The sequence below is a fragment of the Enterobacter cloacae complex sp. IR5384 genome, from assembly GCF_049237265.1.
Lineage (GTDB): Bacteria > Pseudomonadota > Gammaproteobacteria > Enterobacterales > Enterobacteriaceae > Enterobacter > Enterobacter cloacae.
The window spans coordinates 1-109,295 of sequence record NZ_JBMKHJ010000016.1; the positions used below are offsets into that span (position 1 = coordinate 1).

Here is a 109,295-nt window from a genome sequence, read left to right on the forward strand (position 1 = left end):
GGCTACACAATAACAAGGGAAGACTTACTCGTGGCTGCAACCCTACTAGCTCAAAATTTATTCACACATGGTTACGCTTTGGGGAAATTATGAGGGGATCTCTCAGTGCCAGGCGGGCTTTAACTCGCTTGCTGGTGAGAAAACGCTTCACTTCTTTAAGTTCGCTGCCAGCCGACAGCATATTGAAGACATGCTGTTTGAGACTGTTGTTATTTTTGGCCACTTGTTTCTCCATCATCTTTGTACATGGTTATTTCAGGCTGGCCTGCCAGATCACACACGTTATCCATATGCTTTTGGACCCAGTCTGTTAGACCCAGACCTTCGGCCTTTGCCTGATTGACGTAACGCAGTTTACGTTCAGGGGTAACCCGCATCTGTAGTTGTGCCGTCGCTGGAACCGCCTCTTTCAGGGCGTTAAGGCCCCTCTGATCACGGGCCTGAATTGATGGTTTACCGCTAGGCATCTGATGTATCGCTCTCCCGGCGAGCGGTGGACAGCTCTATTTCTTTTGCGATAGCTTTATCTATGGCATCCAGCTGCATGGCAAACTTGATTTCAAGCGAACAGCGTAATGCCTTCAGGGCGCGTTCTTTGGTGCTGTATTGTGGTATGCCGTTCTGGCTACCATTCATGCCTCGCATGCGGCGGGAGGTTGCATCGACAACCTCTCCCTCTTCCCGTGTGCCGTGAACCGTAGTTCCGCTCCATGTCGGATAAACAGTGCCAGTGGCGGTGTTGAAGCTCCAGCCGTTTTGGTATTCCCCCGAGACCTCTGGTACGGGCATATCGCGTTCAACGCCATAGTCAGACCAGCGTAAAGCGCGGTTTATTCTGGCCTGTGCCACCAGCTCATCATACGCGGCTTGTTCTTTTTTATTCATCGCCATTTAGGGCAATCTCCTTAGAGGGGAATTAGGTGTTATATCGGTACGTAAGTGCTTTTCAGGCCTAATCTCTGACAAGGCCTGATGTGCCAGACTGCCGTTGCATTCACCGTTTTATGGCGGTTGACAGAGCCTCATTAAGAGCCGCAATTAGCTCAGGCGAAGTCGGCTCCAGATTTTTGGAAGCGTTCAGCAGCTCCTGAAGTGAAGAGATTTCCTTTGGCTCCACCTGGTTTGTTTCAGGTGCCGTTTTTTGCACTTCATCCAGTGTACGCTGTGCACCGTTATCCAGCACCAGCACCCCCCCGGCACGAATTTCTGAAATGGTGCGCAACGTATACATCAATTTATCCCAGACACGGCTACCAACCTCGAACCCGGAATCAGCTACTTTTTCTTCATTATGCTTTTGAAAAATTTCTTCTAACCAAGTGGTGAAGCGCTTTCCAAAAGTATTGGCGGCTAAAGAAGTGCAGGAATAAACCTGTTCGACCTGTTTTGTTCCATTTTTATCAGTGAATGTAATGAGACCGATTCGGCCACTGTTAACAGTGTAAAAGCGAGGTTGAAAGCCAGCTTTGAGAAGGTTTTCAATAGCTGAAAAAAAATCTTTTTTGAGCATCGGTTTCAAAATGGTTTTCCTTTTATGCCCGGTGCCGCCGGGGCGGTGGCGTTAAATATACGCCATGTAAGTAAATTAATTTATACCCATTTGATTGTCAATACAAACAAAAAAACAAACCATGTTTATTATTTTATCAACGATGCTATTTTAAAGTCCGTCTAAAATAAAAAACCAAAAAGTTAAATTTGAAGCCGTCCTTCCTAAATTCATTTCTTGCGCATATTAGCACCCTGCTTTAAGTAAATAATTTTTGAAAAAGTTGTCTGGAGGTTATTAGCTCGTGCATCTGGATTGGTAATATAAAGCCAACACAGAAAAGGAAAACAAAATGTATAAATTAGTATCTCCTCGTGAACTGACTGAGATTATTACCGGTTTACTGCTTAAACCTGAACTCCTTGGTGAGCTGGACTCACCAGAAAAGCATCGGATGTTTATGGCAGATTTAGGCCGCGTGGTGGCCGAACATTGTGGAGGTCTGGTAAACAGCGTCGTCTTGCCAGGAACAGAAGTTACAGTGTCGGATGGGTTACCGCTTAATGGCCAGCCGGTACGTTATCTCGGAATCAAAGAGAACATCCCTCACCTCCTTGTAGAGCCTGATGCTTCCTTACCTTCGCTCGCTAAAAACGTCTGGATGTATGCAGATCCTGAAGGCTGGAAAGAACATTTTGGAGCTGAGGAAGACTGCCTTACTCCTGAAATGATGCAGCTGTTCCGTAAAGGTATCCAGGCTCTTCAGAAAGAGCATGACACCCCTGAAATTAGCCTCACACTTCAGGACTGGCGCCTGGAGGAGGAAACACTGCCAGAAGAGGACAGTCAGGCCTATCAGGTCAGCGTTACCGGCCAACATAACATCCACTGTGAAGTTGTTAACAAGGAAGGTAACCCCTGTTTTGGTGTCATGTTCGAAATCGATCAGGGTGTGCCTGCCTTACACATCAACACCGGCGGGGATATGTTGCTCCACATTCATTGCGCCCATAACGGACTCGTTCTGACCCCTGATGCAAGCGGTCAGCGATTTGATAAGGCTCCCGTTGACCGCTTCTCTTATAACAGCCCATCCCTGCTGTTGTCTGCCGACTAACCAAGGCCAAATCTGAATTGTCCCGTTTAAGTAACCAACCCGCTGCCGCCAGGCGGGTAAATCCTCTTAATGGAGTTTTAATGCAAATCTCAACTGAAGTTCTGAACGTCTTATCTCGCTGCCGTGCTGAAGGGAACTTTCTTTTCCTGGCCGACCAGCTCGACCGCAGCATTTATGTTAAGACAAACAAAGTGCTCGAAGCCGCCGGTGGCAAATGGAACCGAAAAGAGCAGGCACATATTTTTACGGCGGATGCAGCTGAGCGTATCGAGCAAATCATTCTGACAGGTTCGGTTGACATCCCACGAGATCTGTTCAATTTCTTCCCTACACCTGAGAATTTAGTCACAGATATGGTTCTACGCGCTGAACCAGCTGCCGGGGAGCGTGTACTGGAGCCAGAGTTTGGTGATGGCCGCATTCTGAAAGCCTTAAAACTGGCGGCTCCGGATGCATTGATTACCGGGATCGAATTGAACGATGAGCGATTCCTTGCAGTGAAGAACGATAGTGTCCTTAGCACAGGAGTCGAGCTGGTGCATACCGACTTTCTTGGGTACCAGCCCGATGAAACTTTTGATGTTATCGTTATGAATCCACCATTCCTTAAACGCTCTGACGTTAAACAAGTCATGCATGCCATCGCAATGCTCGCTAAGCGAGGTCGCTTACAGGCCATTCTGTCAGCTGGGGTATTGTTCCGGGAAGACACACTGACAAAAGCGCTCAGGGAGCGAGTCAAACAACTTGGCGGACAAATTTCGCCTCTTCCGGATGATACATTTAGGGAGTCCGGAACAAAGGTCAAAACAGCCCGCCTTGAAATTGATCTTCGCCGCTAACTGACAAGCAACCGGAAAGAAATCTTAATACGAGTAGCCGGTTAAAGTTACCTGACCGGCTTAACTGACTAAATCAATAAAGAGTGAACAGAAATGACGCATACTGCCGTTTCTCAGGCTAATAGTGCTTTGCAGCTACCCACGGTGGAGCATGTCTACGCTCTTCTGAAAGCAAATTGTAAACCTGACCGCTTTGACGGGCGTGACGGACCCGTGTGGGGCCAGGAATACTCGTGGAATCTGGCAAAAGATCGCTTACAGGATCTGGAGAAATACGGTAAGGCATATGTCTCCCGTCATGAAGACCGTATGGGGGAAGGATTTAGTTTTGGTCCTGACCTGTTAATTATTCGCTAACGCTCCTAATGCCTGATGATATGGTAAGCACAACTGGAAAAATATGTTTTCAAAGCCTATGACCACTTTCACACCAGAACGTATTGAACAAATTTTGGAATTTGCCGAGGGTAGTAACCCAAGCGAAGCAATGAGTCTCAGAGCTGACGAAGTTGCTGTACTGGCACGTATTGGAAAGGCAGTTATGTCGATTGCGCCTGTTTATCAGTGCGAGTTTTGCCACCATGACGCAACCGGGCAACTTCAGTGGCACTGGGAAGATGTGAACAAAGCTTTTTATGATAAATACGATCCAGACAGACGCGGAAGACGTCGAATCCTCTATACCGCCCCGCCGATGCCTTTAGTTTCGGCTGACCTGCTTAACATGGCTTCATCTGCTATTGAAGACTTGCTCACTAACAAAGACAGAAGTGGTGCGGGAATGTGGAATGACATTCCAGAACAGCTACGACGCGCAGCAGAACTGGTAATGGATAATAGCCGGGCCGCTGAAACAGAAGCGATGCTGATGCGTCTTTATGTAGAATGTGACACAGGTGAGCGCAGGGGCAACGGCACTCAATCTGGCGTAGCAATGCCTTCTTGGCAAACCGTTGAAGAGGCACGTGTGTTGCTAGGGGTGAAATGATGCAGTTCTCGCCAGGGCAGTTTGTAATTCACAACAAGAAGCGCCTTGCGGAACGAAGGTAGACGTACTGACTGAGGTTCACTCCCCTCTCGACTGGTGGCGTAATGCCGCCAGGTTTTGATTCATATATGCCGTCCGTTAACGCATTTATATCTGACATACCTAATTTATCCTGATTCTTTTTTACACAAAGTAAAAGCATCACTTAATGCGATATGTGGATGCCGATAGTTTCAGGCTAATGTTATAAGTTTTGCAATCGTTGCCAGTTTGGACACCACAGAAATGTCAGATGTAATTCCAAAAAGAAAGATTTCCGTCCTGAACGCACAATAAGGTTTGTCGAAAGGCAAATTATAGATTTGTAATTTCGAGCACCATATGGAGAAGTTTTTTATACTTTTACGAACATAGTGACCTTTAGGAAAAGCTTAAAATAACACCAAACCTAAAGGGGAATAAGAATGAAACATCTCGCTTTTATTACTGCTGTAGCCGGACTCGGTATGTCTGTTCAGGCCCCAGCTCAGATATATGAATCGGCCTTTAAAGACACGAACGGTATTGAGATCCACGCCCCGTCTTCTCGTCTTATGCTTAATCCGGCATCACCGGTAACTTTGACACTTATTTCAGGTCTTGATCGTTTCGTTAATGTCAAAGTCACGAAAGACACTGGAACTGTCATTCTTAATACTACGACTACACGGACGGGTGTATCAGACCGACTAACAGCTGCTGACGGTAGTGAGTTCTACGGCAAAAAAGTAACTTTGCCTGCTTTGGGTGAAGGCAAATTTGTCGTTCAGATAAACGTGTTAGATCTCAATCAGAAGCCTGTAGCGACCTATAACTATAACTGGCTAATTGATGTCACCCCTCCAGCGGCAAATGCTCTTACCGCTAATACTGGTTCTGGCTCTACCGCTGGTGACGTGTGGAAGCTTGGATTAGAGGCAACGGGGCAGTATGACTTCACCTCTTCGGGCGTAAGTGATGCAAATGGTATTGATAAGGGCCTAATATATATTTACAGGCAGGACGGTAGCCTCTACAGCACTACACAGATGCAGTATGACGTATCCGGCCAAAAGATGTACCACACTTACTCTAAGAATTCAGTTAAGGGAACCGGAATACCAGACAGCAACCTGGATGAAGACTTTACTGCAAAAGTTGTTATCTTCGATAACGCAGGTAATAGCCGAACGCTGCCAACTCAAAAATTTCGCTACGACAACACGCTGGGTGAGATGACACTGTGGGCCGTTCATGATCCAAATACGTCTTCCAGCGTCGTACCCGGGGTTTCTAATTATCCGGCTTACAAAGCCGGTATGGTCGTTAACGAAAACCCTATTCGATTAGTCTACCGGATCCCAAAATCTAACTACCGTGCTTATTCAGAAGGTGGGCTTCAGTTCATCAATCAATATTCCGCCCCCAAAGAGATAGCTGTAGACAGCACTTATGCTTATGTTGAAATGACTCTTCCCTATGGCTCAATTAATGGGGATATGGCTCGTATGGCGAACTTTGGCCAGTGGGGAGGGTATTATCCGTCATACAGCCTCGTTCTAAACCCATCTGCAAACCAAACGCCTGCATTTGCGGGTACCTGGGTAGATTTCCTCGATGATAAGGGGAACTGGGTTAAGTGGAAGGATTTTGAGAGTGTGGCTTCATCACGACTGCCAATTAAAATTTCCCGACTTCGTTTTAACGTTGAAGCCCGGCCCTTTGCACAAGAGATCGGCGGTAAGGCGACCTGCACCATTCCGGCAGGAAAAACCTCGTGTGAAGCGCCTGAGACGTTTGATATGGCCTTGGGTACCCAGGGCTACAATAGGATCCTTTACTTCGTTCGCAGCATCAGCAATCCCATTTTGCGGTCTGAGCAATGGATTATGACACGCTGGAACAATAAACAACTGCCGGTAATAAACTCGATATCATATGACGAGACTAACAAGCAGCTGGATGTACTGGCGTCACTTGAAGGCGATGGTAACTGGTTCGACTCGGTCTCATTGAGGGAATTTTATCTTTCCGATAAGAACACCGGTACCCGGATGTCACCCACAGGCGTAATCAAATCTCGTATCTCAGGTAACTACACGATTGCTTATGATTTATCCCGTCAGTCTGAAGGAAAATACAACGTTGAGGTCAACATCAGGGACTTCTTCCAGAACCAGACCAATAAAACTTTCGGAGAAATTGCTCTGGATAACACTCCTCCGACAGTGGCCATAACATTCGACGGAAAGCCGGTAAAAGACGATACGGTAGTGTACGGCCTGGAGAACCTCAGGATCGCTCTGGCAGATAATCTGACAACCCCGAGGATAACCCGTCTTCAGCTCGTAGGTGGCCCCACAGCTGATAACGTTGAGCTTACGTGGTCACCGGCAGGCAAAGATACATACATGCCTGAGTATCCGAGGCTGTTCCCAAATTTCGAACCATCTGAAAATTATTCAATTAGCGTAACAGTTGCCGATAGTCAGTCGAATACCAAAACCTATACTCAGAAGTTCAGTTATCTACCGAATAACCTTGTGCAGTTACATAATCTACGCACATTATCGGTCAGTTCGCCTCTCAAAACGACAGATGGCGTACCCCTTGCGTACCTGTCCACTAACGTTCTGCGTAAGACAAATGGAGAAATTGCTAAAGGGGTCCAGAACGCAACGCTGACTGTGCGGAAGGATGCAGCCTTCGGTATTAAATTTAACGGGGCACAGGCGGCTCCAGGTGAGTCAGTTGAGGTGCAAATAGATATGGGCCAGGGGGATAATCTTCTGTTACCCGTTTATCCTTCCGAAAATGGGAAAGTTGGCACCTCAGAATTCATGATTCAGATCGACGAGTTGAAGTAACTACCCGGAGCCGACAGTAAAACTGACGGCTTCAATTTTACTGCCCTCCTTGACTCCGATCAGCCAGTACGTCTTCAGAGATTCGCAAGGAAGAACCGAAAGAAAAGTTACTTTAATCGTACGTTTCCAGCGATGCTTTTAAAAGACAATGCACACTCGTTGATTACGACAATGGGAGTGAGTGTCGAAACCCTTGAGTAAGGATACCCGGTAAATATACAGCCCCGGGGATCCTCTTCCTTCAACCGGGGATGACAACGGTAGTGAGTCCGGCAACTCACTCCCGTTGTCACTTCTCTGACATATCGTCATACGAGCTTACTCAAGTGCATCCACAAAGATGGGATCGTTTTGAATCTAAACTGGTACTGGTTAGCCAGTCACTTGCATCTATTCCCCCGTCGATACTTAAGTGACAATTGTAGTGATCTGCAATACTGGTGTCTCAGAAACACTGACGACGGTAGAGACTCAATACCCTAACCCCTGACAACAGGAGTGAGCTTAGAGGTGTTACGCTGCTGTCACTTAATGCTTGGGAATTGCCTGACTCACAACCATTGTCATCCGGAGCTACTGATTAACGTTGAACCGCTGGACTTTAATGACAGTGGTAGTGATGGATAGGCTCATTTCCATTGTCGTCATTTTATCGGACAAGCCTCTTCGTCCTACAGGTTTAAGCTGACAATGGTAGTGATTGGATGATCTCACTACTGTTGTCACTCAGTTCTTTGAGCGGACCCTTCCCTCGGTTGGTCGGCATTAACAACGGTAGTGACTCGATTGGCTCACTGCCATTGTCATCGTGTAAATGACGTACCTTATCAGCTCAGCTGAAAGCAATGACAACGGAAGTGACTCTAATTGCTCACTGCCATTGTCGTCGTGTCTATTGAGAGCCTTATCAGTGCACCTGAAAAGCAATGACAACGGTAGTGATTCTAATGGCTCACTACCGTTGTCACCGTGTGTATTGAGAGGATGGTCCACTTAACTGGACGTCTATGACAATGGTAGTGACTTTAATAGCTCACTACCATTGTCGGCGTGTGAATTGAGAGGATGATCAGCTCAGCTGTACGGCCATGACAATAGTAATGACTTAATGAGCTCACTACCGTTGTCACCCTGTTAATTAAGAGGCTCATCTGCTCTTCTGGAAGGCTATGACAACGGAAGTGACTTGCTGGGCTCAGTGCCATTGTCGCCGTATGAATTGAGAGGATCATCCGCTCTTCTGGATGGCAATGACAACGGTAATGACTTAATAGGCTCACTACCGTTGTCATCCTGTAAGTTAAGAGGTTGATCTGCTCAACGGGACGACTATGACAACGGTAGTGACTTGCTGGGCTCACTACCATTGTCACCCTGTGAATTGAGAGGTAGATCCGCTTAACCAGACGTCCATGACAACGGTAGTGACTTTCTGGGCTCAATACCGTTGTCACCCTGTGATTTAAGAGGTTGACCCGCTCTACTGGACGGCCATGACAACGGTAGTCACTTTCTGGGCTCACTACCGTTGTCGCCACATAGAATGAGAGGAGCATCAGCTCAGCTGAACGGCAATGACTACAGTAATGAGCTGGATGAAGCATAACCATTGACATCTGGCCCAACCGGAAGCCGTATTCGCCAATCCAATCGAGATTCACAATGGCCGTGACTCGCCGCATTAAGTTCCGGTGTCCTCCCAAAGCTGAACGCACACTCGGAGGACAATGACAATGCCAGTAAGGTACACATCATTACCATTGTCACTATAGCTACCAGAGAAGCCGGGATTTGAATGTCGATGGTAGTGAGTGGGTCAACTCACTGCCATTGTCACCCCGTTACGATATTTTCCGTTGGATGTACTGGCCAATGAAGTAAAGCGTAGAAACCGGGTGTTAACAGGTGACTCAGGAGAAAGCGTTGAATTCGCAATCTCGATCTACATAGGGTGGTAGAGAACAATGACAACGGTAATGACTTTTGACTCATTACCGTTGACGTGAAAGAGCGGGCTGGGACTAACGAAAATCGAAGAAGTAATTTAGCACCCGGAGCCTGAACCGCCGGGTTAACTTTAGCTGGCGTTGCTGTTCTTTTTCTGGCTTCGAAGACTACGAATATAGCGCAGTTCTTCAGCGGTTAAATCATGGACGGTAAGAACATCATCGCCGTCTATCGGGTCAGCTGGTGGGCATAACTCACCTTCTAAAACAGAAGACCCTGAGTTCTCTTCTTCATCTTCAACCACTTCTAAAGGAGGCTGAGTATTGTTCAAATTCAGATCGGGATCCCGCTTATGAATCTGGAAGTATACTTTTCCGTCTTTCTTAATTTCGGTGTACTGGAGGTATCCTATCGATGCCAACTCTTCAAGAGCCTTTCTCACGGTAGCATTCTGACTATTTGCTCGTGTTTTGAGGTTCAGACGATTTTTCAGCCGAGTAAGGGATATCGGTATAGGATTTGGCGGTAATGACTCTATGAACGTATAGAGAGCCTGGGCGCTTTCCTTCTTGGCCAACTCCTTAATTGCCTTCAGCTGCATCAAAACCTTATGATCGTATTGATAGAGCTCGAAAATCTTAGGATCAACCTGAAGGACAACCTGATCTGATTCCGGGTCTAACAGGGCAGACTGTACCAGATGCGTTGTATAGACTTTGGACGAGTTATTACTGGTGAACGACAAGGTAACGGATGCTAACCTGCGTAAGGAGGCGTCTATACGTTTTCTGGACGCTGTAGATGAGCGATAATTTTCAGGCGTACATAGCTTGAGGAATTCAGTGAATTTTAAGCTTATCGTGTCATTGTTAATCGGATGATTGGCATAGGTTCGAATGATGCCCATCCACGTCTTAAAATCTACTGACATATCAAGACGCTCACCGACAATTGAAATATTGGTGAACCCCTCGCTCTCCATTAAAGAGAGCGTCTGTAACTCTTTCGTTGCGTCAAAGCCAACCGTTTTATATTCCCGATTTTGACGCCCCACACTCTTTGGTGATGGGACGAACAGCCCGAGCCGCATCAAAGCAATAGACTGCACCGTACGGTTGCTGTTAGGACGCAAAATGATGTCTTTACCTGATTCTTTCTCTCTAACAGAGAAAGCCCTGGTGACCAGGTCCTGCTGCTCAGTATCTTTCTCTTTAGTCATAATAAGTTATCACTGAATGTGTAAACAGATTGGTGAATAGTAAGCCCCAGCGAACTCTATGTCACTGGATGGATCATTGTGATGATCCATATCTGTGCATAAGTTCTACCTAAAAAAACGACTCCACTCATTAAAACTTGGCAAAAACTCTTTGCATACAATGACCTGCAACTCTTATCAACAACGGATCAGATCAAGTTAAAAAGATCTAATGAAAAGTCACTACTATTGTCGCTCTGATCACTACTGATGTCAAAAAACTCATTACCAACGTTATAATAATCACTACCAATGTCAAAATAATCACTACTGTTGTCACTGATCACGTCTCAGGCCTTGTGCCGTCTGGCCTGGAGGCAGCGGGGATCTCTTTTGATCTATCAGGAACACTAAGGTACTAATTATTGGAACTACCTTGTGGAAAATGGGGATAAATAAATGCTTAGTTCTTATACAGGTCTCAACTTGCCTCCCTGATAAAAACTGTCGTCAAAGCTAAATCACAGCCACAGGCATTTTCGGTGGATAAATTTTTGAGAAATAGAAGCATACATGCAGACTCGTGTCGCAAGTAATTGAAAGTAATAATTTATTTAAATAATGCGAGTCACCTTACCTTACAGTGGAAGTTTAAGTCTAACCTCACTACCATTGTCACTTAAAATCATTACCAACGTCGAAATAGTCTCTACCATTGTCTTTTAAGTCACTCCCGTTGTCACTTATGTCGCTACTGTTGTCAGTGACAATGCTCCAGCCCAGTAACCATGCGGCCTACAGCGTACCGGGATCTTCTTTGTACTCTCTGGCACCTTTGGGATCATTTATTGGATCTACATGAGGGATAAAATCTTTTGACGATTTCGTAGTGCAGTTATACCAGCGACTTAGCAAGACAAAAGCTGCAATTTAGTGACGAGTTACTAGTCTGCCCAACAAGAGCAATGCAGAGAAGATATGTGGTGAAATGACCATGGTAGTGAGTCTAATCACTACCATGGTCCGCAGTAAGCGTTACTTACGCAATGAACGTCGGACTGATTTGCAACAACATGGGCTACGGCGCATCAGAAGACGGCCGTTGTGCTTCAGCAAAACAGCCCTGCTTTATTTTAATTCTTCAATGTTAATCATGAACTCAGATCTGCCTGTAAGGCCGGATACAGCAGGGAAAATAGGAAAGCTACGGCTGTCCCCGAGCCCCAAATCCAGTTGAAGCTCTTTGCTTTCACCTGGCATCGCAGAAACACCATTTACAGTCACGCCGAATGCAGCGTCCTTACGGACAGTAAGCACTGCGTCCTGAAGCCCTGTAGCGATTGAACCATCCTTTTTACGCAGCTGGCTGGCATACAGAACAGCCAGAGGAGTATTGTCAGATGTTTTGAGAGAAGCATTGACAGCTAAGGTTTTCAGATTCTCTAGCCTGACGAGATTGTTTGGAAGGTAGTTAAATTCGACTGAGCTTTCTTTAACGTTGTTCATCTCATCTTTGGCCTGAACTGTGAGAGTGTATGTTTCGCCTTCATTAAGAGACGGAAAGATCTTGGGATAATTAGGTGCATACAGGTTGTTTCCCAGATTCACCCAAGACAATTCCACCGCATCAGAAACAGGGCCACCGCGAAGAGTCATACGGCTTAAGGATGGTTTAGTTAGAGCATCGGTGAGCTGTATACGGACGTTCTCCAGCCCATATACTGTTACGTTTTTGCTGATCGGTTTTCCTTCGTAGCTAATACTTACAGATGGTGCTGTATTATCAACGACAACAGTTTGATAAGGGAGGTTACCGGTATTGTTGAATGTATCTTGGGCATTAATTACCACGTTATAACTGCCTTCTGGTACCTCTTTCATGTTGAACTCATACGTGTAGTTCCCAGACGCCATATTTCTACCTGTTTGTTTGCCGGTTACGCTTATTTCTGCGTTGTTACGGTTTTTATCTGACAACCAAACTCGATTTACATAAACATGGTCGAAATATGAACCATCTCCAGGTTGATTCACGTAAACCTGGAGAATGTTGGTGGTTTCAATGTAATCAAATCCAGTGACGGAGGGACCCAGTGTATGCCAGGCTATATTCTCCCATATAGGGGCAAAGAAGGTTGCTTCGGTGGTTGACCTTACTTCATAGCCACTATGAAGATAGCCGGTAGTGCCATTTATAATATCCTGGGGCAAAGAGACGGTACAGGTTGTTGAGCCAGCTGGAATACTGCATGTTGCTCCGCCAGTGATTTTTTGATCATATGGCCTAGCCTGTACATTGAACCGGATATTAGTAAGTTTTATAGGCATATCAGATGCCTTGAACAGGTTCCAGTTTACGCTGTTGAACCATGTTCCATCAGCCTTTTGTCGTTCTATGGGTGAACTTCCCCAAGCCGGACTCTTTACAGAGGCAGGATCCCAGTTGAGCCAGCTGGCATACTGACCAAGATCTCCTCCAGACCATTGATATGTATTCACAGGTCTATAGTAGTTTCCATCTAAGGCACCCTGTGGCAGCTTAACTTCCACGTAGACATAGGTGGCATCTTCGGAAAGGACCTGTACTCCGCCATAGTTATTGGTAATGCTCATGCCACCATTTCGATATGGCTTCCAGTTAGTTCTTGGGATACGTATAACCAACTTGTAGGGGTTTTCCAGCACTGTAAGGCCTCGTTTAAACGGGACGTATCCCGAAGAAATGCCGGGTACAACACTGGTGCTTACACGTGAGTCATGAACTGCAAATGGCGTAAATTCTCCCATTTGATCGTCATATAAAAACCGCTGGGGAGGAATGTTAAGCGTATTTCCTGCCAGGTCCGTAACGATGAAATTGAAGGTGAATTCTTCATCAAGATCACTTGAGGGCATGCCAGCCTGGGTGTTCATATCTTTAATCCACGGATAGAACGCACGTTTATTGGCTGTGTCATAACTCAGGTTATTGTCGGAGACCACAGAACCATTACTTCGTTTAATGACAAGACGGATCTTGGCAATTCCACTAGCATCCTCAATACCGTCTGCAAATATAGAAAACTGGCCACTACCGCCTCGGCCCAACTCCCAAAGTGGCCCAGAAAGTACCATGTCGTAACCTGCGTTTTGACTCGGATAAATACTCTTATAGCGTGGAGGAGTTGTATCAACGATGAAATGATAAGTAGATGTGCTCACTACAGTCTGGCGAATATCCAGAGTTTCATTGACTACAGTAAAGGTCCCTTCTCCGAGCGCCGGTAGAACCATATCCTTTCCATAGTATTCTGTTCCATCGGCAGCAACGATACGATCTGCAACGCTCGTTTTGGTCGAGACGGAGGAATACATAACCTTTTTATCGCTGTCTCGTGTGACCGTCACTCGCTCGTACCGATCAAGACCCGATATCAAGTTCAGAGTCAAAACACCAGCGGGATTAAGATATGTTTGTGTTGCAGGCTTAATATTCCGAACAGCCTTATTGGTATCTGTAAATGAGTAGCTAAATACCTGAGCATGTGCCGAAGATACAGTAGCAAGGGCAGTTGCAACCATGCAGCCAATTAGAGTTTTACGCATATGATGCTCCGGGAATAGGTTATAGCCTTATTCTACGGATTCAGCCTACAAGGTCCGGTCGGATAAAGTGATAATTTGCCTGTTAAAAGAGACATCAAGTGAGAAAGCAACCAACGTACAGAATGCAAAATGGCGGCAGTGCATCTGGATGACGCAAAAGTAACTTTTTGTACCCACTTTTTTGGATTTTAGCCTTCAAAATGAGTATTCAACCAATCATAAAAGTAACTTTTGATAGACGCTGCTCCTTTATGTTTGCCAATTGTGCTGATATGTTTTTAAATTCAAGGAAGCGAGATTTTAAAAGCATCTGTTGAGTCAAATTTATGTAAAATAACAGGGTAACCATCACTTCTAGGTTGAGGAAACCCAATGTTATACATGCTCTTATGCTGTTTTCTGATGCTCAACAGTACATTCGTTATGTTCAGAGCAATGTCTGCAATAAGTAAAGGATCCGCTAAAGAAAACCGGTCTGAAATATCGCTGATAGTCCTAGCAACACTTGGAATTGCATCACCATTCATTGTCGCAATGATTACTATTAATGAAAGTATGACATCTAAAACAGTAACAGATTTTTCTTTGGGTGCTCAGTGGTCCGGAATGGTTTCAGCGGTAGCGCTAATGGGGTTATATGCTCGACGCGTTTGGAAAGAGAAGAAGTCCTTATTTACTGGCGCTTTCCTGGCCTCTTCCTTAATGGCCTTTATTTTTACTGACAGCCTTGTTTTCGTATCCCAGAAGGACACCGGCGTTCTGGCTACTTTCGTACTCGATAAAAACGCTGGAGATATTGATTGTAGTCGCCCGGCTATGATTGTCCATTACAGTAAAGGTGTTCCAACGGACTGGCGTTGCCCAACCAGTATCATGTTGATGGCGTATTCTTCATATCCTTTTTTACCTTGGCCTGAGTATAGCCATGGTACCAGCCAGTCTCTTACGGTTGTTATTGATACATTTATGGAAAACGCTGTTAATCTCAGTCAAAAATAATAAATAAACCTCTCTAGTGAGAGGTTTTATAAACCTGAGCCACCAATCTAATTAACTCTATATTTTTGTTTTAGCTTTTTTAAAGGTAGACTTACCGAATAAAACAGCAATTATAGAGCAAAGGCCTGGCGTTAGGACAAAAGCTAATAATGCACTGCCAAAACTTGTCATTTCAGGCACCACGAACCAGCTGATAGGCCACGTCAGGGCAGGTAAATTTAGCGGATCATAAAGCGCATGTAGAGCGCTTAACACACAGTAAAGTGCTAAAAAGCAAACTAGATAAACAACGATCCACATTTTAATTTGCTCAGCAATTTCAAATTTAGGACTGCCCATGCTTTACCTCAGTGGCTGAATATTGATGGTTAATATCTTTAATCACCCGTAAGCACTTAGTGCATACCTTAGTTCGATTTGTCTGCTTGTCCAGAGTGTATTTAACTTCAAGTTGACCTCCAGCATTAAGCAAAGTGAGCATCTCATCTTCTAACACGCTTCGGTAAATGGTCTTGTCCGAGAGTGTGCCCGGTAACGAGTACTCAACATAATTGTTTGAAACTCTTACCGATTTAGGGATTTTACCACTGAGCTGGATTTCATTCGTTGAAGGCATTACAGTTACTTTAATCACAGTTGCCGGTGACCAGAAATCCTGATAACGCACTTTATGAATTTTATCAGCTCTAAGGCCTAACCACACATTTCCGGCGATAAGAACAATAAGCAATCCATAAACTGATCGTCGAATGTTACGCCTTTTAATCACAATGTCCCCCATCCCTCAAATATCATTCTAAATAACTGCACCAGGATATCATGAGCGTAATTAAAAGAATTCTTCATAACCGGGGTTTTCAGTTGAGTTTGCGGACTCTTTACTTTGCGGTTTCTCGCCCTCTATTTGAGTATCCCTGACAGGTTTGGATTTACCCATGCTCCTCTGAAAGGTATCCATAACAAACTCAATATCTTCTTCTGGCAGGCTGGTGGGTTGGTTGCTCATAGGACTTCCTCTTGTTGAATACGTTCGGCGTACAGGATGCGAACCGAAACGGTCGTGTTTTCAAACTCGTTCTCAAAAACGTCCATCCATTCCGTCCGGAATTCTTCCCCCAGAAGGTTATCGAGCCCCTGAAGAGATAATGGAAGAACGGCTGCTAGAGATCCCCCGGCTGCGAGATGAGATGCAGCTGCCTGGAGATGCAGCCTGGCCCGGTTATCGGCAAAAGGTGGGTTCATCACGACATAATCAAACTTCTTCTGTTGATTAGACTTAGACCATGTGAGGAAGTCAGCTTCTGTCGTATCGTATCCCTTAGCCCGGGAGATAAGGCAATTCAAAGTATCAAGCTCGATGCCAGTAACGATCACACCGGCAGGGAATGATTTAAGCAAATCCGCATGGCCAATATTAGGCTCCAGGAGGGTATCCCCTTCCCCTGCACCGAGCAGGGAATATACATATTCGCTGATTCGGCAAGATGAAGGGTAAAACTGATGCGATACAATATCAGGCATCTCCCCTATCTGGCCGATGTAACGAATAACCTCACACGGATCATAGGAAAATGTCACATCGTATTTTGTTACTGTTGCCCCTAAGAACCGAAGGGTGTCAGCGGCAACACTCGAAGATTTGCGTTCGGCGAGAGACCCTAAAGATGTCCAGCAACTCCATTTATTGTCCCCGTCATTTTTAAACATTAGTTCAGAAAGCTGCATCCGGGTATCAAAGTCGATGCACTGCTTAAGTACAGGGAATGCCTCCAAAGATTTCTTGCTATGAGCCATGCGGTCGGCAGGTAATGCCAGCGGTACGATAGCTGATAAAATATTGTTAAGCCGCTCGGCGATATCAGGGTGGACGTCAATATGCATTGATCCATTTTTGTAAACCCTGAAACGAATACTGTTGCCATCGATGCAGATCCATTTTCTGAACCCCTCATGTTCGACCAACGCCTCAACCAATGATTTGGTGTTATGGATCGCCTTCACCTGTTCGCCACGGAAGAATGCGCATATAACGCGGAGCTCGCTCAGTGGTGAAATGCCAGACTCTTTAAAATCCACCCTTAATTTCTGCCAGGGGTATTTAGACGGCTCGCAAACTCCGGTAGTGATCATGCGGGTGGAGAACCCAAAAGCTTTGTTTGTCTTATGACTGCGGCTCAGAGACTGGAAGACGTCGTAAACCCTTTCTTTAATAAATTGATTGCGGTCATTAAGCAAAGCAACGACTGTGCCTACTACAGCGTCAGCTGTGAAATCAGGGATCACCTGAGGCGGCATAATATAGCGGTCGGCCGTAAACTGCTTATCCCATTCGTTACGTTTGGCATCCGACATGATAGGCAAAACATCAGTGAGTGCCATAACGCGTTTCCAGTATTCAGATCTCAGAGCGTTTTCCGCGAACAAGGCATCCGCTTCAGAGATACTGTGGTTGTAGCCTGAGAGATAAGAATAAAGTTTCTGGTGATTGTGGGTTTTGAACTGGACAGCCATGTGTTTCAACAAGCAGAGTTCATCATTATAGGACTCAACAAGATCCGCGATAATGCCGAGCTCTTTGCGCATATCTGGAAGAAATGTTTCAGAAGAGCTAACCACCAGGCTATGAGAGGTTGTTAAAGCCAGTACGCTGTGACCTGCATTATCGGGTTTAGCTTCAGAATCAAGAGATGACATTTTACCGGTCCTTTAGAAAAAACTTTTACCAGGATAGCAACGTCGCTCTGTAACCTAATAGGTTCAGTGACACGAAAAAGTTTTTTATGTCTCTGAATAAAACTTAAAGATGTCAACTCATAGAAAGAAGCAAAAAAAAAGCCCCGCATAAACGGGGCAAGAACGATACATGGAGGTTTAAAAAAGGCGGGCAAAAAGCCTGAATCCTTAATGACTCTGACAAAACCAACACTTTGCCAAAAGTAAATTATTCTGCGTCCGGCTGTGGGTCAGTATCCTGATCGGTCTCTTCCCCTGCCTTCTTAGCATTTTTTTTACGTGGGTATTTTGGCTTCTCACCATTAAGTTTTGCCTGACGATTCTCCGCACGGCGAAGCTGCTTGTTCTCTGATTCTGTGATCTCTTTTGAAAGATTTCTCAGCATCTCCAGAGTACTGCGGTTCAACGTAATGTTGATTTCTTCGTCAGCACTTGAATCTGTCATCTCCGGCAATTCAATATCCCCCAGTTTCTGTAATAAGCTGGTGGTGATGAGTTTGACGCCTTCTACGGCTTTTGTGGCAATAACCGGCGGAATCCGTGCTGGCTTGAAGTCTGAAGGTCTGACTCGTACCTGACCATGTTGGGTTTTTTTCACCGTGATGCCATTCGCATCGGCCTGCTCAAGTTCCGCGATCATCTTCTTGATACGTGAAATTGCTTCTGTTTCACCGAGCTCATCGATCAGTGAAAGCACGTTAACATACGAAATAGCGTCAGCATGAATCCATTTCTTGATAACAACAGAACAGGTTGTCAGGCGGATAAGAGAACTGATGGTCGTCGGGCTTTTATTTTCACGTTGAGCAATTCGTTCGAGTGACCAGCCAGCAAGAGAATGTAGGCGACGATAGGACTCGCCAAGCGCAACAGGAGAAAGCGCAAGACCACGGTTACCATCAATGGTCGCGAGCTCACAGCCAATTTCATCTTCTTTAATCTCAACGCAAAGGATTGTGATGTCATGATCTTCATCACATGCCATCATTGCGGCTTTTAAACGGCAGTGCCCCTGGCGAACAAAAGGTACCCCATCAATGACACGTACTCGGATAGGGTCTACATAGTCACCTCGAATGTAGGCATTCTTGATGTTGTAGATGTGTTCTTCAACCTCAGGGAGCTTATAGTAATCGTCACCCATTCCCATTTCGCGGGAGTTGAAGCCTGGCGTGACCTGAATTACTGAAGGGTGGATAGCCCATGCTTTCTGGTCACTTACTTCAGTACAAAGTTCAGGGTTTGCATCACGGAACTGTTTAAGCCCAGTGACGTAACGACCTGTGCCAGTAACTACTGAAAAGGCAACATGGGCCGTTTTAAAGACCTTGTCATTAGCTTGCTGTGTAGGTTCTGTCAGTAAAACACTCATAGGGGCTCCGTTACATTTTTCTGCTTACTTTCTGCGTAGCGGGGATACTACCGAAAAAAAAATCCATAATTTTTCGCAAAAAAGGTACTTTTTGAGCCTATTCTGATTTTTCACAAAAAAAGAGGGCTCCCCATTTCTTGTGATGGCATCAAAATCGCTTCATAAACAAAGACATAAATCCAAAACATAAAGTTCAGGTATCAGTGAGGAAAAATCTTATAAATCCGCAATGCTGAAAGTCAAAACTGTGCGTCTTAAACAACTTTTTTTTGCTCCCTAAGTTATTAGTTAAAGCCCGTGGTTAGGTACGATACCAGCACCTAAATTTCTCTCTCAGGTATAGACACTTTGACTCGACATCTCAGACACATGCCGATAATCAAATGGGCTGGTGGAAAAACGAAACTGATGCCTTTCATCAGCCATCACTACCCACACGATCATAGTTGCCGGTGGGTAGAACCCTTTATAGGCGGTGGTGCCGTTTTTCTGAACATGTTTGCACAAAATGCATTGCTTGCAGATAGCAATCCAGACTTGATCAACCTATACAGGACTATTCAAAGACAGAAAACTAACTTTATAAATCAGGTCCAAAACCTAGCGGATAAAACCTTTGTCGAAAAGGACTACTATGAGATGAGGGACCGTTTCAACAAAACCTGTATTTCTGGTCAACCGCTTCAAAGAGCGGCTTTGTTTTACTCCCTGAATCGCCTGGGCTATAACGGTATGTGCCGCTATAACTCAGAAAGAATCTATTCAGTGCCCTGGGGGAAACATACAGAACTGAAGCTTGACTTCAATAAAATAGACTACCTTTCATTTCGTCTTTCAGGTATTGAACTGATCACCGCTGGTTTTGAGGAGACTCTGGCCGCAACCGGCGAAGGAGATCAGATTTATTGTGATCCGCCATATGACAAAACAAGCAAAACTAGTTTTGTCAGTTACGATGGTAAACCGTTCAGCCAAAGCGACCACGTGCTGTTAGCAAATATGCTCGTTGACGCTCACAGAAAAGGCGCTGCTGTTGCGATATCAAATAGCCTGACACCATTCACTTTGGGCCTCTATGAAGAGCGTGGATTCGTCATACACAGACTCAGCGCTTACCGATCCGTAGGAAGTAAGCCAAATACACGGAAAACGGAAACAGAAATACTGGCCGTGCTGAAATAGAGTTAATTCTAATCAACGGGGCTAATCCATTCCTGAAAAGTTAATACCTCAGGGTGAGTTCGTTGAACATAAGGTATAAACTGAAGCTCTTCTATTCTCCGGTCGCCCCTCTTTCCTTCGCAAATAAATGAAATGAGTCCTTGCTGAGAAAGCCCAGTAAGGACGCTCATAAGTCTTATATTTAGAGTTTTAAGCTGTAAGTCGTTATTAATGTCCTCCACTTTATGAGAGCTCTGGCCTGAACGTTTAAGATACTCGTAAACCATGAAATTCGAATTTCGTCGTTTTAACAATTTTTCGGTTATGCATTCCTGAATGAAACCGCCAAGAGCATCTAAAAGCGGACTGAGAACTACCGGGAAAGTTAATGTGTAACTTTGAGAAGTTTTAGACAAAGTAAATGAATTTAGAAAGCTAAAGTTAAGTCTCTTTTTTGAATATGGAGCGTAAGCGACAAGAGTAGTTGACATAACAGTAAGTAAAGCTTCAAGATGTTCCACTGTTATTAATGTGGTTTTATCTGTATTTCTTAGATTATGGAAATCAATAAACGCTACTCTTGAACGGCTAAGCCAATCTTGTACTTTAATGTCGATAGAAAATTGCGATATATGATTTGAACATTCATTTTGGTTGATAGGGCATGCAGACGAAAGATGGTTATGGATTATCATGCATAGCACAAAAAAAGGAAATCGGCAGGCTGTGGGGCATTGAAAACCGGTTAAAGAAAGCTTAGACGTTTCATATGCGCTTACCGGAAAAGTAACTTTTCTTAACGTTGGCTTTGACGATGTTCTTGCATTTTTACAAATGAAACCGAGACCCAGATCATTGTGCATTTTAAAGTCCATCTCCATCATCACCTTTTAGCCTTAACTGTATGGTATTGGTATACAAAAAATTAAAAATTATAATTAATAAGATTATCATTTTTTTACTATTGAAAAGGTTGTGATAGAGGGGAATTTAAATGTAAAAGATTTATACTCGCAGATCTTTATGAGGGATAAAACCCATTGCGTAAGCAACAATATTACGTGAGTGAGTCCTAACGACAGTTTAAGTCTTGGCTCTATATTTAAGCAGTAAAACATTTAACTGTCTTGGAGTTTACTTAACTTAAAAACTGTTATTGCAGCATAATTTTTCGAATCAAAATCATAGAATTTTCTGACTTTTCCAGTCAAATGATAACGTTCACCCAATAAAATGTGATCCTGTTTATCGGCCGTTAAAGCGATCCCGTCATTTCTAACTTTACCAGTAAATGTAAAAAAATAACTCCCTTTACTTTTTGCGTACGCGGCCCTGACTTCAGTAAATGTTAGTTCAATGCTTATGACCTGGCCGATATTGTAGCTATGTTTTAAAATTTCTTGTTCATTTTCCGGAGTTTCAGACAACATCACATCAAAGGTTGTAAAGAAACAATCCAGCTGGCGTTCTGTCAAAAAACGGTTATTGTCTAGTTGCGCCAATATACTATTAGAAAACTTAGTGTTAGCCTTTTTTGCTTTCTCAATAAGTACGTGGTTTCTGGATTTCCATGCTTCGAGTGTTGGGTTAACACGCAGTTCCGGAATGTTATCGAGAAAGGTAATTGGCTCTAGTACCACTAATTTTTCAATAATGGGTCCAACTGTTTGCACCCCATGACACTTTTCACATACATCAGCCCCTTTGTGGCCTGTGCCCGCACATTCGTTACATTCTCTTTCGATAGGTGCATAATAATTTCCATCTCCGTTAAGGGATACATTCACTGAGGCTGGTACCATATGACCATCAAGAGTAAAGAAAAGAGATTTCATTTTCGAAACACCTCCAAACGTGCCTCTACGATTGCTACAGCTTCTTTCACAGTTTTTTCATAGTGGTCATGCCCTTCAGGAAATTGGTCAAAACGTTTACCGTGTTCTAACTCTTCCATGTTGCGTTTAAGGACTTCATGAGTTAGAAGCAAATCATTATAATTATCGATAAGAGTCAGCTTTATAGGTTTAATCACTCAACTAATCCTCGGGTTTTTATTCCTTAAGGAGATCTCGAATTTCCAGAAGCTCTTCTAATTTTGGTTTAGAAAGAATGATTGCTGTATTTTCGTCGTTAAGTAAAGACAATAAAATATTTAGCTTTTCATCATTCAAGATTATTTGAACACCATCATCAGAAAATATTACATTTTTACTATCAACATTTTTGAACAAGTGTGGACTATCTCTACCAAATTTTAGTTCTGTTTGAGTATTCGTTATAGATTCCGTATGTGTACTTTCCACAAGCTCAAGAAATTCAGATTTTAGCCGTTCTGTTTTCTTATGCGAGAGGCGCTTAATACCCAAAGTCTTACGTGTGACTGCCGAATTTTTCTTTTCTGGTCCGCCTTTATTTAAGGTGTCTGGTCCTGCTCCAGCTGCATTGTGTTCAGGTATGCCTACAATTTTGCTCGTTGTAGTCTCAATATTCTTAACGCCAGGTAAGAAACCTTCTATATGTTTTAAAACCATTTTGTGATCGTTGGAATATTTTAACATTATTTCAATGGCGAGCGTTTTTTTGATTAGATTTAGGCTAATCAAACGTTGAAGCTCTAATGGCATATCAAGGATTTTTAGCATATTACGAATTGCGGTAGTTGATCGTTGATATCGCATTGCTAGTTCTTCAACCGAATACCCGAGACTAACAGCATGAGCTAATGCATGAGCTTGCCCAACCGGATTTAGCCCATTGCTTCTGTTACCATCGAGGTTCTCAAGGTATTCTTCAATTTCGTTTTTATAATCGATTAAGATAACAGATAATTTTGGAATATTAGCACCTTCAGAAATTGCTAATTTTAAGCCATGAAAACGAGTATGACCTTGACGAACTAAATATTTACCTTTTCTTTTTACGACCTTGATCATATCAACCTGCCTTCCTTCCTTAAAGGCTTGTTTGATTGACACAATCATCGATTTGACAGGTTCTTGTTCGTAACACAAATCTCCGATTACCGCCTCTCGGGGATTAAATCCCTTTTCAATTTCAACTAGATTAGTATCCACTTCAATGACTGTATGTTTGCTGTTGTTCATATCTTCCTCCTGTTTACTACATGATACATGAACCTCAAATTTGCCAAATAGGGCTGATACATCTAAAAGGTAAACTCAAAAAATTTGCTTAATAAAATTAAAATAAAAACTGTCTTGAATAAAACAATGATAGTAAACCCACTTTCATTTCCGTTTGCGATCTGTAGATATTGATAAAGGAGCGCTATTCCTTGTTTTATATGGACTTATCATTGTTTTCAACAGGTTAGATCAATTCTTTAGATCACTAAAGATCAATAGAGTTCAAGTAAAGATCACGGCATCTTTAACTCATTGATTATAGTAACTTTATGAAAGGATCCGGCATTCGGATGCATGCGAAAAGCATTTGAATGAATAAGGAAGGCATTTACTGGAATGCTTATGGCATTTAGGTAAATGCGTAAAAAGCATTTGCAAGAATATGTTATAAACAGTTTGCCAAATGAAAATCTTATCACCGACGAGTTAAGTTAATGATTAAAAACAACGAGTTAATCCATCCTTTTGACGTAACCAGTAATGAATCAGGTAAGACTTATCAACTGACGCCTAACTCGTCCAAGTCGGTTCAGCCCGTGGCCCTGCTGAGATTGAGTGTATTTACCCCTGTCGGCACAAAAGAAAACCGCGACCGAAACTTTGAAGTTGATGCCTCTGATGAGCTTTCGTGTATGGAAATTGCAAGATCGGAGGGTTATGACGACATCAAGATAACTGGTGTCAAACTATCTATGTCTACCGACTTTAAGTGCTGGCTCGGGATCATCATGGCTTTCAGTAAATATGGTTTTACTTCCGAGAAGATTAGCCTGACTTTTAACGAGTTTGCGAAGATGTGTGGTATCAGTTCAACAAACATCAACAAACGAACTCGTGCGCGCTTTAAAGAGTCATTAATGAACCTTGCATCGGTAGTGCTTGCCTTCTCAGACTCTCGTAGTGGTCGGTTCACAGTAACGCATCTGGTGCAGAAGGCTATGATTGATCCAAAAAGCGATACTGTTGAGCTGGTTGGGGATCCTTCTATGTGGGAACTGTATCGTTACGACCATAAGACATTGTTAAGCCTTCAGGTTCTATACATTTTGGCTAAAAAAGAAGCTGCGCAATCTCTCTATATTTATTTTGAAGCAATGCCAGCTGGTACGTTGTTCGTTAATATGAAACGGTTGAGGGAAAGGTTGCTTCTTACAACCCCTATTCGTACGCAAAACCAGATAATTCGTAAAGCAATGCGGGAACTTGAATCTATCGGATATCTCGATTATCAAGAAGTTAAGAAAGGTCGCGACATACAATTTCAGATCTTCAAAAGAAGCCCTAAGCTGGCCCTTGCCAAACAAGGTTGAAAGCTATCTGGTATGCACTGGTTATAACCTGCTGAAAAATAAGTTATTTATCAGTGCTATGCTTAGTGCTTCTTTTACTACTGGTCTTACATCTCGGCTTAATGTGCAAAAAAGTAACTTTTCAAACGAACTCCTGACTATTCATCTGTATGCCTTTCTGACTCAAGCGTACATGCTAGCCCATTCATTAAATGCCGTTGAGCAAGATGGTTTCGTGCGCACTCTATTCACGTGAATGCCTTTTGTGGATTACGCCTCTTACATTCATACAAATGCTTTTGATGTCGGTATCCCAAAAATTCATTCATTGAAATGCTTTTGTTTGCCACTGTATCCCGAGCATAGCTATGCAGTGGTATAAAAAGGCATTTTGGTGAATGGCATTAGGTCGAATGACACACAGTTCAGCTTTGTTAAGAGCGAGAATGGTCCAAGACATCTATGACATTGGGCATCAGAAGGACTATGTGCTTGATATGAGATCAAAAAAATATCAGAAGCATCACAACTCCAATGGCATTCAAAGAAATGCCTTTGTTTTGTTAGTACACCAAACAACCCAAAATTCATGCAGTTATATCAAAGACTCATTCGCAAAAGGACTCAGCCAGAAAGCATTTGCTTAAATAGCATTGGCCAAAAGCATTCGAATGAATGATGTTCGTATGGACAAGACAAAGTCCCACTCACGCCCAGAGGTGTAAAAGGCATTTAGATGAATGACGCACCGGCCCGAGGATTGTATGTAGTTTCTCCAACTGATAGTTGCCGAACCAGGGAGCACAGTGATATGCGGCCTTCTCAGAATCAAGAGATAGATAATAAGGGAACAAAAAAGATTAGATATGAAGCTTAGTTACCTGCCCGATATCTAGTTAGAGCTTTTCAAACCATCAAAAGTGACTTTTATGCTTGAGGAGTCTCATCAGCTTCAGGATTGAGCTTAACGTAATCTTACCCCCTCCCCTCTTTCAAACTTTTACTAAGCGTTCACTGGTACCTTTCAAAGATTATGCTTTAGGCCCTTTGCTTAAAAATTCACCAATCGCTAAACGTTAAAAAAAGGGGGTTTATGCGAACGGAAGGATCGGAATAAAAAAGTATTATTCATTCGCGTTTACGTGAACTCAAATCTACACGGAGTAATTATGGAACTTTCTTTAAATATTGGCCTTAGTGAAAAGAAATCTAACACGGCTGCACTTTTTAAAACAAAAAGCGCAAAAGTGATTTTGTTTGTTCTGCTGACCGTGCTTTTTTGCGGTCTGGCATATGCGGGTTCAGATGATGGGGCACTGGGAGATATTTGGTCATACATGAGTGAAAGTATGACTGGAGCTCCGGGCAAAATTCTGGCAGCCGCGATGTTGATCTCAAGCGTATATTTCTCTGTCCTTAAGCCTAACCCGGGCCTGGCACTGGTTTCATTATTCATGATGCTGGTAATGGCCAACGGCGAGAAAATTATCAGCACCTTTATGGATGCTGGCGTACCGCTGTAATTTATTGTTAATCATGCATGAGGGGGTTCATCCCCCTCTCTGGATTTTTAATGAGTAAGCAGAACGACGTTCCTCAGCATACCTATAGATTCCCTTTCAGGATCAACATGCCTCTACTGATTTTGTTTTGGGATGCCAAAAAATTAGGGCTTGCATTCATTCTGGTTGCATTTGGGAATATCTTCGAATGCTTCGGGTTTTCTGTTGTAGCAGCGGTTGTGTATTGGATTGCGTATAACAAAGCAGCTGAGTCAGGAATAAGAGGATTGCTAAAACACAAACTCTGGTGGCTCGGTTTTTTGCCAGGTAAAGCAGTTTTTAGTAGCCGTTATTTCAACGATCCATTTATCAGAGATTTGTATTCTTGATGGAGCTATGAATGAAAATGCTAAGTGGCATTAACATCCCTTTTTTCAAAAAATCTAAAAAGGATGAAAACGGTGATCTTGAACAGTCATACGTAAAGAAAGATGAAAGTGCTAAGGGACGTTTTTTGGACATTAAAAAACGATTTAGCCCACAAGCTGAAGCGTCAGGTGCTGGAATTACATACAGCGCCCTGATTAATCGTGATACAAAACTTATCCGCATTAATACTGTTTCAATAGCCGTCATTGGGTTATTGGTTGCAAAGATTCTTTTTTTCACTGACCCAGTGACGATTGTTACCCCTCCAAACATGAATGAAGAGATCACGGTTGTTGGTAACAAAGCATCGGAATCTTATAAAACACAATGGGCTCTCTTTTTTAGTACCCTTTTAGGGAATATTAATCCAACTAATATTTCCTTTGTGACGGCCTATGTCCTCGATGCCCTTTCACCTGAACTACAGGCTAAAACGAGTGAGTCTTTACAGGAGCAGATAAATATCATGCAGGCTCGTGGTGTTGAGCAGACCTTTAAGCCTAATGATATTTACTTTGATCCAAAAAATGACATGGTCTATGTCTGGGGTACCAAAACGACTCGACTTGTAAATGTTCCGGACAAAACTGAATCATCGAAATGGACTTATGAATGGGTTCTCGGGATGAAAAATGGTCGCCCAAGAATTGCATATGTAAATCAATATTCCGGAACACCGAATATTAAAAAAATTACGATAAACGGCAAAGAGCAACTGGCAACGCTGGATAATCCGCCACCGTCTACAGGTAACAAGTGATGATTAAAAAAAAGGGCTTAGGCTTCAACGCAATTACAGCATTGATCATGCTCACGACTTCGAACTGCGTAATCGCTGAAGAATACCAATTGCCAGCAACAATTAATAACCCGGTTGTAATGCCAGTTGGTGCTGACGGATTTCAGAATGGAGCTGCAAAAGCCATTATTCCGGGTCAAGCTGGTTCTGAACAGTCAGGTGCACAAACAAACCTTAGTGAAGCCGGTAATGCGCAGGGACAAAAACCTACAACTGATCTCCCTACCGTGCAACTTTCCCCAGCCAGCAATGCTTCGCCTGCGGTAAGCGCTATTACTGGAGCATTATCAAATAATCCTAGTCTCCCCGGATTTGACGCACAGACCCGATCTGGTGCAATTGATAGCTATGGGAGACCAACAGGTACCTCTTCCCAGCAGAATGCAACCAATGCGACCGCCACGTCAAAAGCCGATGAACTTTATGTCGAAGCTCGTAACCGATATAAAGAAGTTCAGCGTGTAAATGTGCCGCCTGGTGGGAATGTGGTACTGCCAGTTTCACGAGGACTTCAAAACAGAATATCGACCAGCTTCAAGAATGCTTCTGTCAGTACTTCTACCCCTGCTGAAGAGGCAAGCATATTTGTTAATGGTGGCGATGTCTTTATTTCAACTAATACCGATAAACCAATCGGGATTATGTTGTCTGAAGATCAGGTACCTGAATCGACCTATAACCTGACCCTGGTACCGCTTGATGTTCCCGGTGCGATGATTTCAGTTACTACATCTTTAAGCCCATCTATGCAAGCCAAACGTGAAACCTCATTGGATAAGCAAAACTATGAGGAAATGTTGGCCCGCTCCCAGTCAGAAGAACTGGCTCCAACGGATCCAAAACAAGACGATCATAAACAAAGAATCATTGATTTATTGACTCCTGTGGCTCTTGGTGAGGTCCCTTCAGGATTCAGTTTACAACAGGACCGACTTTCTCGTATTCCTGCGCCAGAGCAGTCACCATGTAACTTTAATATGTATGCAAAGCTCGGTCAGAGACTGGTTGGCTCACGTGAACTTATTGATGTAATTCTTGTGAAAAACGATAAACCATACGGTCAAATCGTTGCTGATCAGCAGTGTATGGCAGAAGGCGTTATTGCAAGTGCTTTATTTGATAAAGCATACCTGCAACCGGGAGAAGAAACAGAGCTTTACATAGTCCGGGATAAATTGTTCAAGGAACGCGAGGCCCGGGTTACAACCAGACCAAGTCTAATCAGAAAATAATATGGGAAAAGTTACTTTGCCTGCTCTGCTTGGGGCCACCGTGATTGGTTTTGTCGTATTTGCTTTAACCAGCTTTTACTACAGGTCAGAATATATACCAAAAAGGAGTGTATTAATCGTTCCGGACGCACCCATTAGTATCGAAGATGGCAGTAACGCTTTTCCCGTTCAGACAGTAATAATGAACGATCCAACTCTTATTGATAAATTTGTAGGAGAGGGCAATATTAATGAGGAGAATGCTTTTGACTATCACAAAAGTAACGTTTTGGAACCTAATTACAAACATGAAATATCTAGAACGAGCCAGATAGATAAAGCTGAAATGAATCATCCATCTGTTCGTGAAAACTGGGCCAGAGCAGGTGAACCCTATATCGTTCCTCAGATGTCTGACAGCGAACGAAATCTAAAAATTAAACGATTCCAGAAACCTACAAGTGGAGCTAATCATGGACATTAAAAAGGCCTGGGAAAATAAGACCGTCAGACTTTCTGTTATTGGCGCTCTGCTGGTAGTGATTGTTTATATTATTAGCCAGTCTATTTTTTCCACACCAGTTAAGAAAGAAAAGAAAACACAGAAAAAAGACATGCAGACCAATTTGTTGTTAGATGATTCGCAAATGAACAAATTGAGTAATGAAGAAAGCCAGAAAGTATATAAAGAAATGGTTAAGCAAAACCGACTTGACCAAAATGCGGCGAAAGAGGACCGCGAAAAAGCAGAAAAAGCCCAACAGGAAACTAAAGCCCAAGTTGCAAGTTTAACTTCTCAACTTCAGCAGCTGTCTCAGCAAATTAATGATATGCAGACAAATCGAAACGGCAATCGTAACTTGGATGCTGGTAGTTCGCGTAAAACGATTAATGAGCAGGCACCGGCAGCTCCTTATCAGCTTAATGCTAATGCGCCGATTAATGGCGTAAACCCTAATTACGCTTCTATCACACCTACGCGTAATAGCCCAATGAGAACAATCACACAAAGTTCCATTAAGACTAATGGTACCGATGGTGTCATTCAGGTTATGCCCGTGTCTGAAAACAGAATCAAGGAAGGCAGAGAGGTCATTGCAGGAGATAAAGCGCCAACTCGGACTGTACGAGGTGATGGTACTGCGCCAGTTGATAGCAAAGCGCGGCATGCTGCCCGAAAAGATGAAATGTTTCTTCCGGCAACATCTATTATCACTGGTGTTCTGATTACCGGGCTTGAAGCGCCTACAAGCCTTTCTTCCAAATCAGAACCAATGCCAGTAACGATGCGTATTAAAAAAGATGTCATCATGCCCAATAATTTCACCATGGATTTGCGTGACTGTAACCTTCTGGGTTCAGCTGTTGGTGATCTGGCGTCACAGCGTGCTTACATACGTGCCACTTCTATCTCTTGTGTTAATTCAAAAGGGAAAGCTTTTGACGTAAAACTGGAAGCATATGCTGTAAGTGAAAATGACGGAAAAAATGGGATCCGAGGCACGCTTATCAGCCGAAATGGTAACGCAATTGCAGGAGCTGCATTTGCCGGTGGACTTTCTTCACTTGCCGGTAGCTTAAGTCCCAGTAAGGTATCTTCACTTAACATCGACCCTAATTCACAGGCTCAGTATCAGTCCCCTAATTTTGGTGCACTTGGGGCATTAGCCGGGGCTGGTGCAGCTCAAGGTGGTCTTAATCGACTCGTCGATTACTACACCGCAATTGCAGAACAACAGTGGCCAATCGTAGAAATTAGCCCTGGCCGAGCTATTACATTTGTCGTTCAGACCGGAACTACAATTCCAACGAATCTGACCAGTCGCTGAGGTTTAAATGGATAGTTTAGAAAAAAAAGAATCGCCTGAATCAGCTGGACCTGAAATCACTAAAAAAATGGTGCGAGAAAGGACAACAAAAAAAATTACCTTCGAAATTGATATTGAAAAAATATTGAAGTATTTATTTTTCTTCGCCTTTGCCGTATTGGTCATTATTTATGGTTATAAAGGCTTTATGAATGTTTACGATTACTTCAATAAACAATCCCAGCCTTCGTACAAGATTGCAGTGCTTGACATGCCTGAATTACGTAAGGAATTTTTCAAGCATCACGGAGGCCGTACTGCTGACAATGATAGATCTCAATTCGAAGAATATTTCAGAACATTAATGAAGATCTACCGTGACCGTGGCTATTTAATTATTGATGCAACGCTTGCCGTTACTGTACCGGATAGTGTTGAAATCGTCACTTATATGGAACTTGAAGATAGCTCTGAAGCGGTACAATCAAGTTCTTATAATGCAAAGAAGTAGAGGGCACCCAATAGTGAAAAAGTTACTTTTCCCTTTAATGGCGGCTTTCGCCATTATGGCGAATACGGTCACTTATGCTTCAGAGCAGGTCCTAACTAATAGTGATGCTGCTGCGTTAATGGCAAAGGCAAAGGAAGGTGGCGTTTCACCCAGTCAGATCTCGGGTGTGTTATCAAAAATGAAAGGATATAAACCTAAGGATGCCATATACATTCCTTCTGGTGGGCTATACCTCTTTCAGGACGAACGTTCGCAGCTAATGGCAGTAACGACCGATGGCCGATACTCCCTTACTGGGGGAAGCCTTGTTGATGTAATTAAACGTAAACCTGTTCTGACTGTAGAAGAAATCAGGAATTCCTATTTTATTAGTCTTGATGAGGCCCCCTTCCCTCTGGAAACTGTAGCGTCCATTCCTCTGGGAAATTCAAAGCTTAAAAGACAAGCAGCCATTTTCATAACACTTGATTGTGACGGTTGCATGGAACTTGTTAAGAAATTCTATGCAGATCGGGACAAGTATCGGATAGATATTGTTTTAGTTCCCTCACCCGGTGAGCCAAAAGAAGAGCTTAGAAGGCTCTGGTGTAGTAAAGAAAAAGGAAAAATAAACAACCTCGATATTCTTCGTTGGCTAATGGGAAGCAAATCCGACATTGAAAAAAGATTGCTCTCTCAAAAAGAAGCAGAAGAATGTCCGGCGGAACCTTTGGTAGCGTCATTGATGCTCGCAGGAATTTATAAATTGCAGGGTGTACCTTCAGTTGTCAGACAGGATGGTTTGGCTGGTAATGGCATTCCAAAAGATTTCGACTACTGGTTGAACCAAAGCGTTGAACCTCTCTTAAAAAATCCATTTGAGACAAATTAAGGCTAGTTTATGAACATCAAAAGATTGGTACTCAGTGCTCTGGTTGTAGGTACATCCTCATATCTTACGGGGTGCTCCATCGGTAGTTCCGAATCCGAATGTCCAGGCATTGAAAAGGGCGTTATCTGTAAAGGTCCTCGCGAAGTTATGGAGTTAACTAATAATCGAGATGATCTGTCTGCACTGGCGGGGGAAGAGTCGGAATCGGGAAAGGAGAAATCGGCTGTCAATGACAGCCGTTATCCAACTGAAATTAGCCCTCCAGGGGAAGTCAAATATCCACAGTCTACTACCCTTAAAAATCAGCCTGTGGCTTATTCAAAAACCGAAATTAAGCCAGTTGGTCAGTTACCTGTCATGTACGATAAAACTTTAAAAATGGGTGCCCCTACTTCATCCATTGGACCACGGCCTATTTCTGGTGTACCGGTTAATTCAAACGTAAGGATGACTAGCAGTTATAGCACTGCCTCTTCAACTGGTAACCCTTTCGTTCATCCGGCTGCGGAAGTCGTTAAACAAACAAGCTATCCGGTTTCTGCTGGAAATGCCCCACGCTACGTTGCACCTAATTCTGATATCAGCCCTGGTAAGGATATGTACTCTCTTTACAATGGCCAGCCCGTTAACCCGACTCTCAACCCTGGGCAGATCCAGCAATACCGTTCGCAAGGTTATAAACAAGCTGTAGTGGCTCCTGAACCACTTGCTGTTCTGCAACAGGGGAAAGTAATGAGAATTACTTTTGCACCTTATACCGATGATAACGATGCGCTTAATCTTCCCGGCTACGTTTATGTCAACGTAAAACCGCAAACATGGATTGCTGGCAAGAATTCGACCTCAAACCCAGCTCGCATAGTTCCTTTAGAAGTACAGGATGCGGCCCGGGAAAATATGCAGCAGCAACAAAAAGCAACTAAAGCTGTCTCTTCGAACGGCATTGTTAGACAACTGTAAGGTCAAATATGGAAGCTATCAATAATTACAATAGCGGTTTAAATCGCCATCAATTAGGTGGGTTTATCCCTGTTTACGATCAATTAGCAGGGACTCACTATTTTTTGATTGATGGCAACAGATTAGGGTTTATGTTTATCTGTAATCCATCCCCTGGAGTTTTTGATAATCAGCAAGATGTTCTTGCTGAAATGTTCAAAATGGATTTCCCTACAGATACTGTCTGTCAAATATCTCTGACTGCATTGCCAGACCTGACTTTACAGCTTAGTGCTTGGTCAGCTGTGCGAGGTGGGCGTATGACTGGGAACGATAAGCTTAAAGCAGATCTGCTTAATGGTTATCAGTTGGACTACTACGACAGAAGTATGCATAAGCCTTTAAAACCTGATCATGATAACCTTATGTTGAGGGATTTTCAGGTATGGATCTCGCTATCGATTCCTTTACAGTCTGCCCTTCCTACCGAGCTGGAACATTCGCGTATCGATTCACTTTACTCTGAACTTGTAAGTAAGTTAATTACGATTGGATTGCATCCGTTTAAGGTCGATGCAGAAAACTGGCTCTATTGTATAGATAAGGTCGTAAACCCCGGAAAGAACTCCCGGTGGGCTGAAGGTTTCATAGACGTTAACACTATGAAAAGGCTTAATGAACAAGTTAACGTTCCCGGCCGTAAGTATACAGTCACAGAAAATCATTTCTCATCAGTCACACAAAGTGACGACGAATCTGAGCATCGTTACTTCAAACAACTTTCCGTTGTAAAGTTTCCTGAATACGTCAATTTCGGTTGTATGTATGAGTTAGTAGTTAACTGGATGCATGGACGTAAGACAATTTTCAGCCCATTTATGATCACTCAGACTGTTCAGTTTGCCGATCCGCTCAAGTTGTCAAAAGAAAACGTCCGCTACAAAGCAATCACTAATAAACAGGCAAGTATACCTTCAGTTGTCACATTCTGCCCTCGCCTGCGGGATATGGATAATGACTACATGGCCGTAACTCGCGAGCTTGAGGATGGCGCAAAGCTTTTAAGAGGGTATCTTACTTTCACTGTTATGGGTAGTAATGCCAATTCTGTGCAGACAGCAGCTAACGATCTCAAATCCTTTTACCTCGAAAGCCGGGTCAAAGTAGCAGATGATTCCTTTATCGTTTTCCCGTCATTTATGTCATGTCTGCCAATGTGCAATGACCCAAAGACAATTTTCGACCTTGACCGTTCCGAAGTAGTGAGCAACACCGGAGCGGCTCATATGACACCGATCTTTGGGCCCTGGAAAGGTAATACAGATAGACCAGTACTGAGTTTAGTTTCTCGTGAAGGTCAACTCATGGGACTTGATATTTTCAAGACTTCTGCAAGCTATAACATGGTTATTGGTGCAACGTCAGGTGCAGGGAAGTCATTCTGGACAGCATATCTAATCAATAACTATCTTGGAGCTGGACCGCGATCTAATAACCTCGTTCATTATCGCTCAACATTTAAGCATTTTTTAGAAAACGAATACCCAGATGATGATCCTGACGGTGCTCAAGTATTTGTTGTGGACGTGGGCCGTTCTTACCAGGGGATTGCGGAACAATATACAAACAGTCAATTTATTGATTTCGGTAAAACCCCTGACTTCACCCTAAATCCCTTTGCCTTCCTAACTGACATCACTGTTAACGACGATGTATTTAACGAAGCACCTGAATTTACCGGTGAATCAACTTCAAACGATGCAGAAAAAGACAAAGTTGCTCAGACCATAATGGTTTTGAATCAGCTAAAAATTATGGCTTCAGAGAAAGGCCTTATCGATGATTATCAACAATCAGTGATGCTTCAGCTTATTGCAGAAGAGTACCAAGAATCCAGAAAATCAGGTCGGACCGGTTCAATAACCGGCTTTGCTCTGCGTTGCAAGAAGCATGAAGACAAACGTATAAAGGATATTGGGGAGCAACTCGGAGCATGGTGCGAAGGTGGAATTTATGGGCACCGGTTTACCGATACGTTGCCTCCAATCAACTTCGACAGCAGATTTATTGTTTTGGAACTGGAGGAGCTAAAAGGCACCCCCCACCTTCAGACAGTTGTATTAATGTCTATCATTCAGGCTGCTCAGCATGCAATGTTCATCAAAAAAGATGGGCGTCGTCGCTTGTTCATCCTTGATGAAGCATGGGAGTACATTCGTCCTGATAATTCATCAGGTGCCGGAAATCAATCAAACCAATTCTTCTCTTCCTTCCTCGAAGCGGCATGGCGTAGGTTCAGGAAAACAAACTGCGCTGGCATCTGTATCACACAGTCGTTTGAAGATTATTTTACTTCTTCTGTTGGCCGGGCCCTGACTGCTAACTCGCCTTGGAAGATAATCATGAAACAAGAAAAAGAAAGCATTGAAGCAATGAAGGCTAATAAATATTTTTCTACTTCAGATGCAGAATATGAACGTATGAAAAATATTCGTACAGTCAAAAAGGTGTTTTCAGAGATGTTAGTCAGGTTCGAAAACTTCCAAGAGATCTGTCGGTTATACGTAGACCGGAAAATGGAGCTTTGTTTTACTACGGATAGTGCTGACAGGAGTAAATTATGGGAAATTCAAAGCCGCGAGAATTGTAGCTATGGCGAGGCAATAGAAATTCTCTATGCTCAAGAAGTAGCAGCGGGTTTGGCCGCGTAGAGTAAATATCTTCAAGCAAAAATAATTAAACCAGATGTCTCATAAGAATCTGGTTTTTTATTGTATGCCTTAAGTAAACAAATGAGGTTGTGACTTAATGAGTTCATCACTGTGCTGCAAATTTTGGTTTTATAATTAATGTGGTGTAAAAACAGTGACATAAATACAAATCGCAGTTAGGTTGTGTACGCATTAAGTAAACAAAATTTATAACTTCAATACTGACATTATAAGATGAAAATCACGTAAATTACATTTTTGTTTACCAAAGGTAATCAAAGTAGCGCGGCATTATTAGTGAAAACAGATCACTGGTGTCATTTTGCATACAAAACTTAATATCCTTTAATCATTCTTCTAAAAGTTTATTATTAACGGTTTGGTTTCTGAAAATTTATCCAATTTGCTCACCGAAGACTTTTAACTTATTTAACCCCCTTTATCGCCAAACTGTGATTTTCTAATGTTAGTCTACAGTTCTAGGGCCCTTGCTCCCATGATGCGAATCCTGCCACCTAATAAAGATTAACGCCTCATTCCTGTATGCCGGTCTTACGACGCCAGTGCACGGACTATTTTTGGTCATCACAAGGACAGGCGGGAGATTTAATCAGGGCGTGGTGTTGCTGAGCAGCAGCTGCGGCACTGTAAGCCGAAGGCGGAATTAACTCCTTTATCACCATCTGGGGACGTCATTATGGGTAGCCCTTTTAACTTGCTCAGGACCATTAAGCTAAAATTCCGGATAGCGATTGACGTAAGATTTAGGCTAAGCAGGTAAAGTGATCCCCGCTCCCGGGGTGACAACTTTATACAAAAGGCCGAGCGGAAGATTGTCCTTAGGGAATATTTCTTTAACACAGCACGGGCACTTACTCACGCTGCCGGATTTAACCCCCTTAATCGCCAAACTGGGGTTCTGTCCTCATGCTGGCCTTCAGTTCTGGGCGGGGTTGCTATCACTTGCTCCCTAATGCGAGATGTACCTGCTGATACAGATTAACGTCATATTCCTGCGTGCCGGTCTGCCGACACCAGTGCACGGGCTTTTTTCGGTCATCACATTACCGGGCAGGAGATTTTATCAGGACGTGGTGTGACTGAGCAGCAGCTGGGGCACTGTCATCCGCTTGCAGATTTAACCCCCTTAATCGCCAAACTGGCGTTCAGTCCTGATAGTGTCCTTCCGTCCTGGGCAGGGTTGCTAACACTGGCTCCCTTAATACGAAATGCGCCTGCTGATAAAGATTAAAGTCACATCACTGCATACCGGTTTGCCGACTCCGGTGCATGGCCTTTTCCGATAATCACAAGGACGGACGGGTGATTATATCTGTGCATAGTATGTCTGAGCAGCATCAGAAGGCACTGTCAGCCACTGGCAGATTTAACCCCCTTAATCGCCAAACTGGCGTTCAGTCCTGATAGTGTCCTTCCGTCCTGGGCAGGGTTGCTAACACTTGCTCCCTTAATACGAAATGCGCCTGCTGATAAAGATTAAAGTCACATCACTGCATACCGGTCTGCCGACTCCGGTGCATGGCCTTTTCCGATAATCACAAGGACGGACGGGTGATTATATCTGTGCATAGTATGTCTGAGCAGCATCAGAAGGCACTGTCAGCCGCTGGCAGATTTAACCCCCTTAATCGCCAAACTGGGATCAGTCCTGATAGTGTCCTTCCGTCCTGGAGAGGGTTGCTAACACTTGTTCCCATGATACGAAATGCGCCAGCTGATACAGATTAACGTCTCATTGCCCATGCCGGTCTGCCGACACCGGTGCATGGCCTTTTCCGATATTCGCAAGCACAGATGCTTGATTTTTTCAGGGTGTAATATACCTGAGCAGCATCTGAAGGCACTTTCAGTCGCTGTCAGATTTAACACCCTTAATCGCCAATCTGGGATTTTATGATGTTAACCTCCAGTTCAAGACCCTTGCTCCCATGATGCGAACCTTGCCACCTGATAAAGATTTACGCCTCATTCCTGTATGCAGGTCTTACGACTCTAGTGCACGGACAATTTTCGGTCATAACAAGACCTGGCGGAAGATTTAATCAGGCGTGGTGTGACTGAGCAGAAGCTGGGGCAATGTCAGCCGCTGGCAGAAAAAACCCTTATTCGCCATCTCAAACCGTCATTATGGGTAGTCCTTTTAACTTTCTCAGGACCATTAAGCTTAAACTCCGTTTAGAGAATGACGTAAGATTTAGGCTAAGCAGGTTAAGTGATCCCTCTCCCGGGTTGAACACTATATTCATCGTACGAGCGGAAGATTGTCCTTCGGGAAATATTTCTTAAACACCGCTCGGGATCTTATTGCCACTGGCGGATTTAACCCCCTTAATCGCCATACTGGGGTTCTGTCCTGATGCTGGCCTTCAGTTCTGGGCTTGGGTTGCTATCGCTTGCTCCCATAATGCGAAATGTGCCTCCTGATACAGATTAACGTCATATTCCTGCGTGCCGGTCTGCCGACACCAGTGCACGGGCTTTTTTCGGTCATCACATTTCCGGGCAGGAGATTCTATCAGGGCGTGGTGTGACTGAGCAGCAACTGGGGCACTGTCAGCAGCTTGCAGATTTAACACCCTTAATCGCCAAACTGGGATTCTGTTCTGATGTTGACCTTCCGTTCTGGGCGGGCTTTGGTTTACTAACACTTACTTCCATAATACGAAATGTGCTTGATGATGCAGATTAAATTCACATTACTGCATACCGGTCTGCCGACACCGGTGCATGGGCGATTTCCGACGATCTCAAGAACATATGGGAGATTATATCAGGGAGAGTAGTATGCCTGAGCAGCATCTGAAGGCACTGTCAGCCGCTGTGAGATTTAACCCCCTTAATCGCCAAACTGGGGTTCTGTCCTCATGCTGGCCTTCAGTTCCGGGCTGGGTTGCTATCACTTGCTCACATAATGCGAAATGTACCTGCTGATACAGATTAACGTCATATTCCTATATGCCGGTCTGCCGACATCAGTGCTTGGGCTATTTTCGGTCAAAACAAGACCTGGCGAGAGATTTAATCAAGCGTGGTGTGACTGAGCAGCAGCTGGGGGCACTGTCATCCGCTTGCAAATTTAACCCCCTTAATCGCCAAACTTGGGTTCAGTCCTGATGTTGGCATTCCGTTCTGGGCGGCGTTGCTATCACTTGCTCCCATTATGCGAAAAGTGCCTGCTGATACAGATTAACGTCATATTCATGCATGCCGGTCTGCCGACACCAGTGCACGGGTTTTTTTCGGTCATTACAATACCGGGCAGGGGATTAAATCAGGGCGTGGTGTGACTGAGCAGCAGCTGGGACACTGTCAGCCGCTGGCAGATTTAACCCCCTTAATCTCCACACTGGGGTTGCCTCCTTAAGTTGGGTTTCATTTCGGGGTGAGGTTGCTAACTCTGCTCCCATAATTCGTAGTGTGCCTCCTCAAGAGATTAACACCTCATATCTTTAGACTGGACTGACGACAACGGTTCACAGTTAGGAAACGTATATCAGCACACCGGTGAGATAGATTTTAGGGTCTAAGCAAGAAATAGGGTAGGCGTGAAGATTCATTAATGGAGCTCTTAACTTCAAAGCGTAGAGAAGGAGACAAGAATCGTGGTTTAAACAGGTTGTGCATTAGGTATGGACTAGAGAGTCTGAGCTCACATCTGCAAGTTAAGCTCACAAAAAATCATAAAAAAGTAAACAAACATTAGCTTAAGATTGAAACTAAGGATAGAATTGTACGCATAACAAGGAAATGGACGCATTATACGTAAAGTTTACATATATGCGTAAAAGTCGGTTTTCAGTGCAAAAAGGTCATAACCATGAATTTACTTGAAAAGATCGCCCTCGTTGGTCAGCGCATGAAAAGCGAGCAGATTTCTCTAAAGGAATCTCTGATGGCTTCATCAAGAGTATCTGTTTCTGATGATAGTGTTGATGGTGTTGATAGACTGATCTATAACCACTGTTTGAATAAAAAAAATCTCTCTGATTTTTTTGGGAAGTCACGAGTAACGTTCAATAAAATACTTTCGGACTTAGAAGAAAAAGAACTTGTTGGTGCACCTATTTATCAAAACAAAAATCATCTTTACACCCGCTGGGATGTTCAAAAAATAATGGATGCCCTGGGTTATCCCAAGTACCGCGATCATTACTTTAGCAGAGCTATTGTTACTCAGAATCATAAAGGCGGTACAGGGAAAAGCACTACATCTGTAGCTTTAGCAGTAGCAGCTGCTTTAGATCTACAACTCAATGCACGTGTATTAATGATCGAATGGGACCCACAAGGTTCGATTGGAAGCAGCATGATTCAAAGTGTCTCAGAAGATGATGTCTTCCTTACAGCAATTGATGCAATCCTTGGAATTTATGAAGAAAATTCTGAGTATAAAAAATATTTAGATTCAGGATTCTCTGAAGAAGAAATCATCACTAATATGCCTTTTTCAACGCATCTGCCAAACTTGGACGTAATAACGGCTTTTCCGACAGATGCTCGTTTTAAAGATAAATACTGGCAATGTTCTAGAGAAGAACGTACGTCTTTGTTACTACGTTTCAAGGAAGTTATCTTACCGGTACTGAAGCAGAACTATGATTTGATTATTATAGACACTCCACCTGAAGATTCACCTTTGATCTGGGCTGCTGACGAAGCGGCCGATGGGATTCTTGTCGCAGTGTCACCACGTGAATATGATTACGCCTCTACTACAGACTTCATGCTTACAATAAGTGAAAGGTTTAAACAATCACCAAGTAAGGGCGACAATTTAAAATGGTTCAAAGTTCTTGCTGTCAATGTAGATGACAAAAGTCCATATGAAAGAATAGTTTTGGATAAATTAATCAGAACTGTTCAGGACCTTTTGATGTCCGCTAACATAAAAAATTCTGAAGCATTTAAGGCAGCTGCTTCCAAAGGGCGTACAGTGCTTGATATCAAAAAATCAGAGGAACTTTGTTCCGCAAAGCAGCTTGATGTCGCAGAAGAATCTGTATTACAGGTATATCAGCAATTTATAAATGAAATAAAAAGTTTTTCAGCTAAGCAAGGAGTTAACGCATGAGCGATGAGCAACATATCGGGAATGATAAATCTCGATATTTAAACGCACCAAAGCGGACAGAAGTCGGTCACCGTTCAGGTCTTGCGGGTTTGAAAACAGCACCTCGCATAAAAAAGTTATTCACTCTTCATAAGGGCCGGAGACTTGAAGCGGAACATGTGATTGTTCCAGCCCAGAGAGTGGAGAAGGAGACCTTAGTCCATCCAGCGAACCCACGAAATCAAGAAGCCCTTACAGATTATTCTGTTAGAGATATTCTTAAGCAGATTGAAGAAAGAGGGGTCGATACCGAAGGGATCGCTGTAAAAAGAGATGGGGTTTATTTATTAATAGAAGGAAGTCGCAGACGTTTCTGCTGTATAAAGGCAGAAAAGGATCTCCCCCTGTGGGTTCTTCCGGATGAACTAACCGAAGATGATATAAATTCAATTATATCCGCAGCACAAACATCTCGAAAATTTTCATATAGAGAAGTTGGGTTTCAATTTATCAAAAAAATGGAAGAAAAAGGATTTTCTACTAATGAAGAACTCGCAGCATATCTTGGGATTAGTCATGTATCGGTAGCCAAAAGAATCCAGGCGGCCCGTATTGACGAAACATTGATCTCTTTATTCCCGGATTATGAAGGAATCCCGAACTCCTATTATAGTCGCTTGTCTCGTTTACAGAAATATGTGCAAAAAAATCTATTTCCTTTAGATGAAGTAATAGATAATGTTAAAGAGGAAACAAAAGATTTAGACATTGGAGATCTCCAGGTTGCTCAAAAAGTTGTAATGGAAAAAATCACACAATCTGTGGAAAGTGTTTGTGAAAAAACTTATTCCACAAAATGGGAAACAAGTGATCTTATTACTTTTGATAACAAAGATAAGTATGCAAGAATCAGTAAAAACAATACTGGTAGAAAAATTCGCTTTGAATTCAATAGGATAAATGCGGGTTTTATTAAGGAACTAGAGGAGTTCATAAAAGAAAAATTAAAAGTATCAGAATAAATATTGAACTGCATCTTTATGATGCAGTTCATATGATTTATATTTTTAATTTCTTGTTATATTAATATGGGGTGTGCGCAGGTTCAGACATATAAGGTCTTAGTTCTATATGAACAGAAGCGCCATTCCCATCATTTACTACGTTTAAAGGTGCTTTTCCCGGCAATGACATAGTTGCAACGTCAGGTCCAGAAACAGCAAAATTATTTTCTGCTGAAGGCATTACTGTAAAAATCTTTATAGCAACATTTTCATGTCTAAATAATGAAATCCCAAAAGTAGAACCAGCTTCGGTATTGCTCACGTCCACAACCACAGGGGTTTTTCCTAGATATTCATTAGTTAGTATGTTTTTTACTAATGCCCCTTCCGGGACAGTATAGATACGGTATGGATATGCTAAAGCCGTGTGACAAAAACATATTAAAATAACAATTAATGTTTGTTTCATAGATTATCCTCATTCAAAAATAAAAGATATAACTCTTGAAAATCGTGGTTAGTAATTAGGTCCGCTTTTCCGGGAAAATCGTAACTAACAGAAAATAAAAGCGAAAGCGAATCTTTTCCTTTTGCTTTGGGAGAGATTCTGCTAAAAGCACGGTTAATAAACATAAGTTGATCTTCATTGTTGAAGCAAAGTCCAAGCATTCCAACCGTAGGAACTACGAATGTGCTTACGCTGCCTGGGGGCAAAAGTTGCTTACTACGGGCATTGTAAGCACAACGACTACCACCTAGCGTTAGGCCTGAAAGCTCAATAAAACTTCTGGTTCCATTCTTGGCGACAAGCCAAACATCAGTTCCTGAACTTTCGACACGTAAAGTAACTTTTCCGTCAGTAAAGGCCTCACTTTTATTGTATAGAATAGGGTCAAAACCAACTGTCGGGAGTTCTTCGATTTTACTTTCTACTGACTGACAACCAGTCAGTAATGCAAACAATAAAAGTGTGATAACTTTAATCATCCCGCTTCCTTAGATTGTTTTTGGCGCTCGTTATAAAAGATAATGATTCACCGGGGTAGAGAATTGTTTCTTTCGTCCAATAACCATAACCACCGAGGATATTTTTTCTTTTCTCAATATAAACGGGTTCAGAAAATACTAAATGTTGATATTTAGGAAGAGATAAGATTTCATATTTTCCTTGTCCAACTAAGAGGTAATTCTTCTCTTTAGGATTGATGGTTACTGGATTACCAACACTTTGAGGTATGTTAAGTTTTTTTATATTTAGGTCAGAATAGTCAGGAACGGACACTTGATCATTAGACGTATTTCCGGGAAGAGTAAACCCTTTACCCTGATCCGGTCCAAAGATGGCAATTATATCTTTGTTGTTTCTTGTGATCGAAACGATAGCCTGAAGGGGCGTATTAGCAAGGTCATTTATAAACGATATAGTTAGACTTGATTTTGGCTCGACCCAAACAATGCTTTTTCCGGATGTGCCTTCGCTTAATGCAATTTTTTCATTTAGTAAGATTTTATTTTTGGCAATGATATTATACTCAAGTTTTGGTATCACAATAAAAAGTGATTCTTTATTTGAAACATTCATGATTTCTAAGAAATTGGTTTTGGTCATGCTGGTCTTTAGAACAGGCCTATATTTACCATTTATAAACCACCTTCCGTTTATAAGCTCCGCTTTAGCAGATATAAGTGAATCACTTTTCTGTGCGGCAGAAGAAAAAGCATCTTTTCTATGCTCTTTCTCTTGATGTGGTGCAGCTGCTGCGTGAAGATGCAAAAGTAATGTTGAAATTGAGATAATCTTCCAATTTATCTTCATCTTGTTACCTCAATGTTGTTTTCAATCGAATCGAGTTCTAAAGGATAGGTTTTAAGTGAATAAAACTTGTTTGTTGTTTGTATTAGCTGATGACACAATAAAACTGGATTGTTCTTCATGATTATTTCTACTAATGTAAGTGCTGGTGAGTCAGTTTGCGGTATACCCGGAGCAACTATTACCTGGTCTTCTAATTTTGACATATAGAGTGATCCAGTATTTATATGCAAACAATTACCGATCAGTACTGGAAGATTGTTTTGAGTACGACCATGGGCTTTTCGAATGCTGTTTACAGGATTCCTACCTAGGACCATAAGGTTGACGTCATTTATCATCATTGGTATTACGGCATGGTCCATACCGAATAGAAACTGGCTCTGAAAAATATTCACATTGGCATAGTTGAATGCTTGAAGCGCATTATAAGTATCAGTGAATGATGTGCGGATAGGGGCGTAATCAGAAGGGCAAACCCCAATTTTTATATCGCCTTTTAGTAAAATCTGCATCATCGTACCAAGCTGGGTATTAAGAAGTTTTTTTACCTCTTCCTCTAAATAGTAACGATTCACAGCTTTATGCCACTTTCCGCCCATTACACACCATCTCTCATTGAGGTATGTGCTGGGGTAAAATGTTCTCCGGTCTTTGTTTAATGGTAACAATTTTTTTAACATTTCTTCTCCGGCTCCGGCAGCTGAGAAATGCCTCACAAAACGTCCATCGAAAAAGCCACTGTTTATCGCCTTCATCAATTCTATGGGTTCCGGCCCATAGTCAAACAAATTTCCAGTAGAGAAAATTACTATCTCTTCTTCTGGCTTTGTAACTGATTGGATCAAGTTGCACAGCGCAGAGTAATGTCCATGAGGATCTGCCAGAAAGAAAATCCTTCCGGAGAAGTTTGTAAGGTCTATAGTTTGGACGTGCTCAGCTGCCATAAATTCCTCTACGTATGTTTACATCGATGATACGGTATTTCGAACTATGATTTTTTTACAAAAAGGCGTCATTTTGGATTCTAAGCCTAAGGACCTTTGTTACTTACAGGTAAAGGCCCCAGTCCTGGCTCTCAAACAGTTCATACTTAGGATGCAAAGTAACTTTCTGATTATAATTGGCTCCTTTATAAACATGGTTAATACATGAATACAGGAAATTTAACGGTAAGGTATTTAAAATGGAAGGATGCTGAAATAACATAGACTTACGTATTTTTTTAATAGTGTTAATGTTGATAATAGGTCACCATTAATGTATAAAGTTAATATCTAATATGGTCCTATTAATAAAAGAGAGTTTTTATGGCTGAACTATTAAAATCTGAAAGTCCTGTTTCACCATCAGTGCAGGATATCACTGAAGCTTTAAAAATCGTTGTCGATGATGGAAGTAAAGCTGCAAAACTGGTTTGTCTTAATGAAAGAAACGAATTAGTTCCCTTGCTTACACAAAATAGTTTTGTTCCAGATTTCCGTGTTCGCCATGAGGGTCTCAATCCTTTTAACTATCTTATTGATGGGCTGGAAAGGTTTTCGCATCACAGCGAATCTAGTAACTCACTGGAATCGACTGATGTATCTCACCAATACGATGAAATTAGCCGGTTAAATGTTCACCATGCACTTCATGCTTCTGGTTTAGTTCCTCAGGATGTTCACCTCTTTGTTACTTTACCACTTAGCCAGTTCTATACTGCTTTAGGGGAAACGAATATTGAAAATATTCAGAGAAAAAAAGATAATCTGATGAAACCAGTAGAGCGTTATCTTGACGGTAAACGCTATTCTTTTAACGTTTTGTCTGTGACTGTTTTCCCTGAATCTTTACCAGCTGTGACCCGGGCAGATGAAATTGAGGATATTGCTTCATTTGAATCAAGTTTGGTAATTGATCTTGGTGGTACTACTCTTGATGTTGCAAGTATTACTGGGCAATTAGAACAGATTTCGAAAGTAAAAGGTTTTGACCGTATTGGTTGTTCTATTGTTTACGATGAGATCAGCAGGTATCTTGAATCTGAGAAACTGAATACGAGTAATGCTTACATTCATCATCTTGTTGATAATCGTCATGATAAATCAGCTTTGAAGGTTGCAGAGGACAAGCGTGACGGTGTTTTTGATGCGGTAAACTCTGCGGTACAGAAGTTGCAAAGTAAAGTAATCAGAGCGGTTACACAAGTCGAAGAGAGGCCTCATAATGTTTTCCTTGTTGGGGGAGGTTCATATCTCATCGAAACAGCTATTCGTAAACATTTTGAAACGGCTAAAGTTATCATGGTAGACAATCCGCAGTTCGCATTATCTTTGGCAATTGCTGATACTATTTATTCAGAATAATGAGCTAGAACATGGCTAAATACCCTATCTCAAATAAGGCAGATAACGACCGGATTCAGATCCGGTCTTTCTGGATATCCGAAAGAAAAGCACCCTATGTTTATAGTTTCTTGAAAAAAACAGAACTTTGTCATAGGGGTGACCAACTGGATTTAATTAGGTCGGCTATTAGTACCGGGTTGGTATTAAATAATTTATTTCCTGACTTGGCAAATTTTATAAATGGTTTAAACGAAAGATTAACACTTGCAGATCTTAATAGGTTTCTGAATGATGGAAATACTATAGATACTGAACCTAAGCCTCCTATTAATGTATTGCTAGAGAATGTCTTAGATCAAAAGTTTAAGGAGTATTTAACACCTCTACAATTAGATAATTCAAAGCAGGATTCTGTTTCTGTAAAAGAAACCTTCCTTGTACAAAAGGAACATGCCTGCTTTGGTGTGAAGATTGAAAATGAGGGAAGCGATACCTCTATACCATCTGAAAGCCCACTTTCTTCAGGTGCATGGCTTTGTTGAATAAATCGAACTTTTGCTGAGTTGAAGGATCAGATCACGCATCTTCCCGACAACGCAGACCGTTCCGTGGCAAAGCAAAAGTTCAAAATCACCAACTGGCCCACCTACAATAAAGCCCTCATCAACCGTGGCTCCATAACTTTCTGGCTGGATGATGAAGCTATTCAGGCCTGGTATGAGTCAGCAACACCTTCTTCACGAGGCAGACCTCAGCGCTATTCTGACCTTGCCATCACGACTGTGCTGGTCATTAAACGCGTATTCAGGCTGACCCTGCGCGCTGCGCAGGGCTTTATTGATTCCATTTTTTCTCTGATGAACGTTCCGCTACGCTGCCCGGATTACAGCTGTGTCAGCAGGCGGGCAAAGTCGGTTAATGTCAGTTTCAAAACGTCCACCCGGGGTGAAATCGCACACCTGGTAATTGATTCCACCGGGCTGAAGGTCTTCGGTGAAGGCGAGTGGAAAGTCAAAAAGCATGGCCAGGAACGCCGCCGTATCTGGCGTAAGCTGCATCTCGCCGTTGACAGTAAAACACATGAAATCATCTGCGCTGACCTGTCGCTGAACAATGTTACGGACTCAGAGGCCTTCCCCGGGTTAATCCGGCAAACCCACCGGAAAATCAGGTCAGCCGCCGCCGATGGCGCTTACGATACCCGGCTATGTCACGATGAACTGCGGCGTAAGAAAATCAGCGCGCTTATCCCTCCCCGAAAAGGTGCGGGTTACTGGCCCGGTGAATATGCAGACCGTAACCGTGCAGTGGCTAATCAGCGAATGACCGGGAGTAATGCGCGGTGGAAATGGACAACAGATTACAACCGTCGCTCGATAGCGGAAACGGCGATGTACCGGGTAAAACAGCTGTTCGGGGGTTCACTGACGCTGCGTGACTACGATGGTCAGGTTGCGGAGGCTATGGCCCTGGTACGAGCGCTGAACAAAATGACGAAAGCAGGTATGCCTGAAAGCGTGCGTATTGCCTGAAAACACAACCCGCTACGGGGGAGACTTACCCGAAATCTGATTTATTCAACAAAGCCCAGGTGCATCCAAAATTTCAAAAGAAAAGTCCATTTCCTCTGTGGTGCCAGTGCTAGAAAAAGTATCGGATGAAAATCAAACCGCCTCCATAAGCATAAAATCTAAAGCTAAGGCAAACAAGCGACTAGCGACTTTGGCAAGATAGGTGAGAGACAGTACAATCGACTTCTGAGTTCAACTTGTCTTACCAGGAAAGCCAGCATACTTGCTGGCCTTTTTTTTGTTATAATAAACTCAGGCTTCAGCTGAATCTGTAAAATTACTGTTAATGAAACGGTATTTTAGGTTAATTTGGATGCTGTTACAGGAAGTGCGGATTTTTCCTAAATTTGTAAAAAACCTAAGAATTATCTTAATAAATCTGGTACTTAATTATTATTTTACGTAAAAAGTCTTTGTGGTTTAATGGTTATGTAAGGATTTTTTGATACCCTTATACCCGATGGACCTAAGGTCACTGACAACGATGTTCATGTAGAATCTTCGTTTCTGTAATCCCTTTTGTCCTTGTCCCAAATGATTGATTATTATAATAAAGGCTGATCGAATGCTATCTCGCAACTCACTAATACATGGTTTACGCCGAGACCAGTTAATCGGAGTTCTGACTATTTCAGAGTTTCCGGTAGTTATGGTAGAAAGCCACTTCATTCAGTCTGAGGTTATGGGAATAAAACCCGTAATTTTTAATATTGATGAGCTTCTTGTTTCTATATCCCCAATTTCCTCTCTTAAGTTCGATTGGGAGTGGGCCCCAGTTGATACAATACTCATTGAAGTTATCATTCCACCTGTAGAGTCAGACCTTGTAAGTGCAGAAAATGACTTCCTCCGTGATTCTGGTATTGGCCATATCCAGTGCGAGCCTGGCGGAGCATCAATACGACGTACAGTTACCTTCGTTGGTGGAATAACCGCTGATAACTTACTGTATCAGTTGAGGCTTATGTGCGTAAGCGCGTTAAAACTTTTAGGAGAGGAACTGGGGGATGAAGTCTAAGATTAGATATGTTTTATCTGGTTTTGTTGTGTTATGTGCATTTGCTGGAGTTTATAAAATCCTAAACAATGTTCCGGTTAAACCTGACCTTTTGGACTTCACTGGAAACACATTTAAAAAGACATCACTCTTCCTGCCATGTGATAAAAGCTCGCCTTCTTTAAACATTAAAATTGCTGATAACGAGAAAATCGTGATCAACGGCATCGCTTCAAAAGTAACTTTTGTTGAAAAGGCTGACCCCGTCAAAAGCCCTGGTTTTTGTGATGATCTTGATCTAAACAATTCTCGCCTTGTACATACGGCATCTTACAGCCTGGTGATTTCTGAAACCAAAACAGGATTTACACTATCAAATTTCAAGCATCTTGCCGATGATGAATCATTAGGCGGTATGTGGTTTTATCAAAAGTGACTTTTTATATGGCAACTTCAGACTTCGCTCTTAAAAACCATAATGTTAAAGCATTTGGTCAGGATGCAGCCCTTGTCATTGAGATGAACAATGAAGATGTTAGCTCATCAAAACCTTCACCTTTTTCAAATGAGATTGATAATTATTATCTTACATTGCACGTCGCTCCAAGGAACGCAAAAAAAGATTATGACTGGGGCTCAAACCGTTCTGTACTTCTAAAATTGTCGACGAATGAAGTTATGCAGATGGCATCTGTATTTCTTAGAATCATGCATACTTTAAAGATTGATAAGAGGAAAACCTCACATCATGGCCACGTCGTATACAAAAATATAAGCGTTACCCCAAACGAGAGGGGCGGTTTGTTGTTATCCGCAGGGATAGTTCCAGTCGATAAAGATGGCTTAAAACCCTTCATGCACATGGTCCCCGTCTCACAAATGGATTGCGTTAAAATTGGCCTCTACATACTTGGATATCTTGCTCAAAAAACGCCCTGGGTAAGCTCCGAGTCTATAATTACCGCGCTTCGCTTATCTGAAGCCAAGAATTCAAAATAGCGCATTAACATACGGAATATACGGAAAAATACAGGTTTTTTTAAATGTTATACGAACGGATATTTCTGTTTTTCATCGTAAAGTGAGTTTAATTTTGCTCAGAAAAACAGGTATTCGTCATGAGAAAATCAGGTTTAGGTTTAGCCCTGTTGTTTTCTTTAATTGCTCCGATTAAAGCGGTCTATGCTGAAGCGATTATGATTTCAGGAAAGCTACAGGCTGATTTGCCAGCCGTATCCTTTGACCCGGGGCCGGGCGACTTTGTTGCATACGTTAATTCTAACACTATCACTGCCTCAGGTGCAGGCACAGCCTGTAATGTAACGGTTGATGATCGAGCGACTTCCTCTGTTGATAACCTCGTTTGTTTTTTTGAGTGGTTACCCAATACCTTGGGATTAACTTCTAACGGCTTCACTCTTTCAGGCGTTCCCAACACCACCGGTGATTTAAAACTACCTTACAAGATTTCTTACTTCTCTGGTTCTGAACGGAAAAAAGTTGAAATAGTAAAAGGTGAATATTCAATCAAAAGTGTGGCACCGGTAAAACCAACTATCACCGGTCTTAAATCATCCCTGAACGGATTAGTCTATGACGGCTTTTCTTTCAAATCGTATTTAAAGGATGAAGCGATCAAAGATATCGCTGTTTCTGTTGAACCCCGCAATTATATTCAATACATCTCAATAGGTTCAGGCTCCGCCTGTGAAGTACCTATTGGCGGAACTTCCTGTACCATTGAAGTTGGAAGCATTAAGGCCAGTGATACAGATGAACTTTTGGGTTCACGTGATATCACAATTACAGCAAACTCTAAGAATAATTATTTCGCACCTCCTGAATCCAAAAAGCTTGTTGTTAACTGGGATTATCGGCCTCCTGTAGTAGACCATACACTTTGGAATTTTACCGATGAGGCTAAAACAATCAAAGTAGGTGGCCAGGACATCTATACCGGAGCCAAAACCGTTGCTGTGGCCGTTAAGGTACCCCAGCAAGAAACAGAAGGTGAATGGTGGCTCCCAACAGCTATGTCGCTCACTATGACTCCGGATGGCGTGTTTAAGCCGACGACTAAAGTGACTTTAGATGATGGCACTGAGATTGATTTCAAACAGTCCTGGGCAACCCCTTTACGTAGAACTTTACAGCCGGTAAGTGGACCTCAAAAAGTCGGTGATGAGTACCTCTATATCTTTGACTTAACGGATCTTATAAACGGGTCCTACGCAGCGACTTTTACAGTAGAAAATACGAGCAAAAACTCTTCTACGTACACTGAGCCTGAAAGCAAACTGATGCTGTCTGATAACCCAACGCTTATGGTTCTCAAAGATGGGCAGGTATTAACTAAACGAGCACCCGTATACTTCCTGAACGAGATTATCGTTGCAGCTTTCCAGGGGCAGGCTGGGGTTGCTGACATAAAATCAGTAACAATAGACAACAAAGTAGTTTCGTTAACACCTACAAATTATAAAGGTATTTACTACCTGCCGGTTGGAGACGATTTAGCAGTTAATTCGGATCACGAGATTACTGTGGTGGCTGAAAACCTTTATGGAAAAAACGTAAATTTCAGTACCGTGTTCACTTATCAACCTACTGGATTCACTCTTAAGAATCTGGAAAAAAACGTAACTCTTTACTCGCGCGTACGTCAGTATACGGACCTGCTTAGTCAAACAGCTGGTGATAAATGCACTCTGTTTACCACAGAGGAAAATGCGAATGCTTACCTCGCCTGGTATGGGGAAAAATCAGATGTTACAGCATGCTACCCTCAGTGGAACAATGTCCCTGATGGGTTGGAGTTCTATTTTAAAGGACGTACCCCGGGTCTAACTGGATTCTTTAATAAAACAGGTGAGAATCTGCTCGACTATCAAGTCTATATGATTAACGGGAAGGGCTCTAAAGCGGTTTCCGCAAGGAATCGCCGTACTCTGACCACACAATTACCATACAACCCGATCATCTCTTACAAAAAGAATAAAGTCATAGCAGGCATCAATCCGAACACTGCTCTGGCTTATACGACCGGGGGGGAGGCCGCTCGAATATTAGCGAAGGTGGTACCAGCTGACGTTACGATGATCGTCTCTCAAAACGGCTCTGAGGCTGTCAAAACGTCATTTAAAAATCGTTCCTCAAACAACGATGCAACGACCTTTGTACAAAGGGTCAAGGTTGCTGCTGCACCATTGTGGACAAAGAACGTCTTTGACATAGCTGTAGAATACTCAAAGGATCCAGAATTAAGAACTACAGACACCCTCAACGTATATACGGTGCCTGATTTCAATATTCGAGCATCGATGGAAGTGGATGACAAAAAAACAGCCACATCTCTTGAAGTGCCCTTAAAGGTAACAGTGGGGCGTTATAACAACTCCACACGTAAAAGTGCATTTGACCGTAAAACAATGGGAGAATGGGACGTCACGATATACTCTCAAAAAAGTGTATACGGCAAAGATCCAGAAACAGGCCGTTATAAAACTACATACGAAAGAACTGCGCTGACTGAAGCATTGCCGGTCAATGATGCGGGCATTGTCGAAACCAAGATTAAAATTGAAAATATGGATCTGGGTAATATGCGTCTGGTTGGTGTGGCTAAGGTCAGATCGCCATTCTCTGATTTTGAAATGAAACGTGAGACCAGTGCTGTAGGCATTCGAATCTATAAAGGTGAGGAACTGGAGGGTAACCTGTCGAAAAGCCTTATTATCGGAAGGATCCCACTTAGTACTCTGGTAAGCTTCAAATCTGCCAGTACGGCTAACTCTGATGCACTCGCCCCCACCGAATGGCAGCAGTCCTCTGATAATGGTCAAACCTGGACCATGCTTTCCGACATGACCGGAAAGAGAAGTGTAAGTATCAAAAAGACAGAAGTAGGAAAGTGGCTTTATAGGGCAAAAATGACTAATAAATTCACATCCAAGATTTCCTACACAGATGCCTTAACGGTAGTTACCTACAAGCAGCCTAAGCTCAGTATAGATGTTACAGACATTCTTCAGGGCTCAGATATACCTGTAACCCTGCTTGATAACGATGAACCTATACCAGCAGGCACCGCTGAGGTTCTCTGGTCAGAGGATAAAGTCAACTGGGTGCAGGGAGATACAACTTACACTGTGGCTTCAGCTGATACCCTACCGTCTACGATTTATGCCCGGATGCGTTACCTTGATTCCGATGAACTGGCAGAGGAGTCTTCATGGAAGGAAACGTCTGCTCGGTTGGCAGCCGCAAAACCCAAGCGCCTTTCTGTCTCGGTAACGGGGGTTTCAAAGGTAGAGGTTGGTCAAAAAGTTACTTTGGAAGGTAAGTTCACGAACCCTAACAGTAAGTACCAGAATGGTAATAACGTAGTTGAAGAATGGAAAACACCGGATGGCCAGACATTTAAGGGCTCTTCACTGTCTGTTACCCTTACTGAGCAAATGTTGGATAAACAGGGATATGCTGCTTTTGAATACAGTGCATGGTTAGCGGACAATAAGGAGAATACGGTTTCTACCCGTAGAGTTTCTGTCAAATCGTGGGTTTATAAATTTCCCGAGATGAAAATAAGCTCCAAACTTAAATACGACATGGCACCGACCACCCTACGCGTTGCGTTGAGCGGTATTAAGGATGGAGACTATCCTGGTGTTACTTATTCCCGTGAATGGATCTACGACAAAGAGAATCTGGTAATCACTAAAGATGAAGGTGACACCAAAGAATTTACAATTGAAAATCCTGGCAAATATACATTGATGGTTGTTTTCAAAGATAACCGAAACAATGAACAGCGTATCGAAAATACCTTTGTTGTCGATGAACAAACGCCAATGAACGTTGAGATGACACCCAAGTTCTCTAACAAATATATGAGAGCTCCACTCGATGTAACCTTAAGGTCAAACATCAAGCTATCTCATTCGGCGGACTCGATAGATACGGTCACATACAAGGTGAACGGTGAAGTAATACCCAGCGGCAAAAATTATTGGGCTCAACTGATCTCGGGTTTAAAAGAAAAGAAATACGAGATTACAATTGATGTTGTTAGTAAACTTGGACAGAGAGGTTCAGCATCTGTTGAGTTTGATGTCGTTAAAAACGCAGTGCCTAATTGTACATTGAGCTACACGGAAACCAACCTAAGCTGGAGCTTTACCAATAAATGTGATGATACTGATGGAAAAATGGTTAGATATGAATGGTTCATCAACGGCGAATTAAGGAACGTTTTCGGTAGTACGGCTACACTTTCTAAAAACCTTAACCGTGGTAAGCAGGACATAAAAGTAATTGCTTATGATGATAGTGGAGACTTTGCAACACAGCACGTGACAGTTTTCGGACCGGCTGAAGAGGCAAGTAAGTCTGAAAACACTGTATCAATACCAAGCAGTGAGTAGTTAATTTTTAAATATAAAGCCGGGACATTATGTCCCGGCTTTTTTATACCCAATAATTGGACCTTTGAAAAATTAATGTCGGAAAGTAACTTTGCTCCAAAGGCATCTTTCATGGCCGCTAACAAAGCTGCGTATACATGCTGAGGAATTAACATTCTTATAGGTGAATATTAGGTTAGTTTGCAGACTTCCGAGCGTTGAAAAACATGGATAATAGTTACTTGGATAGAGGTGCATCTGCCTAGTAAAAATATTCTTCAGTGCCAGTGAGAAAAATATGAGCGACTACATACCTAAAAAGAGAGGGCTGCTTATACTGGATTGGTATGTCCCCCTTAATATTTTATTGCTGATTCTCGTTATGTGTGTCTTTTTCACCCGTTATACATTTGGATACGGTTTATTGAATGGGTGCCTGCCTGCTGATTTTTATATGATTGATCATTCGGATAAAAGTATTAAAACTGGTGAACTCATAGCATTTAACATGCCGAAATCGGTACGTTTTATCCCAGAAAATGAACGAGTCATAAAAATTGTTGCCGGTGTGGGCGGTGACAAACTTAAAGTAACAATGGATGGGGTTTATAACGGGGACAAATTTTTTGAAGCTAATGCACGTCGTATTTCGAAGAAATACAATATTCCGTCCATTTTGATTGAAAAAGAATTGATAATTCCTGAAGGCGAAGTTTTCCTAATTGGGCAAACCGATCACTCATGGGATTCCCGTTTTTGGGGAACAGTAAAGCTGAATTCAGTAATTGGGAAAACATATGCGATCTTTTAATGTAAATAAAAAATATTTACCAATACTTCCTGGACTTGCGTTATGTGCAGTTTTAAGTAATACAAATGCAAGCACTGAGTATCAACATGATGCTGACCTAATCGCTCAGCAAGCAAAAGGGCTTGGGGCACAGGCTAAAGGTGCACAGCAGCCAGATGGGGCTCTTAGCCTTGATGCTACGCTAAAATCACCAGATGTGCAGAAGTACATAGCGCAAGCTGAAGCACTCCAAAAAAACCAGGACCTGAGCAAGCAAATAAACCGTGGTTACGTCCCCGGTATGAATGCGGATAGTGTTCAAGCAGTTATAGACCATACCCAGGCTATCAGGGCCCAAAGTAATAACTCTGAAGCTGTCAACGATATAATTAGAAGACGTGATGAAATTCAAGAAAACGCCAGCCTTAATGAAGCGGCTCTGAAAGCTGTGGAAAATAAGCCGGAAGTCATGCGAGGACAATCTAAAAATATCGAAAAATTGTTTGGTTCCTCGGGCATCACAGCTGCTGACTTCGAAAGAAAAATGGATAGCACACGTGAAGAAGCACTATCAACTGAAAATGGAATAACGATCTTTGCTTCATTTAGCTTGCCGGATTATGTACTGGAAGACCTTCTACGTACGGCCTCAGAGCATAAAGCTCGTGTAGTTTTCAATGGTCTAAAGAAAGGAACTACTCGGCTACCAGAGACACAGGCAGCAATAAACCAAATGATTGTCAAAGGAAAATTTGAATCTCCTTTGATTACAATTGATCCTGATAGCTTCAGTCAGTATCAAGTAACTCAAGTACCGACAATTATTTCTAGGGAGCAAGCTCGTTTTGCAAAAATGGTAGGCTCCTTCAACGTTGAGTTTTTTCAGCGAGAACTTGCTAAAAAACCCGATCAGGATATTTTCCCGGTTGCTGGTACCACTTATCCCGTTGAAGAAAAGAGCATCATTAAAGAACTGGAAGAACGTGCACAAAAATATGACTGGGAAGGTGCAAAAAAAAGGGCCGTTTCTGACACATGGAAAAATCAATGGATGGTCGACCTCCCTCCTGCCCAGGAACACAAAGAATTTTTAATTGACCCTACAGTGAGGGTCACTCAGGACGTAAAAGATAAGCAGGGCCGTGTAATAGCTTCCGCCGGTGAGTTGATTAATCCACTTTCGAGATTTCCTCAAAACCTGACGATGATAATTTTCGATCCACTCAATCCGGGCCAGCTGGTATGGGCTGAGCAGCAGTATCGACAACGTCTGGGTAGTGGAAAAGTAATGCCAATGTTTACCCGTATCCAAAAAGATAATGGATGGGATCACCTAAATGATTTACGTGAAAAATTTAACGGTAAGGTGTTTAAAGTTAACGAACAGATCATCTCACGCTTTCAGATTAAAAACACACCTGCGCTTATAACTACTGACCAAGATAAATTCCGGATCACCCTGTTTAGCGAGGCAGAAGTCCGTGGTATCGGAGCCCCAAATCTTTCAGAGGAAAAATAAGATGAAACTCGGATTTATTATAGGCGCTCTCTTTGCAACATGGCTGACGCTAAATTATCCGGACCAGATGAGAAGTTATTTTACCAAAGCCGTCGACTATATCGAAAGTGTTGCAACATTTATTACATCCAAGTGAGCATGATGGTGAAAAAATTCAAAAAGTTACTTTTAGAGTTCATTGTAGCAGTTATGCTTTCGCTTTCTATACCGGGTATGGCTATGGCAGCAGATGCTGGAGTCCCTGGGGCTATGTGTCAGTCAGCTGGAGTGTGGCAGGGCTTGATTAAGAATATCTGTTGGAGCTGCATTTTTCCCATGAGGATAATGGGCATAGGGGCAGCTCCAGAAGGCGCTGCTCCTTCACGTCCGGGTTGCTACTGCACAGATCAGAACGGCGTACCGGAAATAGGTTGGCAATTGAGCTTCTTTCAGCCGGTGAAGATTGTTGAAGTTGTAAAGAGCCCCTGGTGCAGCCCCTTTCTTGAAGGCACGATGCTTCAAAAATCGCAGTTTGATATTGGTAAAAGCAACACAAATCAGCCAATGACAGCAACTGAAGCCGGATTTTACGATGTTCATCTTTGGGAGTTCCCAATCATGACAATGCTCAAATTACTGATTATTGGCGAGTGCACTGCTGAACCCTATATAGATGCCAGCCTGACCTATATAAGCGAAGTGGACCCTATGTGGGAAAGTGATCTGCTTACACTCGTCCTGAATCCAGAGGCAGTAGTTTTTGCAAACCCAATTGCCTCAATGGTGTGCGCTGCTGACTGTGTAGCAGTAACAGCAGGAAAGGATAATCTCGCTGCATACTTTTGTGCCGGATGCGATGGCAACCTTTATCCATTAACCGGCCACATTTACGCAAATGATGACGCTGTAAGGACGAGTTCACTGATAACCCAGCGTCTTCTGACTAAACTACATCGCCAGGGAATGCTGATGCGAACGATGGGAGCAGACGCAATGTGTGAGAAAACGTGGGAATACTTTACACCTCGTTCCCAGTATCGGCTTTCAATGCTTTTCCCAACTCCTGAGGCGAAAGGGCCGGATTGCTGTCATCGTCTTGGTGATTCGGTACATGACTGGTCAACCCTTAAAGGTGGGCGCAAAAAAATAGGCAATGATAATTATGTCTATATGTTGTGGCGTTACAATGACTGTTGCGTCAGATATATACCAGGCGCTTGATTTCTAAGGGTAAAAATAATGAAACTTAGAAAAACGATAGCTTCAACTATTATTGCATCAATGATTGCCAATACTATGAGTTGGGCTTTTTATATCTCTCTCATAAATATGGTAATGACTCCTCGTATTTATGCGGCAGACGCTATATTTGACCAGCTCGAAAGTAACTTTAATCTTGCTAATCCTAACGCAAATCGCAATGCGACAACCAGTGCTCAGGACATTGTTGAGAAGTACAAGAATGCGGATTCAGGCGAGAATGTCAGTGGGAAGATCACCGAGAAATACGTGGGTAAAGCCGAATCCGCTAATCTTAATCTCGGAAAGTATGGGGCAGGGAACTCAAATGAAAGTGTCATGAAAAATGCCGCATCCGATGGAAAGTCCATTGGTAGCGCCGTACAACTGCCGAGTATGTCTGGAGGGACAATCAATTCAAACTATACCAAGGAAGGGGCAAAGCTGCTCTCTCGGGATGCTAATGGCAACATTGGTATAAGCAGTAATCCCAATACTACTCCTGGAACCAAAACAAATACCGGAGAGATTTTCAGCTCAGAGCAAAAGCACAGCGATATTAAGTTCAATGCCGCAGATCGTTATGGGGATGAGGATGGCTTTGTAAACGATATAAAGAATCGGAAAAGCCAGTTATTTGATGCTCAAAGTTATGATGGCGTTGCCTACCGCACCCTCGTAAATGCTAACAAGGACAACCCGGCATCATCTATAAAGCCTAACGATCCCATGTTTACTGCGGGGAGAAATGAGATAACAAATGCTGTTGCTGGTACTGGAAACTGGCTTCAGAACTGTAATGTTGAGACCTCTAAAAAAACAGTAACCACACACTATCCTGATTACAAAGAGTTCTACTGTAACTCGCCTAAGCAAGATAACTTCAGCAGCTGCACGATAACCCGTGATTTTTCAGTCCCTGTTTACATTTCAGGCGGAAACGGAGACATGTCGATGTGCGGCGATAATTGTGTGCGTATATGGTTTGGTCGCCGTGATGACAACTACTGGAGTGACGGGGTATATGATAACGAACTGACATTAAAATTCCATCCGGATGCAAAATTGGCCTCAGCAAAGATTGTTAACGCGGAGTGGGATGACCACATGCGGGTAACACTTGATGGCACGCAGATTTTTGCTCACATAGATGGTGCATATCGAGAAAGTGACTATCCGGCTCCTAAGGGATCTTGGGAGTTAAAAAAATCGTGGAAACTCGACAAGGTTTACGATGTGACTGATAAGGTCAGAAAATCGGTGTATGAGGAGCCTGATCGAGAAGTGACAATGGCATCCAGAGTATGGGTTGGTGGGAAGGGTGAAGGGTATTTTGAGGTTGAGCTGACTTTTGAAAATATGAAGCTCGAAGATAAGCACGTCCAGGAACCAGCTGGTTGTTACGATGCTGTACAAGCTCCGAATACATTCTGCCGTTTCGATCGGTTTAAAGATATGGATGTTGGCACAAAACGGCTTCCGGAAAGCGTGCTTTCATTGGCAAAGCCTCTGTATGAAGGTGATAAAGGATTTCTTACCTGGAAGACAAACCTTGAAGGCTACTTTTGTGATCCATTGGCCAAAGACAAAATTTGCTCTTATGACGCTAGTGGAAAAATTATGAAAGACGCTAATGGAAAGGACCTCTGTTACAACTATGAAGAAATAAAGAGTATGCCTGATGCATGTAGTGCTTATAAAAATGATGCAGCATGTGTACTCGATAAACAAACATGTGCAGAGGGTTGGTTCGATGAGGGCACTAACAGTTGCTACATGTATGAACAGAAATACACCTGTGACAGAGGGAAGGATGTAGTTCGGGAGGTTGAATCTTCTACAAATGCCTGTGTTGGCATGATCCCATGTTCAGGTGGAACATGCGAAACTGGGCCAAAGGAAGAGAACAACGATTTTGGAAAAGTTGCGGCTTATTCAAACATGGTTCAGTACATGCAGGGCGAAGCCAAATGCGAAGACCCTAACGATGCCAATTCATGTTCCGTCTTTGAAGGAAAACCTGAATGGTGTGGTCGTTCAGTAGGCTTTGTAAATGGCCTGGCAAAGACGGACTGCTGCGAAGCACCACAGGGAACCGCAGGAGCACTTGAAGGTATCATGCTTGCCGGATCTATGATCAGAAACACAAACTGGACCAGAGTTAATGCTCAGCTAATAAAATGGACCGGCGGTGATACAGGTACATGGGCTTCTATGTCTAATGCGGTCGGAGAGTGGACTGCATCAGCTGGTAAAACAGTAGGGCAAATGTGGAACAACGTCACGAGCTCCTTAACGAGCGTATATGAAAACGTCGCTGGTAATCTAAGCAGGGCAGTTGGGTCTTCCGCAACTTCTGGAGGGGCAGGAGGTGCTGGCCAGTTGGCACAGGAAACAATGTCCAGCTTCGGTATAGGTCAGCTTAAGCAGATGGCAATGAAGAAAGCCTACGAATTGCTACCAGATACAGTTCGTGACTTTGTCTTTAAGAACGTTGCTACTACCGGAGGAGAGGTTGTCTTCTCGGCTGCGGTTCAAAACTTTATGCTTGCATTAAACGTGATCGGTTGGATTTATACAGCCTATCAGGTCACTAAAATGCTTTTAGAAATGTTGGTAGCATGCGACCAGAAAGAGATGGAAGCTTCTATTCATAAGAATCAAAAATCCTGTTTTACATTAGATACGGAACGATGCGTCAAATATCTGAATGTTGGTTTCACAAAGAAATGCGTTAAAAAAGCAACAGACATGTGCTGTTATAATTCCATGTTGTCACGCGTTATTATGCAACAAGCTTATCCGCAATTAGGAATAGACCCTGTCGCCTCTAATTGCGTGGGGCTATCAATAAAGCAAATACAGCAACTGGATTTCGATAAAATTGATCTGACGGAGTGGATTAATGATGCAGTTCAGGTAGGAGAAGTTCCTGATCAATATTCAAAATTCTCCGAAGAATCAATTGTGGAAAACTTACCATTCCAGAATGAGAACTATCAACTTCCATCAGAACGTACCAAGGAAGCAATGGGCGGTGAAGAAAATATGATAAAGGCCAGACAAGAAAATGCTCAGGCTATAAAAGAGGAAAATGTAGATTGTAGCTATTTACCTCGACCGGCCATATGTGAGGTAGGTTCAACTACGCTGGATCCGGTTACGGGCAAGCAGTTGCCGAAATATTGAAGAAGGGGCCGTTAGGCCCCTTTTTTAATTACTTGGCTTTCAATGTTTTTTCTGGGAAGCCTTTTTTACCGTATTCACCGGTAAAGAGGTAATAATCTTTTCCGTTGATGGAGGCTGCAACACCCCCTGGAGTTGTTGTATTTGGGCTATCAGAACGGAAAATGATACCCGAAAAATCAGCGCTTGTTTCGTTTCCTTTAAATGGGATGAACACATAACGAATTACAGCGTAATCACCAGCGGGAAGGTTTAGCTCAGGAATTTCGGTTCCTGTTGCGGGGCGAATCGCCTGAAAGCTGTACATTGAATCTGTAGGGAAAACATCAGCATCAGGCTTAGAGGGCAGATCACAGGTACTCCATTTATTGACGACTGCCATATCAATTTTACATGTGGCCAGAGCTGCTTTCTGTTTTTCAGGGTTGTATCCAAATGAGGCCTGAGTTGCTTTTGTATGCTCAAAAACATACTTAGCTCCCTCACGTACCAAACTTTCATCATTGTAAGGCAATTTTTTTGGATTGGGGACGAACACTAGGTATTGATTGACCTGGATGTATTCGGCGTCAGAAGAACTGTACAAAGAGCTGAGGCTCATGATCCCAAAACCTTTTAGACCGCCTGTTACGTAGCCCATCGAACTATTGATGAGATACTTAGAAAGAAAGTTGTCGGCATCCCCTCCAGGAGTAACCTCTTGCTCCTTAAAATTAACGTCGAAACCAGCAAACGAATAGGCATTCTTGGCGACAGAATCATTTGCATTAGCATGCCAGTACTGGCCGTGACTGTACGCATTCAGAGCGGTGCCTGGCGTAGTGCCGGTGTCACCGGCACAACCCGATAGGGAAAAACCAATGACGACAGAAGAGACCAGAGATACTAAACGTAAAAGTTTCATTTAAAGCCCTTTTTGTAATGTCTTTTGGAGATGGAACCATTATTCCATAGTCACGCGTTTCACAAACAACCTGATTGCATAAAAAAGGAAAAAAAGTGATTTCCAGTAGAACCAGCAGTACACAAGAAAAGCGCTTTTATAAAAATGTATAATTATTAAAACGAAGTAATGAGGTTGAAATGGGTAAGCCAACAGAAGAGCAAAGACCTGTTATCGAGAATGCTAGCGCAAACAATATGGTGATAGCAGCGCCTGGATCAGGCAAATCGTTCACCATGATAGAAGCGGTTATATCGATTCTCAAAAAGTATCCATATGCAAGAATCGGGATGGTGACCTTTACTCGCGCTGCAACAAACGCACTTGCAGCAAAGTTACAAAAGCGATTGAGCAAGAAGGATCTTGACCGGGTGCTGGTGGATACTTTTCACGGACTCGTTAAGAAGCAACTGGACATGATTCGCTGGCCGGGAAAGATGTTGATAGGGCCAGCACAGAGATCTGTCATTCACCGGGCTTTGAAAGAATCCGGTGTAACGATGAAGTTTGCTGAAGCTGAATTCGTTATTGATGCTATCGGCAGAGAAATGGATACGGATGTGATTTCAGTTCGGCATAACAGACAACAGATCCATTTGTTTAATACCTATCAGGCGTTATGCCAGAAAGACCATGTGGCGGACCTCAATGCTCTTTCAAAATTTGTTGTCGGTCAAATGCATTCGGGAAAAATGCGCACGTTAGATTTGACACATTTGATAGTAGACGAAGTTCAGGATACTGACTCTATACAATTCTCATGGATAGCATTGCATACAAGAGCTGGAGTCTATACGAGTATAGTTGGAGACGATGATCAGGCCATCTACTCCTTCAGATCCTCAGGAGGAGTCAAAATATTTCAACAGTTTGAAAAACACTTCAGACCTAACATATTTTACTTAAACACATGCTTTAGGTGTGAACCTGAAATTTTAGAGGTGGCCGGAGCACTGATAGGAAAGAATGTTTACCGTTATGCCAAAGAGTTACGCTCGGCAAAAAAGGGAGGGGGAAAGGTCACTTTTCGTTCATATGTAGATATGGAGGAACAGATACAGGGTATTTTAAGCCTTATAAATCAGGATCCACATGGATGGGCAATTCTAAGCCGCAATAATGCTCACTTGGATGAGCTAGAAAGTTTGATCGAACAGCCAGTAATTCGTTACGGAGGTAAATCATTCTGGGATGAAAAAGAAACAAGCGATGTGTTAAGCCTTATGGCCTTTTTCCGACAATCAAATGATCCTCGCTTAATGAAGAGAGTATTGGCATTGTTTGGAGAACAGGAATCAGTTTTGGATGAAGTGGCATTGAGTATGAGAGGAAGAAAAGTTACTTTTGGCGACCTTGCCATCCCGGAGGACAGTTCTCTCGAAACAAAAACATTACATTCAAACTTCGTGCGCTTTACCCAGGAAAGTTCTGATAAAGTTGAGATAGCAAAACGTTTCGCCAACCTTACGAAATGGATGGAATCGTCGTCAATCAAGATGAGGAGTAATAAAGGTACAGCAACCTTAACAAAAATTGCTTTAGACACTTGTAAACAGTGGGCAGAAAAGACTGGTTGGATGAATATGATAAATCGTGCTGCTGCAATGTCATTAGGCCCTAGGAAGAAGGACGAGGAATACAGCCCAGAGAAAGTAGTCCTATCAACCTTGCATGGTTCAAAGGGTCTTGAGTGGAATAAAGTAATAATAATGAGTTGTAATGCGGATCAGATACCAAGTAAAAGATCAGTTGGGGAGGAGGCAATAGAAGAAGAAAGACGTTTGCTTTATGTTGGATTTACGCGTGCAGAAAAGCAACTTTTTGTAATGTGGTATGGTGATCCTTCTTTCTTTTTAAGAGAATGCAGTGAAGAAAAGATAAAAGAAGCAGCTAATATTCGAATTTCTCCACTTTATACAGAATAATTCGATATGGGCATTTACTTATGCTTAAAGCTATAGTATAAAAACAATGAGCTTAAATATCAGCTCCCAAATTTGAGTAACTTTGCTTAAAGTTACTTTCGCGTTAAGCGTTGATTTAGCCGTGAAAAGCGGCCAGCTTAAACAAGCTGTAAGACACCACCGGCAAAATGTCACCTTTGTCGCTGGTGCACTTCCCATGCCTGCAAAAGGCAATCTGAATTTACCAAACCGTAACTAATTTAGCTCCTCCTGGGGCTATTTTTGTTGCGTACTTCTAATGCCAGATAGTATAAATCAGGCGGTTCATAGCTTACGGGAGATGAATGACAGGCTTTGCCTTCGTGTTGAAACAAAAATTTGTTTCTTCCTTCTTACTATATATAGGTGACCCCAAATGTCTAAAAATAAAGCTCGCAGTAAAGCCCTTCATCAAACCTTTAGTGAAATTATTCCAGAGATGGATAAGGCGCTAAACAAACAGCTCTTAGAAGTTCTGATGAAATATACAGAACGTGATAATGAACTGATTGTTATTTTGAATGAGGACGGCCCAAATATCATTGAACTTAAGTCTCTTAAGCCTGTGTCTTTGTTGGCCGAAAAGCTTTCTGCTTATTCAAGCTATTATCATGTGGATGTTGTGGAGCTCGTGGTCAAGAAAATTGATTTCGAAGGAGCTTATAAGCTTCTTAAAGCTTCCCCAGATGTACCACTTTTTAAAAGCTTAACTGAACTGGATAAATATCTTGTTGAGGAGTTTGAAAAATACGGATTAAATTCATTTCTTGACGTGGATAATCTGGATTACTCACTTGAAAAAGCCAGTGAACTCAAAAATGAGCAGTTAATAAATTGGGTTTCGGACATCATTTGCAAACGTGAAAAATTAACTTTACGTAAGCGTTTTGATGTCGCAGTAAAGGCCCACTACGAAAATGTAGAAAAAATGTATGATACCATTCGTCCGTTAATGAAAAAACTGGGTTTCCCAGAAGATCTCATGACGCACACCTTTAGTGAGTTAAGCGTTTTTGAAACTAAAGGATGGGACCATGCAATAAAATCGAAAATTGAGACTCTCGCTAAGCGTGAAACTCAATATTTAGATGATGCGGCTAAAGCAGAGAATCGACGTCTTGTAACAGAGAAGTTGGAGAACTCTTTAGCGATTGCACCAACTAAACCAACAAGAAATTGGTTACATATTGCCGGAATTGCCTGTTTGGTAGTCTGCACGTTCATGTATGTAACTAATAAATTTATTTAATCCTGTTAAGGGGGAACCCTAACGGGGCTTCTCTTTGAACAAATCGAGGAGCGGAAAATGTCATATCTTGAATATATCAATGAAGTAAAAGTGTCCGGGATAGTTATCAGTGCTGTGGAGAAAAAAATGACTGACCAGAGTATAGGTTTGTTAATAAAGCTCAAAAATAGGATGAAGACAGAAGTTGATGGTGAAATCACTGAGAGAGAATTTTCAGTTCAAATCAAGGTGTCGCCTGAAATGTATTCAACCTGTTTCACTGGTATAAATCAGGGTGATGAGTTGATGGTCTCCGGTTATATTGTTGTCGATACTATTATGATTGAAGGGAGAGAACATCCTCTTGACTACATGAGAGTGGTAGCAACAAGTAAGTTGGCTCACATACCTAAACCTCTAAAAGGTTTTGGACAAAGTAGCTTTAATCAGATCTGACATTAAACCCACCCTAAAGGGGAGAAATCCCTTCATGGGATTTCTCCTTTTGGAGTCCCCATGAAACAAAAATTTAGGGCTACTGCAATAAGTAGTAATCAACTTAGTTTTTTTTCTATATTCGATATAGATGAAGATGAAATAACGCAAATAGTTGATTCACCCAAAGAGCATTTAAATGATGCATACACGTCCGGATTAAACTTTAAATCAGATGAAAGTAACATTTCTGAGATAAATTATGATTCTGAAAGGCGTGAAAATCACCTTTATGAAAAATCCAAATTACTTAAAAATCAGATTTTGCATACAATTAATTTTGCAGCAGAAACAGATTATCTATATTCGGTTGAAGAATATAACCCAGATTTGGGTGGTCTGGTAATAGAATGGACCCCTGAGGATGTGTATGTTGTTTTTCTATCCGCTATGGAAGAGTCTTTGGAAATCATTAAAGAACTAGTGTTGAGGAGAAAGTTATTCTTCAAAGATGACAATGGTAATATCACAGTGAATCCACTTTTAGAAGCTGAAACACGGTGGTATATGTCAAAATCATTTGAATACACTTGTTTATCTCATGGACTTGATGCATGTGAATTTAGAGCGGAATTAAAATCATGGCTCTATTATCATTCGCATCGTTCGATTAGTGAAAACACGAAATTAGCTGAATGCAGGAATGATGATGAAATCATTTTGCATGATTGCAATGACGATATGGGCTGGGACATCTTCTTTGATCAGGATTATTTAATGTCAGAAAAAAAACTGGCTGTTAAATGGACTGACAGGGAAATTATGGATGTTTACATAAAAGCTTTTAAATCCACATTAGAGTTGTTTGACGAGCTTGTTTCATGTGATCTGTTAACTAAACGAAACGCTTTTGGCAAGTTAGAAATAAATCCAATATTCGAAAATCATTTTGAATGGATCATGTCTGAAGCTTTTGAAATAGTGGGAAATCATCTTGGTTATAATGTGCCTCAAATCAGGAAACTGATGGCAACTATTTGCCAAATGAATCTCAAATAAAATGCCACTGGCAAACATCTGCCAGAGGGCGGTGTTTGCATTTTACCGGAGTTAAAAATGTCTAATGCCGCTATGAAGTTAAATGAAACATCTTCTGATGCTTATGAAAAATTAGAAGCTCTTCTTTCCCCGGATGTTATAAAGTTAAAACATTATGTGGATAAAGGTGAGTATCTTTTAGTTCTAGCAAAGGACCTTTTTGGTATTCCAGAAATGGATCCAAAGATGGCTGTGCCTGTTTTCAAAACTAAAACCTCGTATCGAGCTCCGCTGAACAAAGACTACATACCAAATCCCCGAATACTTGAACAAGTGGTTAAACTGCTTATCAGTCCGGATATAGATTTAAGTGTGTGTCTTAAAGGTGAGTCCGGTTCTGGCAAGACTGAAATGGTAATGTACATTAGCCACATGATGAATTGGCCGCTGACAATTAAGCAGATCAACAGCAATATTCGAGTTGATGAGCTTGAAGGTGAGCGCAGTCTTAATGGTGGTAATACAGGTTTTGTACACAGCGATTTGGTAACGGGATTTCGTAATGGTCACCTCATTCTTCTGGATGAAGTGGACAAAATCGATCCTGATACGGCAGCAAAACTTCACATGCCCATTGAACGTAAGCCCTGGTCACTCAGTGCTAATGGTGGTGAGGTTATAACTGCTAATGGCTACACGCGATTTATTGGTACTGCAAACACAAACATGAGTGGAGGCGCTCGCCGGTTCGTTTCTTCTCAACGTCAAGATGCAGCTTTTATAAAGCGGTTCTTGATAGTTGAAATGGAGAAGCCCGACAAAGTTGCTTTAACCAATGTGCTTACTAAACGATATAGCTCTTTGCCTTTTCAGGTCATTGAGAAGTTCGTAAGAGTAGCGATTGCAGTAAATGACTCTGGTACAGAAGACAGTGTGATGGATATTCGTCAATTAGTAGCTTGGGTTGGCACGTCGATGACGTTAAAAACCTTTAGTCTTCTTGACACTTTCAAAATAGCTTTTGCTTCTGCTTTACCTTTACATGTGGTCGATCTTGTTCTTCAAGCTATAGATCTTTCTCTTGGCGAAGACAAGGATAAATCGCTGGAGTATTTCACAGCAAAAAAGTCGAGTTAGATGGGATTTGTTATGAAACCTCTGATATTTGTATCTCAGAGTTATCCCATCTTGAATTTAGTGCGTTTTTAAGTACGGATGGTGCTGCTACCATTGCTATAGCAAAAAACGGAACTAATTTTACTGGACTTATGCAACTGAATAACGACTATTCTTTATTGTTTTATCATGATGGTAAAATAAATATGGAAGGTCTAATTAAAGAAATGGAATTAAAAGGTTATATGTATCAGGGAGCAATGGGCAATGATGATGTTGCCGCTGAGTTTCCCGGTATTCTTTTAATTGCACCAGAGAAGCTTTAATATCAACCCTATCGGGAAATCTTTCCCGTTGGGGAGGGTTTCCCCTTTTTTTTGGAGAAACCCATGACTTTAAATACTTCAATGCTTAACAAAGTATCTGCAAAACAAATCTCTGAGAATTTTGCAAAATCATATCCAGATTTACTGGAAGGTGCAGTTATAACAAAAATTGAAATAAGTGGCTGTCAAGGATCGCGTCGAACCGATAAAATCGATTTGTCTTATGATGGAGATGATATTACGGATCAAAAAAGCGTATCTAAAAGCGAAGTACGTTGGATTGACATAAAAGCCCTTAGCTTCAAAAGTACGATTACCAGCAGAATATCAACCCTTTGCTCACGCTTGTGCATCCGCTATAGCAATATGTGGATTTTACCAGTTTCCAGTATGGAAGAGTTTCTGGAAGGGGCCCAAGAGATTGAACGAGAGTTTCAGGCAGGTATTCAAAACGTTGTAGACAATTATGAGATGCATATTGAGGCTGAAAAAAATAGAAGCCCAAGAATGTCTTCTTTGATTGATCAGTTGAAATTAACTAAAGATGATTTCATAAAATCCTTTAGATTTAATATTGCTCACTTTATTCCTTTTACGCCTATTAGCGTTGAAGGTGATGAAACCCAGGACTACTATCAGGAACAATTGATAACAGATCTGGCAGAAGAAGCAATGAGGGTTTATGAAAAAATTAGTAAAAATAATAATTTGCGCTCAAGTACTATTGACCGACTGAAGCAAATGCAAAATAAGATCATTAGCTTCATGTTTATACATAAAGAGGCGGCAGTACTTGCAGAAGCTATAAAACACATAATGAATAATTTACCTAAAGGTGCCATTTCTGAACCTCGCGACGTTGCGGTGTTACAGCAGTGGTTTTATTTCATGAGTGATGCTTCAATGTTAAAGCGTATTATTTCAGGAGAGCAAAAGGTTACTGACTGGTTGGAATCTATTACCAGATCATTTAATCAAAGCTCACAAACAGAACCGAACGCGCTACAGAACACAGGTATTGAAGCTATTTTAGATTCAACAAATGTGTTTCAGGTTGAACCTGTCGTAGAGAACGATATAAAAAACAGCACGTTTTCAAACACTGATTCTGTAGCTGAACCTGAGAAATCAGTTTCGCAACAGGAAGACAATGCTGAAAATGGTTTTGATATCGAGCTCAAAGGCTGGTAACTGTTTGCTTTATTAAAAACCCCAGATGGGTACTTCACCATCTGGGTGAGTACCCCTTTTTTATAAAGAGGTATTCTATGAAATTAGATCTTAAATCATCGCCGCGCCATATTAAGCGTTTACAGAATATAGCAAAAGTCATTAGCGGCTTAGGCGATGTAAGAGTTGTAATAGACGACAATACCAAAGGACCGTATTTTGATCCTGTCAATAAAGTTTGTGTTTTACCAAACGGCGATTATAGCGATGATGACTTTGTCAGTCTGATTGAAGGTTTTACCTGTCATGAAGCTGGTCATGGTCGCTATACCGTCAGTGAGGTTTACAGTGACGCCTTTAATAGTGTTCTCATGTCATCTGAAGGGTTTACACGCTTCGATGACGGAATGAATGCAGAGTTTGAGAGCCTCGCTGAGAAACGTAAAGCTTATAGCAGGGCAAAACGTCTTACCGGGCTTATAAATCTGTTCGATGATGTACAGATGGAAGAGAAGGTTGGTAACGATTATCCGGATGCAAAGCGGCGGCTTGCAGCCACTTACGCACTGATGGTTAAAGCCGGAAGGATGACTCCTGATATATCTTCTCGTCCGGAAAATCCTGTCCTATTTATTGAGTGGTATCTGCTTAACTCATTGCGAGTAAAAGTCCTTCAGCAGGTAGGTCACAAAGAAACCCTCGATCCGTTTTTTGACTATGCCCAAAAGATACTTTCTCCAGTAATTTCTGATGTTGAGGAAATTTTTCATGATGCTCTTGGTTGTGAAAATACTCAGGGCTGTGAATCCCTTGCTCGTAAGACCCTGGCTCTTTTAGAGAGACTGCGGGATGAGGCAAAGGAACAACAGCAGCAGACAGAGCAGGAGGAGCAGGAGGCATATGATGAATCCGAGACCGATACCGATACCGATACCGAATCAGAAGATAAATCGCTTACGTCGACTGATAGTCGTGAGGATGATTCTGAGGACGATAGTGAAGGTCAGGCAGATACTTCCGATAACGCTGATCTTGCTCAAGAGGGATGTTCTGAGCCTTCAGAACTTGCTGAAGATAACGAGGGAAATAATGAACCCACCGGTGGCAATCCCACGGGTGATAACATTATTGAAGACGATACTGATGCGATTAACCCTTCCGAGAGTGAATCAGATGAAGCCAGTTCGACTAACGTTGAAGATGAAAGTAACTTTTCATCGGCTCAATGGGAGATACTGGCAGATTTGTTGGATGCCTTTCTTAGCAGTGATGAGGATAGCGAAGATTATCACGATGCTTTGGCTAAAGAGATTGAAGGTATTGCATCAAAAGTATCCGATGACGTGAAAGCCGAATTCGGTGCTTCTGAATGGGATATCCCTGATCTCCTTATCGATTTGAATGTTTACAATGAGGCTTTGTCTCTGAGTCATTCAATCGGTAGCGACTTGTCTGTTTTACAGCAGGTTAAAATGCGTGGCCGAAACAAAACTCATGAGCGTGGAATTACCTTCGATGGAAATCGATTAATTCTGTCACAAATGGGAGTTCGTGATGTCTTCAGAGCTCAAAGCGAATCTAAAAATAGAGGGCATGTTGGCCTCGTATTAGTTCGTGATATTTCAGCGTCAATGGCTAATGATGAAAGATATATTCATGCCATTAAGTCAGATCTTGCTTTATCGATGGCCGCTGAAAGTTTGTCAAAAATGCATGTCTCCAATATAGTTTTTCCCTTCAAGGAAAGTGAATTTGAGATTATCAAAACGTTTGATCAAAGCGTTGAGGAATCTCTATCGAAATTCACTCTTGGATGTAAGGGTTATTATACCCCTACGGGATCTGCTTTAATGGCAGCTGTTGATCTGTTACTTGACAGCCAATTCGATAGGAAAATAATTTTTCTTATAACTGATGGTTATCCGAATAAATCGGAATTTACTATCGTCGAAGTTATGGAAAAGGCTAAATGTAATGGAATAGAAATCGTTGGTGTTGGTATTAAGACTGATGAAATAATTGGTTTTGAAACGGACACTTTCGTAACAGTTGATGATACTTCTTTATTGTCTATTGAAGTCAGTAAGCTAGTTCATCAAATACTTTCTTAATAAACTCTACCCAATCGGGGCAAAAAGGCCCCGGTGGGTCTTTTTGCTCCATGAAGGAATAAGGAGCAAAATATGACTCAGATAAAAACTTACCGTGTAGAACATGAAAAAGTCGGTGCGATGCATAAAGTCCGTATTTTCGGACGTGTTGGTGAAGTTATAAGCAATGATAGCCCTCAGGAAAGAATCTTCCGCGAAGTCACTATAGCGGAGGGTAATAGCCAGCAGGCTGCGTTACTTGTAGATAACTACATACAGCGTCTTGAGAATAATGGCTTCACGACTGAAGCATAAATGTTGAGGGCCCCCGGGCCCTCTTTCTTAAATTCTGCGTTGTGGGTTTCTCCCTGTCTTCTGCACCGCAGAAGGCATTGAGAAACTCACAATGCCAGATAAGAGAGATCATCATGACTTATGCATCCCCGGCTCTTCGTCGTAAACCACAGGAAGTATCTGAACACTTTATTAAACTCGTTCATGCTCGAATTGCTGAAGTGTCTGGCTGGAAGTATATATTCGAAAGAATACCTGCTTTCAAAGACGCTTGTGCAAAAGCCCCGAGCCAGGTTCCTTGCCCGTTTACTGGCGCAGGGAAATCGAAGTTTCGTTTCCGGCAAAAAGACCTTTATACCGGATGTGCGATCCATAATGACTTTCCGGTAAATGAGTTTTGCGACGGAATTGATGTTCTGGCGAAATATTATGAATTAAGTAAAACGCAGACTTGCAAAAAGATTCTCTCAGATTTTTTCGGGATGGATCTGCATGCTCCGTTAACTGACGCCGACATTGAAAATGAACGACGCTATAAATCAGCAGTTCGTGCCACAGAAACTCTTGACCGAGAGGAAGTGGCAAAGCGAATGCGAAAACTTGATGTGATGTATCACTATACCGGTGAAATAAAGCCTAATACTCCTGTTGCTTTGTACCTCCGTAATCGTGGGATCTCCCGCTTACTGAGTCACTTACCAAAGGATTTAGGCTTTAATAACCGGATCTACTATTGGGATAAAGATAAGCAGAAATCGATTATCTATCCGGGAATGATTGCAATCTATCGTGACACCCGAGGTCGGCCTCTGACTATCCATAGAACATACGTAGACAAAAACGGTGATAAGGCACCTGTAGAAAATCCAAAGCTGATGATGAAGCCTCCTGCCGATATGACAGGTGGCTCAATTCAGTTGTTTGACCCTCACTATGATTCAGGTAGTTCGACCTGGACACTGGGAGTGGCTGAAGGGATCGAGAATGCGCTTTCTGTTGTAGAAGCGACTTCAACACCATGCTGGGCAGCCAGCTCCGCATGGTGCCTTGAAAACGTTACTGTTCCTGATTTTTTACTGCCTCCGCCGGATGTAAAATATATAAACTTTTATATCTGGGCGGATAAGGATATTGCTAACTCACAAGGCACTCGTGCCGGTATCGAAGCTGCTCAGCGACTTCAAAGCCGCATGGTTGAGTTTTTGGCTAAACGATATCCCGCATCAAAGCTGACAATTGAAGTCTTCGAACCAGCACAAGATATTCCTGATGGGAAAAAGGGTATCGACTGGAACGATGTTCTCCAGTTAACAGGGCAGGATGGATTCCCGATTCACTGGGCTCCTGAATGTCTTAATCAGCTGTAACAACGATAACTCCCCCGCATTTTGCGGGGGGGGTTATCTTATCAATATTATTTTTTAAATTGTATTGATAAGATAACCGCTTTCCTTCGTGATAATTACCTGCCTTTAAGGTCTTTTCACGGCTGAGATGCTTGCTCAGTTAAATAAATGTGCGGTACTACTGGCTATGGTCGGTTGTATGACATGGTTATTCCATAAACTATTAAAACCCATAACGGGAGTATTACCGTTATGGTGATGCTCGTCGTTTTACATCGGAGAGCATTTTAATGAATTTTCAAACTAACGAAGTTTTTAATAAATTTGCTGCTGTTATAAAATCGCGCATCGTCAATGAACCATCGTCATGCTATTTGCTGCATGATAATGAGATAGATATAACGATTTTGAAACATGGCATATTAGAAAATGACAGAAACCTGTTGTACGTAGTTCGTCCTTCAGGAACGTGTTTGTTGCGTTGTGACAAATATTTCTATCCGAAATATTATCTTCGTTGCCGTGGAGATTATAAGTCATTCATATATGTCCATCTTGATCTACATAGTGGTGAAGCTAAAGAAATCACATGGGAGCAAGCAGACGATATGCTGTCTAGTCCAGGAAAACCCCCATTAAAAGGAAATCTTGGACGATTTGAGTATATAAAAGTTGTGGTTGAGGACCTTCGTATTCGAGGTTACGCTGATTATCTTCCTGCGTATAATCTTGATGACCTTCGCCGTTTTGCCTTACAGGACGACCGCCCATCCCTTGTCAGATACATTGACAATGTAATGGCAACGGTCTGATTGGTTGCTAATTGATTTACATATTTTCCCTGATGGCCAACCTGCATCAGGGAGGCCTCAATAACGACTGGAGGCTGTATGAAGTTAGCTACGGACCTGGTAAAAGCTATTTTGATTAGAAATGGTGTTGAACCAGTAAATATAAGCGAATCATCTAAATTATCTTTGAAACAACCACTGACAGAACTTAAATTCAGTTTATATTTGCGAACTGAGCATTTATCTCACTTCCTACCCGGTTATGTTTATTCTATAAAAGAAAGTCCACTGTCATATGACATCGGGATCGAAATTCAGAAAATCTTCGAAAGTTTACATTTGTTAAACGAAGAATTTGAATCCCTCGGTTTTGTTTCTGTATGGATAGAAATGCATCAAAGCATTTTTGAACAAAGTCGGTTTAAGAAAAGTAACTTTACTTTTCGGGAGGAAGAGGTCGAGCTTGCTAAAGGGCTTGTTTGTTCTCACAATTCACAAATAAGTAATGCGGCTTATTTCTGGCTTCAGCACTTTGAGGAGTTTATGATTTATGTTCGTAATAAGCTTATCGACCTCTTTCGAGAGGCCTATGACCTGATCCTTGGAATGCAGCAAGTATTTTTCATTCGGGAAAAGGAAGAGCTGTTGAAAACTATAAGTTATGGGGATGACCTGTATGAGGTGAAATTAATGGCGGCTGAGCTTTACTCTATCGAACAGAACTTAAAGTGTTCTGAATCGATAAGTACAAAATCTCAAGCTTCGGCATATATTAACCGCATCCGTGAGTTTGTGCGTTCGGGGTGGAGGCAGGGCTATATAGTCTGCCATCATAAGCGAAGTAATCAAATCTCATCATTGTCATTACCGATGTACTTGAAAGATACGTCAGGCCGAAGTGCTCGAAAGCGAGTAAAACGTCTTATATCTTCTACAGTTTGTGGTAGAAATAAAGATTTAGGTCTTACAGATTTTTAATTAAATTATACCCATGTGGGGATCACACCCCATATGGGAGTGATCCCTTTTTTATTGAGAGAGGATCACATGAAAATTATCGAAAAAATCATTAATGCCTTTTTGGTTGTTCAACATAAAAAAATACAGGTTAAAAACATTACATTTTTAGACAATGGGCAGGGCATGTTCTCTGGTATGTCTTTTGATGCTGATGTTTCACTGGAGTTTATGTATGAATCAGCAAAAGCATATAGTTCTTGTTTCTGTGATATTCCCTTTCCAGGTTTTGAAGATGCAAATCTGGAGGAAATTACGAAATTTCAATTAGATGCTTTGAAGCAAAGAAAGAATCATTCTTTCATTGTTAACCATTTGAGGTTTCCTATAGTTTTAAGGGAAGGGTGCAAAATCGAAAGAGGAGAAGTCTATTCAATTTCGAATTGCACTTATAATAAAGAAAGATTGCAGTATCTTTTTTCTCAGGATATTTACGGTAAGTTGTATAATTCCTTAGAGAAAGAATTAAGCTCGTTTTTCTCATTTATCAATGTTGAGGTGCACGAGTTGTTAAAAGATGCTGTATGCTTTGCATTAAAAATCCTGAATAAGATATCTTTGGATACACCTGAAAGACTTATTAAAGCTTTTAATTATCGTGACTGGTATTGTAGTTACGATGTTGAGCTTTTTAGGAAAGGCTTACCTGGTCATATTCTGGAAGAGCTCATTGCTCCAGATATCTTACTTTCAGACCTTAACGGTTGTAGAAAAATACTTAGAAATGCAAAACGATTTCTAAATGGACATACAAAAACCAATTGTGTTTATATTAAATATGAATGGTGGTTGGGGCCTGTGGATACCTCACACTCAGCTAAGTTGATGTCTGACAAAGAAATTAACAACCGAAGTGACTTGAAGAATTTTTCAAAGGTCTTTTTCAAAGAGTGTTTAAGTTCTGGTAAGTCGGAATATGAAAACCATCTTAGTGAAAAAGAACATGCGCTTCGCTACAATTATTAATTAAAATTATTTTCTCCCATAGGGATTTCTCCCTTTGGGAGAAATCCCTCTATTAAGAGGGTATTTAAATGAATGCGATACAAAAGTTAGTTGAATCTATTCTTGTTAAAATGGGTTTTGTTGGCGCTGTAGTGGAAAATATATATTTGGATTCAAAACCATTTCGGCATATTCGATTTGTGGCTGATATTCCAGTAATATCTTTTCTACCTCATTTGGTGAAATATCTTAAGGGCGCAGACCATCTTTACTGTGGTAACGATGATTTGCATCCTCTTTTCATTTATTTTTCCGAAGCGGCTACATTAAAAGCAGGCCCTGTAAATCTCGCGAACTTTCGTTTTGAAGTTTCTATAGCTTCAACTCATTTACGACTGGTCTCAGAGCAGCCTGATTTGCTTATCAAAGGATTTAACCGGGATAATCTAGAATACGTTTATTACCGCTCAGATTTGGCCTCTAAGGATCTTATACTAGGCCTTGTTGAACACGGTTCTCCTTTCATAAAACATCTACATGGACTTATACAAAAGCGAATTTTAAACGAGTTCTCTCTGATTTTTTCTGTTCTTGAAAAGATTTTAGAAAGCGCGAAGCCACAAATTCTTGCTTGCTTCCATAGTGTTGATTATGAAATGAACGTAAAAATAATAGCCGAAGCTATACCTGAAACTGTATCTAATCAGATAGTCACATCTGATTATATAGTTAATTCTATATCAGATGCGGACAAGTTTATAAATCATGTTCGTCGCTATTTAGCAGGCAGGGTAATGAAGAGGCGGATATACGCTGAATTAGATGTTTGTGAAGAAACATCAAATATTTCACTAGTGAACTTAGGATGCTTTACGTCTCCTCTGCTCGTTACGGAATATCAAATGTTTAAGCCACACTCTTCAGGGTTATATCGAAAAGCTATAAACAACTCCTTAAAACAGTTCAAACCAGAAATGCATGTACCTTCTGAAGAACTCTTTTATAATTAATCTAACCCATCCGGGAACTTGCTTCCCGGTGGGAAGCACTTCCTTTTTAGTCATGAGGTAGTGTAAATGTTTAAAGAATCTGACCACGTGGAATTTGTTAGTGCCTTTCTTTATCAAAATTTAGGCCTTAATGTTCCCGCTGACGATATAACCGTTCAATTATCTGATACTTCGTTCGACAAAGTAACCTTTGATTACGATGTAGATATCGATAATTTAAATTGTATGTTGGATCTCTACATATCTGAACTAATAAAGCACAACGCATCTTACTCCGATTCTATTCTTTTGAAACAAAAAATAATTTATTTTCTTGGAGTATTTAAGAATTTCGGATTTTTTACGTTTGATATTCGCGGATATAGTAATACTTTAAGCCCAGTTAAAGTTATTGATATTGTTTCAATGATTATTAATGACTGTGAAGAGTTATCTAAAGCTAATTCTTCTACTGATGCTATAAGAAATCTTTATCTCGATAAAATGAAGGTGGATGGGAAAGTGTTAGTTGCGAAATTTGCACTTAAACAGTTTTTTCATTCCGACTTTGGTGACTTTATCTCATTTGTCGAGAAAAGAATTACAGATTGTCTTAATGAAACTTTAAGGATTATCAAAGCTGTTGAACATGGCTTTGTACGTGTTGGGCAGCATAAGATTAATCGCCGTATTAATGATGACTTAAAGTTATGCATTGATTTCAATACTGATGATTATCCGGCAAATATGCCAGATATATATATTAAGTTTAACGATACATTTGATGGGAACGGGGCGTTATATTGTGACAATGATGCCCTCATATCCCTCTATACCGATGTTGCTTCAATTATCAATGTGCCGGTGATGATGGAAGTAAGATTGATCAATAAAAGAGGGCGTGTTGTCTGTGATTCTTCGCATTCAACTTACGTATCTCTCGAAAGTAATGACCGATACAGAGTAACTGATCGCACATTACTAATAACTGAAGCTTTTGACGATTTTCGTAACGCGTCTCAATGATCCTTTTGCTTCAGTCCAAAAAAGTAACTTTGGTTGGCTGAAGACACTTGTCTATGACAATGTAAAATCTGTCGCTGGCATCTTCTTTTAGCTTAACCAAACTTTTATCTAACCCAGTGGGGAAGTCGCTTCCCTTCTGGGGCACTTCCTCTCAAATTTGAGGTAGTGTATATGACACATTCATCTGATGATAAAAACTATGTCCGAGCAGTTCTGAGCTATCTTGGCATAGATTTTGATGAGGCGGATATAGTATTAAGTGTTTGCCATTGTCAAAGTGACGAGCTTTCTTTTACCTGTAATATCAAAGCTATTGAACTCAAGAATGCTGTTGATTTATATGTCGATAGTATCTCTGAGAATGAAATAGAAGCTTTAAACAGAGAATCTTTAAAATCTCGACTCTGTTACTTTCTTGAGGTGTTTGACGCAGTCTCTGGTCAGTACCTTGAGATTTCAGGAAAACACTTTGCAACTAGCCGTTTTGAATATGATGATGTTTGTAGTGAAGTTCTTAGCATGTCTAATGATGTTTCTCAGTCGAAAGGTTATGACCGGGATGAATATAACAGACTGATGCAGGTTGATGGTCAGGTTATGATTGCCCGTTTTGCTTTGCAACAGTTCTGGGATACTCATTTTATTGGACTAATAACATTTGTATCTGAGTCTATAACATCGAGCCTCTATAAAGCTTATGAAACTTTTAGTGATATAAGTTTGGCTTGCTATAAACTGAGTGAATATTCTTATTCACGCTCTATCAACAGTGAATTGACCCTTAATATTTCACTTAAAGAAAATGACTTCTGTGAGGACCTATCTGATTGCTATATGGAAGATGAGGCTTTACCTTCTGGTAGGGTAATTTCTCGACGCAACAATGACTCCATAATAAGTATTTATGAGAGCTATGCTGCGGCTTCTTATATTCCGATGATTGCATCTTTGGAAGTCGTTGATGAATACGGCGAAGTGGTTACTGACCTCTGCCATACCGTTTATGTTTCAGAGTTAACCGGTGGGCGGATTAAAATCCACGACCGTAATGACTTAGTATCTGAAGTTTTCGATAACCTAAGAAATTTAAATCTTGCAGTTGGAGATTCAGTTTCACAAGCTGCTTGATTCTTTCCCTGATTTTGATTTTTTCTCACATACTCTTATGGCACGGTTTCCGTGCCTTTTTTTTGCCTCGCTTACAAGCGTCTACTCCTCTTCTACCTATCCCACCTTACATCACCACTTAAAATCTATCTTTCTAATTCCATTATCCTTTTCGTAGCCTCTAATGCTCTGGTATGAACATACTCTTTAAACTCAAAAAAGTGCTATTAACGAAAAAAAATCCCTAAAGAGATTTGTATACTGTTCTCAACCAAGGAGAGCTCATGAATGAACTAAAATCCAAAAACGAGAACAGTACCAAAAGCAACTTTCCCCCGGTTGATAATCAGTTTTGCTTTTACCATGTTGATTTCAGCATAGAACGACTACTTTCAACGGCCGAGGATCTCCAGCTTGAGTACATCTTCCAGAAACCTGGAAGTGAAGTAAGAAAGGATTTGGTTGAGCGATTCGAACGTGGAGAGCGCTTTGTTACAGCTTCACACTGTGACAATTTCTGTGAAATCCTTGGTTGTCAAGGCCATCAGGAAAATGCATAAACCCATAAACCTACATTTCCACTTTTAAGGATGTTCACTAAAGAATGATTGGAGAAAGTATTTTTGACTGGGTAATTTACGGAATATCCATTTTGATATTTGCCTCAGCACTAATTGAAGGAAAGACAACTCGCTACCCAGCACTTTTTTTCTATGGGAGTTTAATTTTAATGTTAATCCTGATAGTTGCTGGAGGCCTTAACTGGTGGTTCTACAGGTCAAAATATGGCGCAGTAATCGTTATCTTCACAGTGGTCTCTTTACTGATGACTCGATTCCGCCTGGTCATATATAAATTAAGATTAAGAAAGTTAGTTTCAGAAATCAGATTTCGTATAAAAACGGGTTTTCGTATAATTCTTGTTTTGTCGGATAATGAGGATGAGCGTAATGTTCTGCTGTCTATGCTTAGCAACGTATTGCCAGAGCAAACGCTTATTCACACGCGTGATGCTCTCGGACCTCATTCAGAGCCTATCCTAAAAGCTCTTGAGCTACATCATCAACAGGGAACAGGTTACATACTCGTCTGTGAACAACAAATCTCAGCGCGTACGTGGTTGAGTATCGTAGAAAATGGGAAACCTGATACATCTATAGCTGTTAATTTTCATTCGATCCCAGAAATGGAGTGATTTTTCAATGAGTAGAACCGTTTCACAAAGTGTCACAGAAGATTGTCTTTTTGATACCCGCACACAAGTCAGATTACAACTAAGTCGAAGCGTTCATAAAACGCTGGCATCTGCTAAAGAAATTTTACAGGGAAGGGGGGTTGATTCGGTCTCTATTGAAGATCTTGTGCGAGCCTGTCTTGAAGAGAACCAGCCAATTGATCTAGCCTCACTTTACCTTGAAAATCTCTTAAAACAGAAAGGTACCAGCATTTGCGATTTTTAGTGTTTTCAAACCTATTAGATAAAATGCCGGTTGTGTTTATATAACATCAATAATTTCATGCAACAGGTAAAACATGAGTACTCAAAAGCAACTTTCCAGAACTACCGGCACTGAACGTATGTTTAAGGAAGAGCTGGCGTTATCCTTAATTTGTTGGGTTTTCACCAGTCCTTTTACCAACTGGACCGATAAAGTCTTCAGTGGTATTGAAGTTCCGTCTGAAGGACCGTCATCATTACGGGGTGAGACAGAAAAATTCTTTCGTTTTGTCGTTAATGAAGAAGGCTACGACGCAGGAAGGGCTGCTATTGGTCTTGACCTATGTTGTTTTTCACTTCCGTTGTGTTTGTTCCCGGACGCTGCCCTGTCTGAGGAAGAGGTTATGAGTAAGTTAACCGGAGAAGTTATCCATGGAATTCTTCTTTCCTTACCTGAGTTTATTGATATGCCAGAAGTGCTCGCTTACCAGGTCAGGGATGAAATTCTTGCTTTTAACACTCGCTGTGGAGACGGGATCTTTCATGGTTGGAACACGGCTTCAGAATTGTGGAAGTTTGAAATCTTTCCCCGCACCACCATCATGATGCAGCATACTTCGGCAATACATTAAAATTAGGCGGGGCAGAATGCATAAAAAACTTTTTCTTCTCGAATGGAAACCCTGTCAGAGCCGCGTATGGGCCGGTTGGATGGCCCTGTGGTTGACTATCAGTTTTCTGATGTTATCTGCCTTGCTTATGACAGATCATCTCCTGAACAAAGTCATCCTGCCGCCAACATGGTTGTTGATCTGGTTTTCGCCAATGCTGGGGTTTTTGATAAAAGTTCGCGTCGTCGAAACTCAACATTTCCTGGAGCATGACCTCTGTGTTGCAGGTTTCTCTTTTTACCGCTGGAAGAGGTTAGTTTCTCCCGGGCTTTGGTCAGTTGACTGTATAAATGGTCGTTTTCGCCTCAATCGGATCACCCAGGTGGGTAAGACTATCCACTATCCATGGCGTCTCCATTATCATCCTTTGTTCATGAGCCCTATCGAACATAAATCGCATGCTGTGAAAGCTGTTTCAAAATGACTTCTTTAGAGGTTTACATGACATTTATGTTCTGCAAGGTCAGCCTGGGCAGCAAAATTGATTGGAAATAACATGAGCCTGGAGAAACGTATGAGTTATGACGATTTGCCCTATTTTCGTGACCAGATTCTGGAACGCATCGACTCGCTCAAGTGTTTTCTTTCGAACACCCCCCCGATGATGGCAAACCTGATGACTGTCTCCACCGTATCTAGAACAGAAGAGCGCTTGAAGCAGGTTAAACCCATCAGGGTTAGTATTAAAGACGATGCTTCGGTTGAGGAAATTATTCAGGCACTTACTGACATCTGTGTGGATGACATAGAGTCATTAAGTCATGATTCCACCAAAGTAACCACTAAATACCCGGGTCTAATCATTGTCCCCGAAAGAGCAGATCTTCTCGAAAGCTTGATCACTTCTATAAACGAAGCAAAAAATGATTTTGCTGCGGCAATGAGGCGTATCGATAATAAAAAGAATGTCCGTTTTGATAAAGTGCACAAGAAGCTCCCGGGCCTTGTCGCTATGCACTCAACAAGAAATATCCTTTTCATCAAGTCCCAGCTTAAAAAAGTTACTTTTTCATGGCGGCTAAACCGAAACCAGGAAGTTAAAACAGCAGAGCAACTTGTGAGTTTGTTGGAGCGCAGGAGAGCCTCAGAAGTAAAAAATGTAGCAACTACCAATTTGAATGTCGTGTCTAATATCGATAAGGCTTTACACCGTCTTGAATTTCACCCACTGAAGCAGGGCGAATCTTATCGCCTTTGTCGAACTAACTCTTTCCCTGTTCCGATTGCTCACATTTTTGCATTTAGGCCTGAAGGGCAGGAACGAAACGGGAATAAATATGCTGAGACTGATTATTCAGTAGTAAAAGCATCCTTGCCCATTTTCGCAGCAGGCAACATACCTCAATTAAAAACGCTCTCTGACTGGGCTCCTGAAAACAGCCAGGGTCCGTCCAACCAACGGAAGCTGAGCCTGAAATATACAGAACTCGTGCCGGGGGCTGAGCTGGGCATTTTCATTGTCAGCCCCGAAAATTAAGGAACAACAATGCAATGGATTTCCACAGCCAGCCAGAAAATCGATGAGCGTCTCTATCGTGTCTGCGTCTGGGTAAAAAAATATCACGCTGATGCGATTAACCGCGTTGTGCTAACCGTTGATCTAAGTAAAGCCCGACATGACCCTGACGAGGACCAGGTAAGAGCAGAGCTGCTGTGCGGCCATTATTTTTTGCTTCGTAAGGAAAACGCTTCGAACTCTGCGCCTGACGATCAAAAGTTTGCTTTCCTGCCTGACGGGCGCAATCTGTGTTGGCAGACCGCAACCCCGGTGCTTCAGCATCTCCTACTCAATAAAAACGTTCCTGAGTCGCTGAGGTTGCTTACGGACTACATACATATGCGTCTGGCCAGGCTGACAATGGTACCTATGTCCGGAACCATCATGAACGAGGCTCTGCTGGACAGCATCAGCTGGGTTAAGGTGGATTTGACCTACTTCTGGCAGTACGAACAGCTCAGCTCTCATCTGGGACCCATCCAGATAACCCACAAGGCACTTGTACGCTTCGGGCACCTGGCAAAGAATGATGAAAACTCCAGTGCCATAAGAATTCTGCGTCAGCGTCTGTCTTCAGAATTCTTACAAGAATTTCAGATGGCTGAGGATGAGCTAAAGCGCAAACAGTCGTTGATGGGCACCATGGACGTGAAAATGCTGTTTCATGCTCATTACCCCAGCCAGAAGATGCTGGTGGCTCGATATAAAAATGGTTGGGTAATGGTGGATTGTTTTCTGTTTCACCATACCAAACCTAAGAAAAAAGCAAAAAACAAAACTACTGTGGCTAAGCCTCAACTTAAACAGACTAAAAGAGAAGGGAGTGAAAATGGAACTGGGCATTATGGTGTGCATCGTGTTGTTACTCTCAGTGGCGGCGGCGTGGATCAGTAATAAGACAGTTGATTTGCTCGAAAGATTCTATTTCAAGCGTCCGCTGAGCATGGAGTACGCGGCATGGCTACGTGTAATGTGTGCAGGCTTGTTATTAGTTTTTATTCAGGTTGCTCCCCAATTTACACTCCTGTATACCCTTAAACTTGTCACGCTTATTAATCTTGGAATCCAGACAATGAAATTAAATGGCGTGTACAAATATAAAAGGACGGGAATTTTGCCTCCGGGAGGGGCACTCTCTAATCTCACCAGACTTAACCCGTTCAAGAAAAAATAAAGTTATGCGCCCGTGAGGGCGCTATTCATCAAAGGCATTTCGCATAAGCTTGATCATGGCTTTTTTACCAGCTTCAATATTGCGAATGTAGCGCATAACCATTTCTTCATTCGACCAGTTCCCCATTTCCATAATCTGTGGTAGCGAGTAACCTTCAATATCCAGCTGTATCGCACCGCCTACACGAACGCTGTGCCCTGTCCAGTAACGGGTTTTAGTCTCATTTGGATAAAGCTCATTCCACATTTCTTTAAATGCCCGTAAAAGGGAATTTTTGCTGAGCATACCGGCATCGTCCACAGTGTCTTCCTCATCTTCATCGTTCAGAAGACTTTGTTTAGCACGGTAGGGCAGGTTATGCCGTTTAAGAAGCTCAGATAGCTCATTCCCTTTACTCCGAAGCTTCCAGCCGGGTGGCATATAGCCTGTATCATGGAAATTTACGGCCTGGAAAAGGTATTCATCCGGATGACTGTGCTGATCCATTTTCACAAGGTTCATCAATCTCAAGAGGCAGTTAGTTAACTGACGTGTCAGCCGGTAGGTAAGAAGTGTACTGATGTTCGTTTTTGTACGGTATACCGTCAGGTTAAATTCACCGGTCATACTATCCAGAGACAGATCTTTCAGACGTATACGGCGAATTTCGGATGAACGGAGCAGTGTTTCAAAGCCTGTCCAGATCAGGCACAGGTCACGAAGCTTACGAACTGAGTTTGTAGTACTGCGTAACTTTATCAGAGCCTTGAGATCGCCAATAAGAAAGGGAGTTGCCTGTTTAGTCGTCTTTCGCTTCCGGGCTTCCGATTGTTTTAAGGCTTCCAGCATGTACCATGCTTCAGACGTAATAATCCCGGGCAGGTTAAGCCCTTTTTTATGGATACTGTTTAAGGCCTGAAGACAGCTGTTTATGCTGCTTCGTGACAATTTGCCTTCAAGATGCCCCATAAACGCCAGCAGAGCTTCCTCAGACACGGGGAGCGAACTTACTGGCCAGTCTGTATGCAACCGGGCATTCGCCTGATACCATTCGTTCCATACTCGTAGCCAGTGCAGATAGGTTTTAGCTGTGTTGTATCTCAGATGGGAAAAGTAACGGATCAAGCGTGAAAGCTGTTTATCATGGTTGCCGAACGTTTCCAGCTGCTGATGCAATTCGCTTTCCGAAAACTGTCTGATCACTGATTGATTCTTCATCCTGCTCACCGGGATACACTGGTTTTATTTACAGTCATTTTAGCACTCATGTACCTGGTTATGAACAGGGTGGAAACAACGAAAAAGGTTGTGAAATCGTTAGGCTTAAGTGAAAAATGATATTAAGATTATCCCTGGCCAGTTGAGGCCTGTCTAAAGAAGGTTGATTATGTCTGACACAAAGCAGTCTTATTTAATGAAATTCCGTAAGTGTAGTTCGTTCGAAACGCTCGAAAAAGTATTTGAAAGGTTATGTGAAAAAAACTCGGGTGTCGCCTCTCTTGAAATTTCTGGTGCTTATGATCATCGTAAAGCTGAACTGACAATGAAAAAGTTATATGACAAAGTTCCTGCGAGTGTGTGGACCTTTGTTCGCGAGTAATTATTGATATTGGCACAACAAAAAGACTGTGTCTGGATTTGAAAATAGTTTATGCCCCTTTCGGGGCTAAAGGCACTGTAATAGCCTGTCTTTTTAACTTTCTTATTAAGTTCGGAGAAAGACTTTAATCATAAGCCAAGCCCACTGCTAAATACATCCGATATTCTCCTTAATTTTAGAAGTTGTGATAAAAGTTACTTTACCTAAACTTCTCTCTCCATATTTGTAAGGCTCTCATTTGATTCTTGTCAAACATTAATCTGGAAAACTAAAAAATCATTTCTTTTAATTCGTTTTACAGAAATCCTCCTCCGTTATTTCGGATATAGTTTGAATAATTATCAAAAACGGGGTGCAGCCATGCGTAAGAGTTACACATTTGGTATTCCATTTGGACTCCAGAGAGAATCAGGACTCTTTTTAGATATTACAGAGGTCAGCCGGGGTATCGACTGTAACTGCATCTGCCCCGCTTGCAAAACTGATCTGTTAGCAAAGCAGGGGGAGGTCAAGCTTTGGCATTTCTCACACAGTACTGCTGTAGCCGGTGACTGTGATGGTCTGATGGAAGCCATCCGGGGAAAAATTATTGAAGTCATCAACGAGCACCAGGTTCTTGGTTTCCCAAATCTTCTCGCTGGCGACGATGGTGGGCCGGTTTCACTGAATGAGGTTATTGGAAGCGGCAGTATGTTCGGAGGCACAGCTGATCTGTTCGTAAAGGTTAATGATTTATGTGTGGCCGTCTTTCTGGACAGGGATCGTAGCATTTCTGCGAAGTTAACCTTTGACCACCTTCATCCTTCCGAAAGAGTTGCCGCATTGCGTATCGATCTTCCAGATATTGAATATGAAATCAGTCAGGTGCAGCTCGGGCGACGTAAAACAACATACAGTGAGTGCATTGAAAGCCTGATCATTGATGAGACCAGTTCCCGGGAATGGCTATATCATCCATTAATGCATGAACTTGAATCTGAACCTCTTCAGGAGTATCGGGGACGGGAGCCTTCAGAGGAAGGGCCTCTTCTTCAGCGCCTTGCTGACTGTAAGATGAAATTGCCTGATATCCTTCCGGGCAGTCATAACGCGTTAGTCAGGTTACAGCAGGATACGATTGTATGTCTGTGTCGGTTAACGGTTCGGGCTTATGACATCGCTCAGACCGATGAATTTCCTTTGTTCCTTCGCTATTTCAGGTTGCACTGCCTGGAAAACAGCGAACATGTCAGTTACGAAAGACTGATCTGCTGGCAGGAAATGATTTCAAAAACCCAGGAAGGCCAGTCCTTGACACAAAACGAACTTGAATATCTTCATGAGATTGTCCGCATCGCCTTATACAATCACCGGCTTAACAATGTCAGTATTTCAGATGTTAAAAACCATGACACAGGAAAGGAGAGCGGCAGGGTAGAGCCACAAAACTATTCACTCTTATAAATAAATTGGGCTTTGCGCATTAAACCCTTGCCGCAGGAGGTGTACCGCATATCCGGCACAGACAGTCAGTTTTTCTGGCAGCTTAAATTTGACACAGCTTAATATAGTGATTCATTAAACAGGTTCAGTATGCTGCCAGAACGTTTTAGTCGTTATGGGCGTCCGTTAGTTTTCTACTAACTGAACGACGACCAGCCTGCCGCCTTCCTCCTTTGACAGAACAAACTGAGCGTTATTCGTCAGTTCAATTTTTTCCCCAATGGCAATCTGTCGTTTATCCGGTAATGACATAAGCCCATTTATGCCTTCATTTACTAACCACCACTGATCGTTATGGAAAACAAAATACCCAACTCGTTTCCTTTGCAAATCGGTTGTACGCTCATTTGGCGCAATGAGGCGATTCACATGCCACGCATAGATTGACTGCCCGCTCCACACCATCAACCGGTGGTCGTCAGGACGATAACTGCCTTCCTTTCGGGAAGAATATAAATTTAGAACCGGTAATTTACCCTTGTATGGCGTACCGCAGTAGGGACAAACCGGCTTTGTCTTACCCGAGAAAACGTACCATTTCTGTTCACACGCCTTGTTCTGGCAGGGCTGTATCAGATCGACTGTTTTAACCAGGGCGCTTTCCCACTCATCGGCGGTCGGGCGTTTAGTGGCATCGTGTAAGCCATCTATAAAGGCGCGCTCAAACAAAGGTGTCAGATAAGGGCCCATGATGGTGTAAGGAATTTTCTCCGGGTCAGCCCAGGGCAGTGAAAAGGACGATAGCTGACTGACTTTGACTGCATTGCTTTTGTCTGTCGGATGTTCAATGAAGAGTGCCTTCTCACCCATAGATAAGGTCTCATCACGTACTTCATCCGACATGTCATGTATTTTTCCGCCACGTAGCGGATGACGGAAGAACAGATACATGTAGATAAGCACCGACAGCGCATGACGGTCAGTAGTAATGCTTGGCAATACGCGGTTCGGATCCTCTTTGGAAAGATGACTGGTTTTCACCACTTCCGGAGCGATAAAATCCGGGGTGCCCACCACGTCGGGAGGATACTTTCCAGGGACAACCAGGCCGTCTACGTCAATGATGCAGGCATGTCCCATTTCTGGATCGATAAGCACGTTTTTATAGCTTAGATCGCTGTGACAGAGACCTGCCGCATGCATCCTTCTGACGGCTCTTGTCAGCAGCAGACAGACCTTGAGATAGGTAAGCGTATTGCCTCGTTCACGTGGGTCGAGAAATTTGTTCTGGTTGCTGGCGCTGGCAAACCATTTGCCTTCCTTTTCACGACCTTTTATGCCAAGAAAATCATCGTTTTTAGAGCCGTATTTAAAGAAAAAGTAGCTTTTGTAGGTTGGAACCACGATGCCGATTTTATGCCCATGCTCAACAACATGGGTCGGCCAGCAAAACAGGTCCTTCCAGTATTCACCTCCGGACTGGCCAAAAATGTTTTGCCTGTAGCGTCCGGTGATCATATCAATCCGATCCCGGGCCTGCTCGTTCTGCGGTTTATGATAAAAAGCGACGACGTATGATTTATCAGGCGAAAAGTAAACATCCTTCATCGAGCCCGAACCAATTACCTCGTCAACATACTGGACTGTTTCGCCGTCCTTTGTTTTGCACGTAACGATATTTGCCATATTGATCACCGAAAAAGCGTATCCCTTACCACAACACCGCAATAGTGCGGTCATCATGGTTCCCTGTGGAGAAAAAGTTAAGCCAGTCGCCTAACCTCTCAGGCGCAATACTGGCGTCTGTAAGGACAGGGTTGAGCTCATCAACGAGACGGGTCCATTTTTCGTCACTGCGAAGCCCATTATCCGTCTCAAACAGAGGGTCTGAGACGCCGTCTGTCATGAGGATCAAGTGAGATACATCATTCCATTTACCCACGCTGATGCGGCCGCTAAACGAGGGGTCTGCGATAATGCTCTGGTCAAGGAAACGGGTTTGTCCTGCGTATTCTCCGCTATCGGGATTTCCCAGTATCCTGACTTTACCGGAAGGGCTGTATGCACCTATCGCACCATCACCAAGCCAGAATGCAGTCGCAAACAGCTCGTTATCAGTTCGTAGCGCTACAGTTGCCAGAAGGGTTGTTGAATAGGATTTCACAGGTTGTTCTGCACAAATGGCTTCGTTCTGGATACTGTTGACCGCGAGCGTAGCTGCCTGTTTAAAATGATGAAGCATGGCGTTTATTGTTGCCTGCTGATCGCTCCCTTCCCACGCCGTGATGTGCTGCTTTAAATGGACGCCTTTCACACCACTGAGCTGATTTAAAAGGTAATCGCCAGCCGTTTTGACTGCAATCCGGGAGCCTTCCCGGGAATTTACCGCACTACCGGCTCCGTCTGCGACCAGCATGACAGACCATCCTGTTTCCTGGCAGTGGTTGATGTAGAAGTCGTCATCTCTGAAGCTTCCGGCATGCTCATGAGAGCGTCCCCGGCGACTGGCGGCAGCAATACGTATATCACCCCTGACCAGGCCAGCAGCGTCCAGATGGGACTTAGGGTAGGGAGCGTCTGCTGGTGGCTCTACCACCTTCCACAGGCTTCTCGGATCGGGATTGATTATAAATAGCTGTTTTGTTTCACATTCGTCGTGCGACGTGCATGACCAGATTACTGAAAGCTCTATATCGCCGCTTTCGGTGGGAGTACCTGTCAGCAACTCCTGTTCTTTGTCAAAAGACAGGCCAATGTTCCGGGGAAAGACAACGTCCCTGACAGTAGCCTGCTGGCCCTCACCCAGAACGATAGCAACCGGCGAAGAGAAACGTTCGCCTGCGCGGGCGTTGGGGATCGTTATTTTAGCTCTCGGGGGAACGGCAGGTGGCACAGCTAAGCTGGCCCGCTGCTGGCCTGTCGGTATCTGCCCGGGTTTTAATACCAGGGAAGACAGGTTTTCGTCTTCCCTCTGTGCTGGTTTATCAAATTCGTAATAAGGCATCAGCTTCCAGAACGGAGGATGAGGCTCATTTTCTGGCAGGGGTTGCAGTGCTGATGTATCGGTAGCGTCAATGCCCGGGTTATCAGCAACACTTACGACCGTTTGTTGCTGATCGGAAAGACTGGATGCTGACGAGGCGGCAATCTCTGCGTCGTTATCACCTTCGCTAACCCGCGCAGATAAACCCTGTGCAAGGCTCTCAATCCGCTCTTTAAGCCGCATAATTTCTTCGGTAAGGGATGGGTCCTGCGATAGAAGTAAAAGCCGCTCACCTTCAACAGGGTGGCCCAGCTCAGACAGAACTAAGCGGATAATCTTCTCTTCAAGTAAAGCATTTTGCGACATCAACCTCTCCCTCTGTTTACGTCGAAGTTAGTGTTTCCGCCATCATTGCTGAATGACAGGCCTGTTTCACACCACGGGCAGATCACGTCATCCGGGCCGTCAATACACAGCAACTTTCCGCATGAGCACAGGGCAAACGCACTGGCATTACCGCAGTGGGGGCAACCCGGTACGCCATGCAGTTCGCTGGTATTTACCTGCAAACCGGTAGCGGTGGCATCTGACCACGCAAAATAGTCCTCATCGATGGGATAGCATCCGGCAATATTAAAGCTGTTCAGGTTCAGACTGAAATCGAGCCCGGAAACCCTTGCTGGTGGCCGTTCATACTTCATCAGGTACGGACGACGGGTCTTGCTGCAACGGCCGGTAAGCGTAACGCAGTTTTCGTCGTACGCTTTTACTGGCTCGTCCTTGGCCAGCCGGACTATGTATTCAGTCTGGCTGAGCTCAGGTTGTTTGTCGTCCCCGACGCTGCGGCTGTGCGCCGTAACCGAGGCCGTGATCCATTTGATGAAGCGGGTAAAGTCCCCTTCCTGAGATTCGGTGAACAGCATGACATTCTCTGTCAGTTGCCGCAGGATATTCAGGTCCGCTGACGGCCCCAGGCCAACGGCAATGAGATTCACTTTACTCGCGTAGTGATCCTTCCAGCGCTTCACTTCTGCGGTTGTGTCGTCAGTCGGACGTCCGTCGGTAAGGAGATACACGACGGGTTTCCAGTCGCCTTTAGCCTCATGAGTGGTTTTTCTGACCTGGGTATCAATTTGCACGGTCAGCTCACGCAATGCAGCTCCAAGGCTCGTACCGCCGCCAACGGGAAGGCGGGGAGGGTAGAACGAGGCAATTTCGTGAAGAGGTACAATCGTACGGGCTACACCGGCAAATGCGATTACCGAGACCCAGGCTGTTTCAAGTGCGTGTGGATCCTTTCTTAAATCTCCGACGATCATTTGCAGACCATCAGTCATTTTTTTCAGGTTTTCACCAATCATGGACTCTGAACAGTCCAGGACAAAAAACACGGGAAGGCGTCTCATAATTTTCCTCGTACGGCTGGTACGGCCAGCAGAAAACGTTGCTGTACAGAAAGGTGCTGCCCGGAAACAGCACCTTTCTGTCTGTCAGAGCACCAGCTGGATTTCTGGTGGAGGAGGGGGAAGGGTATCAGTTCCGTTATTAATCCCCGCGCTTGTGCTGCCGGAAGACACGCTGGCCGATACCCATTTAAAGAAACCTGCAAACGCGGTTGAATCTAGCGTCTCCAGAGACACAACCTTATCGGTGAGCTGTTTTAAGTGCTCATGGCCTGCTTTAGGACCAACGGCGCAGGCAATGATGGATCCGAATCCCCGGCCGCGAATCGCTTTTACCGCTTCACCGTACGCCAGGGCATCAGAAGGGGTTCCATCAGTCATCAGGAATACCAGAGGACGCCAGTCTCCTTTGGTATCACCATCTGAGCGACGTACATCCCGTTCAACACACTGCATCAGACATTCAAGGGCAGCACCGGTGAACGTCCCGCCTGCGCTTGGCACAACGATGTCAGAAAACTGGAAGTCTTCCAGCGGCGTGAGAGGAATGAACTCACGCGCCTCATTGTCATAGGTGATAATGGAGATATGAACGCTTTCGAGGGCGTAGGGATCCTGGCGAAGAGCGCTAAGCATCGCCTGAATTCCAACGTTAACGGAATGGATTGACTCACCGCGCATCGAGCCGGATGTGTCGATAACAAGGTAAACAGGCAGGCGGCGCATCACATGTAATTCCTCAGGTGCGAGACAAACGAATCTGATTCTGAAGGCTCACCAATTGCCCTGAGTTTCCAGCCTGTAGCCTCGCGTATCAGCTCGGCAAAGACCATGGAGCGCTGGCTGGCGAAGGCGGGTCCGCCAGAAAGATCGAATCGTGCCATTTCAATATTACGGGCATCTACTGCCCGGATGAAGGCATTCTGAACTTTACCAAAGTGCTGCTGGAGCTTTTCACCATTGTAGATCTGAACGATGAACACAATTTTCTCGTACTGAGCGTCAAGGGAATTCAGGCGCACAATAATTTGCTCATCGTCACCGTCACCGGCTCCGGTTCGGTTATCGCCCGTCAGCCAGATATTGCCTGACTTATGGCGAAGGCTGTTGAAAAAGATGATATCGCCATTCACAAGCGTTGGTTTACCATTTTCCACATTGCCGAGATCGGTCACCTTTCCGGCTGAATTACACAGGAAAGCGATCACATCAAGGTCGTATTCTTCTTCTTTTTTACCAAAGATCCCGCCGAGAAAACCTTTCTTTTCCTCATTAATATCCCAACCGAGGCCGATAGTAACGGACGAGAGATCGTATTCATTTTTTTTCAGGCTTACGCCCTGGCCTTTGCTCAGACTGACAGACATGATATCCCCTTAATCAATAAAATTATAAGACCACATTTACTTCTGGCGGCGGCGGTGGCAGGTCTTCAAGACCGATCACTTCTTTTTTGCTGGACTCCACTTTCTGACTGCCTACCGAAATGCTCGCACTGACCCATTTAAAGAAAGCTTTAATCGTCGAACTGTCAGCTGTATCGAGCTGAACCACGATTTCAGTGATTTCTTTGAGGACGCTGGTATCGGCATCATGCCCGGCTGCACATGCCACAACAACGCCGGTTCTGGCCGCTTTAAAGTCATTCAGGCCTTTACGCCAGTCATCATTCGGACTTCCATCCGTCATCAGGAATACAAGGGGACGCCAGTCACCTTTAGTGTCAGCCGTCGTTTTCTGTACTTCTTTGGCAATGGAGCTGGCCGTGAGGGAAAGCGCTTCGCCAAGAGACGTGGTGCCGCTGGCTGTTAGTGCTGGCATCTGGAAACTCAGGAGGTCTGTCAGGGGGACTGCCTGTCGGGCTGAAGAATCAAAGGTGATCACTGACACGTGAGCCGTTTCGAGTGCATACGGATCCTGTTTCAGCGTGGTAAGCAGCGTCTGAACGCCATTTTTAACCGCTTCGATAGGCTCTCCGTGCATAGAGCCGGACGTGTCGAGTAGCAGATATACGGGTAAGCGTCTCAAATGTAATTCCTTCTTAAGAGATCGGAAGAGGAGAGTAGTTTCAGGAAGAGGCCAGGGTTTGTTGATTTGATAAAACGGCACGACATCTGTCGGGTGGAGATTAAATACTCAGAAGCGGCATTAAAGAAATAAGTTAACCACCATAGAATTACCGACATGTGAATGGCCTCTTATCAACAGAAAAATAATTCAGACCGGACTGGAATATAAGATTTCTGAAAAAACTCGGACAAATAAACTGTCTTATGTATGAAATTCATCATACATCACAGATCTGCATGAATGGAGTGTAAAACGCCCAAAGATTGATGTGTAGCACAAGAGGATGTCAAGACACCAGGTTTTGTAGTCAGTAAGGCGCTGCTGGCATTGCGGGAGGAGAATAGATCAAAACTACGTCACGCCAATACAGAGGTAAAATATGACAAAACCGGGGTTTTCACCCCGGTCTGAGATTTAGCGTCAGGACTTTTTAGCGCTGTATTCTTTTATCAGTTCGTCAACGGAGTGCAGAGCCAGCTTCTCTACCGCTTCACTTCGGGTCGAGCCACTCAGCGCAGCCAGACGGTCAATTTTTCTTAAGATCCGCATGCGTAGCGATAAGGACACGGCTGTTTTTTTATCCTTATCGAGTACGACCTTCCCTGTAGACTCACCGGTTTTCAGTTCAGCATTCTGTGCGAGCGCTTCATTCATCCGGCGAAGGGTCTTTTTATCCAGCTGGCCCGGATTAACGAGATGGTAGGAATGACCTGCCTTGCTGTATTTGATCTCCGCAGAATATGACTCGCGTAGCTCTTTGAGGGCCCGGGTTAATGTCGGCTCTGAGCATTCCAGACTGGTTATAATGTCGGCAGCGGAAACGGGCTTGCCGGTGCCCAGTAAGTTGGCAAGCTTAAAAATCCGGGCCTGTCTGGTATTTAATTGCATCGTAAGATTTAGCCTGCTTAAAGGGTTAGTGGTTCAATAGGCTGAAAAATGAAGGTACTGCTCATCTTTCGAATAACCGGGTGATCGCCTAACGCTTCAACCGGATCAATGTGTTCTATGCCTGCAAAATTTACTGACGACATCTGGCTGCGAGTGCATTTGCAGGACAGGATATACTCATCCTCCAGATAGCCGGTCCGCTTACTGACCCGTTGCGTAAAGCCTGACACAATCACGTTGTCGAAAGGTAGCGTATGTAAAACGATACCGACCAGGCGGAACAAGCAGCCATGGACGTGGCGGGCATAGTTTTCGCGTACGGCTTTTTGCGTCATGGCTTTTTCCGTCAGCTCCGTGCCCCGGGCATTAACGCCGTAAATCTTATCAGGGAAATCTTCAATCTCAGCTAAATCAACGTCCAGCAGGACTGCTGATAGCTCCGGCTTTACTTCAAATGCAACAATCGTTTCACGCGGCCATTCAGTTTCTGCCAGCATACCCGCCAGGTATGATTCGAAAAACGCGGCGTCTGTCCGGAACTGCTGCCGGGCATCTGCCTGAGCCGTGGCGAGCCGTTTTTCATGTTCTTCTGCTTCAAACTTCCAGTTTGCATACTGTTCGGCCCAGGCCGTCCGTTGTTGCTGGTACCGGTGCTGTCGAAGGGTATTCTCACGCTCCACATCAATCAGCTCCTGCTGCCACCGGCGAAGATTTTCGGCGTGGCGCTCAGCTTTAGCTGATTCCGATTCAAACCATTTACCCAGAAAACTAATGCCTTCGCTCTCGGCAGGCTTTTCCGGCAATGCAAGGTAGTCTGGCTTTTCTGGACGCACCGGTGCCGGAACCTGAAAAGGCGACGTTCTGTTATGCAGGTATACTGCTTCCAGCTCTGCCCAGCTGATGCCTGTTTTTGGATCCGGCGTCAGCTCGTGAATATTACGGATTGCGGTTACCGCTGACATGAGTTCAGCGGCTTCCTGCTCAAGCGCCTGTCTGAGCCCCGGGTCGGTTGCCGTCCGGTTTCCACCTCCGGAACGCGCGGCCCGGTCAAGCCGGGTACGGTAACTCAGCCCGGTACCGGGCAAGCCCAGATTGGCATAGGTCCCCCGGCTACCAAAAGAAACGGAAGCACCTCTCGGCCCGACACTCAGGCTCGGTGCACCGTTACTCAGGTTGAGGCGAACGCCAGGAATAATGTTGATCGACTTTCTGAACCTGAACCCCATTATGATTTCCTTAATGATGCTGGGTCACGGTAAGTAATCTGATTCCATCAGCGCTTTGCTCGTTCTGTAACCCATAAAAACGAGCTCTGTCCAGAATGCCAGCCGCCCAGCGGCGATGTGTGGCGGGTTCACACATTGCTCCCTGCGACTTAAACACGGCCTGGGTAGAGTTCAGGATCCGCAGAGCGTCAGAATACTCACCCTGAGTGACCATCAGCGCGTTTTGAATGACCTCTATCTGACCCGGGTGAATGGCCGTTTTCCCAACAAGCCCATGTGCCATATCAAGAGCCAGCTCTCTGGCCATAACGGCATGATCGTCAATATGCTCACATACGGGCGCGGTCAGGGCAAAATCACGCGGGCCGAAGACTGAAACGAGCATTTTGATGACGTAGCCCATCGGGCTGTCATACAGCGTCAGGTCCCGGGGGCGGCGAAGCGACACAACGTTCATAAGATCGTTGCCGCCGATTCGAAGCGCAATAATGCGGTCGTGGCAGGGATGTTCCACCAGGCGAGTGGCCAGCTCGCGCATCTGAACCACGTCAAAGACGTCTTCTGTTTCCAGCGTTGGCATCATGCACAGGTGAGTCCCGCCCATGATATCCCACCATTCAGCTAACGAACTGAGGGTAAATTTCGGCAACACAAACCCATCGACAGCGGAAAGATCATAATGCGCTTTTAACCATCTGCCCATTTCGGCATGCCGAGGGCGAATGAACACCAGAGGCCAGTCATTTTTACCCAGGCTACGCATGCTGTTACTGAGCTCGTGCAGCAGGTGCTCCAGATTTTTGAGGGCGATGGGGATGTCTGCTTCACTGACAGCATCCTCCAGGCAAATCACCAGAGAGCGCAAACCCGGGATTTTCCCGTGCAGGACGGCATCAGCAATATCTTCCCGTGTTGCAGGCATGTATAGCGTGGCTCCCAGATTCCAGGGAGAAAGACGATTTTTCATCAGAGTACCTTCTTGATAATGGTTACAGCCCGATACTGGCCGAGGGTTCCCCCCATTTCTGTAACAACTATTCCCTTTTCACGAGCAAGCCCTACAAGCAAGGCAACGTCCGGGTCGTCAATAGAACGCACAAATACATGGTCCGGTACCCGACGTAATACAGCCCGGGTTGCTTCAGCAATACCGGGTTTAATACGATTGACGCTGTCCACTTTAAATTCATCGGCCAGGAACGCGATAACGTCGCGACTTGTCTGCCATAAGACCCGGGCTGACTCCATATTCCAGCTCAGGGTAGCGAGGGATGACGGGGTTAACTTCTTACGGAAATGGGCGACGGTATCGACAAGCATCCGGCTGCATTCGAATTCACTGAGATGCTCGCAAACCATGCACCCATGTAATCCTTCAGAGGACCATACTGACCGGGAGATCAGGCCTGATACCGGCGCACCCATGATGCCAAAAGGAATGAGCCAGTCATCATCACTGGCTGCAAGCCAGGAGCAGCCACAGGGATCGGCCAGGACAACCAGTCGCGGCTGCTCAGGATAGCCCGGGCGATCTTTCAGTGCGCGTACAAGCTCTCCGGTAATTGCGCCTTTACCTGTCCATCCGTCAACAAAGACAATACCGCTGGTACCATGGCGCTCTTCAATGACGTCGAGGGCTGCACCGTCAATTCCACGATCCCGGATAATGCTGATACCGTAATGCCATGAGGTTTTCCCCATGTCACGCAGGGCCTGGTGCAGCATAACGCCGAGCGGCACGCCAGCTCTGACGAGACTGGCCAGTACAATGGGCTCATCACCGAAGCGTTCGGCCAGAGCAATAGCGAGCTGTGTGACTTCTTTTGCAAGTCTCTCTGCGCCCCGATCCAGCGCCCGGTGAAACAAATCAAGATGCCATTGTGTTGGCGCTGGCTCCTGACTGAGCATGTCCGAATAATGTTTCTTCCCTGACTGAATCAGCTCTTCTTTTTGCTCAACCGGCGTCATCTCAATGACTACCGGCTTTAGCAGAAATTCCACGTCACCGGGCTGGTATGAGCCGGTAAATGTGTCATGTGGCTGCATTTTAATTTTCTCCAAAAATTCGCTGTGAAATGGCATCTGCAAACTGACTCTGACGCGGGATGCCAAACCAGCTGCACAGTTTCATAAAACGATGATCGCTCAGGCTGTCGCCCAGACCAATTACGGGGAAGACTCCGCGTTCAGCCCGAAGTTTTTCAAGAAGCCATCTGACTGCCAGCCCTTTCTCAACCGCGGTGGGAAGCCAGGCCACGTTATTACTGTTGCGGTGGATGTAGAAGCCCTCGGTCGGAAACACCGTTTCTATCTCATCTGCAATGGCATTGAGCTCGTCAAGGCGGGTGCTGTCGCGGTGCTTCATCACCATATAAACCGCCGTTTCACCGTATTCGAAGTTCAGCCTTGCCCAGGCATTGATCCCTTTTGCGTCCATCATTTCAGTGATCAGACGCTGCATCGATGTCAGCTTTTCCTGATAGGGAGCCAGCTGGCCGAGCATATGGGCCTTCCACTCCTCGTCGGGTTTGCCTTCTGGCGTGAGAATGACGGCCCCGTGAGTGGTGATTGCCCAGGAGTGGAAAGGGATCCGTACGCGGCTGATTTCTTCAGTTCCCCGTGCGGTAACGGGTATGAGTTCAGCCTGCTCCAGGAGCCAGTCCACCAACATGGACTGTTCTTCCGTCATAAAGCTTCGTGGATTCAGGGTGCGATCAACGGCACCGGTACGGAATGGCTCCAGGGCCAGCTCGTCCACCATTTTACGACGGGTCTGAAAGAGCGTGTCGTCAAGGTCGCTCAGAACAACGGGTTTATTCATAGGTAACAATCTCCACGACGGCCGCAACCTCAGCCAGCGCTTTAAGAAGCTGCGTGTCAATACTTTCTGCGGGTGTCTCAGTACACACAAGAATGCGGTCAAACTGCTGGTGGGCGACGTTATAGACAAAATTGGGGATGCCCAGCCCGTAGTTATCCGTAAAGGAAATGGCGGACTCAATGGCATAACCAACGGCGATAGGGGAGCGGGTGGTCGATCCATAAAATGCCTGTGCTCCGGCAGCTTCGAGCCGTTCAGCAAGCAGGAACGGCTCCCAGACGAATTCCCCGGTCCCGAGAACCAGAATACGTTCCCCCTTGTGGACGGAGACCTCATGGCCGAGATCGGCCGCAGGTGCGAGCATCCCCAGTCGGCCCCAGGACTGTTTTCCCTGGATGTCCCATTCTCCTCGTGAAGTTACGTTGACTTTCGGCATGTCCGGGACAGGTGCATCAGGTAATGGGGTCCATCCCCACTTACCGCTTACAAGAGAAACCGAAGTGACTGGTAAGGTGCTGCGCTCGGACAAGGCTTTGCCACTCCAGTCGGTAAGCGTAACGGCTATAACCTGTTCAATATGTTGAAGCTTGCCGGTATTACGCAGGGCTGAAAGCAGGTTAATAAAGGTATTACCGGTGGTTGCCTCGTCATCAATCAAAACCAGCGTTCGTGCGTTGGTAACACGACGTCTTTTCTCTTCATCATCTGGCAGATAGATCAGATGATCGGTGGCGTGGCTGTGTTCTTCCTTGAACTCGCAAAGCAACGTGCCATCAACCGGGTGACGGGTAGAGGTCAGATAGACAGATTCAGGATGCTGGTGGCGCACTTCATCAAATACACCGGCCCCAAGCCCAACGGCGGTTTCAGCCATACCGATAAACAGTACGGGTCCTGTCAGTGTCGAGGGGAACTGGCTGGCAAGCTGTCTGTAGGCCTGCCGCATGACTGAGGGTGGCACGGGAATGTGCCTGCCGAGTACTTTGCTGACAAACAGAAAGGCGCGTTTCGGGTTACGTCTTTCAGCGATGTCAAACAGGTCATCGAGCGAAACTTCACCCTGGTCGCGGGTTACCTGAATCGTACCGCATGAGAGGGTACGGCGATAAATCATATCTTCGAGGATATCAGACATAAATACGCCTTAATTCAGAAGGTTAGAGAGTGATTCCGGGTATGCAATTACATCCGTAATGGATCTCACCGCAACCGGAGAAAAGGTGTTTTTAGCGCTCTGGCGCACCATATCTTCAGACATCAGACCGAGCTTAAAGGCAGCAAATAACCCAGGAAGGTTCACCCCGCTGTGAAGGGTATAACCCACCCCCCCTGACGGACGCATGTTGGTTTCAAGCAGCACCGGGTTGCCATTCACATCGTTTCGCGTCTGAACATTCACCAGCCCGTCGGCCTTCATAACCCTGGCGCAGTCACACGCCAGTTCCCAGGCGCTTCCTTCGTTTACCAGATACTGGATAACCCCTTCCTTACGGCGTCCCACGGCTGCGAGTATTTCGCCCTTATCCGCGAGGATATCGACGGAAAATTCCGGGCCTGGCAGGTACGGCATCAAAACAAGGGGTTTAAACGACTCAGCAGCTGATGCTGCTGCAATATACTGTTGCGGACTGACCAGACGATGTTCGGGATGATTAAAGACGGCCATAGGCGAAGCACTGTCATCAAAGCGCCAGAATCCCATGCCATAGATACCCGTCACCGGCTTCACGCATACCGGGCTGTCAGTGAACGGCGGGGCCGCGAGGTGTGTTTTTAATTCTGCCAGCGTATTCACCCGCCAGGATGGTACGACCGGGAGACCCTTTTGCTCCATAAACTGAGCAAAAGTAACTTTTTCGTCAGCCAGAGTTAACCAGTCGACGCCCGTTGCACCGGTAGTAAGGGTGGCACCGGTCGATTCAATGGCTGAACGGTGTTCTTCAAACCACTGGCTGTTACGGCCAGTATGAATATGGTGGATGCCGTAGGACTGAATGGTTTCCTGGATAAACTGAAGACGTTTTTGAGGATCTTCAGGTTCAGTCAAAGAATAGTCGGCAACGGAAAGGATTTCATTTCTTTCGTTACGGTGGGAGGCAAAAACGGTAATGGCAAAATTATTTTTTTTTGCAAATGATTTTACCCCCTGAATAATATCTCGCTGGGAGGATAAACCTTCCATAAACCAAATTTTCTTGTTCATTTTTTTTAATTATCCGGAACGCCATGCAAATTTATGATTGAGAAGTGAGTCTATGAGTGTCTAAGCTACATGTCAATCATAATATGATTTATAACTCCTGTGGTTATGGAGTGCGTCAGGTTTTTTGGATTCCTGATAACACATTGATATTTAAATTAAACTTAGAAAATTAACACCCTGAAAAGGATTTCTTTTTGTGTTTTTACAGAAAACTACCAAAATTTCCCTTGTCAGAGAACTTCATCATGATATGATTTTCTTCGTCAGTTACTAAATATACCTTTGATTGTCTCGGTCATTACCATTTTAAGGAATAAAACATGGTTTCATTAGTTAAGAACCAGACGGTATCACTCAGCAAAGAATCATCTGCATTAAGCCAGCTTCATTTCGGTCTCGGTTGGGATCCGGTTAAGAAAAAAGGTCTTCTTGGAGGATTGTTTGGAGGCAACGACTCAATCGATCTCGATGCTGGCTGCGTATTAATGGACAGCACCGGTAAAACAATTGACACCATCTGGTTCCGCAAACTGGAATCCACCTGCGGCGCTGTTGTGCACAGTGGCGATAACCTGACCGGTGAAGGTGACGGTGACGATGAGGTGATTAATGTCAACCTCTCCCGACTGCCTGCAAACGTTGAATACCTGGCGTTTACGGTAAACAGCTTCCGTGGTCAGTCGTTCAATGACGTCGAAAACGCGTTCTGCCGCGTTGTCGATCAAACCGGCAAAGAGCTGGCTCGCTACAAGCTGACTGAGCAGGGCTCACATACCGGGATCGTTATTTCTTCGCTGCGCCGTAATAACGGCAACTGGGACTTTACCGCCCTTGGCCATGCCTGTCGCGGCCGCACAATTGACGATATGCACTCCGATATCGTTTCAGCGGTTATTCGCTAATGAACCTGACGCCGGGGGGCAATGCCCCCGTTCCAGCCCAGGAGTTGCGGGTCCGGATCACCTCGGGCGGCCAGGTGGATGCTTCGGCGTTTCGCCTGTATGCCGACGGGAAGGTGCAGGGTGATGCGGACATGGTGTTTTATGGTCAGCCACGTAACGATGATGGTACCGTCAGCCTGGTCAGTGAAGGCCAGTACTCAACCTTTACTGTCGCGCTCAACCGGCTGAAACCTGATGTCCAGAAAATTGCGTTCACCGTGACCTGTGACGGTGGGCAGACGGTGTCCGGTCTTCGTAATCTTTCCATCGACGTGGAGCAAGGGGCTACCGGCCTGGTTAGCGGCAGTGTCGAACTGAGCGGCCGTCAGGAAGCAGCCTTAATTCTGGGTGAATTTTACCGTCGTAATAATGACTGGAAATTCCGCTTCGTTGCGCAGGGGTTCAACGGTGGACTTAAACCGCTGGCAGAGCATTTCGGCGTAAATATTGCCGACGAACCGGCTCCCGCAGCCCCGACTCCTCCGGTTGTAACCCCTCCGCCAGTTGAGACAAAAATCAGCCTGAGCAAGGTATCGCTGACAAAAGAGAAGCCTGCAATCAGCCTGACCAAACGGGATAACTTCGGTGAAATCCGGATCAACCTGAACTGGCACCGGGGCAGCGGCAAATCAGGCTTTGCAGGCATGTTCGGCTCCAAAGGAATCGACCTGGATCTGGGGGCCTTTGTTGAGCTTCAGGACGGGTATAAATCGGTCATTCAGGCGCTCGGTAATGCATTCGGTGATTATCGCGATGAACCGTATGTTCAGCTCAAGGGCGATGACCGGACGGGTGATGTATCAGACGGCGAGTGGCTGCATATCAATGGACGTGAATGGAAGCATATCCGCGAAGTGCTGATTTACGCCTTTATTTATGAAGGTGTTCCCAGCTGGGACAAGACTGATGGTGTGGTCACCATTCATGTGCCGGATCAACCGCCCATTGAGACCCGCCTGACCGAAGGTGAAAACCGTCGCACATTGTGCGCCATTGCCAGACTCGTAAACGAAAACGGCGCAATTAAAGTCGAGCGAATTAACCAGTACTTCAAAGGCCAGGACGAAATGGACCGGGCATTTGGCTGGGGATTTCGCTGGAGCGCCGGTTCTAAATAACACAGCAACAAAGGAAACAGGTATGAGCTTTTTCGACAAAGTTAAAGGTGCCATTAACTCAGGCCGTGACGAACTGACCCGCCAGGTTGGCCGTTTCAAAAACAAAAAATTCATGCAGGGCACCGTTGCTGTATGTGCCCGTATTGCCGTATCGAGTGACGGCGTAAGTTCGGAAGAAAAGCAGAAAATGATGGGCTTTCTGCGCTCTTCAGAAGAGCTGAAGGTCTTCGATACCAATGAGGTGATTGAGTTCTTCAATAAACTGGTTTCAAGCTTCGATTTCGATGTTGAAATCGGCAAGGGCGAAACCATGAAATACATCCTGGCGCTGAAAGATCAGCCTGAGGCCGCTCAGCTGGCCTTACGTGTTGGTATTGCCGTTGCGAAAAGTGACGGTAACTTCGATCAGGACGAGAAACTGGCCTCCCGCGAGATCGCTATCGCGTTGGGCTTCGACCCGGCTGAATTTGGCCTCTGATCCACATCCCTAAGGGTAAAATATGGTTTCCACACACATCGGCTTCCCGACTGAAACGGTCATTGTTTTTATTGCGCTTTCAGTCGGTGCCATCTTTATTGACCTGTTTATGCACCGTGATGACAAGCCTATTTCGCTGAAGAGTGCGGCGCTCTGGTCCGTATTCTGGGTTGTGGTTGCGATGGCATTTGCCGGTTTCCTCTATATCCACCACGGTGCTGAGGTTGCCAGTCTGTTTGTCACGGGTTATGCGCTGGAGAAAGTGCTGTCGGTCGATAACCTGTTCGTCATGATGGCCATCTTCTCCTGGTTCGCCGTTCCGGATCGTTATCGCCACCGTGTTCTCTACTGGGGGATCATTGGTGCCATTGTCTTCAGGGGCATCTTTGTCGCCATCGGTACGAGCCTGCTGAGTCTGGGGCCGTATGTTGAAGTTGTCTTCGCTATTATCGTTGCCTGGACAGCGGTCATGATGCTTAAAAGCGGTGATGACGATGATGAAATTGAGGATTACTCCCAGCATCTGGCTTACCGCATGGTTAAACGCTTCTTCCCTATCTGGCCGAAGCTCAGAGGGCATGCCTTCCTGCTTAACCAGAAGGAAGTGGATGCTGAACTGGCGAAACCAGAAAACAGCGATGTCACCATTGGCCGTGGTAAAAAAGCGGCGCTGTATGCGACCCCGCTGTTCCTGTGTGTGGCTGTGGTTGAACTCTCGGACGTAATGTTCGCGTTTGACTCGGTACCGGCAATCATTGCCGTCAGTCGTGAACCGCTTATCGTCTATAGTGCCATGATGTTTGCTATCCTGGGCCTGCGTACTCTGTACTTTGTCCTTGAGGCACTGAAACAGTACCTGGTTCATCTGGAGAAGGCCGTTATCGTGCTGCTGTTCTTCATCGCGGCAAAACTCGGCCTGAATGCGACCGATCACATCTGGCATCATGGTTACAGCATCGCGGCAACAACCAGCCTGTATGTTGTACTGGGTGTACTGGCGCTGGGCATTCTCGCAAGCGTCATGTTCCCGGGCAAACCTGAATCTGAGGAAAAGGGGAGTTAATCCCCTTAAGTGTTAACCTGAACAATTACTAATCGAAGAGGTTATTTTATGAGTGTTTCTCTTTCCAAAGGCGGGAACGTCTCCCTAAGTAAAGCAGCTCCGTCAATGAAAAACGTCCTGGTGGGCCTTGGCTGGGATGCGCGTTCAACAGACGGTCAGGACTTTGACCTGGATGCTTCAGCATTCCTGCTGGCCTCAAACGGCAAAGTGCGCGGCGATTCAGATTTCATCTTCTATAACAACCTGACGTCATCCGACGGTTCCGTAACGCACACCGGCGATAACCGCACCGGTGAGGGCGATGGTGATGATGAATCGCTGAAAATTAAACTGGACGCCGTCCCGTCTGAAGTTGACAAGATCATCTTCGTTGTGACCATCCACGATGCTCAGGCTCGTCGCCAGAGCTTTGGTCAGGTATCCGGTGCGTTTATTCGTCTGGTTAATGACGATAACCAGACTGAAGTTGCTCGCTACGATCTGACCGAAGATGCGTCCACTGAGACTGCCATGCTGTTCGGCGAGCTGTATCGCCACAATGGTGAGTGGAAATTCCGCGCAGTAGGTCAGGGTTATGCTGGTGGTCTGGCATCTGTATGTGCTCAGTACGGCATTAACGCGTCCTGATCAAAAAGTAACTTTTCTACCCGGGGCTGTTAATGCAGCCCTCATTCAACTGTTTGCAGGAGCTAAAAATGGCAGTTTCTCTCGTAAAAGGCGGCAATGTATCTCTGACCAAAGAAGCACCAACCATGAATGTTGCTATGGTTGGCCTAGGCTGGGATGCCCGTGTAACCGATGGTCAGGGTTTTGACCTGGACGCTTCCGTGTTCGCAGTAGGCGAAGACGGTAAAGTGTTGTCAGATGCGCATTTCATTTTCTTCAATAACAAAACCAGCCCTGATGGCGCGGTAGAGCACCAGGGCGACAACCGTACCGGTGAAGGCGACGGCGACGATGAGCAGGTCAAAATCGATCTGACCAAAGTCTCAGCAGATATCAAAAAACTGGTGTTTGCCGTTACCATCTATGATGCAGAAGCGCGTAAACAAAACTTCGGCATGGTGAGCAACAGCTTCATGCGCGTTTACAACAACGACAACGGCACGGAAATTGCCCGTTTCGATCTGTCTGAAGATGCCTCAACCGAAACCGCTATGGTCTTCGGTGAACTGTATCGTCATGGCGCTGAGTGGAAGTTTAAAGCTGTCGGTCAGGGCTTTGCCGGTGGCCTGGCGGCTCTTGCCTCCCAGCACGGCGTTAACATCTAAAATAACGCTGAATCATACCCCGGCAATGCCGGGGTTTTTTTTGGTTGCGATCCGCTATCAGGAGGGGGGGGGCAGAAAGGGTTCGGGAATCTCAGAAAGCAGAGAGATGTTAATTCTGACGTGAGCCTTTTAAAGGCAGGAAACGGATTTTTCTCTGGTTGCTGGTTAAAGCCTGTATTCCGTGCCTTATATCAACAGCATGCCCCTCTGATATATGTTACGTTTGCGACTTATGAAGGCACGGGTTCTGGAAGATAAAATACCCGACCAATGGAAATTCCAATTCAACAGGTATAGAAACTTCAACGTGATGAAATATGGTGTCACACCATATATACGCCTCACCAGAAATCCAGCGTCCTGAACTAAGCCAGGGGAACCTATATAAACGCTGCGCTTTAAAATAATCAAAAATCAGGAGAGTTAATGTGAATCTACAATCCGGACAAAACATACCACTTCAGCAATCTGCGATCAGGCTGAATCTTCAGTACCCTACCAAATCCGGCTTTAAAGGCGAACCCGATACCTGCCTGTTCCTGCTTAATGCTCAGGGAAAGGTCAGCGGCGATTCTGACTTTATCTTTTACAATAATCTGTCTTCTCCTGAAGGGGCAGTAAAGCTCGTTACCGGTTCTCAGCAGTCCAGCATTGAGATAGCACTGGATCGTGTTCCTGCGAACATCAGTAAAATTGCAATCACAGTTGTCATTGATGGTGAAGATACCATCAGTGGGCTCAGTTCGTTGAGCATGCAGGCTCAAGGAATCGCTGAGTTCCAGGCTGAGACTCAGGGCCGCAGTGAGAAAGCAATTATCCTGGGTGAAGTATATCGGCACAATGGCGCCTGGAAGCTTCGTGCGCTCGGGCAGGGTTTCAACGGTGGTCTTGAGCCTCTGGCCATTAGCTATGGCGTTGATGTCGCACAGCCAGCTCCGCAGCCAGCAAAGCCTGCTCGTATCAGTCTGGAAAAGAAACTGGAAACCAGATCTCCGCGCCTTGTAAGCCTCGCTAAAAAAGCCTCGGTCAGTCTTACTAAAAATAAACTGGACACCCTTGAGGCAGCGGTTGCATTTGTACTTGACGCATCCGGCTCAATGAGTGGCCAGTTCAGTAAGGGTAACGTTCAGTCTGTGCTGGACCGCATCGCCGTTCTTGCCGCCCAGTTCGACGACGACGGTGAAATGGATGTCTGGGGATTTGGAGAGAAGCATAAGAAGTATCCAAACGTCACACTGGACAACCTGGACACATATATTCAGTCCATTCGCGGGGCTGGAAAGCGTTCAGCCTGGGAGAACCTGCCGGGCCTCGGAGGGACAAACAACGAGCCTCCTGTGATGGAAGAAATAGTCGACTACTTTAAGGACTCGAAAATCCCGGTGTATGTTGTATTTATTACCGATGGCGGGATCAGCAAGACCCGGGCGATTAAAGATGCAATCCGGCGTTCTGCCAACTACCCCATCTTCTGGAAGTTTGTCGGCCTGGGTGGTTCAAGCTACGGTATCCTCAAAAATCTGGATGACTTTACTGACCGCCGGGTTGATAACACCCACTTCTTTGCCATGGATGATTTCGGTTCGATTAGCGATGAAAAGTTATATGATAATCTACTGGAAGAATTCAGACCGTGGATCGATGAAACAAAAAGGTTAGGCATCCTTTAATACGCACAGTTTGAGCTTGGTTGAATGAGCTCTACAGCAGCTTAATACTGTAGAGCCTTTGTTCATTGGAAATCGTACAGGGAGGCGCATATGGACCGCATCAAGTACCTGAAATGGATAGCTGAAGAATCACCAAGTACGGCTCAGCAGCTGGTGGCCTGGTTAAACAGAGCAAGGCACTATACGCCCGACATGAAAGAGCATCAGGCAGGTGTACAGATTCAAGAAAAGGGGATTGTTGTAGGGCTTAGACAAAGTACTAATCGTTATCATGGAGATTGTCTGACCATACATGTGGTACGGCTTCCGGAAGAAATACAAAACAAGGGATGGTTTAAGTCTTTTCTGAAGCTTTGCTGTGAATCGAATCCCTGGTGCGATGTTGTAATAGAAGACGTGAAAAACCCATATTTATTAAGCTTTTGTAAGAAACTAAACTTTACTGTATTAGATGAATTTTACCCGAATACTTACATAGTAAACACAGATGCCATTATGAGTTTACCTATCCCACCCTTAGGGAGATACGAAACCTATCTTTATTAAACCTGCGAACCTTTACCGGTTGCGTGGGGAGCGGATGGACTTCGGCTAAAGAAAAATCACATCGTCTATTTTGACCAGAAAAAGCTAATCTGCTTGATGTAATGCAGAAACGCATTACATTAATATCTTCTCCCAACAATCACCTGAACAATTCCCTGATTGCTTTTCACCTCATACCAGTGCTGGCTCATAGTTAGTCCTTAAGCAAATTTGTTATCGGAATAAAGAACGAAGCCAGCCTCATCGAGGCGCATAACCTTCTTCCCTTAACGCCTGTTGTAATTTTTCAATTGCGCTTTTCATTACCCAGGCTTCTTCGTCACTCACAGCACAGCCACGAAGATCGCTCCAGCTCAGACGTTTAACTAATTGAGCAAGGGCCATAGTTTCATTCTCATCAAGCTGCAAACTCAGTGTCTCAATACCTTCCACTATCTAACCTCCCTTATACTGAAAAATGGCGCTTTATTTCTGACCAGATGCCGAAGCCTTGAATGCGGCCGGAACTGCCGTTGTTTCTACTTTACAGAAATGGAATTAAAAAGTGGTGGTGCTGGGCACGTTTCTTTTCCAGTCGGGGTTTAAGCCAGAGCCGAAACTCATTCAACTTCTCAGCAGCCAAAACCGCTTCAACGGGGAAAACTTTATATTTACCCTGCTGCTGAGGTTCACCCAACCATCGCCTGATGGCTCCGTCAGTCCATAAACGAGTCTCTTTGAGCCTGGTTACAGTGACCCATTTCCTGGACCATTCATCAAATTGTCGCTGGCGATCCCGATAACGTTGTTCTTCCTGCTGACGAAGCCAGTCGCGATCAACAGCGAATTTTCGGTATCCAACAAAGAGCCCTTGTACTTTGGCCATGACAACATTCCGGTTTGCTTAGAACTGTTCAGACAGACATGTCAGGGATAAAGCTGAAGAAAAAGGTACAACGAAGAATAACCAAGACATAGGCCTGCCGGGTAAGTGGTGCGGTGCACAGGACTGTCGGAAAGTACGCTCAGAGAGGGTCGTTTAAGCATGATGCACCACCGCCAGCCAGCCTTAATAATGGTAATGTACCACTGGGTTACCAGACAGACCAGTAACGCATCAAACATAAAACTGTTTTTTAAAAAACGTCAGGAACGTAGCCTGACCTTTTAACCAGTGGTGTAAAAAACATACAGATTGCTCTGAGGTATGAGGTTCAGCAACTAGCCTTGTCGACGCAGAAACATTAAGTAATCAATAGCAGCTATCGCAAACAATGGTGAAAACCACCACGTGCTTTTCAACAAGCCAAGCGGCAGAAAGAGTACAGTTGCCATCGAATAAACAAAAACACGAACCATACCATCTGTAATAAACATAGGCTATTTGCAATCTGAGGTTGGATTGTAGATTTTAGTTAGAAATGGATCAAAGTCCGTTTTGTGCAAAACTTGGTTGACAACCCTCTTTTGGAAGATGTGCCGTTTCGTGCAAAAGTTGGTTGGAGGCCAAGATGGCAGAGTTCGTAGGTTCGGCTGCTTCGCAAGCTGATTTCATTTGGAAGAACGCGGAAGACCTGTGGGGGGGGATTTCAAGCATACCGACTTCGGCAAGATCATTTTGCCGTTTACTCTGCTGCGTCGATTGGAGTGCGCACTGGAGTCTACACGGGAAGCATCGCTCGATAGCCAACCAGCCACGATTGAGTTCTTAGAAGCAGAGTTCAGTGTTGATTTCGATGCGCTGCTATCTTGACCGCCAATCAGACCCGCATGGTTCAGGTTTGTGTATGAGAGTCCCCAAATGGCTGTAGTTCTAACCAAAGCCTTGATTGAAGCCGGCCGCGCCGGAAATAGTGGGTACAGAAAAGGCAGTTGCTTGCGCTGGGCGTAAGTTACCCGCCGAAAAGCGGCTGGATCGAACGACTGATCGGCACTGAGGTATCTGACGAGCAGTACGAACGCTTTCTGGGGCACAGCACGAGCAAGCAGGCTGAACAGATCCTACGCGGAGAGCAGCCAGCCAAGGGGCTTCAGTATGCAAAGCGAGCGAAGAAGCTCGCTTCTGAAAGAAAAGCCACAATTGATCTGGATAACGAGCACCTGTCTGAAATCGAAAAGTATCGGTAGCCCTAGACTTTTAGCCGCTGAAGATCTCTTAGATACCATTGGTGAAACTTGCTGAAGTCAGCCTTCTGTTTCTCTACCGTGCTGTTATAGATCGCATCACTGGTAACCGCACAAGCAGTCCAGCCAGCCTCATAGACGAAGCGAGTAGCTATCGGTGACTTCTTCGGGGTGCTATCCCAGCGGTTTTTGAGCCACCGCGCAAGCCCTTCATCAAGAGGGACCACCAGATTTAGCTGCTGTTTTGTGCGAGTGATACCGACATAAAACAGCCGACGTTCCTCCTCGATTTCCTCTTCGGCCGGAGGGGTGTTCATCGATGTGCGAACGCTGTAAACATCATCGGGTTTGCCGCCAGGAAATTCCTGCTCATTCAGCCCGATCAGGGGTCGTCTCAGAAAACGGAATCTATGGTCACTCCCGTTTTTGCAACACCGATTTTGACGACAAGTTGGCTTGCTTGAATCTATCCGGCGTCTGAATGGGATTTTA

General features: G+C 43.9%; 102 protein-coding genes and 1 pseudogene. 68 read left to right on the forward strand and 35 right to left on the reverse strand.

Annotated elements, in window-relative coordinates; translation table 11 throughout:
• The coding region (locus ACOTX3_RS14340) for a hypothetical protein (protein WP_223235923.1) at window positions 1-93 on the forward strand (93 nt) is incomplete at its 5' end.
• 366 nt (window positions 94-459) lie between these two features.
• Here the strand turns inward: ACOTX3_RS14340 and ACOTX3_RS14345 are convergent.
• Together ACOTX3_RS14345 and ACOTX3_RS14350 are read right to left on the reverse strand one after the other, a co-directional pair.
• Entirely contained in the window at window positions 460-891 is a 432-nt protein-coding gene (locus ACOTX3_RS14345; RefSeq protein WP_001251242.1) for a hypothetical protein, read from the reverse strand.
• 103 nt (window positions 892-994) lie between these two features.
• Complete coding sequence (locus ACOTX3_RS14350; protein ID WP_012695482.1) at window positions 995-1,510, reverse strand: hypothetical protein; 516 nt, start codon at window positions 1,508-1,510, stop codon at window positions 995-997.
• A 331-nt stretch (window positions 1,511-1,841) separates the two neighbouring features.
• Between ACOTX3_RS14350 and ACOTX3_RS14355 the strand changes: the two genes are divergently transcribed.
• The 5 genes from ACOTX3_RS14355 (at window position 1,842) to ACOTX3_RS14375 (ending at window position 7,321) form a co-directional block, all read left to right on the forward strand.
• Window positions 1,842-2,606: a hypothetical protein gene (locus ACOTX3_RS14355; protein WP_000277498.1), complete on the forward strand. Its 765-nt coding sequence runs from the start codon at window positions 1,842-1,844 to the stop codon at window positions 2,604-2,606.
• 80 nt (window positions 2,607-2,686) lie between these two features.
• The gene (locus tag ACOTX3_RS14360) at window positions 2,687-3,448 is read left to right on the forward strand and encodes a methyltransferase (RefSeq protein ID WP_001167418.1); all 762 of its coding nucleotides are present in this window, start codon (window positions 2,687-2,689) and stop codon (window positions 3,446-3,448) included.
• Window positions 3,449-3,541: 93 nt separating this feature from the next.
• Window positions 3,542-3,805, forward strand: coding sequence for a hypothetical protein (locus ACOTX3_RS14365; RefSeq protein WP_000149862.1), 264 nt, complete (start codon window positions 3,542-3,544; stop codon window positions 3,803-3,805).
• Between the two features lie 43 nt (window positions 3,806-3,848).
• Window positions 3,849-4,436: a hypothetical protein gene (locus ACOTX3_RS14370; protein ID WP_000491820.1), complete on the forward strand. Its 588-nt coding sequence runs from the start codon at window positions 3,849-3,851 to the stop codon at window positions 4,434-4,436.
• A 464-nt stretch (window positions 4,437-4,900) separates the two neighbouring features.
• Window positions 4,901-7,321 carry an Ig-like domain-containing protein gene (locus tag ACOTX3_RS14375; protein WP_000681217.1) on the forward strand — a complete coding sequence of 807 codons (2,421 nt, stop codon included), beginning with the start codon at window positions 4,901-4,903 and terminating at the stop codon, window positions 7,319-7,321.
• Between the two features lie 2,077 nt (window positions 7,322-9,398).
• Here ACOTX3_RS14375 and repHI2 read toward each other — a convergent pair.
• Together repHI2 and ACOTX3_RS14385 are read right to left on the reverse strand one after the other, a co-directional pair.
• On the reverse strand, window positions 9,399-10,487 hold the full coding sequence (gene repHI2, locus ACOTX3_RS14380) for an IncHI-type plasmid replication initiator protein RepHI2 (RefSeq protein WP_000159528.1): 1,089 nt from the start codon (window positions 10,485-10,487) through the stop codon (window positions 9,399-9,401).
• Between the two features lie 1,107 nt (window positions 10,488-11,594).
• The gene (locus tag ACOTX3_RS14385) at window positions 11,595-14,051 is read right to left on the reverse strand and encodes an Ig-like domain-containing protein (RefSeq protein ID WP_001232713.1); all 2,457 of its coding nucleotides are present in this window, start codon (window positions 14,049-14,051) and stop codon (window positions 11,595-11,597) included.
• 372 nt (window positions 14,052-14,423) lie between these two features.
• Here ACOTX3_RS14385 and ACOTX3_RS14390 point away from each other — a divergent pair, with 372 nt between their 5' ends.
• Window positions 14,424-15,050: a hypothetical protein gene (locus ACOTX3_RS14390; protein ID WP_000966518.1), complete on the forward strand. Its 627-nt coding sequence runs from the start codon at window positions 14,424-14,426 to the stop codon at window positions 15,048-15,050.
• Between the two features lie 57 nt (window positions 15,051-15,107).
• Here ACOTX3_RS14390 and ACOTX3_RS14395 read toward each other — a convergent pair whose 3' ends face one another.
• The 5 genes from ACOTX3_RS14395 to ACOTX3_RS14415 all read right to left on the reverse strand — a co-directional run bounded on the left by ACOTX3_RS14395 (window position 15,108) and on the right by ACOTX3_RS14415 (window position 19,155).
• On the reverse strand, window positions 15,108-15,389 hold the full coding sequence (locus ACOTX3_RS14395; protein ID WP_000535423.1) for a hypothetical protein: 282 nt from the start codon (window positions 15,387-15,389) through the stop codon (window positions 15,108-15,110).
• The gene (locus ACOTX3_RS14400; protein ID WP_001805248.1) at window positions 15,376-15,819 is read right to left on the reverse strand and encodes a hypothetical protein; all 444 of its coding nucleotides are present in this window, start codon (window positions 15,817-15,819) and stop codon (window positions 15,376-15,378) included. The genes ACOTX3_RS14395 and ACOTX3_RS14400 overlap by 14 nt, the downstream gene beginning before the upstream one ends.
• Window positions 15,820-15,879: 60 nt before the next feature.
• Window positions 15,880-16,056: a hypothetical protein gene (locus ACOTX3_RS14405; protein WP_000070862.1), complete on the reverse strand. Its 177-nt coding sequence runs from the start codon at window positions 16,054-16,056 to the stop codon at window positions 15,880-15,882.
• The gene (locus ACOTX3_RS14410; protein WP_000096325.1) at window positions 16,053-17,744 is read right to left on the reverse strand and encodes a DUF4942 domain-containing protein; all 1,692 of its coding nucleotides are present in this window, start codon (window positions 17,742-17,744) and stop codon (window positions 16,053-16,055) included. Before ACOTX3_RS14410 ends, ACOTX3_RS14405 begins: the two co-directional genes overlap by 4 nt.
• Before the next feature lie 247 nt (window positions 17,745-17,991).
• The gene (locus ACOTX3_RS14415) at window positions 17,992-19,155 is read right to left on the reverse strand and encodes a hypothetical protein (protein ID WP_000114860.1); all 1,164 of its coding nucleotides are present in this window, start codon (window positions 19,153-19,155) and stop codon (window positions 17,992-17,994) included.
• Window positions 19,156-19,524: 369 nt separating this feature from the next.
• Here ACOTX3_RS14415 and ACOTX3_RS14420 point away from each other — a divergent pair, with 369 nt between their 5' ends.
• Window positions 19,525-20,337, forward strand: a complete 813-nt coding sequence (locus tag ACOTX3_RS14420) for a DNA adenine methylase (RefSeq protein WP_001121574.1) — start codon at window positions 19,525-19,527, stop codon at window positions 20,335-20,337.
• Window positions 20,338-20,345: 8 nt separating this feature from the next.
• Here ACOTX3_RS14420 and ACOTX3_RS14425 read toward each other — a convergent pair whose 3' ends face one another.
• The 4 genes from ACOTX3_RS14425 to ACOTX3_RS14440 all read right to left on the reverse strand — a co-directional run bounded on the left by ACOTX3_RS14425 (window position 20,346) and on the right by ACOTX3_RS14440 (window position 23,420).
• Complete coding sequence (locus ACOTX3_RS14425; RefSeq protein WP_000970401.1) at window positions 20,346-21,200, reverse strand: hypothetical protein; 855 nt, start codon at window positions 21,198-21,200, stop codon at window positions 20,346-20,348.
• Window positions 21,201-21,434: 234 nt separating this feature from the next.
• Entirely contained in the window at window positions 21,435-22,151 is a 717-nt protein-coding gene (locus ACOTX3_RS14430; protein WP_000838219.1) for a zinc finger-like domain-containing protein, read from the reverse strand.
• On the reverse strand, window positions 22,148-22,348 hold the full coding sequence (locus tag ACOTX3_RS14435) for a hypothetical protein (protein WP_000594930.1): 201 nt from the start codon (window positions 22,346-22,348) through the stop codon (window positions 22,148-22,150). The genes ACOTX3_RS14430 and ACOTX3_RS14435 overlap by 4 nt, the downstream gene beginning before the upstream one ends.
• Window positions 22,349-22,367: 19 nt before the next feature.
• Window positions 22,368-23,420, reverse strand: a complete 1,053-nt coding sequence (locus tag ACOTX3_RS14440) for a hypothetical protein (RefSeq protein WP_346723432.1) — start codon at window positions 23,418-23,420, stop codon at window positions 22,368-22,370.
• A 476-nt stretch (window positions 23,421-23,896) separates the two neighbouring features.
• Here ACOTX3_RS14440 and ACOTX3_RS14445 point away from each other — a divergent pair, with 476 nt between their 5' ends.
• The 14 genes from ACOTX3_RS14445 (at window position 23,897) to ACOTX3_RS14510 (ending at window position 41,625) form a co-directional block, all read left to right on the forward strand.
• Window positions 23,897-24,772, forward strand: a complete 876-nt coding sequence (locus ACOTX3_RS14445; protein WP_000594611.1) for a RepB family plasmid replication initiator protein — start codon at window positions 23,897-23,899, stop codon at window positions 24,770-24,772.
• A gap of 1,148 nt (window positions 24,773-25,920) precedes the next feature.
• Window positions 25,921-26,274 (forward strand): hypothetical protein, encoded by a 354-nt coding sequence (locus tag ACOTX3_RS14450; RefSeq protein WP_000423602.1) that lies wholly within the window; start codon window positions 25,921-25,923, stop codon window positions 26,272-26,274.
• A 17-nt stretch (window positions 26,275-26,291) separates the two neighbouring features.
• Window positions 26,292-26,642, forward strand: a complete 351-nt coding sequence (locus tag ACOTX3_RS14455) for a type IV conjugative transfer system protein TraL (RefSeq protein WP_001447770.1) — start codon at window positions 26,292-26,294, stop codon at window positions 26,640-26,642.
• A gap of 11 nt (window positions 26,643-26,653) precedes the next feature.
• Window positions 26,654-27,442, forward strand: a complete 789-nt coding sequence (locus tag ACOTX3_RS14460) for a TraE/TraK family type IV conjugative transfer system protein (RefSeq protein WP_000783153.1) — start codon at window positions 26,654-26,656, stop codon at window positions 27,440-27,442.
• A complete protein-coding gene (locus ACOTX3_RS14465; RefSeq protein ID WP_000592092.1) occupies window positions 27,442-28,713 on the forward strand; it encodes a TraK domain-containing protein in 1,272 nt (423 codons plus the stop codon). Before ACOTX3_RS14460 ends, ACOTX3_RS14465 begins: the two co-directional genes overlap by 1 nt.
• Before the next feature lies 1 nt (window position 28,714).
• Window positions 28,715-29,176 carry a plasmid transfer protein HtdO gene (gene htdO / locus ACOTX3_RS14470; RefSeq protein WP_000521242.1) on the forward strand — a complete coding sequence of 154 codons (462 nt, stop codon included), beginning with the start codon at window positions 28,715-28,717 and terminating at the stop codon, window positions 29,174-29,176.
• Window positions 29,166-30,521: an IncHI-type conjugal transfer protein TrhB gene (gene trhB / locus ACOTX3_RS14475; protein WP_000351841.1), complete on the forward strand. Its 1,356-nt coding sequence runs from the start codon at window positions 29,166-29,168 to the stop codon at window positions 30,519-30,521. Before htdO ends, trhB begins: the two co-directional genes overlap by 11 nt.
• Window positions 30,522-30,528: 7 nt before the next feature.
• The gene (locus ACOTX3_RS14480) at window positions 30,529-31,011 is read left to right on the forward strand and encodes a hypothetical protein (protein WP_000377632.1); all 483 of its coding nucleotides are present in this window, start codon (window positions 30,529-30,531) and stop codon (window positions 31,009-31,011) included.
• 118 nt (window positions 31,012-31,129) lie between these two features.
• Window positions 31,130-31,882 (forward strand): protein-disulfide isomerase HtdT, encoded by a 753-nt coding sequence (gene htdT, locus ACOTX3_RS14485; protein ID WP_182911723.1) that lies wholly within the window; start codon window positions 31,130-31,132, stop codon window positions 31,880-31,882.
• 9 nt (window positions 31,883-31,891) lie between these two features.
• The gene (trhV, locus tag ACOTX3_RS14490; RefSeq protein WP_001022588.1) at window positions 31,892-32,842 is read left to right on the forward strand and encodes an IncHI-type conjugal transfer lipoprotein TrhV; all 951 of its coding nucleotides are present in this window, start codon (window positions 31,892-31,894) and stop codon (window positions 32,840-32,842) included.
• Window positions 32,843-32,850: 8 nt separating this feature from the next.
• Window positions 32,851-35,532, forward strand: a complete 2,682-nt coding sequence (locus tag ACOTX3_RS14495; RefSeq protein WP_000387412.1) for a TraC family protein — start codon at window positions 32,851-32,853, stop codon at window positions 35,530-35,532.
• A 2,548-nt stretch (window positions 35,533-38,080) separates the two neighbouring features.
• A complete protein-coding gene (locus ACOTX3_RS14500; protein WP_001371949.1) occupies window positions 38,081-38,242 on the forward strand; it encodes a hypothetical protein in 162 nt (53 codons plus the stop codon).
• A gap of 1,128 nt (window positions 38,243-39,370) precedes the next feature.
• Window positions 39,371-40,624 carry a ParA family protein gene (locus tag ACOTX3_RS14505; protein ID WP_001050364.1) on the forward strand — a complete coding sequence of 418 codons (1,254 nt, stop codon included), beginning with the start codon at window positions 39,371-39,373 and terminating at the stop codon, window positions 40,622-40,624.
• Complete coding sequence (locus tag ACOTX3_RS14510) at window positions 40,621-41,625, forward strand: ParB family protein (protein WP_001278838.1); 1,005 nt, start codon at window positions 40,621-40,623, stop codon at window positions 41,623-41,625. The genes ACOTX3_RS14505 and ACOTX3_RS14510 overlap by 4 nt, the downstream gene beginning before the upstream one ends.
• A gap of 61 nt (window positions 41,626-41,686) precedes the next feature.
• Here ACOTX3_RS14510 and ACOTX3_RS14515 read toward each other — a convergent pair whose 3' ends face one another.
• From ACOTX3_RS14515 to ACOTX3_RS14530, 4 genes are read right to left on the reverse strand one after another with little or no spacing between them, the layout of a single operon-like run.
• Window positions 41,687-42,076: a hypothetical protein gene (locus ACOTX3_RS14515; protein ID WP_000815011.1), complete on the reverse strand. Its 390-nt coding sequence runs from the start codon at window positions 42,074-42,076 to the stop codon at window positions 41,687-41,689.
• On the reverse strand, window positions 42,073-42,594 hold the full coding sequence (locus ACOTX3_RS14520) for a hypothetical protein (protein ID WP_000598517.1): 522 nt from the start codon (window positions 42,592-42,594) through the stop codon (window positions 42,073-42,075). The genes ACOTX3_RS14515 and ACOTX3_RS14520 overlap by 4 nt, the downstream gene beginning before the upstream one ends.
• Entirely contained in the window at window positions 42,587-43,423 is an 837-nt protein-coding gene (locus tag ACOTX3_RS14525) for a hypothetical protein (RefSeq protein ID WP_000700976.1), read from the reverse strand. Before ACOTX3_RS14525 ends, ACOTX3_RS14520 begins: the two co-directional genes overlap by 8 nt.
• Window positions 43,420-44,367 carry a metallophosphoesterase gene (locus ACOTX3_RS14530; RefSeq protein ID WP_000718595.1) on the reverse strand — a complete coding sequence of 316 codons (948 nt, stop codon included), beginning with the start codon at window positions 44,365-44,367 and terminating at the stop codon, window positions 43,420-43,422. Before ACOTX3_RS14530 ends, ACOTX3_RS14525 begins: the two co-directional genes overlap by 4 nt.
• A 363-nt stretch (window positions 44,368-44,730) precedes the next feature.
• Here ACOTX3_RS14530 and parM point away from each other — a divergent pair, with 363 nt between their 5' ends.
• The 11 genes from parM to trhN all read left to right on the forward strand — a co-directional run bounded on the left by parM (window position 44,731) and on the right by trhN (window position 60,436).
• Window positions 44,731-45,768 carry a plasmid segregation protein ParM domain-containing protein gene (parM, locus tag ACOTX3_RS14535; protein WP_000818954.1) on the forward strand — a complete coding sequence of 346 codons (1,038 nt, stop codon included), beginning with the start codon at window positions 44,731-44,733 and terminating at the stop codon, window positions 45,766-45,768.
• Window positions 45,769-45,779: 11 nt separating this feature from the next.
• Complete coding sequence (locus ACOTX3_RS14540) at window positions 45,780-46,292, forward strand: hypothetical protein (RefSeq protein WP_001151875.1); 513 nt, start codon at window positions 45,780-45,782, stop codon at window positions 46,290-46,292.
• A 21-nt stretch (window positions 46,293-46,313) separates the two neighbouring features.
• The gene (locus ACOTX3_RS14545; RefSeq protein ID WP_031942297.1) at window positions 46,314-47,282 is read left to right on the forward strand and encodes an IS5-like element IS903B family transposase; all 969 of its coding nucleotides are present in this window, start codon (window positions 46,314-46,316) and stop codon (window positions 47,280-47,282) included.
• Window positions 47,283-47,886: 604 nt separating this feature from the next.
• Complete coding sequence (gene hdtA, locus ACOTX3_RS14550) at window positions 47,887-48,339, forward strand: H transfer determinant A (RefSeq protein WP_000952689.1); 453 nt, start codon at window positions 47,887-47,889, stop codon at window positions 48,337-48,339.
• Entirely contained in the window at window positions 48,329-48,754 is a 426-nt protein-coding gene (locus ACOTX3_RS14555) for a hypothetical protein (RefSeq protein WP_000836981.1), read from the forward strand. The genes hdtA and ACOTX3_RS14555 overlap by 11 nt, the downstream gene beginning before the upstream one ends.
• A gap of 8 nt (window positions 48,755-48,762) precedes the next feature.
• Complete coding sequence (locus ACOTX3_RS14560; RefSeq protein WP_000235773.1) at window positions 48,763-49,317, forward strand: plasmid transfer protein; 555 nt, start codon at window positions 48,763-48,765, stop codon at window positions 49,315-49,317.
• Window positions 49,318-49,436: 119 nt separating this feature from the next.
• The gene (rsp, locus tag ACOTX3_RS14565; RefSeq protein ID WP_001232109.1) at window positions 49,437-53,741 is read left to right on the forward strand and encodes an IncHI-type conjugal transfer protein RSP; all 4,305 of its coding nucleotides are present in this window, start codon (window positions 49,437-49,439) and stop codon (window positions 53,739-53,741) included.
• A gap of 277 nt (window positions 53,742-54,018) precedes the next feature.
• The gene (trhF, locus tag ACOTX3_RS14570) at window positions 54,019-54,531 is read left to right on the forward strand and encodes an IncHI-type conjugal transfer protein TrhF (protein WP_001286760.1); all 513 of its coding nucleotides are present in this window, start codon (window positions 54,019-54,021) and stop codon (window positions 54,529-54,531) included.
• Entirely contained in the window at window positions 54,518-56,029 is a 1,512-nt protein-coding gene (locus tag ACOTX3_RS14575; RefSeq protein ID WP_001256132.1) for a TrbC family F-type conjugative pilus assembly protein, read from the forward strand. The genes trhF and ACOTX3_RS14575 overlap by 14 nt, the downstream gene beginning before the upstream one ends.
• A gap of 144 nt (window positions 56,030-56,173) precedes the next feature.
• A complete protein-coding gene (gene trhU / locus ACOTX3_RS14580; RefSeq protein WP_181231580.1) occupies window positions 56,174-57,229 on the forward strand; it encodes an IncHI-type conjugal transfer protein TrhU in 1,056 nt (351 codons plus the stop codon).
• An 18-nt stretch (window positions 57,230-57,247) separates the two neighbouring features.
• The gene (gene trhN, locus ACOTX3_RS14585) at window positions 57,248-60,436 is read left to right on the forward strand and encodes an IncHI-type conjugal transfer protein TrhN (protein ID WP_000776701.1); all 3,189 of its coding nucleotides are present in this window, start codon (window positions 57,248-57,250) and stop codon (window positions 60,434-60,436) included.
• A 28-nt stretch (window positions 60,437-60,464) separates the two neighbouring features.
• Here trhN and ACOTX3_RS14590 read toward each other — a convergent pair whose 3' ends face one another.
• Window positions 60,465-61,337 (reverse strand): hypothetical protein, encoded by an 873-nt coding sequence (locus ACOTX3_RS14590; RefSeq protein WP_000771834.1) that lies wholly within the window; start codon window positions 61,335-61,337, stop codon window positions 60,465-60,467.
• A gap of 179 nt (window positions 61,338-61,516) precedes the next feature.
• On the opposite strand from ACOTX3_RS14590, the gene trhI reads away from it, so the two are divergent.
• The 23 genes from trhI (at window position 61,517) to ACOTX3_RS14705 (ending at window position 82,738) form a co-directional block, all read left to right on the forward strand.
• Window positions 61,517-63,301 (forward strand): IncHI-type conjugal transfer helicase TrhI, encoded by a 1,785-nt coding sequence (gene trhI, locus ACOTX3_RS14595; RefSeq protein ID WP_000517885.1) that lies wholly within the window; start codon window positions 61,517-61,519, stop codon window positions 63,299-63,301.
• Between the two features lie 394 nt (window positions 63,302-63,695).
• The gene (locus tag ACOTX3_RS14600) at window positions 63,696-64,568 is read left to right on the forward strand and encodes a hypothetical protein (RefSeq protein WP_000041927.1); all 873 of its coding nucleotides are present in this window, start codon (window positions 63,696-63,698) and stop codon (window positions 64,566-64,568) included.
• Between the two features lie 57 nt (window positions 64,569-64,625).
• Complete coding sequence (locus ACOTX3_RS14605) at window positions 64,626-65,003, forward strand: hypothetical protein (RefSeq protein ID WP_000120822.1); 378 nt, start codon at window positions 64,626-64,628, stop codon at window positions 65,001-65,003.
• A 60-nt stretch (window positions 65,004-65,063) separates the two neighbouring features.
• On the forward strand, window positions 65,064-66,041 hold the full coding sequence (locus ACOTX3_RS14610) for a hypothetical protein (protein WP_000810361.1): 978 nt from the start codon (window positions 65,064-65,066) through the stop codon (window positions 66,039-66,041).
• A 57-nt stretch (window positions 66,042-66,098) separates the two neighbouring features.
• A complete protein-coding gene (locus tag ACOTX3_RS14615; protein ID WP_000063335.1) occupies window positions 66,099-67,157 on the forward strand; it encodes an ATP-binding protein in 1,059 nt (352 codons plus the stop codon).
• Window positions 67,158-67,288: 131 nt separating this feature from the next.
• On the forward strand, window positions 67,289-67,462 hold the full coding sequence (locus ACOTX3_RS14620; RefSeq protein WP_001176645.1) for a hypothetical protein: 174 nt from the start codon (window positions 67,289-67,291) through the stop codon (window positions 67,460-67,462).
• Between the two features lie 63 nt (window positions 67,463-67,525).
• Window positions 67,526-68,653, forward strand: coding sequence for a DUF3150 domain-containing protein (locus ACOTX3_RS14625; protein WP_000174396.1), 1,128 nt, complete (start codon window positions 67,526-67,528; stop codon window positions 68,651-68,653).
• Window positions 68,654-68,730: 77 nt separating this feature from the next.
• Window positions 68,731-70,743, forward strand: coding sequence for a VWA domain-containing protein (locus tag ACOTX3_RS14630; RefSeq protein ID WP_021242948.1), 2,013 nt, complete (start codon window positions 68,731-68,733; stop codon window positions 70,741-70,743).
• 72 nt (window positions 70,744-70,815) lie between these two features.
• Window positions 70,816-71,037: a hypothetical protein gene (locus tag ACOTX3_RS14635; protein WP_000192120.1), complete on the forward strand. Its 222-nt coding sequence runs from the start codon at window positions 70,816-70,818 to the stop codon at window positions 71,035-71,037.
• A 113-nt stretch (window positions 71,038-71,150) separates the two neighbouring features.
• Window positions 71,151-72,383 carry a DUF7146 domain-containing protein gene (locus ACOTX3_RS14640; protein WP_000220379.1) on the forward strand — a complete coding sequence of 411 codons (1,233 nt, stop codon included), beginning with the start codon at window positions 71,151-71,153 and terminating at the stop codon, window positions 72,381-72,383.
• Between the two features lie 269 nt (window positions 72,384-72,652).
• On the forward strand, window positions 72,653-73,174 hold the full coding sequence (locus tag ACOTX3_RS14645) for a hypothetical protein (protein ID WP_001011130.1): 522 nt from the start codon (window positions 72,653-72,655) through the stop codon (window positions 73,172-73,174).
• Window positions 73,175-73,252: 78 nt separating this feature from the next.
• The gene (locus tag ACOTX3_RS14650; protein ID WP_421631630.1) at window positions 73,253-74,131 is read left to right on the forward strand and encodes a hypothetical protein; all 879 of its coding nucleotides are present in this window, start codon (window positions 73,253-73,255) and stop codon (window positions 74,129-74,131) included.
• 69 nt (window positions 74,132-74,200) lie between these two features.
• Window positions 74,201-75,136: a hypothetical protein gene (locus ACOTX3_RS14655; RefSeq protein ID WP_000691119.1), complete on the forward strand. Its 936-nt coding sequence runs from the start codon at window positions 74,201-74,203 to the stop codon at window positions 75,134-75,136.
• A 68-nt stretch (window positions 75,137-75,204) separates the two neighbouring features.
• Window positions 75,205-76,125, forward strand: coding sequence for a hypothetical protein (locus tag ACOTX3_RS14660; protein WP_000991697.1), 921 nt, complete (start codon window positions 75,205-75,207; stop codon window positions 76,123-76,125).
• A gap of 66 nt (window positions 76,126-76,191) precedes the next feature.
• Window positions 76,192-77,130, forward strand: a complete 939-nt coding sequence (locus tag ACOTX3_RS14665; RefSeq protein ID WP_000472041.1) for a hypothetical protein — start codon at window positions 76,192-76,194, stop codon at window positions 77,128-77,130.
• Between the two features lie 171 nt (window positions 77,131-77,301).
• Entirely contained in the window at window positions 77,302-78,258 is a 957-nt protein-coding gene (locus ACOTX3_RS14670) for a hypothetical protein (RefSeq protein ID WP_000149830.1), read from the forward strand.
• Between the two features lie 263 nt (window positions 78,259-78,521).
• Window positions 78,522-78,797, forward strand: coding sequence for a hypothetical protein (locus ACOTX3_RS14675; RefSeq protein ID WP_001004201.1), 276 nt, complete (start codon window positions 78,522-78,524; stop codon window positions 78,795-78,797).
• Between the two features lie 44 nt (window positions 78,798-78,841).
• Window positions 78,842-79,432 (forward strand): hypothetical protein, encoded by a 591-nt coding sequence (locus ACOTX3_RS14680; protein WP_000578891.1) that lies wholly within the window; start codon window positions 78,842-78,844, stop codon window positions 79,430-79,432.
• 7 nt (window positions 79,433-79,439) lie between these two features.
• Window positions 79,440-79,697 carry a hypothetical protein gene (locus ACOTX3_RS14685; RefSeq protein WP_001371933.1) on the forward strand — a complete coding sequence of 86 codons (258 nt, stop codon included), beginning with the start codon at window positions 79,440-79,442 and terminating at the stop codon, window positions 79,695-79,697.
• 73 nt (window positions 79,698-79,770) lie between these two features.
• Window positions 79,771-80,307 carry a hypothetical protein gene (locus ACOTX3_RS14690; RefSeq protein ID WP_000107167.1) on the forward strand — a complete coding sequence of 179 codons (537 nt, stop codon included), beginning with the start codon at window positions 79,771-79,773 and terminating at the stop codon, window positions 80,305-80,307.
• 16 nt (window positions 80,308-80,323) lie between these two features.
• Window positions 80,324-80,770: a hypothetical protein gene (locus ACOTX3_RS14695; RefSeq protein WP_000549069.1), complete on the forward strand. Its 447-nt coding sequence runs from the start codon at window positions 80,324-80,326 to the stop codon at window positions 80,768-80,770.
• Window positions 80,771-80,860: 90 nt separating this feature from the next.
• Entirely contained in the window at window positions 80,861-81,823 is a 963-nt protein-coding gene (locus ACOTX3_RS14700) for a DNA replication terminus site-binding protein (RefSeq protein ID WP_000119428.1), read from the forward strand.
• 9 nt (window positions 81,824-81,832) lie between these two features.
• A complete protein-coding gene (locus ACOTX3_RS14705; RefSeq protein ID WP_001198595.1) occupies window positions 81,833-82,738 on the forward strand; it encodes a hypothetical protein in 906 nt (301 codons plus the stop codon).
• A gap of 301 nt (window positions 82,739-83,039) precedes the next feature.
• On the opposite strand, the gene ACOTX3_RS14710 is transcribed toward ACOTX3_RS14705, so the two are convergent.
• Complete coding sequence (locus ACOTX3_RS14710; RefSeq protein ID WP_000795949.1) at window positions 83,040-84,215, reverse strand: tyrosine-type recombinase/integrase; 1,176 nt, start codon at window positions 84,213-84,215, stop codon at window positions 83,040-83,042.
• Between the two features lie 169 nt (window positions 84,216-84,384).
• On the opposite strand from ACOTX3_RS14710, the gene ACOTX3_RS14715 reads away from it, so the two are divergent.
• Window positions 84,385-84,597: an Hha/YmoA family nucleoid-associated regulatory protein gene (locus tag ACOTX3_RS14715; RefSeq protein WP_001285422.1), complete on the forward strand. Its 213-nt coding sequence runs from the start codon at window positions 84,385-84,387 to the stop codon at window positions 84,595-84,597.
• A gap of 360 nt (window positions 84,598-84,957) precedes the next feature.
• Window positions 84,958-86,040, forward strand: coding sequence for a hypothetical protein (locus ACOTX3_RS14720; protein ID WP_001232447.1), 1,083 nt, complete (start codon window positions 84,958-84,960; stop codon window positions 86,038-86,040).
• Between the two features lie 165 nt (window positions 86,041-86,205).
• Here ACOTX3_RS14720 and ACOTX3_RS14725 read toward each other — a convergent pair whose 3' ends face one another.
• The 13 genes from ACOTX3_RS14725 to ACOTX3_RS14785 all read right to left on the reverse strand — a co-directional run bounded on the left by ACOTX3_RS14725 (window position 86,206) and on the right by ACOTX3_RS14785 (window position 99,613).
• Window positions 86,206-87,705 (reverse strand): helix-hairpin-helix domain-containing protein, encoded by a 1,500-nt coding sequence (locus ACOTX3_RS14725; protein ID WP_001284318.1) that lies wholly within the window; start codon window positions 87,703-87,705, stop codon window positions 86,206-86,208.
• Window positions 87,706-87,730: 25 nt separating this feature from the next.
• The gene (locus tag ACOTX3_RS14730; RefSeq protein WP_000081060.1) at window positions 87,731-89,368 is read right to left on the reverse strand and encodes a PP2C family serine/threonine-protein phosphatase; all 1,638 of its coding nucleotides are present in this window, start codon (window positions 89,366-89,368) and stop codon (window positions 87,731-87,733) included.
• Complete coding sequence (locus tag ACOTX3_RS14735) at window positions 89,368-90,408, reverse strand: TerY-C metal binding domain-containing protein (RefSeq protein ID WP_001253656.1); 1,041 nt, start codon at window positions 90,406-90,408, stop codon at window positions 89,368-89,370. Before ACOTX3_RS14735 ends, ACOTX3_RS14730 begins: the two co-directional genes overlap by 1 nt.
• Window positions 90,409-90,492: 84 nt before the next feature.
• The gene (locus ACOTX3_RS14740; RefSeq protein WP_001253658.1) at window positions 90,493-91,131 is read right to left on the reverse strand and encodes a vWA domain-containing protein; all 639 of its coding nucleotides are present in this window, start codon (window positions 91,129-91,131) and stop codon (window positions 90,493-90,495) included.
• Window positions 91,131-91,772, reverse strand: coding sequence for a TerD family protein (locus tag ACOTX3_RS14745; protein ID WP_000116681.1), 642 nt, complete (start codon window positions 91,770-91,772; stop codon window positions 91,131-91,133). Before ACOTX3_RS14745 ends, ACOTX3_RS14740 begins: the two co-directional genes overlap by 1 nt.
• 22 nt (window positions 91,773-91,794) lie before the next feature.
• Window positions 91,795-92,433 (reverse strand): vWA domain-containing protein, encoded by a 639-nt coding sequence (locus ACOTX3_RS14750; protein WP_001253657.1) that lies wholly within the window; start codon window positions 92,431-92,433, stop codon window positions 91,795-91,797.
• A 462-nt stretch (window positions 92,434-92,895) separates the two neighbouring features.
• On the reverse strand, window positions 92,896-93,363 hold the full coding sequence (gene terW / locus ACOTX3_RS14755; protein ID WP_001176767.1) for a tellurium resistance protein TerW: 468 nt from the start codon (window positions 93,361-93,363) through the stop codon (window positions 92,896-92,898).
• 17 nt (window positions 93,364-93,380) lie between these two features.
• Window positions 93,381-94,589 carry a DUF4236 domain-containing protein gene (locus tag ACOTX3_RS14760; protein WP_346723435.1) on the reverse strand — a complete coding sequence of 403 codons (1,209 nt, stop codon included), beginning with the start codon at window positions 94,587-94,589 and terminating at the stop codon, window positions 93,381-93,383.
• A 10-nt stretch (window positions 94,590-94,599) separates the two neighbouring features.
• Window positions 94,600-95,556: an HpcH/HpaI aldolase/citrate lyase family protein gene (locus ACOTX3_RS14765; protein ID WP_011152965.1), complete on the reverse strand. Its 957-nt coding sequence runs from the start codon at window positions 95,554-95,556 to the stop codon at window positions 94,600-94,602.
• Window positions 95,556-96,635 (reverse strand): cysteine protease StiP family protein, encoded by a 1,080-nt coding sequence (locus tag ACOTX3_RS14770; RefSeq protein WP_001585166.1) that lies wholly within the window; start codon window positions 96,633-96,635, stop codon window positions 95,556-95,558. The genes ACOTX3_RS14765 and ACOTX3_RS14770 overlap by 1 nt, the downstream gene beginning before the upstream one ends.
• A gap of 1 nt (window position 96,636) precedes the next feature.
• On the reverse strand, window positions 96,637-97,410 hold the full coding sequence (locus ACOTX3_RS14775) for a hypothetical protein (RefSeq protein ID WP_001040058.1): 774 nt from the start codon (window positions 97,408-97,410) through the stop codon (window positions 96,637-96,639).
• On the reverse strand, window positions 97,403-98,545 hold the full coding sequence (locus tag ACOTX3_RS14780) for a phosphoribosyltransferase domain-containing protein (protein ID WP_001280115.1): 1,143 nt from the start codon (window positions 98,543-98,545) through the stop codon (window positions 97,403-97,405). Before ACOTX3_RS14780 ends, ACOTX3_RS14775 begins: the two co-directional genes overlap by 8 nt.
• 9 nt (window positions 98,546-98,554) lie before the next feature.
• On the reverse strand, window positions 98,555-99,613 hold the full coding sequence (locus tag ACOTX3_RS14785) for an ATP-grasp domain-containing protein (protein WP_012695441.1): 1,059 nt from the start codon (window positions 99,611-99,613) through the stop codon (window positions 98,555-98,557).
• A 320-nt stretch (window positions 99,614-99,933) separates the two neighbouring features.
• On the opposite strand from ACOTX3_RS14785, the gene ACOTX3_RS14790 reads away from it, so the two are divergent.
• The 8 genes from ACOTX3_RS14790 to ACOTX3_RS14825 all read left to right on the forward strand — a co-directional run bounded on the left by ACOTX3_RS14790 (window position 99,934) and on the right by ACOTX3_RS14825 (window position 106,700).
• On the forward strand, window positions 99,934-100,515 hold the full coding sequence (locus tag ACOTX3_RS14790; RefSeq protein ID WP_000254137.1) for a tellurium resistance-associated protein TerZ: 582 nt from the start codon (window positions 99,934-99,936) through the stop codon (window positions 100,513-100,515).
• Entirely contained in the window at window positions 100,515-101,672 is a 1,158-nt protein-coding gene (locus tag ACOTX3_RS14795) for a TerD family protein (protein WP_001054786.1), read from the forward strand. Before ACOTX3_RS14790 ends, ACOTX3_RS14795 begins: the two co-directional genes overlap by 1 nt.
• A 22-nt stretch (window positions 101,673-101,694) precedes the next feature.
• Complete coding sequence (locus ACOTX3_RS14800; protein WP_000007449.1) at window positions 101,695-102,150, forward strand: tellurite resistance TerB family protein; 456 nt, start codon at window positions 101,695-101,697, stop codon at window positions 102,148-102,150.
• 22 nt (window positions 102,151-102,172) lie between these two features.
• Complete coding sequence (gene terC, locus ACOTX3_RS14805) at window positions 102,173-103,213, forward strand: tellurium resistance membrane protein TerC (RefSeq protein WP_000255079.1); 1,041 nt, start codon at window positions 102,173-102,175, stop codon at window positions 103,211-103,213.
• Between the two features lie 48 nt (window positions 103,214-103,261).
• The gene (terD, locus tag ACOTX3_RS14810; RefSeq protein ID WP_000116680.1) at window positions 103,262-103,840 is read left to right on the forward strand and encodes a tellurium resistance membrane protein TerD; all 579 of its coding nucleotides are present in this window, start codon (window positions 103,262-103,264) and stop codon (window positions 103,838-103,840) included.
• A 68-nt stretch (window positions 103,841-103,908) separates the two neighbouring features.
• Complete coding sequence (locus tag ACOTX3_RS14815; protein WP_000301247.1) at window positions 103,909-104,484, forward strand: TerD family protein; 576 nt, start codon at window positions 103,909-103,911, stop codon at window positions 104,482-104,484.
• Between the two features lie 428 nt (window positions 104,485-104,912).
• Window positions 104,913-106,154: a vWA domain-containing protein gene (locus tag ACOTX3_RS14820; protein ID WP_001053340.1), complete on the forward strand. Its 1,242-nt coding sequence runs from the start codon at window positions 104,913-104,915 to the stop codon at window positions 106,152-106,154.
• A gap of 90 nt (window positions 106,155-106,244) precedes the next feature.
• On the forward strand, window positions 106,245-106,700 hold the full coding sequence (locus ACOTX3_RS14825) for a hypothetical protein (RefSeq protein WP_000374058.1): 456 nt from the start codon (window positions 106,245-106,247) through the stop codon (window positions 106,698-106,700).
• Window positions 106,701-106,940: 240 nt separating this feature from the next.
• On the opposite strand, the gene ACOTX3_RS14830 is transcribed toward ACOTX3_RS14825, so the two are convergent.
• Entirely contained in the window at window positions 106,941-107,132 is a 192-nt protein-coding gene (locus tag ACOTX3_RS14830) for a DUF7706 family protein (RefSeq protein ID WP_000398479.1), read from the reverse strand.
• A 91-nt stretch (window positions 107,133-107,223) separates the two neighbouring features.
• Entirely contained in the window at window positions 107,224-107,565 is a 342-nt protein-coding gene (locus ACOTX3_RS14835) for a hypothetical protein (RefSeq protein WP_001151572.1), read from the reverse strand.
• Window positions 107,566-108,190: 625 nt separating this feature from the next.
• Between ACOTX3_RS14835 and ACOTX3_RS14840 the strand changes: the two are divergent.
• Together ACOTX3_RS14840 and ACOTX3_RS14845 are read left to right on the forward strand one after the other, a co-directional pair.
• A pseudogene (locus ACOTX3_RS14840) lies at window positions 108,191-108,411 on the forward strand (type I restriction-modification system subunit M N-terminal domain-containing protein); the annotation flags it as partial.
• 140 nt (window positions 108,412-108,551) lie between these two features.
• On the forward strand, window positions 108,552-108,806 hold the full coding sequence (locus ACOTX3_RS14845) for a hypothetical protein (protein WP_000880375.1): 255 nt from the start codon (window positions 108,552-108,554) through the stop codon (window positions 108,804-108,806).
• 2 nt (window positions 108,807-108,808) lie between these two features.
• On the opposite strand, the gene ACOTX3_RS14850 is transcribed toward ACOTX3_RS14845, so the two are convergent.
• A partial coding sequence (locus ACOTX3_RS14850; protein WP_276306880.1) for a 3'-5' exonuclease occupies window positions 108,809-109,295 on the reverse strand: 487 nt, incomplete at its 5' end.

Excerpts from the sequence above, each read along its gene's own strand:
- ACOTX3_RS14345 (WP_001251242.1), bottom strand. The coding sequence starts at position 891 with ATGGCGATGAATAAAAAAGAACAAGCCGCGTATGATGAGCTGGTGGCA.
- ACOTX3_RS14350 (WP_012695482.1), bottom strand. The coding sequence starts at position 1,510 with ATGCTCAAAAAAGATTTTTTTTCAGCTATTGAAAACCTTCTCAAAGCT.
- ACOTX3_RS14355 (WP_000277498.1), top strand. The coding sequence starts at position 1,842 with ATGTATAAATTAGTATCTCCTCGTGAACTGACTGAGATTATTACCGGT.
- ACOTX3_RS14360 (WP_001167418.1), top strand. The coding sequence starts at position 2,687 with ATGCAAATCTCAACTGAAGTTCTGAACGTCTTATCTCGCTGCCGTGCT.
- ACOTX3_RS14365 (WP_000149862.1), top strand. The coding sequence starts at position 3,542 with ATGACGCATACTGCCGTTTCTCAGGCTAATAGTGCTTTGCAGCTACCC.
- ACOTX3_RS14370 (WP_000491820.1), top strand. The coding sequence starts at position 3,849 with ATGTTTTCAAAGCCTATGACCACTTTCACACCAGAACGTATTGAACAA.
- ACOTX3_RS14375 (WP_000681217.1), top strand. The coding sequence starts at position 4,901 with ATGAAACATCTCGCTTTTATTACTGCTGTAGCCGGACTCGGTATGTCT.
- repHI2 (WP_000159528.1), bottom strand. The coding sequence starts at position 10,487 with ATGACTAAAGAGAAAGATACTGAGCAGCAGGACCTGGTCACCAGGGCT.
- ACOTX3_RS14385 (WP_001232713.1), bottom strand. The coding sequence starts at position 14,051 with ATGCGTAAAACTCTAATTGGCTGCATGGTTGCAACTGCCCTTGCTACT.
- ACOTX3_RS14390 (WP_000966518.1), top strand. The coding sequence starts at position 14,424 with ATGTTATACATGCTCTTATGCTGTTTTCTGATGCTCAACAGTACATTC.
- ACOTX3_RS14395 (WP_000535423.1), bottom strand. The coding sequence starts at position 15,389 with ATGGGCAGTCCTAAATTTGAAATTGCTGAGCAAATTAAAATGTGGATC.
- ACOTX3_RS14405 (WP_000070862.1), bottom strand. The coding sequence starts at position 16,056 with ATGAGCAACCAACCCACCAGCCTGCCAGAAGAAGATATTGAGTTTGTT.
- ACOTX3_RS14410 (WP_000096325.1), bottom strand. The coding sequence starts at position 17,744 with ATGTCATCTCTTGATTCTGAAGCTAAACCCGATAATGCAGGTCACAGC.
- ACOTX3_RS14415 (WP_000114860.1), bottom strand. The coding sequence starts at position 19,155 with ATGAGTGTTTTACTGACAGAACCTACACAGCAAGCTAATGACAAGGTC.
- ACOTX3_RS14420 (WP_001121574.1), top strand. The coding sequence starts at position 19,525 with ATGCCGATAATCAAATGGGCTGGTGGAAAAACGAAACTGATGCCTTTC.
- ACOTX3_RS14425 (WP_000970401.1), bottom strand. The coding sequence starts at position 21,200 with ATGATGGAGATGGACTTTAAAATGCACAATGATCTGGGTCTCGGTTTC.
- ACOTX3_RS14430 (WP_000838219.1), bottom strand. The coding sequence starts at position 22,151 with ATGAAATCTCTTTTCTTTACTCTTGATGGTCATATGGTACCAGCCTCA.
- ACOTX3_RS14440 (WP_346723432.1), bottom strand. The coding sequence starts at position 23,420 with ATGAACAACAGCAAACATACAGTCATTGAAGTGGATACTAATCTAGTT.
- ACOTX3_RS14445 (WP_000594611.1), top strand. The coding sequence starts at position 23,897 with ATGATTAAAAACAACGAGTTAATCCATCCTTTTGACGTAACCAGTAAT.
- ACOTX3_RS14450 (WP_000423602.1), top strand. The coding sequence starts at position 25,921 with ATGGAACTTTCTTTAAATATTGGCCTTAGTGAAAAGAAATCTAACACG.
- ACOTX3_RS14455 (WP_001447770.1), top strand. The coding sequence starts at position 26,292 with ATGAGGGGGTTCATCCCCCTCTCTGGATTTTTAATGAGTAAGCAGAAC.
- ACOTX3_RS14460 (WP_000783153.1), top strand. The coding sequence starts at position 26,654 with ATGAAAATGCTAAGTGGCATTAACATCCCTTTTTTCAAAAAATCTAAA.
- ACOTX3_RS14465 (WP_000592092.1), top strand. The coding sequence starts at position 27,442 with ATGATTAAAAAAAAGGGCTTAGGCTTCAACGCAATTACAGCATTGATC.
- htdO (WP_000521242.1), top strand. The coding sequence starts at position 28,715 with ATGGGAAAAGTTACTTTGCCTGCTCTGCTTGGGGCCACCGTGATTGGT.
- trhB (WP_000351841.1), top strand. The coding sequence starts at position 29,166 with ATGGACATTAAAAAGGCCTGGGAAAATAAGACCGTCAGACTTTCTGTT.
- ACOTX3_RS14480 (WP_000377632.1), top strand. The coding sequence starts at position 30,529 with ATGGATAGTTTAGAAAAAAAAGAATCGCCTGAATCAGCTGGACCTGAA.
- htdT (WP_182911723.1), top strand. The coding sequence starts at position 31,130 with ATGGCAAAGGCAAAGGAAGGTGGCGTTTCACCCAGTCAGATCTCGGGT.
- trhV (WP_001022588.1), top strand. The coding sequence starts at position 31,892 with ATGAACATCAAAAGATTGGTACTCAGTGCTCTGGTTGTAGGTACATCC.
- ACOTX3_RS14495 (WP_000387412.1), top strand. The coding sequence starts at position 32,851 with ATGGAAGCTATCAATAATTACAATAGCGGTTTAAATCGCCATCAATTA.
- ACOTX3_RS14505 (WP_001050364.1), top strand. The coding sequence starts at position 39,371 with ATGAATTTACTTGAAAAGATCGCCCTCGTTGGTCAGCGCATGAAAAGC.
- ACOTX3_RS14510 (WP_001278838.1), top strand. The coding sequence starts at position 40,621 with ATGAGCGATGAGCAACATATCGGGAATGATAAATCTCGATATTTAAAC.
- ACOTX3_RS14515 (WP_000815011.1), bottom strand. The coding sequence starts at position 42,076 with ATGAAACAAACATTAATTGTTATTTTAATATGTTTTTGTCACACGGCT.
- ACOTX3_RS14520 (WP_000598517.1), bottom strand. The coding sequence starts at position 42,594 with ATGATTAAAGTTATCACACTTTTATTGTTTGCATTACTGACTGGTTGT.
- ACOTX3_RS14525 (WP_000700976.1), bottom strand. The coding sequence starts at position 43,423 with ATGAAGATAAATTGGAAGATTATCTCAATTTCAACATTACTTTTGCAT.
- ACOTX3_RS14530 (WP_000718595.1), bottom strand. The coding sequence starts at position 44,367 with ATGGCAGCTGAGCACGTCCAAACTATAGACCTTACAAACTTCTCCGGA.
- parM (WP_000818954.1), top strand. The coding sequence starts at position 44,731 with ATGGCTGAACTATTAAAATCTGAAAGTCCTGTTTCACCATCAGTGCAG.
- ACOTX3_RS14540 (WP_001151875.1), top strand. The coding sequence starts at position 45,780 with ATGGCTAAATACCCTATCTCAAATAAGGCAGATAACGACCGGATTCAG.
- hdtA (WP_000952689.1), top strand. The coding sequence starts at position 47,887 with ATGCTATCTCGCAACTCACTAATACATGGTTTACGCCGAGACCAGTTA.
- ACOTX3_RS14555 (WP_000836981.1), top strand. The coding sequence starts at position 48,329 with ATGAAGTCTAAGATTAGATATGTTTTATCTGGTTTTGTTGTGTTATGT.
- ACOTX3_RS14560 (WP_000235773.1), top strand. The coding sequence starts at position 48,763 with ATGGCAACTTCAGACTTCGCTCTTAAAAACCATAATGTTAAAGCATTT.
- rsp (WP_001232109.1), top strand. The coding sequence starts at position 49,437 with ATGAGAAAATCAGGTTTAGGTTTAGCCCTGTTGTTTTCTTTAATTGCT.
- trhF (WP_001286760.1), top strand. The coding sequence starts at position 54,019 with ATGAGCGACTACATACCTAAAAAGAGAGGGCTGCTTATACTGGATTGG.
- ACOTX3_RS14575 (WP_001256132.1), top strand. The coding sequence starts at position 54,518 with ATGCGATCTTTTAATGTAAATAAAAAATATTTACCAATACTTCCTGGA.
- trhN (WP_000776701.1), top strand. The coding sequence starts at position 57,248 with ATGAAACTTAGAAAAACGATAGCTTCAACTATTATTGCATCAATGATT.
- ACOTX3_RS14590 (WP_000771834.1), bottom strand. The coding sequence starts at position 61,337 with ATGAAACTTTTACGTTTAGTATCTCTGGTCTCTTCTGTCGTCATTGGT.
- trhI (WP_000517885.1), top strand. The coding sequence starts at position 61,517 with ATGGGTAAGCCAACAGAAGAGCAAAGACCTGTTATCGAGAATGCTAGC.
- ACOTX3_RS14600 (WP_000041927.1), top strand. The coding sequence starts at position 63,696 with ATGTCTAAAAATAAAGCTCGCAGTAAAGCCCTTCATCAAACCTTTAGT.
- ACOTX3_RS14605 (WP_000120822.1), top strand. The coding sequence starts at position 64,626 with ATGTCATATCTTGAATATATCAATGAAGTAAAAGTGTCCGGGATAGTT.
- ACOTX3_RS14610 (WP_000810361.1), top strand. The coding sequence starts at position 65,064 with ATGAAACAAAAATTTAGGGCTACTGCAATAAGTAGTAATCAACTTAGT.
- ACOTX3_RS14615 (WP_000063335.1), top strand. The coding sequence starts at position 66,099 with ATGTCTAATGCCGCTATGAAGTTAAATGAAACATCTTCTGATGCTTAT.
- ACOTX3_RS14620 (WP_001176645.1), top strand. The coding sequence starts at position 67,289 with ATGCAACTGAATAACGACTATTCTTTATTGTTTTATCATGATGGTAAA.
- ACOTX3_RS14625 (WP_000174396.1), top strand. The coding sequence starts at position 67,526 with ATGACTTTAAATACTTCAATGCTTAACAAAGTATCTGCAAAACAAATC.
- ACOTX3_RS14630 (WP_021242948.1), top strand. The coding sequence starts at position 68,731 with ATGAAATTAGATCTTAAATCATCGCCGCGCCATATTAAGCGTTTACAG.
- ACOTX3_RS14635 (WP_000192120.1), top strand. The coding sequence starts at position 70,816 with ATGACTCAGATAAAAACTTACCGTGTAGAACATGAAAAAGTCGGTGCG.
- ACOTX3_RS14640 (WP_000220379.1), top strand. The coding sequence starts at position 71,151 with ATGACTTATGCATCCCCGGCTCTTCGTCGTAAACCACAGGAAGTATCT.
- ACOTX3_RS14645 (WP_001011130.1), top strand. The coding sequence starts at position 72,653 with ATGAATTTTCAAACTAACGAAGTTTTTAATAAATTTGCTGCTGTTATA.
- ACOTX3_RS14650 (WP_421631630.1), top strand. The coding sequence starts at position 73,253 with ATGAAGTTAGCTACGGACCTGGTAAAAGCTATTTTGATTAGAAATGGT.
- ACOTX3_RS14655 (WP_000691119.1), top strand. The coding sequence starts at position 74,201 with ATGAAAATTATCGAAAAAATCATTAATGCCTTTTTGGTTGTTCAACAT.
- ACOTX3_RS14660 (WP_000991697.1), top strand. The coding sequence starts at position 75,205 with ATGAATGCGATACAAAAGTTAGTTGAATCTATTCTTGTTAAAATGGGT.
- ACOTX3_RS14665 (WP_000472041.1), top strand. The coding sequence starts at position 76,192 with ATGTTTAAAGAATCTGACCACGTGGAATTTGTTAGTGCCTTTCTTTAT.
- ACOTX3_RS14670 (WP_000149830.1), top strand. The coding sequence starts at position 77,302 with ATGACACATTCATCTGATGATAAAAACTATGTCCGAGCAGTTCTGAGC.
- ACOTX3_RS14675 (WP_001004201.1), top strand. The coding sequence starts at position 78,522 with ATGAATGAACTAAAATCCAAAAACGAGAACAGTACCAAAAGCAACTTT.
- ACOTX3_RS14680 (WP_000578891.1), top strand. The coding sequence starts at position 78,842 with ATGATTGGAGAAAGTATTTTTGACTGGGTAATTTACGGAATATCCATT.
- ACOTX3_RS14685 (WP_001371933.1), top strand. The coding sequence starts at position 79,440 with ATGAGTAGAACCGTTTCACAAAGTGTCACAGAAGATTGTCTTTTTGAT.
- ACOTX3_RS14690 (WP_000107167.1), top strand. The coding sequence starts at position 79,771 with ATGAGTACTCAAAAGCAACTTTCCAGAACTACCGGCACTGAACGTATG.
- ACOTX3_RS14695 (WP_000549069.1), top strand. The coding sequence starts at position 80,324 with ATGCATAAAAAACTTTTTCTTCTCGAATGGAAACCCTGTCAGAGCCGC.
- ACOTX3_RS14700 (WP_000119428.1), top strand. The coding sequence starts at position 80,861 with ATGAGTTATGACGATTTGCCCTATTTTCGTGACCAGATTCTGGAACGC.
- ACOTX3_RS14705 (WP_001198595.1), top strand. The coding sequence starts at position 81,833 with ATGCAATGGATTTCCACAGCCAGCCAGAAAATCGATGAGCGTCTCTAT.
- ACOTX3_RS14710 (WP_000795949.1), bottom strand. The coding sequence starts at position 84,215 with ATGAAGAATCAATCAGTGATCAGACAGTTTTCGGAAAGCGAATTGCAT.
- ACOTX3_RS14715 (WP_001285422.1), top strand. The coding sequence starts at position 84,385 with ATGTCTGACACAAAGCAGTCTTATTTAATGAAATTCCGTAAGTGTAGT.
- ACOTX3_RS14720 (WP_001232447.1), top strand. The coding sequence starts at position 84,958 with ATGCGTAAGAGTTACACATTTGGTATTCCATTTGGACTCCAGAGAGAA.
- ACOTX3_RS14725 (WP_001284318.1), bottom strand. The coding sequence starts at position 87,705 with ATGGCAAATATCGTTACGTGCAAAACAAAGGACGGCGAAACAGTCCAG.
- ACOTX3_RS14730 (WP_000081060.1), bottom strand. The coding sequence starts at position 89,368 with ATGTCGCAAAATGCTTTACTTGAAGAGAAGATTATCCGCTTAGTTCTG.
- ACOTX3_RS14735 (WP_001253656.1), bottom strand. The coding sequence starts at position 90,408 with ATGAGACGCCTTCCCGTGTTTTTTGTCCTGGACTGTTCAGAGTCCATG.
- ACOTX3_RS14740 (WP_001253658.1), bottom strand. The coding sequence starts at position 91,131 with ATGCGCCGCCTGCCTGTTTACCTTGTTATCGACACATCCGGCTCGATG.
- ACOTX3_RS14745 (WP_000116681.1), bottom strand. The coding sequence starts at position 91,772 with ATGTCTGTCAGTCTGAGCAAAGGCCAGGGCGTAAGCCTGAAAAAAAAT.
- terW (WP_001176767.1), bottom strand. The coding sequence starts at position 93,363 with ATGCAATTAAATACCAGACAGGCCCGGATTTTTAAGCTTGCCAACTTA.
- ACOTX3_RS14760 (WP_346723435.1), bottom strand. The coding sequence starts at position 94,589 with ATGGGGTTCAGGTTCAGAAAGTCGATCAACATTATTCCTGGCGTTCGC.
- ACOTX3_RS14765 (WP_011152965.1), bottom strand. The coding sequence starts at position 95,556 with ATGAAAAATCGTCTTTCTCCCTGGAATCTGGGAGCCACGCTATACATG.
- ACOTX3_RS14770 (WP_001585166.1), bottom strand. The coding sequence starts at position 96,635 with ATGCAGCCACATGACACATTTACCGGCTCATACCAGCCCGGTGACGTG.
- ACOTX3_RS14775 (WP_001040058.1), bottom strand. The coding sequence starts at position 97,410 with ATGAATAAACCCGTTGTTCTGAGCGACCTTGACGACACGCTCTTTCAG.
- ACOTX3_RS14780 (WP_001280115.1), bottom strand. The coding sequence starts at position 98,545 with ATGTCTGATATCCTCGAAGATATGATTTATCGCCGTACCCTCTCATGC.
- ACOTX3_RS14785 (WP_012695441.1), bottom strand. The coding sequence starts at position 99,613 with ATGAACAAGAAAATTTGGTTTATGGAAGGTTTATCCTCCCAGCGAGAT.
- ACOTX3_RS14790 (WP_000254137.1), top strand. The coding sequence starts at position 99,934 with ATGGTTTCATTAGTTAAGAACCAGACGGTATCACTCAGCAAAGAATCA.
- ACOTX3_RS14795 (WP_001054786.1), top strand. The coding sequence starts at position 100,515 with ATGAACCTGACGCCGGGGGGCAATGCCCCCGTTCCAGCCCAGGAGTTG.
- ACOTX3_RS14800 (WP_000007449.1), top strand. The coding sequence starts at position 101,695 with ATGAGCTTTTTCGACAAAGTTAAAGGTGCCATTAACTCAGGCCGTGAC.
- terC (WP_000255079.1), top strand. The coding sequence starts at position 102,173 with ATGGTTTCCACACACATCGGCTTCCCGACTGAAACGGTCATTGTTTTT.
- terD (WP_000116680.1), top strand. The coding sequence starts at position 103,262 with ATGAGTGTTTCTCTTTCCAAAGGCGGGAACGTCTCCCTAAGTAAAGCA.
- ACOTX3_RS14815 (WP_000301247.1), top strand. The coding sequence starts at position 103,909 with ATGGCAGTTTCTCTCGTAAAAGGCGGCAATGTATCTCTGACCAAAGAA.
- ACOTX3_RS14825 (WP_000374058.1), top strand. The coding sequence starts at position 106,245 with ATGGACCGCATCAAGTACCTGAAATGGATAGCTGAAGAATCACCAAGT.
- ACOTX3_RS14835 (WP_001151572.1), bottom strand. The coding sequence starts at position 107,565 with ATGGCCAAAGTACAAGGGCTCTTTGTTGGATACCGAAAATTCGCTGTT.